The organism is Vibrio sp. R15-SG3-ISO1A, assembly GCF_059833955.1.
Genome location: NZ_JCBDGH010000066.1, coordinates 1 through 85,860, shown reverse-complemented (window position 1 = coordinate 85,860; position 85,860 = coordinate 1). Strand labels below are relative to the sequence as shown.

General features: G+C 48.9%; 77 protein-coding genes, 2 pseudogenes and 1 riboswitch. Of the genes and pseudogenes, 35 read left to right on the top strand and 44 right to left on the bottom strand.

All coding sequences use genetic code 11. The features are described 5' to 3' along the window. A pseudogene (locus tag AC6R0L_RS10685) lies at positions 1 to 365 on the bottom strand (energy transducer TonB); the annotation flags it as partial. A 365-nt stretch (positions 366 to 730) separates the two neighbouring features. Here AC6R0L_RS10685 and hutX point away from each other — a divergent pair. Together hutX and hutZ are read left to right on the top strand one after the other, a co-directional pair. Next, positions 731 to 1,261 carry a heme utilization cystosolic carrier protein HutX gene (gene hutX, locus AC6R0L_RS10680; RefSeq protein ID WP_500629108.1) on the top strand — a complete coding sequence of 177 codons (531 nt, stop codon included), beginning with the start codon at positions 731 to 733 and terminating at the stop codon, positions 1,259 to 1,261. A 61-nt stretch (positions 1,262 to 1,322) separates the two neighbouring features. Then, positions 1,323 to 1,853 carry a heme utilization protein HutZ gene (hutZ, locus tag AC6R0L_RS10675; RefSeq protein ID WP_487902734.1) on the top strand — a complete coding sequence of 177 codons (531 nt, stop codon included), beginning with the start codon at positions 1,323 to 1,325 and terminating at the stop codon, positions 1,851 to 1,853. A gap of 159 nt (positions 1,854 to 2,012) precedes the next feature. Here the strand turns inward: hutZ and AC6R0L_RS10670 are convergent, their stop codons facing one another. Next, a complete protein-coding gene (locus AC6R0L_RS10670; protein WP_500629116.1) occupies positions 2,013 to 2,531 on the bottom strand; it encodes an aminotransferase class I/II-fold pyridoxal phosphate-dependent enzyme in 519 nt (172 codons plus the stop codon). A 280-nt stretch (positions 2,532 to 2,811) separates the two neighbouring features. Here AC6R0L_RS10670 and AC6R0L_RS10665 point away from each other — a divergent pair, with 280 nt between their 5' ends. Then, a complete protein-coding gene (locus tag AC6R0L_RS10665) occupies positions 2,812 to 3,159 on the top strand; it encodes a hypothetical protein (protein ID WP_500629107.1) in 348 nt (115 codons plus the stop codon). A gap of 496 nt (positions 3,160 to 3,655) precedes the next feature. Beyond that, a complete protein-coding gene (locus AC6R0L_RS10660; protein ID WP_500629106.1) occupies positions 3,656 to 4,120 on the top strand; it encodes an NYN domain-containing protein in 465 nt (154 codons plus the stop codon). Positions 4,121 to 4,191: 71 nt separating this feature from the next. Here the strand turns inward: AC6R0L_RS10660 and AC6R0L_RS10655 are convergent, their stop codons facing one another. From AC6R0L_RS10655 to gap, 13 genes and pseudogenes are all read right to left on the bottom strand, one after another. Next, positions 4,192 to 4,707 (bottom strand): GNAT family N-acetyltransferase, encoded by a 516-nt coding sequence (locus AC6R0L_RS10655; RefSeq protein ID WP_500629105.1) that lies wholly within the window; start codon positions 4,705 to 4,707, stop codon positions 4,192 to 4,194. Next, positions 4,694 to 5,650, bottom strand: a complete 957-nt coding sequence (locus tag AC6R0L_RS10650; RefSeq protein ID WP_500629104.1) for a hypothetical protein — start codon at positions 5,648 to 5,650, stop codon at positions 4,694 to 4,696. The genes AC6R0L_RS10655 and AC6R0L_RS10650 overlap by 14 nt, the downstream gene beginning before the upstream one ends. A 1-nt stretch (position 5,651) precedes the next feature. Then, positions 5,652 to 6,239, bottom strand: a complete 588-nt coding sequence (locus tag AC6R0L_RS10645) for a hypothetical protein (protein ID WP_500629103.1) — start codon at positions 6,237 to 6,239, stop codon at positions 5,652 to 5,654. Then, positions 6,229 to 8,034 carry an MFS transporter gene (locus tag AC6R0L_RS10640; RefSeq protein WP_500629102.1) on the bottom strand — a complete coding sequence of 602 codons (1,806 nt, stop codon included), beginning with the start codon at positions 8,032 to 8,034 and terminating at the stop codon, positions 6,229 to 6,231. Before AC6R0L_RS10640 ends, AC6R0L_RS10645 begins: the two co-directional genes overlap by 11 nt. After that, positions 8,027 to 9,271, bottom strand: a complete 1,245-nt coding sequence (locus AC6R0L_RS10635) for a radical SAM protein (protein ID WP_500629101.1) — start codon at positions 9,269 to 9,271, stop codon at positions 8,027 to 8,029. The genes AC6R0L_RS10640 and AC6R0L_RS10635 overlap by 8 nt, the downstream gene beginning before the upstream one ends. Positions 9,272 to 9,780: 509 nt before the next feature. Continuing rightward, positions 9,781 to 10,333: pseudogene (locus tag AC6R0L_RS10630) on the bottom strand (group II intron maturase-specific domain-containing protein); the annotation flags it as partial. A gap of 768 nt (positions 10,334 to 11,101) precedes the next feature. After that, positions 11,102 to 12,694 carry a chaperonin GroEL gene (gene groL, locus AC6R0L_RS10625; RefSeq protein ID WP_500629100.1) on the bottom strand — a complete coding sequence of 531 codons (1,593 nt, stop codon included), beginning with the start codon at positions 12,692 to 12,694 and terminating at the stop codon, positions 11,102 to 11,104. Between the two features lie 32 nt (positions 12,695 to 12,726). Then, positions 12,727 to 13,017 (bottom strand): co-chaperone GroES, encoded by a 291-nt coding sequence (locus AC6R0L_RS10620; RefSeq protein WP_334551057.1) that lies wholly within the window; start codon positions 13,015 to 13,017, stop codon positions 12,727 to 12,729. A gap of 360 nt (positions 13,018 to 13,377) precedes the next feature. After that, complete coding sequence (locus tag AC6R0L_RS10615) at positions 13,378 to 13,731, bottom strand: hypothetical protein (RefSeq protein ID WP_500629099.1); 354 nt, start codon at positions 13,729 to 13,731, stop codon at positions 13,378 to 13,380. A 146-nt stretch (positions 13,732 to 13,877) separates the two neighbouring features. Further along, positions 13,878 to 14,870 carry a ChaN family lipoprotein gene (locus AC6R0L_RS10610; RefSeq protein WP_500629098.1) on the bottom strand — a complete coding sequence of 331 codons (993 nt, stop codon included), beginning with the start codon at positions 14,868 to 14,870 and terminating at the stop codon, positions 13,878 to 13,880. Positions 14,871 to 15,010: 140 nt separating this feature from the next. After that, positions 15,011 to 15,832: a 23S rRNA (guanine(745)-N(1))-methyltransferase gene (gene rlmA / locus AC6R0L_RS10605; RefSeq protein ID WP_500629097.1), complete on the bottom strand. Its 822-nt coding sequence runs from the start codon at positions 15,830 to 15,832 to the stop codon at positions 15,011 to 15,013. 107 nt (positions 15,833 to 15,939) lie between these two features. Next, positions 15,940 to 16,830, bottom strand: coding sequence for a D-hexose-6-phosphate mutarotase (locus AC6R0L_RS10600; RefSeq protein ID WP_500629114.1), 891 nt, complete (start codon positions 16,828 to 16,830; stop codon positions 15,940 to 15,942). A gap of 130 nt (positions 16,831 to 16,960) precedes the next feature. After that, positions 16,961 to 17,956 carry a type I glyceraldehyde-3-phosphate dehydrogenase gene (gap, locus tag AC6R0L_RS10595; protein WP_334551052.1) on the bottom strand — a complete coding sequence of 332 codons (996 nt, stop codon included), beginning with the start codon at positions 17,954 to 17,956 and terminating at the stop codon, positions 16,961 to 16,963. Between the two features lie 334 nt (positions 17,957 to 18,290). On the opposite strand from gap, the gene msrB reads away from it, so the two are divergent. After that, entirely contained in the window at positions 18,291 to 18,692 is a 402-nt protein-coding gene (msrB, locus tag AC6R0L_RS10590) for a peptide-methionine (R)-S-oxide reductase MsrB (protein WP_334551050.1), read from the top strand. 92 nt (positions 18,693 to 18,784) lie between these two features. Here msrB and AC6R0L_RS10585 read toward each other — a convergent pair whose 3' ends face one another. Next, positions 18,785 to 19,603: a DUF2989 domain-containing protein gene (locus AC6R0L_RS10585; protein WP_500629096.1), complete on the bottom strand. Its 819-nt coding sequence runs from the start codon at positions 19,601 to 19,603 to the stop codon at positions 18,785 to 18,787. A 114-nt stretch (positions 19,604 to 19,717) separates the two neighbouring features. Here AC6R0L_RS10585 and AC6R0L_RS10580 point away from each other — a divergent pair, with 114 nt between their 5' ends. Next, positions 19,718 to 20,002, top strand: coding sequence for a YeaC family protein (locus tag AC6R0L_RS10580; RefSeq protein WP_334551047.1), 285 nt, complete (start codon positions 19,718 to 19,720; stop codon positions 20,000 to 20,002). 16 nt (positions 20,003 to 20,018) lie between these two features. Here the strand turns inward: AC6R0L_RS10580 and AC6R0L_RS10575 are convergent, their stop codons facing one another. The 4 genes from AC6R0L_RS10575 to AC6R0L_RS10560 all read right to left on the bottom strand — a co-directional run bounded on the left by AC6R0L_RS10575 (position 20,019) and on the right by AC6R0L_RS10560 (position 23,195). Then, positions 20,019 to 20,495, bottom strand: coding sequence for a YchJ family metal-binding protein (locus tag AC6R0L_RS10575; RefSeq protein WP_500629095.1), 477 nt, complete (start codon positions 20,493 to 20,495; stop codon positions 20,019 to 20,021). A gap of 53 nt (positions 20,496 to 20,548) precedes the next feature. Continuing rightward, the gene (locus AC6R0L_RS10570; RefSeq protein ID WP_500629094.1) at positions 20,549 to 21,757 is read right to left on the bottom strand and encodes an EAL and HDOD domain-containing protein; all 1,209 of its coding nucleotides are present in this window, start codon (positions 21,755 to 21,757) and stop codon (positions 20,549 to 20,551) included. Positions 21,758 to 21,839: 82 nt separating this feature from the next. Continuing rightward, entirely contained in the window at positions 21,840 to 22,574 is a 735-nt protein-coding gene (gene lpxH, locus AC6R0L_RS10565) for a UDP-2,3-diacylglucosamine diphosphatase (protein WP_487903239.1), read from the bottom strand. A gap of 126 nt (positions 22,575 to 22,700) precedes the next feature. Further along, the gene (locus tag AC6R0L_RS10560; protein ID WP_334551042.1) at positions 22,701 to 23,195 is read right to left on the bottom strand and encodes a peptidylprolyl isomerase; all 495 of its coding nucleotides are present in this window, start codon (positions 23,193 to 23,195) and stop codon (positions 22,701 to 22,703) included. 212 nt (positions 23,196 to 23,407) lie between these two features. On the opposite strand from AC6R0L_RS10560, the gene cysS reads away from it, so the two are divergent. Together cysS and AC6R0L_RS10550 are read left to right on the top strand one after the other, a co-directional pair. Beyond that, positions 23,408 to 24,790: a cysteine--tRNA ligase gene (gene cysS / locus AC6R0L_RS10555; RefSeq protein WP_500629093.1), complete on the top strand. Its 1,383-nt coding sequence runs from the start codon at positions 23,408 to 23,410 to the stop codon at positions 24,788 to 24,790. Positions 24,791 to 24,886: 96 nt separating this feature from the next. Next, positions 24,887 to 25,465, top strand: a complete 579-nt coding sequence (locus AC6R0L_RS10550; RefSeq protein WP_500629092.1) for a thymidine kinase — start codon at positions 24,887 to 24,889, stop codon at positions 25,463 to 25,465. 73 nt (positions 25,466 to 25,538) lie between these two features. Here AC6R0L_RS10550 and infA read toward each other — a convergent pair whose 3' ends face one another. The 3 genes from infA to aat all read right to left on the bottom strand — a co-directional run bounded on the left by infA (position 25,539) and on the right by aat (position 27,255). Then, the gene (infA, locus tag AC6R0L_RS10545; protein WP_001040192.1) at positions 25,539 to 25,757 is read right to left on the bottom strand and encodes a translation initiation factor IF-1; all 219 of its coding nucleotides are present in this window, start codon (positions 25,755 to 25,757) and stop codon (positions 25,539 to 25,541) included. A gap of 82 nt (positions 25,758 to 25,839) precedes the next feature. Next, positions 25,840 to 26,538, bottom strand: a complete 699-nt coding sequence (locus tag AC6R0L_RS10540) for an arginyltransferase (RefSeq protein ID WP_334551038.1) — start codon at positions 26,536 to 26,538, stop codon at positions 25,840 to 25,842. A 9-nt stretch (positions 26,539 to 26,547) separates the two neighbouring features. After that, the gene (gene aat, locus AC6R0L_RS10535) at positions 26,548 to 27,255 is read right to left on the bottom strand and encodes a leucyl/phenylalanyl-tRNA--protein transferase (protein ID WP_500629091.1); all 708 of its coding nucleotides are present in this window, start codon (positions 27,253 to 27,255) and stop codon (positions 26,548 to 26,550) included. A gap of 18 nt (positions 27,256 to 27,273) precedes the next feature. Here aat and AC6R0L_RS10530 point away from each other — a divergent pair, with 18 nt between their 5' ends. Further along, on the top strand, positions 27,274 to 27,729 hold the full coding sequence (locus tag AC6R0L_RS10530) for an outer membrane lipoprotein (protein WP_500625813.1): 456 nt from the start codon (positions 27,274 to 27,276) through the stop codon (positions 27,727 to 27,729). Positions 27,730 to 27,868: 139 nt separating this feature from the next. Further along, entirely contained in the window at positions 27,869 to 29,149 is a 1,281-nt protein-coding gene (gene aroA / locus AC6R0L_RS10525; RefSeq protein ID WP_500629090.1) for a 3-phosphoshikimate 1-carboxyvinyltransferase, read from the top strand. A 74-nt stretch (positions 29,150 to 29,223) separates the two neighbouring features. Here the strand turns inward: aroA and AC6R0L_RS10520 are convergent, their stop codons facing one another. Further along, positions 29,224 to 29,472 carry a YciN family protein gene (locus AC6R0L_RS10520; RefSeq protein ID WP_500629089.1) on the bottom strand — a complete coding sequence of 83 codons (249 nt, stop codon included), beginning with the start codon at positions 29,470 to 29,472 and terminating at the stop codon, positions 29,224 to 29,226. A 339-nt stretch (positions 29,473 to 29,811) separates the two neighbouring features. Here AC6R0L_RS10520 and topA point away from each other — a divergent pair, with 339 nt between their 5' ends. The 5 genes from topA (at position 29,812) to AC6R0L_RS10495 (ending at position 38,404) form a co-directional block, all read left to right on the top strand. Next, a complete protein-coding gene (gene topA, locus AC6R0L_RS10515; RefSeq protein ID WP_500629088.1) occupies positions 29,812 to 32,439 on the top strand; it encodes a type I DNA topoisomerase in 2,628 nt (875 codons plus the stop codon). A 218-nt stretch (positions 32,440 to 32,657) separates the two neighbouring features. Then, positions 32,658 to 34,352: a GGDEF domain-containing protein gene (locus tag AC6R0L_RS10510; protein WP_500629087.1), complete on the top strand. Its 1,695-nt coding sequence runs from the start codon at positions 32,658 to 32,660 to the stop codon at positions 34,350 to 34,352. A 342-nt stretch (positions 34,353 to 34,694) separates the two neighbouring features. Continuing rightward, complete coding sequence (glgC, locus tag AC6R0L_RS10505) at positions 34,695 to 35,912, top strand: glucose-1-phosphate adenylyltransferase (RefSeq protein WP_334551030.1); 1,218 nt, start codon at positions 34,695 to 34,697, stop codon at positions 35,910 to 35,912. Continuing rightward, positions 35,902 to 37,362, top strand: coding sequence for a glycogen synthase GlgA (gene glgA, locus AC6R0L_RS10500; RefSeq protein ID WP_500629086.1), 1,461 nt, complete (start codon positions 35,902 to 35,904; stop codon positions 37,360 to 37,362). The genes glgC and glgA overlap by 11 nt, the downstream gene beginning before the upstream one ends. Before the next feature lie 241 nt (positions 37,363 to 37,603). Then, complete coding sequence (locus AC6R0L_RS10495; protein ID WP_334551028.1) at positions 37,604 to 38,404, top strand: alpha/beta fold hydrolase; 801 nt, start codon at positions 37,604 to 37,606, stop codon at positions 38,402 to 38,404. A 22-nt stretch (positions 38,405 to 38,426) separates the two neighbouring features. On the opposite strand, the gene AC6R0L_RS10490 is transcribed toward AC6R0L_RS10495, so the two are convergent. From AC6R0L_RS10490 to torD, 5 genes are all read right to left on the bottom strand, one after another. Next, entirely contained in the window at positions 38,427 to 38,738 is a 312-nt protein-coding gene (locus tag AC6R0L_RS10490; RefSeq protein ID WP_500629085.1) for a putative signal transducing protein, read from the bottom strand. Then, positions 38,735 to 39,427, bottom strand: a complete 693-nt coding sequence (locus tag AC6R0L_RS10485; RefSeq protein ID WP_500625821.1) for a TVP38/TMEM64 family protein — start codon at positions 39,425 to 39,427, stop codon at positions 38,735 to 38,737. The genes AC6R0L_RS10490 and AC6R0L_RS10485 overlap by 4 nt, the downstream gene beginning before the upstream one ends. 206 nt (positions 39,428 to 39,633) lie before the next feature. Continuing rightward, complete coding sequence (locus AC6R0L_RS10480; protein WP_500629084.1) at positions 39,634 to 40,227, bottom strand: TfoX/Sxy family DNA transformation protein; 594 nt, start codon at positions 40,225 to 40,227, stop codon at positions 39,634 to 39,636. 204 nt (positions 40,228 to 40,431) lie between these two features. Then, positions 40,432 to 40,540, bottom strand: a riboswitch (cyclic di-GMP riboswitch). Positions 40,541 to 40,715: 175 nt separating this feature from the next. After that, the gene (gene purR / locus AC6R0L_RS10475) at positions 40,716 to 41,720 is read right to left on the bottom strand and encodes an HTH-type transcriptional repressor PurR (protein WP_500629083.1); all 1,005 of its coding nucleotides are present in this window, start codon (positions 41,718 to 41,720) and stop codon (positions 40,716 to 40,718) included. Between the two features lie 238 nt (positions 41,721 to 41,958). Continuing rightward, on the bottom strand, positions 41,959 to 42,666 hold the full coding sequence (gene torD, locus AC6R0L_RS10470) for a molecular chaperone TorD (RefSeq protein ID WP_500629082.1): 708 nt from the start codon (positions 42,664 to 42,666) through the stop codon (positions 41,959 to 41,961). A gap of 238 nt (positions 42,667 to 42,904) precedes the next feature. Here torD and torR point away from each other — a divergent pair, with 238 nt between their 5' ends. Next, complete coding sequence (gene torR / locus AC6R0L_RS10465; RefSeq protein ID WP_500629081.1) at positions 42,905 to 43,612, top strand: two-component system response regulator TorR; 708 nt, start codon at positions 42,905 to 42,907, stop codon at positions 43,610 to 43,612. A gap of 114 nt (positions 43,613 to 43,726) precedes the next feature. Here torR and elyC read toward each other — a convergent pair whose 3' ends face one another. Further along, positions 43,727 to 44,536 (bottom strand): envelope biogenesis factor ElyC, encoded by an 810-nt coding sequence (gene elyC / locus AC6R0L_RS10460; protein WP_334551018.1) that lies wholly within the window; start codon positions 44,534 to 44,536, stop codon positions 43,727 to 43,729. A gap of 96 nt (positions 44,537 to 44,632) precedes the next feature. On the opposite strand from elyC, the gene cmoM reads away from it, so the two are divergent. The 4 genes from cmoM to mukB are packed head-to-tail and all read left to right on the top strand — an operon-like array spanning position 44,633 to position 51,944. Next, on the top strand, positions 44,633 to 45,430 hold the full coding sequence (gene cmoM / locus AC6R0L_RS10455; protein ID WP_500629113.1) for a tRNA uridine 5-oxyacetic acid(34) methyltransferase CmoM: 798 nt from the start codon (positions 44,633 to 44,635) through the stop codon (positions 45,428 to 45,430). 13 nt (positions 45,431 to 45,443) lie between these two features. Then, positions 45,444 to 46,781, top strand: a complete 1,338-nt coding sequence (gene mukF, locus AC6R0L_RS10450) for a chromosome partition protein MukF (RefSeq protein WP_500629080.1) — start codon at positions 45,444 to 45,446, stop codon at positions 46,779 to 46,781. Beyond that, complete coding sequence (gene mukE / locus AC6R0L_RS10445) at positions 46,762 to 47,490, top strand: chromosome partition protein MukE (protein ID WP_334551013.1); 729 nt, start codon at positions 46,762 to 46,764, stop codon at positions 47,488 to 47,490. Before mukF ends, mukE begins: the two co-directional genes overlap by 20 nt. Further along, complete coding sequence (gene mukB, locus AC6R0L_RS10440) at positions 47,487 to 51,944, top strand: chromosome partition protein MukB (RefSeq protein WP_500629079.1); 4,458 nt, start codon at positions 47,487 to 47,489, stop codon at positions 51,942 to 51,944. Before mukE ends, mukB begins: the two co-directional genes overlap by 4 nt. A 47-nt stretch (positions 51,945 to 51,991) precedes the next feature. Here the strand turns inward: mukB and AC6R0L_RS10435 are convergent, their stop codons facing one another. Continuing rightward, positions 51,992 to 53,068 (bottom strand): AraC family transcriptional regulator, encoded by a 1,077-nt coding sequence (locus tag AC6R0L_RS10435; protein WP_500629078.1) that lies wholly within the window; start codon positions 53,066 to 53,068, stop codon positions 51,992 to 51,994. A 187-nt stretch (positions 53,069 to 53,255) separates the two neighbouring features. On the opposite strand from AC6R0L_RS10435, the gene AC6R0L_RS10430 reads away from it, so the two are divergent. The 3 genes from AC6R0L_RS10430 to AC6R0L_RS10420 all read left to right on the top strand — a co-directional run bounded on the left by AC6R0L_RS10430 (position 53,256) and on the right by AC6R0L_RS10420 (position 57,989). After that, positions 53,256 to 54,713, top strand: a complete 1,458-nt coding sequence (locus AC6R0L_RS10430; RefSeq protein WP_500629077.1) for a coniferyl aldehyde dehydrogenase — start codon at positions 53,256 to 53,258, stop codon at positions 54,711 to 54,713. Positions 54,714 to 54,807: 94 nt separating this feature from the next. Further along, positions 54,808 to 56,355, top strand: a complete 1,548-nt coding sequence (locus tag AC6R0L_RS10425) for a long-chain-fatty-acid--CoA ligase (protein ID WP_500629076.1) — start codon at positions 54,808 to 54,810, stop codon at positions 56,353 to 56,355. After that, positions 56,355 to 57,989: a GMC family oxidoreductase gene (locus AC6R0L_RS10420; RefSeq protein WP_500629112.1), complete on the top strand. Its 1,635-nt coding sequence runs from the start codon at positions 56,355 to 56,357 to the stop codon at positions 57,987 to 57,989. Before AC6R0L_RS10425 ends, AC6R0L_RS10420 begins: the two co-directional genes overlap by 1 nt. 102 nt (positions 57,990 to 58,091) lie before the next feature. Here AC6R0L_RS10420 and AC6R0L_RS10415 read toward each other — a convergent pair whose 3' ends face one another. From AC6R0L_RS10415 to AC6R0L_RS10390, 6 genes are all read right to left on the bottom strand, one after another. Continuing rightward, positions 58,092 to 59,069 (bottom strand): alpha-L-glutamate ligase-like protein, encoded by a 978-nt coding sequence (locus AC6R0L_RS10415; RefSeq protein WP_500629075.1) that lies wholly within the window; start codon positions 59,067 to 59,069, stop codon positions 58,092 to 58,094. Between the two features lie 3 nt (positions 59,070 to 59,072). Then, entirely contained in the window at positions 59,073 to 60,578 is a 1,506-nt protein-coding gene (locus AC6R0L_RS10410; protein WP_500625832.1) for an inactive transglutaminase family protein, read from the bottom strand. Positions 60,579 to 60,590: 12 nt separating this feature from the next. Continuing rightward, positions 60,591 to 61,331, bottom strand: coding sequence for an ATP-dependent zinc protease family protein (locus AC6R0L_RS10405; RefSeq protein ID WP_500625833.1), 741 nt, complete (start codon positions 61,329 to 61,331; stop codon positions 60,591 to 60,593). A gap of 160 nt (positions 61,332 to 61,491) precedes the next feature. Continuing rightward, a complete protein-coding gene (gene cmoB / locus AC6R0L_RS10400; protein ID WP_334551001.1) occupies positions 61,492 to 62,466 on the bottom strand; it encodes a tRNA 5-methoxyuridine(34)/uridine 5-oxyacetic acid(34) synthase CmoB in 975 nt (324 codons plus the stop codon). 140 nt (positions 62,467 to 62,606) lie between these two features. Beyond that, positions 62,607 to 63,344, bottom strand: coding sequence for a carboxy-S-adenosyl-L-methionine synthase CmoA (cmoA, locus tag AC6R0L_RS10395; RefSeq protein WP_487902693.1), 738 nt, complete (start codon positions 63,342 to 63,344; stop codon positions 62,607 to 62,609). A gap of 102 nt (positions 63,345 to 63,446) precedes the next feature. Continuing rightward, a complete protein-coding gene (locus tag AC6R0L_RS10390) occupies positions 63,447 to 64,328 on the bottom strand; it encodes a DUF72 domain-containing protein (protein WP_500629074.1) in 882 nt (293 codons plus the stop codon). Between the two features lie 269 nt (positions 64,329 to 64,597). Between AC6R0L_RS10390 and aspS the strand changes: the two genes are divergently transcribed. Then, entirely contained in the window at positions 64,598 to 66,370 is a 1,773-nt protein-coding gene (gene aspS / locus AC6R0L_RS10385; RefSeq protein WP_500625835.1) for an aspartate--tRNA ligase, read from the top strand. Between the two features lie 106 nt (positions 66,371 to 66,476). Here aspS and AC6R0L_RS10380 read toward each other — a convergent pair whose 3' ends face one another. Continuing rightward, positions 66,477 to 67,169 (bottom strand): pseudouridine synthase, encoded by a 693-nt coding sequence (locus AC6R0L_RS10380; protein WP_334550996.1) that lies wholly within the window; start codon positions 67,167 to 67,169, stop codon positions 66,477 to 66,479. A 346-nt stretch (positions 67,170 to 67,515) separates the two neighbouring features. Here AC6R0L_RS10380 and AC6R0L_RS10375 point away from each other — a divergent pair, with 346 nt between their 5' ends. Further along, positions 67,516 to 69,741, top strand: a complete 2,226-nt coding sequence (locus tag AC6R0L_RS10375) for an NADP-dependent isocitrate dehydrogenase (RefSeq protein WP_500629073.1) — start codon at positions 67,516 to 67,518, stop codon at positions 69,739 to 69,741. 101 nt (positions 69,742 to 69,842) lie between these two features. Here the strand turns inward: AC6R0L_RS10375 and cspD are convergent, their stop codons facing one another. Then, entirely contained in the window at positions 69,843 to 70,064 is a 222-nt protein-coding gene (cspD, locus tag AC6R0L_RS10370; RefSeq protein WP_334550993.1) for a cold shock domain-containing protein CspD, read from the bottom strand. A gap of 538 nt (positions 70,065 to 70,602) precedes the next feature. Here cspD and clpS point away from each other — a divergent pair. Together clpS and clpA are read left to right on the top strand one after the other, a co-directional pair. After that, positions 70,603 to 70,923 carry an ATP-dependent Clp protease adapter ClpS gene (gene clpS / locus AC6R0L_RS10365; RefSeq protein WP_334550991.1) on the top strand — a complete coding sequence of 107 codons (321 nt, stop codon included), beginning with the start codon at positions 70,603 to 70,605 and terminating at the stop codon, positions 70,921 to 70,923. A gap of 43 nt (positions 70,924 to 70,966) precedes the next feature. Beyond that, entirely contained in the window at positions 70,967 to 73,237 is a 2,271-nt protein-coding gene (gene clpA, locus AC6R0L_RS10360; RefSeq protein WP_334550990.1) for an ATP-dependent Clp protease ATP-binding subunit ClpA, read from the top strand. A 76-nt stretch (positions 73,238 to 73,313) separates the two neighbouring features. Here clpA and AC6R0L_RS10355 read toward each other — a convergent pair whose 3' ends face one another. Next, complete coding sequence (locus AC6R0L_RS10355) at positions 73,314 to 73,940, bottom strand: YdcF family protein (RefSeq protein ID WP_500629072.1); 627 nt, start codon at positions 73,938 to 73,940, stop codon at positions 73,314 to 73,316. Positions 73,941 to 73,948: 8 nt separating this feature from the next. Further along, positions 73,949 to 74,770 carry an NAD-dependent epimerase/dehydratase family protein gene (locus tag AC6R0L_RS10350; protein WP_500629071.1) on the bottom strand — a complete coding sequence of 274 codons (822 nt, stop codon included), beginning with the start codon at positions 74,768 to 74,770 and terminating at the stop codon, positions 73,949 to 73,951. Between the two features lie 257 nt (positions 74,771 to 75,027). On the opposite strand from AC6R0L_RS10350, the gene AC6R0L_RS10345 reads away from it, so the two are divergent. Next, positions 75,028 to 75,798: a substrate-binding periplasmic protein gene (locus tag AC6R0L_RS10345; protein ID WP_500629070.1), complete on the top strand. Its 771-nt coding sequence runs from the start codon at positions 75,028 to 75,030 to the stop codon at positions 75,796 to 75,798. Here the strand turns inward: AC6R0L_RS10345 and AC6R0L_RS10340 are convergent. The 3 genes from AC6R0L_RS10340 to AC6R0L_RS10330 form a co-directional block, all read right to left on the bottom strand. Next, positions 75,795 to 76,028: a TIGR02647 family protein gene (locus AC6R0L_RS10340; protein WP_334550984.1), complete on the bottom strand. Its 234-nt coding sequence runs from the start codon at positions 76,026 to 76,028 to the stop codon at positions 75,795 to 75,797. The two genes, AC6R0L_RS10345 and AC6R0L_RS10340, sit on opposite strands and share 4 nt — an antisense overlap. A gap of 245 nt (positions 76,029 to 76,273) precedes the next feature. Beyond that, positions 76,274 to 76,405, bottom strand: coding sequence for a hypothetical protein (locus tag AC6R0L_RS10335; protein ID WP_487902670.1), 132 nt, complete (start codon positions 76,403 to 76,405; stop codon positions 76,274 to 76,276). A gap of 188 nt (positions 76,406 to 76,593) precedes the next feature. Continuing rightward, positions 76,594 to 77,394, bottom strand: coding sequence for an ABC transporter permease (locus tag AC6R0L_RS10330; protein WP_500629069.1), 801 nt, complete (start codon positions 77,392 to 77,394; stop codon positions 76,594 to 76,596). A gap of 429 nt (positions 77,395 to 77,823) precedes the next feature. On the opposite strand from AC6R0L_RS10330, the gene torE reads away from it, so the two are divergent. From torE to ruvA, 7 genes are all read left to right on the top strand, one after another. Beyond that, a complete protein-coding gene (gene torE, locus AC6R0L_RS10325) occupies positions 77,824 to 78,000 on the top strand; it encodes a trimethylamine N-oxide reductase system protein TorE (protein WP_334550978.1) in 177 nt (58 codons plus the stop codon). A 76-nt stretch (positions 78,001 to 78,076) separates the two neighbouring features. After that, on the top strand, positions 78,077 to 79,258 hold the full coding sequence (torC, locus tag AC6R0L_RS10320; protein ID WP_500629111.1) for a pentaheme c-type cytochrome TorC: 1,182 nt from the start codon (positions 78,077 to 78,079) through the stop codon (positions 79,256 to 79,258). 24 nt (positions 79,259 to 79,282) lie between these two features. After that, positions 79,283 to 81,745 carry a trimethylamine-N-oxide reductase TorA gene (gene torA, locus AC6R0L_RS10315; protein ID WP_500629068.1) on the top strand — a complete coding sequence of 821 codons (2,463 nt, stop codon included), beginning with the start codon at positions 79,283 to 79,285 and terminating at the stop codon, positions 81,743 to 81,745. Positions 81,746 to 81,924: 179 nt separating this feature from the next. After that, positions 81,925 to 82,740 (top strand): hypothetical protein, encoded by an 816-nt coding sequence (locus AC6R0L_RS10310; protein WP_500629110.1) that lies wholly within the window; start codon positions 81,925 to 81,927, stop codon positions 82,738 to 82,740. Positions 82,741 to 82,925: 185 nt separating this feature from the next. Beyond that, positions 82,926 to 84,668: a glycoside hydrolase family 36 protein gene (locus AC6R0L_RS10305; RefSeq protein ID WP_500629109.1), complete on the top strand. Its 1,743-nt coding sequence runs from the start codon at positions 82,926 to 82,928 to the stop codon at positions 84,666 to 84,668. 66 nt (positions 84,669 to 84,734) lie between these two features. Further along, positions 84,735 to 85,256, top strand: a complete 522-nt coding sequence (gene ruvC, locus AC6R0L_RS10300; protein WP_487902666.1) for a crossover junction endodeoxyribonuclease RuvC — start codon at positions 84,735 to 84,737, stop codon at positions 85,254 to 85,256. A gap of 71 nt (positions 85,257 to 85,327) precedes the next feature. Continuing rightward, positions 85,328 to 85,860: Holliday junction branch migration protein RuvA (ruvA, locus tag AC6R0L_RS10295; protein ID WP_500629067.1), on the top strand; the 533-nt coding region annotated here is incomplete at its 3' end.

Below are 85,860 nucleotides of genomic sequence, written 5' to 3'. Positions count from 1 at the left end.
GGCTTTTTCACTATTGTTTTTTCTGGTCTAACCGCAGCTTTGTCTGGTCTAACTGAAGCTTTGTCCGGTTTCACAATAGCTTTGTCTGTCTTCACCGCAGATTTATCTGGCGTGGGCATCGGTGTCGGGATCGGCTCGGCAATAGCTGCCGCTTCGATCGGTGCAGGTTCCGGTTTCACGGGCAGGTCGGCCTCTGGCGAGACACTAGGCGCTGGAACTGCCGCTGCTTTAAAGTTAATTGAGACACTCTGAGACTGCGTTCCCGCGGGCATCGCAAATACTTTCGCTTCATGAGCGACGAGTAATATGGCCCCGTGAACCGCTAGTGAGAGCGTTCCTGCGATAGTGTAGCGTTTGACATTCACGGTGATTTCTCTTGTCCGACATCAACAAATTGCCAAGATTATTACTTACAATGCAAATAAGATCAATTATCAATTGCATTATCATTAGCGTGGAATTATGATCTCGTCCAGTTTTTAAGATTTTGGCGCGAAGCAAGAGCTGACAAGCGCTAAGCGAGTAAATAGCATGTTGGATATCCATCAATTTGATGAATCAGTACTCGGTAAAGAAACCTCTGATCCGTTGCATTTTGCCTTCGCGGATAAAACCTCAAGACTTGGCACAAGCGGCGATCAAGGTTCTACAATTTTATTATCAACCCGCCTCAATGAGCCCTCATCATGTCGGTTCATCGCTTAGAAATGGAACGTTTATGGATTCAGTAATGACAAAGACCCAACAGCCAGACACGCTTGCTCAGCAAGTCGCAGCGCTATTAGACAGTGACCCAACATTGTTGCCTGCTGCCATCGCAGAGCAGTTAGGAGTCAGTGAGTATGACGTGGTGGCCGCTTTGCCGACGGAGATGGTGACCTTGGTCTCGGGCGACCATGCGCAAGCTGTGCTGGAAGCGTTGGTTGACTTTGGACCAGTGACGACAATCGTGCACTCATTTGGCTCTATTTTTGAAGTCAAAGCGCCGTTTCCAAAAGGGAAAGTGGCCCGCGGCTACTACAACCTAATGGGACGCGAAGGTCAGATGCATGGGCATTTCAAACTCGACAACGTACGTGCGATTGCCTTAGTCAGTAAGCCTTTTATGGGACGTGAGAGCCACTATTTTGGTTTCTTTAGTCAAGAGGGTAACAACATCTTCAAGATCTACTTGGGCCGCAATGAAAAGCGTGAACTCATTGCGAGTCAGGTTGAACAGTTTCACCAGTGGCATGCGCATTATAAAGGTCTATCAAAGTAACCGCGCGCGGCTAGGACTTAACAACAATCATAAAATTGAGAAAGACAATCAGGAGCTCAACATGGAACAACAGGTCAAGCAGGAACGCTTGCAAGGTCGCTTAGGCCCAGAAATCAAAGAATTTCGTCAAGCGCGTAAGACATTGCAGTTGGCGACAGTCGACGAACATGGCAAACCCAATGTCAGCTATGCGCCGTTTGTACAAAATCAAGAGGGATACTTTGTGCTGATTTCTGAGATTGCCCGTCACGCGCGCAATTTGCAGGCGAACCCGACGGTATCCATCATGTTGATCGAAGATGAAGACAGCTCCAAGCAACTCTTTGCTCGCAAGCGCTTAACCTTTGATGCCACTGCACACGTTGTGGAGCGAGAAAGCGAGCAATGGCGACAAGTGATCGCGCAGATGCAAGAGCGCTTTGGTGAGATCATTGATGGCTTGAGTCAGTTGCAAGACTTTGTGCTGTTTAATCTCAAAGCAGAGCAGGGCTTGTTCGTTAAGGGATTTGGTCAGGCGTATCAGGTATCTGGTGACGATTTGGTGGATTTTGTCCACCTGCAAGAAGGGCATCGCAAAGCCTCCAACGCATAAAATAGTCAGGTGCTTAAAGTCATCATCTGCTTAAAGCCATTATCTACTTAAAGCCATCATCCGCTTAAAGAAAGCCGCCGCCTAAATCAATCAGCGATAAACGACAAAAGGGAGCCTGTGAGGGTAATCACAGGCTCCCTTTTAATTGTCTAAGAAGACTCAGTGAGAGGATTGGGCGATGAGGCTTGCCAAATCCTCAATACCTTGCTTCCAATCCGCGGTGGTGGTTAAGTTGGCGCAGCTAAAGCGCATCGAGTGTTGGAATTGCGTGCCGGTGGCAAAGAGTGAGCCGGGGAGAAGGCTTATTCCACGTGGCTTCGCGTGTTGATAGATGGTTTGACTGTCGCAGTGGTCGGGCAAGGTTAGCCAGACTAAAAAAGAGCCTTTCGGTTGGTGTAGTGAATAGTGACCTGAAAGGGTGGGATAGCGCTGCAAGGCGAGATCCAACTGGGTGATAAACAGTTTAGTGTTGTGCTGATAGAGCCGGCGCATTTTCTGCACGTGCGAGCGGTATTTACCGGTGGTGAGAAACTCTGCCACGGCAGACTGCATCAGGTTAAGGCTGCCCATGTTATCGCTCATCAGGTAACGCTCAATCTGCGCTTGGTATTGACCCGCTATAATCCAGCCGATCCGCAACCGTGAATCGAGCATCTTCGAGAGCGAATTGACATAGATGACCCGGTTGTCTTACTTCTACATTTAAACTGGTGATTGATGTTGCTGCCATTTTACGTGGCGTGGCATGTTTACTAGTAGTACTCATTTGATAGATGAGTACGGGGATGGGGTGGCAACACCCCTTAACTCCTACACAGATTAGAGCAATTTTCGAAGGCTGTTATGCCCCTTTATAATTTAGTTCTGCTTCCAATAGCAGCTTGCGTTTATCGTCATTGCCTAAATTTCTGTAATGCGATAAACCTAAACATACCACTGATTTAGTACGAGTGACTGTATGCGAGTAAAGATTGAAAAAAATGAACATGGTGAACATTACTTTGTAATACCTGATGAGTTGCAAAAAGAACTCTCTTGGAATGAAGGAGATGCTATCCAGTGGATTGATAACGGAGATGGTAGTTGGACTTTAAAAAAGTTGAGTAGGCTTGAGGCTTTAAAAGCAAAAGCATTTGAAAACCCTGACGTGAAAGAAGAATATGATCGAATTTGCACTTCTTTAAATGTGGATCAGCAATCTTTCGACGCATTCAATGAGGTATTGGATGCTCCTCCCAAAGAAAATGAATGCATAAAAGACTTACTAGAACGAAAGTCCCCTTGGGATGATGCCGAAGAGAAATAGCTGTTGTACCGGTGATGAACAAGCGATCTCTTTCCAGGGATTTTCTGGCAAAAATGTAACAACTAAACTGTTCGTTCTTAGTTCTCGTCTATCAACTGCCTAGAAATCCTCGGTAGGTCAGTTGTTGCAAAAAATGCACTAACTTAAAAATGCCCCTTTATTGTTTAGAGTTGTTACTCATAACATTTCTGAGCCCCCACATTTGAATAAATATTGCTAATGCCTATATAGTGCAACTAACTACATAGAGGAGGGTTGCGCACGGGTGATGGGCAATAGAAAATCGCTGTATTAATTGATCCAGAAAACACTCCATCCTCAAAGCTAAAACTGGTTATTGAAGAGCTATCTAGTTTGGGCAGATAATCGTTAAACGTGCACATGGCGACTTTTCTGCTGAACAACTAAAAAACGGGAAGCAGCCTTTGAGTGAGTTGGCGATTCAAGCCAAACAGCAATTCGCCTACACATCTGGAAAAAATCGGTAGACTCTTTAATGATTATTGACGCAATGGATCTCTTGTACAGCCAAAGGTTTGATGCTTTTACTTTGATATCCAGTGATAGTGACTTTACAAGTCTTGCCAGCAGATTCAGAGAGTCGGAGATACACGTCATCGGTGTTGGAAAGGCGATGACTCCGACTTCGTTTAAAAATGCTTGTGACGACTTTGTCGTTATAGAGAACTTAAACGCAGACGTTGAACTTGAAGGCGTGCAATCAAGCTCTAATCAAGACGCAGAATGCAAATTATGGCGATTAATGCATCACGCTTGGCAGAAGTATAGAGATGAATCGGGTTGGGCAAAACTAGGTGAAATTGGCAAGTATTTAAAGAGATTGAAGCCAGATTTTGCCCCTCGAAACTACAGATTGAAGACGTTATCTGACTTTTTTGATAAGTATCGACACACTATAGAACACGCAACAGCAAACGTTCTGGTATGGAGTTTCAGTTGATAACAAAGGCTAGCAGACAAAATGATGTGCTGTTTTCGCTGATAGTTTAAACGAGTTTCGTTTCCTACCAATTAGGTGGACAGGTGATAAATTAGGAGATCTTGCTCCACCCCGTCTTGAATGCAATAACTTGGACTAACCTTTTTAAGCTGACCACCACACTTTTTCGCAATGTGTTGAGAAGCTACGTTGCCTTGAAGACAATGTATTTCCAATGTTCGTATGCCATGTTCCTGTTTGAGTTGTGCTTTGGCTTGCTCTATACAAATACAGGTAATATTATGCCCTTGGGCTTCACGAGTTAACCAGTACGCCACTTCACTTGAAGAGCGGTGCTCATCAATGGTTCGTATACCAAACACGCCAGCGATTTTATCATCAACCCATATCGTAAACCATCGGGCCACATTTTCTGGGAACCCAGCACGTTGCTGAATGTAGCGAGTCATGGTATCGACGTCCTTGACTTCATCGACCCAATACAAATAGCGAGAAAGATATTCTCGCTCTTGCTGGACTACCTCAAACATGGCCTGCGCGTGCCCTACACTTAATGGGGTTAAGGTGAACTTATCATGATTTATCATATTTTGCCTCCAACTGAGAGATGGGAAGAGAAAACTTTGCGATCTCTGGAGCTCTGCTAAGATAATCAATGGCCTCTGTCGTAAGCATCACTCTCCCCTCTTCCACTTGGTAAATTGCGATGTGCTCTAGTGGGTGCGACTCGAAAAATGATTGTAATGAGTAGTTAGACACACGAATTGGCATATAGTCATTGAGTAAAGCGCTCAACTGTACATCAAACGGGCCCGACATATTGGTCCCGATTAAACCAAACAATTGCTCCCGATTGTCACTACAGTGACGCAAAGCTGAGTAGTTATTGCGAAAAGCTTTGAACACAAATCCACTGAAACCATGTTTCATCAATTCAGGATAGGAGAGTTGTGGCAACGATTCATCGGCAATGAACATATGAGACTTAGCGTGTCCCACGTTCATATCATAATTCTCGTTTAGAGGCTGTTCTAGAGCAAAATAATCAACATCTTCGAGCAACTTCAACGTCGAGGCGAAGTCCGTGTGTTGGATTGACGCGTTGAAATCGAGAATAAACTTCGCTTTACCTCGGTGAAAGTTCAGAAATTCTTTCAGATGATTCAAATGATGAGGACTGGTTTTCAATTTGACGTAGTCCGCGCCAGGTTTCCAATCACCATTCTGAGTAATCCCCACCGTTTGATAGGTGCTCGATGTTTGACTGGGTGTGAGATCAAAAGCACGATAGTGTAGATTTGCAAAGTAGCTGATCGCGTTTTGGATATGCGGAGAGTCGACACAAGTGTACTCATTGAATCGTAACTTTAGACTAGCTAGCGACTCACCGGCGCTTGGTGATAGCGGAAATTCCATTGCAAATCGAAGTTGGTCATTGACGGCAAACGCGATTAAGATTTCCGGCTTTGCAGAAATAGTCCCTGAAGCAGTGTGAATGGCGTATGGTATAGGATGTTCACGCACCAACAATTTAAGCGATATAGCCATACACAACCTCATATCCCATGGCGGTAATCTGAGCCTTGCTCTGCTCCATTTTCTCAGTCCCTGCTTTATCGATAGAATTGAGCATATAAAAGTCGGGGGCCCATCTTGCTAATATGGGCAGGATGGAAGCAAGCCTGAAACCCTGAGACAATGACACAGTGAAAGAATAGTTTATGTCCAGTGACTGAAGATGAGCAACATTGTCTTCCCAAGTACGTTGGAACCTGACACTATGCGAATTACGTTCGCTTAACAAGACATCCGTGCCAACAGAAAATCCCGAGAAATACGGTATATGTCTCAATCTCTCAACAAAGGGAGGCAGTGGTACATGACCACCGGTGGCAATACGAAAGATTTTCTTGTTCTCGACACATAGACGAATTAGCGGTAGTAGCTCTCGAGAAGTCAGCTCAAGTGGTTCTCCTCCTGACAACAAGATGATATCTTCGTGGGCGTGCGCGATCTCTTCTGTAGCTTTAGTACGAAGTATTGAGCGCTCTTGCCCATGTGGGCAATGAACACACTCAGCATGACATCCCTGATTGACAATGACGGTTTTAAGGCTCATGGGAACTACTTAAGGCAAAGCTAGTGGTTAGTTTTCGGTAGGACTGGACCAAGTCAGCCAAGTACCCACCTTCGTAATCGTCAGTTAAAAAATCAGCAAGTTGTTCACTTTTTTGACGAAGAAAACCTGTCACCCAATCATGCGCGTCTTTTTCGGTTACCTCGAAGGCTTCGACGATAAATGCGACACGCTCTTGATTGGTGAGATCCAGTGTTGGGCTGGTTATTAAGGTCAATGCGTCAAAGAGCGGATCACCTAAACTTGCCAGATCCCAGTCCACGACGTAAATGCGACCTTCACTGACGAGAATGTTGTCGGGGTGCAAATCTCCGTGGATCACAACCTCGTTATGAGGAATGCTCTTCCTGTCATTAAAGCACTGAGAGAACGCATTAATGACGACCCGTTGCTGGTCACGATGTAAACTCGACAGCAACTCTCCGCTGATGTATTCCCACTCTACTTGGTTGTCTTTAACCGACAAGAGTTTTGGAGAAGGGTAGCCGCGCTTGTCACTTTGTAGGAATAGTGGATTGATATCGTCTGCTCTCGGATATTGCTGAATGTAAGACCATTTTGAATAGAAACGTTTCACAAAGTGCTTTTTCTGAGACATTGAGCGAACTTCTCGTTGTTCTGAGATTGTTTCATTGTGACGTCGGACTACCCAAGCTCCCAACACGAAAACCCCGAGACTTAGCGCCGATAGGATGAGGTTTACCTCTGAGAAATTGGAAAAGCCCCAAGAGTAGAGCGCACTCAGTAGTAAGCCCATGATGGCAGACAGCATAGCGGCGATCGACATTGCCGTGGAGAAGGACTGCCTGTTTTTCAGTGCAGTCATTAGGTTCGCGCTGATAATAGGCCGGTACACAGATTTGAACCCACACAATACGACATAACCCACAAATACGACCACGACATCATCGACGGACATCAACGCAAACGCAAGACACGACACTAACCCCAACAACACGAAATTAGTGTCTAATAGCCATCGATTCATTAGATATTTACGATACACGTCTGAAGCATACGCCGACGCTACATTCCCCAAAACAAAAAACAGACCAATCACTACCGTGGGGTTGAATGTTAATAATTGCTCAAAATGAACTTGTACTGTTCGTGTGTTTATTGCTACCAGAAAAGCGCAAACAGCCCCCATAAGCGCAATGGATAAAAAATAAATATTATATACGTCAGTCGTAGATGATTTAATTAATTCAATGCTGGACTCCTTTCTTTTGAGATTATTTATTTTCATATTTGGAAGGCTAGCCAACGCAATGAAAGAAATCACAAATGAAAATAGTTGAAAATAAAATGGCCATTCGGGCTGGATGTTATATAGCACACCGCCAATTAAAATCATAGGTATGGTGGCTTTATAAAATAAGGAGTTCAGTTCAAATTTATAGCGCTCGATTTCATTACGTTCAATTATGGCACACAGTAGCTTGTCTTCCGCACCAGAAAATAGAGACGAAGATAGTGAGATAAACAGCATGTAGAAAAAGTAGGACTCAACTCCTCCTAATCCGAGGATTGAGACAAAGGCCAAAATAAACGACACGAGGCCCAGCTTAAGGATATTCTTATTACTCCATTTGTCGGATAAGACGCCAAACGGGACCTCGAGAATAAAAGGGAGAACACCAAACAAACCTGCGATGTAGACTATATCGGACACCTCCATGCCCTTTTCATTGACCAAAAATATAGAAAAAATGGGTACCACCCAAGCAGTGGACTTACCAATATAAAACAAACGGTATAACAAATGATTACTCACAAAACACCTTTCCTCGACAATCGCTGCATCTGTTACTATCCTTCAAAGCTTGAATGGGGGCTTTCGCCGACCAATTAACCTCATCCAATTGGTAGATGTTACCGAAGGGTTCAGAGTAGAAACAGTTCTTTAACGCACCGTCATAGTCAACCAATAAGGAGATCAAAGGAAAATTGCACGGCTCAGAAGAGGTCACCCGACTTCGAGTGTTGTGCGTGTAAAATTCAAGGCAATCCACAAATTTTTCAACATTCCAATCGATTTTACCTTGGTCATGCATGGAGCGAATTTTCTTAGTAACTGGCGAATTAGGATCGTTGAGCACCCCGAATAATTTGGAACATTCTTCTCGACTAGGGAGCAAGTGATCTTTTAGTTGACTCGCTACCTCAATAGTTATGGTGTCGCGGGAAAAGCTTGTGGAATCAGTGTCAAGCGGGCTAAATCCTACATAATCAATCGGGCTACTATCGATGAAGGTCAAATAGTCCATCAAGTTGTTCGTCACGACACTAGTCAAGGTCGTACGGATTCCGATGTTTTGCTCAGGGTTTAGTGTCTTTAATTGCTTAATGTTAGCCCATACTCGATCAAACTTATTAGTGCCTCGAATGCGCTTGTATGATGGAGCATCGATACCATCCATAGAGATAATGATCTCATTGATTCCAAACTTAGCCAACCAATCGAATTTGTGGAGCAAAATGCCGTTAGTGTTTAGCTCTATCTTCAAGCCATGTTGTTTAGCTGCTGACAATACCGACTTGAGTTGCGGGTGAAGTAGTGGTTCACCACCAGAAATCATGACCGAGCTAGCGCCTTTTTTAGCCAACATTCGAAAGGTTTCAGACAACACATCCACGTCGTGAAAATGGCGCTTGGCCTTCCAGCAATCGCAGATCATGCATGGGCTATTACAGTTTTGAATGATATGAACGATGGCGGTCGTCGGGGACCAATATTGTTCAAAGTCGAGTTCGTTGAACGTTGCCGACGTAAGATTGCTTTTGTTGAGGGTAAACCCTTTCTCAGCTAAGTCTGCCATCAGCGCGTGAAAATCCGTTTGGATAACCTCTATAGCTACCTCGCACTCCTTCGCCACATCATCAAGGGAGCGACCTTCGATGACAACCTCTTTAATTAAATAGGTGGCCGTGGTATTTAGTTCTGTTGTCGCTATTTTTTTTAGGCAAGTTAAGGTACGTTTTTCATCGTTAAGAAGATACTGTTTTTTCATGCTAAAAACCAAAATTTAGAGGCGGAGAACCCCTCCGCCTTCATTACCAAATAATGCTAAAATTACTTAGTTTTCTTTTCCACTGGTTTAAAACAAGTTGGGCGGTCGATATTTGTTGGTGTGGACTTTGGTGTTTGGTATTTCATTTTAATATTCCTTATTAATTAATTTATAACTATTTAATTGTTCTCTTGTTTTTTTGAGAACGTATTTATATTGCTTTTTGTTTAATAGTAGTTCAATAGTAACTTGTATGAAAGTTGACTCACATCACGATATGCATCAATGAGCAGTGCAACGATGTGGTATCGATTCAGGGTTGTAAACATAGGAGGATATAAGTAAGTTTATAATTTGTAGTGAAAACAAAGATAATAACTGGCGACAGATGGCTCTCGCTAAAGCATCTATGTTGAGTAGACGACACCTGATACCAAGTGTCGTCCCTCTAAGAGCCCAGCGCGCAACTTTCACCGCACTGAGCAAGGCACTAATTGGCACCCAGCAACTTATGAAGCAGCGAGAGCAGGATCATGCCAAGAGTTATGGTATTGTTTCTTTGATTTTCTCTTAGCCAAGTATTCTTGATATTGAGGATCAAAAGGCGTAACGGCACTCGTGATTTTCACATGTCTCTCTATGGCACTTTAGCTATTTGAAACAGATTGAACTGACAATCCATATTCATGATCTTCTGCCAACCGTGAAATTGCCATTGACTTTGAAGGTTGATGAAGTATTCAAGGGCGATCCAAGTTCTAGATTTTGTTGGATGACGCTTTTTAGCCCAGAGCCATAATATATGGAATAGCTTGTGGCCTACATATCCGAATACCTGTTTCGCAACGCAGTGTCGATAGTAATTCGGCCAGCCCCTGAGTTTCGGATTTATCAACTTGATTAAAGCGTTGACGGGGATAGTTGCGTGCTTTTTGATGAGTTCGCGCAAGTTACTTAAGAATAGCAGTGTGCTGGATTGCTCGGTTTAATGAGCACTTTCCCTTTGTACTTCCTATGATTCAAACCTAAGAAATCAAAACCACGGCTGATATGGGTAGCGTGTAGTGGGCGATTGATTATGGCCAGTCCGTTAGAGGCTTTGCAATATTAAAAGTAATCCATTAAATACTAATTTAGCAAAGTCATTGAAACGTTTTTGTCCAAAAGTTTCTTACGCGGAGCTATGGTTTTATGTGAGCTATGGTTTTATGAAAGGCTGTATGATGCAAAGGAGGATTGCTTGTATAGCAGAGCGCTGGTTAGCAACAAAATGTCGAGAATTGCTTTGATCGACTTGATGGGATAGTTGAGAATTTCGGGGTGATTTTCTCAGGTTTTTGTTAGAGAAAGGACTTTTTGTTGAGAAAGCCATGAACCCATTGGTATTGCTGGTCTCTCTCATGATTCATAAAAACAAAAATTAATTCTTGGTTAGCCTCAATCATCCTACGCGTGATTAAGCCAATGATTTGTCGTTGAATTGACAACAAGTCCTCGTCTTTAACCTCTTATCCGCCCTCTTTTGTCTCAATGGACCACGGGTTGCTCGGTGCGTGTTGGCGGAGCTAAATCAAAGCGGATGATGAGCCACTGCACGGGTTTTGGCAGTTGATTCATAATAGAGAAAAGTGGACCGGCCGTTTGACTGGGAAAGGTCGTGGTGACGGGCCAAGCCGAAGCGGGGGCTGGGTGGGTGCCACACTCCGCAACGGAGAAATGTATTGATGGCAATGATTTCATCTCTCTTACCTCACAATCCAAAGTAGAAGACAAGCGGGCAACCTCGCCCGCTTGTTTTTACTGGAGCTCTAGAGCGCCAGTGAGAGAAGGTTAGGCTTCCTCACTCTCAACGTGGTCTGTGATCATGGCTTCGGTGGTGATCATCAAACCTGCAACTGACGCGGCGAATTGCAAGGCGGAACGGGTCACCTTAGCAGGGTCCAAGATACCCATCTCAATCATATTGCCATATTCACCGGTTGCGGCGTTGTAGCCATAGTCCGCATCGCCTGATTTCACCGCGTTGGCGACAACGGACGCTTCATCTCCGGCGTTAATGGCGATTTGACGAAGTGGCTCTTCCATCGCACGTAGCGCGACACGAATACCGACGTTTTGATCGTCGTTATCACCTTTGAGATCGGCGAGCTCTTTGGCAATCTTGGTCAGCGCGACGCCACCACCTGCCACAATACCTTCTTCAACGGCCGCTCGTGTTGCATGCAGCGCATCATCCACTCGATCTTTCTTCTCTTTCATCTCTACTTCAGTAGCAGCGCCAATCTTGATCACTGCCACACCGCCAGAGAGCTTTGCAATGCGTTGCTGGAGTTTCTCTTTATCGTATTGAGACGTTGTCGAGGCCAGTTGCGCTTCAATACTTGCCACGCGGTCTTGAATTGCATGGTGCTGTTCATCGCTGCCTACAATGGTCGTCGCGTCTTTGGTGATGGTCACTTTCTTAGCCTGACCAAGCTGCTCCAACGTGGTCTTTTCAAGCTCTAAGCCAATCTCTTCAGAGATAACCGTACCAGAGGTAAGCACCGCAATGTCTTCCATCATCGCTTTGCGGTTGTCGCCAAAGCCTGGCGCCTTGACAGCGGTTGCGCGAACGATACCACGCATGTTGTTGACGACGAGTGTCGCCAATGCTTCACCTTCGATGTCTTCGGCGATAATCAGCAATGAACGAGAGGCCTTAGCGACTGACTCTAGAATCGGCAGCAGTTCACGGATACTGCTCACTTTCTTATCGACCAGCAAGATGTACGGATTGTCGAGCTCGACGGTACCTGTGTCTTGATTGGTGATGAAGTACGGCGAGAGATACCCACGGTCAAATTGCATGCCTTCGACAACTGAGAGTTCGTTGATCAGGCCCTGACCTTCTTCAACGGTGATGACGCCGTTGCGGCCGACTTTTTCCATCGCCTGGGCAATGATCTCACCGATAGCGCGATCGCTGTTGGCCGAGATACTACCAACTTGCGTAATCGATTCTTGATCGCTGCAAGGTTTCGCCATATCGCGTAATTTAGCCACAGCGGCTTCCGTCGCTTTATCGATACCGCGTTTAAGATCCATGGGGTTCATGCCCGAGGCCACCGCTTTTAGCCCTTCATTGATGAACGATTGCGCCAGCACCGTTGCGGTAGTGGTTCCGTCGCCCGCTTCATCGTTCGCTTTGGATGCTACCTGTTTGACCATTTGAGCACCCATGTTTTCGAATTTATCTTTCAGCTCAATGGCTTTAGCGACAGACACCCCATCCTTAGTGATGGTAGGGGCACCGTAAGACTGATCTAAAACAACATTGCGTCCTTTAGGGCCAAGCGTCACTTTGACCGCATTGGCTAAGACATTGACACCGGTGAGCATTCTTTGACGTGATTCGTTTGCAAATAGTACGTCTTTTGCAGCCATGATTTTCTCCTCAAAAAGATGACAGAACGAGATTATTCGACGATAGCCAACACATCTGACTCACTGAGAATCAGATACTCTTTGCCATCAATCTTTTCTGTTTTCACGCCGTATCCATCATTGAAAATGACGTGATCACCGACTTTGACGTCCATTGACGCGCGGTCACCGTTATCAAGACGTTTGCCTAAACCCACTGCGATGACTTTTCCGCGCGTGGATTTTTTCACCGATTGAGAAGTTAGTACGATTCCCCCTTCAGATTTGTTTTCCACTTCTTGTCTTTCAACAATCAGCTTGTCATTTAAAGGACGAATATTCATTGGATTTGCCTCCTACTTAGGACAAAAAATAAAAGACACAATATGAGCGATTCCTTCGCGCTCGATGAAAAAATAGGGTCTCTCATGGCAACTTCAAGGGGGAAGTTCGATAAAAGATTTTTATGAAAGTAGCGAGGACAATAAAAAAGCTCACCGAAGTGAGCTTTAAAACTAGGAAGGAGTGGCGCAATGGCTAAGAAACCGGGATGCCCAATTCGGGATGCCTAATCGGGGATGCCTAATCTCTGCAATGCGAAATGATTATGAAGCCACAGCAAGGTCGACAACAAATTGAGATTTTTGTCGTCTCGAATCAAAGGCTTGTTCCCTCACTGATTGAGAGTCGTTTAGCGCTCAATGTTAGATTAGGGCCAGCAAAATGCCGCCAACGGTTGCCGCCGCGGAAAGATATTGCCCCGCAGAGTAAGAGCCGTCTTCCTCTTCTTTGATCTTATCTGGATGATCCATGCCTAGCGCACCGTGGGCGAAAGACTCTACTTTGTCACCGACGGTTTTTTCCGCTTTGTTGGCTTGGCTCTCTTTCTCAATTTCTTGCAATGCGGCAAGCAATGCTTTCCCTTCCTCTGAAAGGGTCACCGTGTTTTGCTCAACTTTTAAAGGTGCAGCGCCTTTATCTGCAACCGAGGTGTTGGCTTGAGGCTTAACCTGCTGGGTTGGTGCCAGCTTCGCTGACTCCATTCCTACTGGGGTCATAGTGTTCTCCTTACTTCATCCTCAAATAACGTATCGGCAGTGTGGTGTAAAACTTGTGCAAAATATGCGTTATTTGTATGAAAAGCCATCAAGCACAAATCGTGCCTATTTATCGGTCGCGAGTGCAGGCGTTCAGCTAAGGTCGATTAGGGGGCTTCAGTCGGCTGACACTCGTTGCTCCCATGACGGGTCGACATTTTATGAAACGCCGCCATTTGATTTTCCATTTTGACGAAGCGCACAGGTGGGGCTAAGACGTGCAATGGGTAATCCGTGTTGAGAGGCTGAGGCTCGCCGGCGGCATCGATGATAGATGCGATATCAGACATAGGTGTGATAACCACGACAGAGAGGTTGGGGTTGCGCGCCAAAATAGACGCTTTGGTTCCTAGCCCTTGTTCGGTATGAAACTTCCCTGCGACATGAATGACTTGGTGACCTGGGTGGTCATTGAGGTATTGGACGATACTTTCTGCCATGGTTTCATCCCACGTCATTTGAGCAGCGTACTGTTTTTCGCTTTGGGCGGGCTCGCCATGATGCATTGAGGCCATGAATTTGCGTTTGTATGCGGAGTCCTCGGTGTTGATCTTAGCGGCCACGAGGCGGCGCTCATCGTTGGATAGGTGATCAAGGTAGCGTAAACCGACACGACCCACACAACGTACCGTTGATTGAGGTGCGTTGGCGGCAATGACAGGCCAGTTAAACGTTTTTGCTAGCTCGACTAATGGTCGATAGTCACTTTCATAGTTAGGCCAAGCGTTACCCGATGTGATCAGTGTTTGCTCTCCAATCTCACCGTTAAGGTAGGCGTTGAGATGGGGTTGGGCGTCTCTTGAAAACTGCTCCATCGACAAGGCGGTGTCTCGGCCTTGGCTCGCTATTGCCTTAATAAAATCGGCTTGAAAGCGATGGATAGCGGAATGAGTATGCCATTCACCAATCAAAATAACCTCTGCCTGAGTGAAGGTTTCAGGTAGTGCATTGAGTGACAGGGCTTTTCCCGATGGGTCGTATAGTTGATAGTCATAAAAACTAACGATAGGGGTAGCAGCGCTTGGATCAGAGGCCACTGAGTTTGAACGAGTGGATGGAGAGAGTGACGCTGCGCTGTATGAACAGGCGGTCAGAGTCATACAAGCACTAAAACAAACAAAACGGGTCAATATAAAACGGATCAGCATAAACCGTGGCCTCCTAATGGTCTGCTCGCATACTAAAGGAGGCTCGGGATATTTACAATGCAAATGAGAATTGTTATCTAGTTTGTGCCGGGTTACGCCTGCTTACGATAGATGCGAATCATAAAATCTGCCTCACATTCAAACATAGTGGAGTTTTTCAGTTCGTCACGCAAAGCATCGCTGGCTTTCCAAGCAAATGGGGTCATTTGCAATAGGTCGAACGCATCACCATCGGCGAGGGGGAGGAGGTAGCTGAGTTTTTCTTCCCGCTCAAGGTCGAAGCCTTCAATCGATTCGGCTTCTTCGCTGTGCAGTCGTACATCGTCATAAATTCGCTCTCGCAACTGGTAAAGATGACGTCCTGCTGGCGTGACTGTGATGACCACGCCATTGTCTCGCACGCAGCGTTGCAATTCTTGCGCTTTGCACGGCGCGTAGATGCGTAACACGCCATCGAGTGAGTGGTCGGCAAAGGGTAGGCGGTGGCTTGAAGCAACACTGAAAAGGCAGTTTTGGTAACGTTTTGCGGCATAGCGGATGGCGATTTTGGAAATGTCCAAACCGTATGTGTTTGCTGCTGCGTGTTGTTCGGTTAACCGATGTGCTACTTGGGTCGTGTAGTAGCCTTCGCCGCAGCCGATATCAAGCAACTGGTGATCACTACCGACTAAGGCTTCGGCGCATAAGTCGGCAATGCGTTGTCGCAGGGGGTGGTAGTAGGCTTTTTCCAAAAATCGGCGCCGAGCTTGCATCATCTCTTTATTGTCGCCTGGATCTTTTGAACGTTTGTGATGTACAGGCATCAGGTTGACGTAGCCTTCTTTCGCGACGTCGAATGAGTGACGGTTTTCACACGAGTAGCGCTGTTTTTCTTGCGATAAAGGCAGATGACATAAAGGACAGGAGTAAGACATATCGAGCTCTCGGCGATTTCGGGGGCTGCATTTTATCAGCTTAGGCGAGCGAATCCCAGAAATAGGGTAGAGCGCCGCTCTACCCTCAACGATGTCACGTAAAGGCGCTATTTATTCGCGCTGGAGAGTACGGTGACCAGTTGGTGAGTCTCACCTGGCTCAAGGCGTTTACCGGTGTCTAGAGAGGTCGCATGCAGGGTCGACTCGACACACAAAAAGTGCTGATAGCCGCTATCTTGCATGTCGGCCATGGCCGCCGCGCCTTGCTGCCAAGGGTTCCAAAGAACAGCGGAATTGTGGCCTTGGTTCTCAACGGTAATGGTGCGATGGAAGACAGGGTCTTGCACACTGATTTGAGGCTCAGGCTTGGTATAGACGCGATCGATGGTGTCGGTCAACTGCAACACGTCACCGCCTTGGCATACTTTCCCGTCTTGAAGGCTATCGATGTACGCTGCGCCCATACCTGTTGTCTGGACTTGGGTAATATCACCCACATTGAGGTAGGTATGCAGTGCACCGGAGAAGGTCCACGCTTGATCATCAATGTTGATAACCTTGAGGGTGACGCTCAGTGTTTCGCCAATCTCAATCAAAAGTCGGGCCTCAAACATATATGGCCAGATGTCGTGGGTCTCTTCACTTGAGAAAAGGGCCAGCTCAACGATGACGCCGTTTTCATTTTCTCGATGCTCGACCAATTCCCATTCGCTCGTACGAGCAAAGCCGTGTGCTGGGGCCGCAATGCGTCCAAACCATGGCCAGCAGACCGGGATGCCACCGCGCAGAGCGGCTTTACCATCAAAGACCGCTTGTTCACTCATCCAAATGAGATCTTCTTGGCCTTGAGGTTTGAATGAAATGACATGACCACCATGCAGAGCAATACCGGCGCTGGCTTTGTCATGGATGATACGAATCACCTTTACTTGGTCGACTTCGACAATCGTGACACTGTCAGACAAGACAGTCAGGGCAGGGAGCGTTAATAAGTCCATGTAAGTTTCCTGTGCCATAGAGAGCAGGCGTGTCGCCATTAATGAGCTCTCAAATTTCAGATACAAAAAAGGCGACTCAAGAGCCGCCTTTTATAAAATTCTGCGCTAAACGCTTATCTCAAAGTGATGATTACTTAGAGATGTGAGCGATTAGGTCTAGAACTTTGTTTGAGTAACCGATTTCGTTGTCGTACCAAGATACAACTTTAACGAATTTGTCAGTTAGCGCGATACCTGCTTTAGCATCGAATACTGAAGTGCAAACTTCGCCGATGAAGTCTTGAGAAACTACTTGGTCTTCAGTGTAGCCTAGAACGCCTTTTAGTTCGCCTTCAGACGCTTCTTTCATCGCTTTACAGATGTCTTCGTAAGAAGCACCGTTTACTAGGTTAACAGTTAGGTCAACAACAGAAACGTTAGCTGTTGGTACGCGGAAAGCCATACCAGTTAGTTTGCCGTTTACTTCTGGAAGTACAACGCCTACAGCTTTAGCAGCACCAGTTGATGATGGGATGATGTTTTGAGAAGCACCACGGCCACCGCGCCAGTCTTTAGCAGAAGGACCGTCAACAGTTTTTTGAGTTGCAGTTGTTGCGTGAACTGTAGTCATAAGACCAGATTCGATACCGAACTTGTCGTTAAGAACTTTAGCGATAGGTGCTAGACAGTTAGTCGTACAAGAAGCGTTAGAAACGATGTCTTGACCAGCGTAAGTGTCGAAGTTTACGCCGTTAACGAACATTGGAGTTGCGTCTTTAGAAGGACCAGTTAGTACAACTTTCTTCGCGCCAGCAGTGATGTGCTTACGTGCAGTCTCGTCAGTTAGGAAAAGACCTGTTGCCTCAGCAACAACGTCAACACCGATTTCGTCCCATTTTAGGTCTTCTGGGTTGCGCTCTGCAGTTACACGTACAGTTTTGCCGTTAACGATTAGGTTACCGCCTTCAACTTCAACAGTACCGTTGAAACGGCCGTGAGTTGAGTCGTACTTCAGCATGTATGCCATGTAATCTACATCGATAAGGTCGTTAATACCTACAACTTCGATGTCGTTGCGCTCTTGCGCTGCACGGAATACGAAACGACCGATACGGCCAAAACCGTTAATACCTACTTTGATAGTCATTATAGTTGCTCCACAACTTAATTTCTGATTAAAGATAACTGGTAGTAAAATTACAAAACCCAGTCAAAATCTGCAACCGATAATCGGACTTAACTTGTTTAATGTCAAAAAAAAGTGTCGCTTTTTTTCACAATTAAACGCGAGTGGTTGTTTTTTGAACGGATAGTGGAGTTTATACCTAACCAGTTGATGTAAAATGCGTTGAAGACTTGAACTGCTGCTTAAAGTTTAGCCATTCTGTTATGGTTTCAAAGTATGTGCTACAAAGGTTAAACTGCGCAAGTTTTTCAACAAAAAAGTCACAAATAAAAATGAGAATGTGGAGAATAAGTCAGTGAAACAACACAGTGAAAAAGTCACCAAGCCTGATGAATACTGGCGTGAGAAGCTATCGGATGAAGAGTATCGAGTATGCAGACAGCAGGGCACTGAGGCACCATTCTCCGGTAAATTGCTGCACAATAAAGAGACGGGAATCTACGCGTGTACCTGTTGTGACGCTCCGCTGTTTCGTTCAGATAACAAATACGATTCCGGTTGTGGCTGGCCAAGTTTCGATGCACCGATCAATGACGATGCGATTCGTTACTTAGAGGATCTGAGCCACGGAATGGTGCGGACAGAGATTCGCTGTGCACGTTGTGATAGCCATTTAGGTCATGTATTCGAAGATGGACCACAAACCACCGGTGAGCGTTTCTGTGTTAACTCGGTGTCGTTAGTTTTCAACAATTGATGGCAAGGCAGCGTTAAACGCTGTGTGTGTTGTTACTCACTTTCAAATTGAACTCGTTCAGTTCAAAGTGAGTAACCACTAAAAAATTAAGGCTAATCAAGCCCTTCGAGTTGCTGGCGCTGAAATTTACCGGCTCGAATCGCATCTTCAATATTGTCTGCAAACGCATCCAATTGACGATATTTGTCCTTATCAAAACCGTACAGCAATTGCAGCTCCTTCTCGGAAGCGATCGGCACATCAAAGGCTTTCGCTACCATCGCCCAAACGTACGCTTGTTCGCGTTGATGGGTTTGATAGTGAATACTGGCAAGTGATTTCAATATTTCAACGTTGACAGGCGAGCTCTTGGTCAGCTCCAACGCGTGCTTAAGCAATGCGATGGTTTTTTCTTGGTCACGACCCGTATAAAACGTGGCTAACGCATATTGCATTTCGGCGTTTTCAAGCTGAGGTGACCCTTCCATTTGAAGAAAGGCGCGGCGGGCAGAATCACTCCCAGTGCGACTCCAGAGAAAGTAGAGGGCTTGTGGGCTGGTGGATTCAGAGAGCTTTTTCACTAGCGCTTCGAGATCCTTACCCGAGTTGACCAGTGCTTCAAAACGCCGCTGTTTCAGGTTGGATTGATCAATGGGTTGGATCTGAGAGGCTAGCTCTAGACACTTTTTATACTCTGACAGCAAATTGTATTCTTTGATGAGATTTTGGTCTGTTGGGTCTTTAAAGACTTCAAAGCGGTGCCAAATGAGATCGGTACGAGGAATGCGGCATTGGCCATCATCCATATTCAGACGTTCGCAACGAAGTTCCGGTGTGTCTTTACACAGTTGGTCGGTATTTTTTCGAACTTCAAAACAGCCCGTGAGTGTGGCCGTTAGCCCGATCAATGCCAGTGTGATAAGTCGATTCATACGAAGTTTGCTTGTGATCCGTTACACTTATTCTTAGCCGTTATCTTGACGCCTTCATTGAGGCGGTTAATGTCAGGGCCTTAACAAAAAACAACAGAAACCAAAGGATACGTCATGGACGCAGAGCAGTTGATTAATTCAATTACACCAGAAGCTTACGAGCGTCTCCTCTATGCAGTTGAGACGGGTAAGTGGCCTGAGGGTACACCACTTTCGCAGCAGCAGCGAGATTCTTGCATGCAAGCTGTGATGTTGTATCAGTCTAAGCATAATGTAGAAGCGCAACATATGACAGTTGCGCAGGGTGGTGAGATCAGTTTTAAGTCAAAATCTGAGCTTAAAAAACAGTTTCAAGCAGAACAAGACGACATTTTGCGAGTGAACCCGAATAAATCTTAGTCTCTGATTTTATTCGTTATCCGCAGCATTTTTTAAATTTCTTCCCGCTTTGACATGGGCAAGGATCGTTGCGACCAACCTTGGCCTGATTCGCTTGTGGGAATTCTCCATCGATGTAGTACCACAAGCCATTTTCACGGACAAATCGAGATCGCTCTTCAAGGCATAAGGTCTGTGTTGAGCGACCTTGCTCGGCAGAGAAATACGCCTTGAAGGTGACGAAACCCTCATCATGATGCTCGCCCGGCGCGGTGGACACTACCTCAAGGCCGCACCAGTCGCTCGCGATTGAATCTGCGATGGCATCGCGTTCTTTCTCCGCTTCGCACGAAGGGTGATAGGTGGCGACAACAAAATCAACCAGACCTTTGACATGGGCGCTGTAGCGAGCGCGCATGAGTTGCTCTGGTGTATGGGCATTCTGATGATGTTGATGAATCGGCAGGCAGCAAGACTCATAAGTCTGCTGACTTTCACAAGGACATAAAGACATCCAATCTCCGCTTTTTACTTATATCCGCTTTTAACTTATATCAAGGGACAGGGTTAATTAGACAGTAAATCTGCCGTCCATTGTACCGATTCATCGTAGCATTCACTAACGACTTCTTTCTCAAGGCCGAGCTGTTGACAGAGTTCAGCGGCTTCGTCCCATTGTGCGTGTTCATAGGCGATGACAAGCTTGAGCAACACCCCTAGCGTCCCTTCACCATCGGTGAGTGCATGCTTGACTGCTTCATCAATGGGAATTTCCGCCACGATTTGTTCTAACGGTCTGTCGAGTAAACTGTCGAGCAGCGAAAACATACCCGTAAGAAACGCTTGGCCAGAGGCGAGCTTCTCCTTTAGCTTCGCCGCGACTAATTCGCAGTAGCGTGCGCGCTGAATGGATAATCCGTAAAGGTACTCGGGTTTGGAATCTTGAGAGGAGGCGAGCGCCACCAAGGAGACAAATTTACGCAATCTATCTTCACCTAGGTAAATCAGCGCTTGTTTAAATGACTGAATCTTGGTGCTGACAATCGAAGACGAGTTGACGTGCGTGAGCAATTTATACGAAAGCGAGACGTCTTTACTCACCAAGGTTTCAATCCGCTGATAATCGATGTCGGATTTTGCAATCTCACTGAGCAATTGCACTATGGTCATGAAGGAAGGTTCGATCGATTTGCGCTGCAAGATCTCGGGTTTACTAAAAAAGTAACCTTGGAAATAGTCAAAACCTGCTTCAAGCGCGTGACTAAACTCCTCATACGTCTCGACTTTCTCGGCTAAAAACTGGATTTTGCTGCCTTGTAACTTGCGAATGAACAGCCGCGCTTTTTCAATCGGGACGACACGGATATCAAATTTGATGATCGAGACATGCGGCAAAAAGGCTTTCCATTCAGGGGAAGGCACAAAGTCATCCAGCGCAATTTTATAACCGAGTTTAGACATCTCTTTGACCGCCTCTAGCAGCTCGGGCGTCGGCAGGCAGTCTTCCAAAATTTCAACCACTAGGCTGGCCGACGGAAATAGAGTCGGCACCCGATTGATCAAGCTTTGATAAGGGAAGTTCACAAAGCCAACTTTGTCACCCAATGTCGAGTAGTGGGTGGACATAAAATGATCAGACAGCAAACGGCTCGTTGCCAGCTCAGGGTCGATTTCTGGAAACGTGTTTTTAGGGCCATCACGAAACAGCAGCTCATAGCCGATGGTATGTTTGTGCCGATCTAAGATAGGTTGGCGTGCAATGTATGAGGTTTTCAAAGTAGCAGTCTAACTTCAACGTGTTACCGAACATTGAGATTAAGTATAGGCACAATTTATTGAAAAATCTGGTACTTATTTGTCAATTTGTTGATAGAAATGCGCGATTTTGTAGGTCGTATCCTGTTTTATCAACCACTAAGACCGATCCTTGTGTGTACCAATCCCCTAACACGACGCGATGCAGGGTTTTTCCGTTACTGATAAAACGGTGAATATTGGGGCGATGAGTGTGGCCATGAATCATGAGCTCAACATGGTGTTTGTTCATCACGCTCTCCACTTCTTGCTGATTCACATCCATGATCTCAAGGGATTTAGTTTGCTTATCTGCACTGATGTCTGTTTGTACCTTGGCGACGATCTTCTGTTTGATGAACATCGGGATACGATTGAACACCCATTGTAGCCAAGGCTGATGAACTTTTTTTCGGTACTCAAGATAGCTGACATCGTCAGTGCACAGCGTATCACCGTGTAGAATCACGGTGGGCTGACCATACAAATCAATGACGGTCTCATCCCCGAGTAAGGTGACCCCAGTTTGCTTTGCAAAGCGCTTACCGACCAAAAAATCACGATTCCCCTGAGTAAAATAGCAAGGCACACCAGAGCGTGTTAAGCGGCGAAACTCGTCACGAATAGTTTGCGCGAATTCAGACTTATCGTCATCTCCCACCCAAAATTCGAACAAATCACCCAAGACATATAAAGCTTCGGCTTGGCTGGCTTCTTCGCGCATAAAGCGAATAAAACACGCGGTGATCTCGTGCGTTGAAGGGGAGAGATGCAGATCGGAAATAAACAGAGTGGTCATAAAGCAATCAGAGTTCAGGCTAGCCCAGTGGGCTGAAAGGGTAGGGCAAAACAATCACAGGTTTAGGGTAAAGGCGCCCAATATAGGAAAAAAAGAGCTGCATTAGGCAGCTCTTCTCTGGATAGATTACTCTTCGATCGTTGTGCCAGTGATCACAACATCTTCAAGTGGTACATCTTGGTGCATGCCGTAAGAACCCGTGCTGACACCTTTGATCTGGTTAACAACGTCCATGCCTTCAACGACTTCAGCGAAGACACAGTAACCCCAACCGTCAAGACTTTCACTGCGGAAGTCTAGGAAGGTGTTGTTGTTTACGTTGATGAAGAACTGAGAGCTTGCAGAGTGTGGCTCCATGGTACGTGCCATTGCTAGTGTACCCACTTTGTTGCTTAGGCCGTTGTTTGCTTCATTCTTGATAGGAGCACGAGTAGCCTTTTCGCGAAGACCAGACTCCATGCCACCGCCTTGAATCATGAAACCGTCGATAACGCGGTGAAATAGCGTGTTATCGTAGAAACCGTCGCGGCAGTATTGAAGGAAGTTTGCGCTGGTTTCCGGTGCTTTCTCTTCGTTTAGCTGAATTTTGATGTCACCAAAATTAGTGTGAAGGGTGATCATGATTATGTCCTTTCGGTCGATTTTCTATGTGAAGGCAAGATTCTAACGTAAGTTTTACGACTTTCCTACGTCCAAAGTCAGTCGTGTTGTTCACGTACTGGCCCTTTGTCACAAGGATAGTCGGTTTTTCGCCGAGTTAGGGATGACTTCGCCAAGCAGGACTTGATATACTGCTCCACTATTTTGTTTCACTCATTTATTAGATAGAGATCATGTTAAAGATATATAACACACTCACAAGACAGAAAGAGGAATTCAAACCCATCACCGCTGGCAAAGTCGGCATGTATGTCTGTGGCGTCACCATCTACGATCTCTGTCATATTGGTCATGGCCGTACGTTTGTGTCTTTTGATGTGGTCTCACGTTACCTGCGCTACCTAGGCTACGATCTCACGTTCGTGCGTAACATTACCGACATTGATGACAAAATCATCAAACGTGCGAATGAAAACGGTGAGAGCTGTGATGCGCTGACGGAACGTCTTATCGGTGAGATGTACGCTGACTTTGATGCTTTGAATATGAAGCGCCCAGATGTTGAACCTCGTGCGACTCAGTTTATCCCTGAAATCATCGCCTTGGTTGAAAAACTGATCGAGCGTGGTTTTGCCTATGTGGCCGATAATGGCGACGTGATGTTTGAAGTGGGCAAATTTGACGAATACGGTAAGTTGTCAAAACAGGATTTGGATCAGCTGCAAGCCGGTGCGCGCGTTGATGTGGAAAGCGCAAAACGCAGCCCGCTTGATTTCGTGTTGTGGAAAATGTCGAAGCCGGGTGAGCCAACGTGGGAGTCACCATGGGGTCCGGGCCGTCCTGGCTGGCACATTGAGTGTTCGGCGATGAACTCGTCGATCTTGGGCAATCACTTTGACATTCACGGTGGTGGTTCCGATCTGCAGTTCCCACACCATGAAAATGAAATCGCACAATCTTGCTGTGCACACGGGACACAATACGTGAACACCTGGATGCACAGTGGTATGGTCATGGTCGACAAAGAAAAAATGTCCAAGTCACTGGGTAACTTCTTTACTATCCGTGATGTGTTGGGTCATTACGATGCAGAAACTGTGCGTTACTTCTTGATGTCTGGTCACTACCGCAGTCAGTTGAACTACAGCGAAGAGAACCTCAACCAAGCGCGTGCGTCGCTAGAGCGTTTGTACACAGCGCTACGTGGCTTGGATCTGTCGGCCTCCGCATCGGGCGGGCAGCAGTACATCACTCGCTTTACCGAAGCGATGAATGACGATTTCAATACGCCGGAAGCCTATTCAGTGCTCTTTGATATGGCGCGTGACATCAATCGCTTGAAGAACGAAGACATCAATGCCGCGAACGGTTTAGGTGTGTTGATGCGCGAATTGGCAGACATCATCGGCATTCTTGGTCAAGATCCCGAAGCTTTCCTAAAAGGCGACGCGGGCAATGACGACGAAGTGGCCGAGATTGAAGCGCTTATCAAACTGCGTAACGACAGTCGCGCCGCTAAAGATTGGGCAAACGCGGACATGGCGCGAGACAAACTGACTGAGATGGGTATCGTTTTGGAAGATGGCCCAGAAGGGACCACCTGGCGTCGTAAATAATTTTAACTTAAGGGCTGACTTTTCAGCCCTTTTTGTCATTTTAATCGGCCGCATTGAGTACGCTCATGTTGCCCCTTTTGCTACAGGTAACCTTTCGTGGCTCAGATGTACTTCTACTACTCTGCGATGAATGCAGGGAAATCCACCACACTACTTCAATCGTCTTTTAACTATCAAGAGCGTGGTATGACGCCGGTGATTTTTACCGCAGCGTTAGATGACCGTTACGGCATCGGTAAAGTCAGCTCTCGTATTGGCTTGCAATCTGACGCGCAGCTGTTTCGCGCTGAGACGGATCTCTTTGCAGAGATAAAAGCGCTGAACGAACACCAAAAGCGTCACTGTATCTTGGTCGATGAATGTCAGTTTCTCACTAAAGAGCAAGTTTACCAGTTGACCGAAGTGGTGGATAAACTGCATATTCCTGTGCTCTGTTATGGTCTAAGAACCGATTTTCTTGGTGAGCTGTTTGAAGGAAGTAAGTATTTACTTTCTTGGGCTGATAAGCTGATTGAACTGAAAACGATTTGTCACTGTGGAAGAAAAGCTAACATGGTGATTCGCACCGATGAAGAGGGTAACGCCATCGCTCACGGTGATCAGGTGGCCATCGGGGGCAACGACAAATACGTGTCGGTGTGTCGTGAGCACTACAAAGAAGCGCTGGGTAAATAAAGTTTTCCAGCGATTTGACAACAAAAAAGCGGAGCTAAGCTCCGCTTTTTTGTTGCTGTCTGATAATCAAAGATTAACGAGCACGGAAGACGATGCGACCTTTTGATAGATCGTATGGAGTCATCTCTACAGTTACTTTGTCACCAGTAAGAATACGGATGTAGTTCTTACGCATTTTACCAGAGATGTGAGCAGTCACGACGTGGCCGTTTTCTAGTTCAACACGGAACATTGTGTTTGGTAGAGTATCAAGGACCGTGCCTTGCATCTCAATTACGTCTTCTTTAGCCATTTAATCCTCTTTTAAAAAAATGGGCGATTTTCAGCGGCGAGAAAGGCCGATAAAAATGAATTAAGTAAAGTTGGGGCGTATTCTACCCTTGCCAACGCTGATTTACTAGCCTTTGATGACGTGCAAATCGGACTTTATAGTTCATAGCCGGGCATTCATCGATTTGATAGCCAAGATAGAGCCACTGTTTTCCAGCATGCTGACAATAGGTGATTTGCAGCAAGACCGCTAGGGTGCCTAAGGATAAATCGATGTCTGGGTCGAAGAAGGTATAAAACGCACTGGCACTATTGGAGAGAATATCGGTGACCGCGACCGCAATTAAACGCTCGCCATCATAGAGGTGTAAATATTGGGTGTTGAGCCAGTTGCAACGTGAAAATTGCGCAAACTCGTTTTTCTTCGGCGGATACATACTGCCTTGGTGGTGACGAGCGATGATGTAGCGTGAGTAGAGATCAAACCAATCCTCATCTAAGGTCTCTTTGAGTTGCCAAGTCAGATGGCGTGATTTGGCCAAGAGACGCTTTTGACTCTTGCTTGGTACGAAGTCGGGCAGTGATACTCGCAGGGCCTGACAAGATTGGCAATGGTCACAGTGCGGTTTGTAGATGGTGTCGCCGCTACGGCGAAACCCATTGGCCAGCAGCACCTCGTAACTGGAAGCGCTGTGCATTTTAGGGTCGAGTGCAACGGCCACGCGCTCTTGCCTCTCCTTGAGGTAACTGCATGGGTGACTGTCGGTTAATCCAATTCGAATCTGCTGTAAATCAGAGCTCATTCACGTTCTCTATTCATCGGCTAAGGTTTGCTGAGCAAAACAGCCTAGTTTGACGCTTTGTGCTTTTAATAATAGCAGTTGTTGCATAAAGTCCTCTCTTTCTATCTCCTCTGCGCCCAATGAGTCAAGGTGCGGATTCATCACCTGGCAGTCAATGAGCTGACCATCATGACGGGCAAAGTGACGACAAAAATACCAAAGCGCCACTTTGGAGGCGTTGGGTTTGAGGCTAAACATCGACTCACCACAAAACAGTTGGCCGACGCTGACGCCATAGAGACCGCCAATCAAGGTTTCGTCTTGCCACACTTCGACCGAATGAACGCGCCCTTTCTTCGCCAACCTCTTATACGTGTCACGCATCTCTTCGTTCAACCATGTCTCATCGGCAGGGCGAACACTAGCGCAATAGTCGATCACTTGTGCGGTCGCCTTGTTTATACTCACAGAGTAACGCTGTTTTTTTTGAAACTTCTTGAGACTTTTTGCCGGGGCAAAGGTCTTAGGATAAAAGACCGCCCTCGGTGCTGGGCTCCACCACAAGATGGGTTCACCTGGCCCAAACCAGGGGAAGATGCCGTGCTGATAAGCCAGTTCAACGCGCTCTGGTGAGAGATCGCCGCCAAAGGCGAGTAGGCCGTTGGGCTCTTCTAACGCCTCAAATGGAGACGGAAAGCTCAGCGTTTGTGGGTCTAACTCAGTCAAATATATCGTCATAATCGAAGAGGACGTGAGATGAAAAAGTGGACTTGGATCTTATTGATTTTTCCTCTGTTTGCCAATGCTGCTTATCAGAGAAATGTTGCCAGACCTGTGAACGAAGTGGTGTTTGGCGCAGTGGATACCGTGCGCTACATCAGTCAAGAAGAAACCGTTCAGTCGCGCGAGAATGGCTGGGAAACCTTGTTAGGTGCCGTTATTGGTGGTGTGGTCGGCAATCAGTTTGGTGATGGTACGGGGAGAGAGGTGGCAACGGCGGTAGGCGCCGTCGCGGGAGCCAGTGTGGCAAGGCATCGTGCCAATCAAACCTATAAAGTGGAATATAAACTGGTTGAGCTGTTGATTGAAACCGACAGCGGCCAATTGGTGGATGTGATTCAAGATGTGGACCCCAACATGCTATTTAGTCGCGGGGATAAAGTCAGGATTTTGTATTTTGACAATGGCGTTCGAGTGGATAAGACCTATTGATGGAGTCACGCAGGCACTCAATCGTATTTGTACGTGACTTAGCTCTGGTTTTAACCGGGGATTTTAGTTAGTCTGCCAGTACGAAGAATTTTTCATTGCCCTCAATAGGAATGAGGGTGATAAAGGAACAACTCACTGAATGGAAAGCCTTACGTTACAACCGATCAATAAAGTCAATGGTGAGGTCAACTTACCTGGTTCAAAAAGTGTCTCAAATCGTGCGCTGCTGCTCGCTGCGCTAGCAAAAGGGACAACACGCCTGACAAACTTACTCCATAGCGACGATATTCGCCATATGCTTAATGCCCTGACGCAACTGGGCGTCAGCTACACCTTATCGGACGATAAAACGGTCTGTGAGGTGGAAGGGCTCGGTCACGCATTTCATAGCGAGAACACACTTGAGCTCTTTTTAGGCAATGCTGGCACGGCGATGCGCCCATTGGCTGCGGCGCTCTGCCTTGGCACTGGCGACTATGTGCTGACTGGCGAGCCGCGCATGAAAGAGCGCCCGATTGGTCACTTAGTGGACGCGCTGCGTCAAGCTGGTGCGGAGATCACCTATCTGGAAAACCCTAACTATCCACCGCTGAAAATTCAAGGCACGGGGCTTTCTGGTGGTACCGTTGAAATTGACGGCTCCATCTCGAGTCAGTTTCTGACCGCATTCCTTATGGCAGCACCGCTGGCGAAAGGGGATGTGACGATCAAAATCATTGGTGAGTTAGTCTCAAAGCCTTACATCGATATCACTCTGCACATCATGAAGCAGTTTGGTGTTGAAGTAGAGAACCGCGACTACCAAGAATTTGTCATCCAGAGTGGCCAGTCTTATCTCGCCCCGGGTGATTTTCTGGTTGAAGGTGATGCCTCTTCCGCGTCTTACTTCTTGGCTGCCGCCGCGATTAAAGGCGGAGAGATCAAAGTCACCGGCATTGGAAAAAACAGTATCCAGGGCGATATTCAATTTGCTGACGCTCTTGAAAAAATGGGCGCTCAGATTGAGTGGGGGGATGACTACGTCATCTCACGCGTGGGCGAGCTTAAAGCGGTAGATATGGATTTCAACCATATTCCCGATGCGGCGATGACGATCGCCACCACCGCGCTGTTTGCACAAGGGACAACCGCGATACGCAATGTTTATAACTGGCGCGTGAAAGAGACAGATCGTCTATCGGCGATGGCAACGGAGCTGCGTAAAGTCGGTGCAGAGGTGGAAGAGGGTGAGGATTACCTTATCGTGACGCCGCCAGCAACGCTGACACACGCTGCGATCGATACCTACGATGATCACCGTATGGCCATGTGCTTTTCGTTGGTTGCACTGAGCGATACGCCAGTGACGATTAATGATCCCAAGTGCACCTCTAAAACCTTCCCAGACTACTTCGAAAAATTGGCGGCGCTGAGCTGCTAACGAGGGTGAATGGATTAAAGCCAAGGCAAAAAGTCCTTGGCTTTTTTTGGGGCGAGAGAGGGGCTATCGCTCGGTTATTTTGCGAGTGTAAACTCTTTAGACAGGTGATGAGCGAGGTATTTAAACATGTTGAATACGGCGGTCGTCTCTTGGGTAGGTAGGCCATTGTCATCAAGAAAGTAGTCACCTTTGAATACCAATACGCCCTCTTTTTCTTCTACGCTGGTCGCTCGCATCCCTTCAATAAAGTCATCATGCTCTTGGATGATGTGATTGGCGATCATCAATAATTCCGTTTCTGAGATGGTCTTTTTATCGCTCATGGGGTTACCTCTTTGATATTGATAGCCGAATTCTAAGCATCTTTTCCATAATTTCAATGCGTGTTTACGTTGGGTAAAGAGGACAGTGCGGCTACGCTTTTGTGAGCAAATGCAAAAATCGTTTCGATTTCTAAAGCGCATTGCTGAGTCTATCTATAGTATGTGCGCCCTTCTTTATTACCCATAGTGGGAGAGTCGTCGAATTGTCGAGCAGTCAATTGACTTTTTTAAAAAAGGTATTGATCTTCTTGCCATCTCGCTCAATAGTAAAAAAAGAAGCAAAATTTTAAGTATACTGTGCGCTAAAAGCGCTGCCGAAATAGGACACTTGAGTCGATTATGGGTAAGTCACTGGTTATTGTGGAGTCGCCAGCTAAAGCGAAGACCATCAATAAGTATTTAGGTAAAGACTTCATTGTGAAGTCGAGTGTTGGTCACGTCCGTGACCTACCAACTGCGGGTCAAAGCACCGGCCAGAAGGCGGCGGCGATCTCGACAAAAGGTTTGAGTGCTGAAGAAAAAGCCAAAATCAAGAAAGAGAAAGATCGCAAAGCACTGATCAAAAAGATGGGTATCGACCCATACCACGGTTGGGAAGCAAACTACCAAATCCTACCCGGCAAAGAGAAAGTGGTCGCAGAGCTGCAAAAGCTCGCTAAAGACGCGGACGCCGTCTATCTCGCCACCGATTTGGACCGCGAAGGAGAAGCCATCGCTTGGCACCTTCGTGAGATCATCGGTGGCGATGAAGAGCGATACAAACGCGTTGTATTTAACGAAATTACCAAGAACGCGATTCAACAAGCATTCCAAAAACCGGGTGAGTTGAGCATGGACGGCGTCAATGCACAGCAAGCGCGCCGTTTTATGGATCGCGTTGTGGGCTTTATGGTGTCACCACTGCTGTGGAAAAAGGTGGCTCGAGGCTTATCTGCTGGTCGCGTGCAGTCAGTGGCGGTGAAACTGCTGGTTGAGCGTGAACGTGAAATCAAAGCGTTTGTTCCTGAAGAGTTCTGGGACATTCATGCCAACACCAAAACGGCGGACAAGACAGATTTTCGTCTTCAAGTCGCGCAAGAAAATGGTACGGCATTTAAGCCCGTCAATGAAGCGCAAACTCAAGTGGCGCTGGATGTGCTCAAAAACGCCACTTTTGAAGTGTGCAAGCGCGAAGATCGACCGACATCCAGTAAACCTTCCGCACCTTTCATTACTTCAACGTTGCAGCAAGCGGCGAGCACCCGTCTTGGCTATGGCGTAAAGAAAACCATGATGCTGGCTCAAAGGTTGTATGAAGCCGGTTACATCACCTATATGCGTACCGACTCGACCAATTTGAGTGCAGAAGCGGTCGACAGTGTGCGTGGCTTTATTGGCAGTGAATACGGTGATGCTTATTTACCCGCCAAACCGAATGTTTACGGCAGCAAAGAAGGGGCGCAAGAGGCGCACGAAGCGATTCGTCCTTCGGATGTTGCGGTGAAAGCCGAGGATTTACAAGGCATGGAAGCGGATGCGCACAAACTCTATGCTTTGATTTGGAATCAATTTGTCGCATGTCAAATGACCCCTGCTAAGTACGATTCCACCACCGTTAGCGTTAAAGCGGCACAATACACGCTGAAAGCGAAAGGTCGTATTCTTAAATTTGACGGTTGGACACGCGTTCAGCGCCCGATGGGTAAGAACGAAGACCAAATTCTCCCGCCAGTGCAAGTGGGCGATCACGTTGACCTAGTGAGCTTAGATCCTAAGCAGCACTTCACCAAGCCGCCTGCACGCTTCACCGAAGCGGCACTGGTTAAAGAGCTTGAAAAGCGCGGCATTGGCCGTCCGTCGACGTACGCATCTATCATCTCTACCATTCAAGACCGTGGCTATGTGAAAGTGGATCAGCGCCGTTTCTATGCCGAGAAGATGGGTGAGATCGTCACCGATCGTCTTGATGGTAGCTTTGATGAGCTGATGAACTACGAGTTCACCTCTAAGATGGAAGAGAAGCTCGACCAAATCGCTGAGGGTTCCGCCAACTGGAAATCGGTCCTCGATAGCTTCTTCAACGATTTCACTCAAGATCTTGAACAAGCCGAGCAAGATGAAGAAGAAGGCGGTATGAAGCCTAATCATATCGTTTACACCGACATCGAATGCCCGACCTGTTCACGTCCAATGGGAATTCGCACCGCATCGACAGGGGTTTTCTTAGGGTGTTCGGGCTATGCGTTGCCACCGAAAGAGCGCTGTAAAACCACCATTAACCTCGGTGACGAAGAGGGCATCATCAATGTCCTTGAAGAAGACGTTGAAACCGCGGCATTGCGAGCGAAGAAACGTTGTCCTATCTGTGAAACCGCGATGGACGCGTATTTGATTGACGACAAGCGCAAACTGCACGTGTGTGGTAACAACCCGAACTGTGAAGGTTATGTGGTTGAAAAGGGCGAGTTTAAAGTCAAAGGGTACGATGGCCCTGTCGTTGAGTGTGACAAATGTGGCAGTGACATGGTGCTGAAAAACGGTCGATTTGGTAAATACATGGACTGCACCAGTGAGACCTGTAAGAACACGCGTAAGATTCTGAAAAATGGTGAGGTAGCGCCGCCTAAAGAAGATCCTGTACATCTTCCTGAGCTACCTTGTGAGAACTCAGAGGCTTACTTTGTGCTCAGAGACGGTGCGTCTGGTCTCTTCCTCGCAGCGAGTACGTTCCCGAAATCTCGTGAAACTCGCGCACCTCTAGTTGAAGAGTTGGTGAGATTTAAAGACCGTTTGTCGCCTAAGTTCCTCTACTTGACCGAAGCGCCGCAAAAGGATCCGGACGGATTGCCTATGGTGGTTCGCTTTAGCCGTAAGACCAAAGAGAACTACGTGCGCTCAGAAGTAGAAGGCAAGCCAACGGGTTACACCGCTTTGTATATCGACGGAAAATGGGAAGTGTCGGACAAGCGTAAAAAATCCGCCAAGTAACACGACGATGTCTTTACGATAAGCACGTCTTCAGCAGACCCCAAAGGCAGCCAATCTAGGCTGCCTTTTTAGTTTTAGAACTAACAATAATAAGTATGGTGAATGGGATGGTGATCCCCATTTGCCAAATAAATAATCAACTTTGTGATGATTCGCTGGTTCTGTTTTGACATTTTCAATCTGAACTTCTATTGATCTATCTCTGGTGAGATAAAAAGATGACTCTAAAGTTAAGACTATTTTTCGCAATCTTCGTACTCTGTATGGCGTTCGGGTTGGCAGCCTATGCGGTCTCTAAGCATATTATCGATGATATTATCGAGGAGTTGATGTGGAAGTATGGTCAAATCACCGCGCAATATGATGTAGAGAAAACTCTTGCGCCGTTGACCACGGAAATCACCTTGGCGCAGGAGCTGGCAAGACACCCCAACATCACCTCCTGGGCGCAGAATGCTCAAGATGGTGTTTATCGGTCCGTGGCCCAAGAAACGCTCGAACACTACCGATGGCGCTTTGATTCCAAAAACTTTTTTATTGCACTCGATCAAGACCTTTCCTATCACTTCAACGACGTCAACAGTATTAGAACGGGTGACTTTCAACGATACACCTTAGAGCCTAACGCGGATGACGACCAATGGTACTTTGAGCAAAAATCGAGCTTAACGCCTCTGGCGGTCAACATTGATAAAGACTCTCACTTGGGGGTAACCAAAGCGTGGATCAACCAAAGCGTTATTGTCGATGGCCAGTTTTTGGGCATTGTCGGTACGGGTTTGGATATTGATATGTTGGTCAGTCAGCTTAATCACCACAAAAACTCGCCACTCTCGACCCTGTTTATTGATCGCCAATTGCGCGTGCAATTGATCCGAGATTCCGATCGCTTTGTGTTTCCACTGGGTGAGCAAGGTCAGAGCCGCCCGACACTGCAAGAGGTGATAGACAACGACAGTGATTACCAAATCATCCAGTCGGCGTTGTATCAACAACTGAATGGCCGTGAGTCACAGTTTCTGATGCTCAAGCAAGATGCAGGTAATGTGGTGGCCATGATGCATTACATCGACGCATTGGGCTGGTTTGAGTTGACGCTGCTGAATGTAGACGCGGTGCTGCCACTCTTTATGCTGGATTATTTGTTGTTTATTTATCTAGGCCTCGCGTTGGTACTGAGTGTACTCTTCTACCTGTATGCAGCCAAAGAGTGGTTGATGCCGTTAGAGAGGTGGTTCACGCGCCTACACACGATGGCTCGTGGTCGGCGTCACCCCCATTTGGATGCTGTGACCGTTGATGCGGACTTAGCGGTTGTTGAAAGAGAGCTCTTAGAGGCACGTCAAAGTGTCGAGAAGTTGGTTGTCGCGCGGACCGCCGCGCTCGATAAACTGGCGACCTATGATGTAATGACGCACTTACTCAATCGACGTGGCATAGAGAGAGAAGTGACGAATGAGCTTGCTCGGGGTAAGCGCGAACAGAGCCAATTCGGCTTGATATGGGTGGATGCTGGGCTTTGTGACGCGCTGAGTGCGGAGCACATAGGGCAAGACAAAACGCCTTGTTTGAAGTCGATTGCCGTAGCCATTTCAGATACGATTCGTGAGTATGACCTTGCTGCGCGTTGGGGCGAAAGTGAATTTTTGTTGTTGATCAAAACCGATCAGAGAGAGGTGCTAAACACGTTAGCACAGCGATTGATTGACACGATTCAACAGCAAAGAGTCCAAGACCAATTACCCGCCTTATGTTTGTCCGTTGGTGGCTCTCTGATTAGCTCTGAGATGACCTTGCATCAAGCTTTATCGGTGGCGGATCGCGCCCTCTATCAGGCCAAAATTAATCAAGAAAAAATATATATTCACCACTGCCCACATGACACCCTGAATCAACTAATGGAACTGTCATAAAACATAAATAAAACACAGGTTTATTAGTGAGCAAGAACGTCACTCTCTTGTGGTGATCTTGTTAATCGTATGTGAGCAATCGCTTATGTAATGTGAGCTGAATCAGCCATCCGAAAAGTAACTCATCTTACCATCTAAGTACGGCATATTTTAAATTGTAATCTTGGGCAAATAAGATAACGTATAGCAAATCGCCGTGTTAAACGTTTACGTAGCAAAATGCGCGTAAGATCTATGCAGTTTGCATGCGCCATTCGCTAACGCTGTCAGATTTTGGAGCGTCGATGAGCCCCCCAAATATTACACTTTCTCATCGACAATATTATAAAAATGGAGATTAAAATGGCTGGTGTTTTAGGTATGATCCTCGCAGGTGGCGAGGGGTCGCGTCTACGTCCTCTTACTGAATCAAGAAGTAAACCCTCGGTGCCTTTCGGCGGGAGTTACCGTCTGATTGACTTTGCTTTGAACAATTTCGTCAATGCGGATTTGATGCGCATTTACGTGCTGACGCAGTTCAAGTCTCAGTCTCTGTTTCATCATTTGAAAAAAGGGTGGAACATCAGCGGGATTACGGATCGCTTTATTGACCCAATCCCTGCGCAAATGCGCACGGGCAAACGTTGGTATGAAGGCACAGCAGATGCGATTTACCAAAACCTGCGTTTCATGCAGCTGTCTGAGCCAGAGCAAGTGTGCATTTTTGGCTCTGATCACATCTATAAAATGGATATCAAGCAAATGCTTGAGTTCCATAAAGAAAAAGAAGCTGCCCTGACGGTTTCTGCGTTGCGTATGCCGCTGTCAGAGGCGTCACAGTTTGGTGTGATTGAGGTGGATGAAGAAGGTCGCATGATCGGATTTGCTGAGAAGCCAGCCAACCCGAAAGCGATCCCAGGTGACCCAGAGCACGCACTGGTTTCTATGGGTAACTATATCTTTGAAGCAGAGACGCTATTTGCTGAGTTAATCGAAGACGCCGACAACGAAGCGTCATCGCATGACTTTGGCAAAGACATCATTCCTAAGATGTTCCCACGCGGTGATGTATTCGTTTACGACTTCAGCACCAACCGTATCACTGGCGAGAAAGAAGAAGTGTATTGGCGCGATGTGGGTACGATTGATGCCTACTGGCAAGCGCATATGGACTTGCTTGCTAAAGATGCGCCATTCTCGCTCTATAACCGTAAATGGCCACTTCACACCTACTACCCACCATTGCCGCCTGCAACGTTCAGTGATTCGGACAATGGACGAGTGCAAATTATTGATAGCTTAGTGTGTAACGGTAGCTTTGTCCGCGGTTCGCGTATTGAAAAATGTGTGCTTGGCTTTAGAAGTAATATTGCATCTGCGTGCGATATTAGCGAAAGTATCCTTTTAGGTGACGTGAAGATCGGCGAAGGCTGTGTCTTGCGTCGCGTCATCATCGACAAGGATGTGGATATTGCGCCAGGGACGCAAATCGGTGTGAACCTGACGGAAGATAAAAAGCATTTCCACGTGTCGGATGACGGTGTTGTCGTTATTCCAAAAGGAGCACGTGTTGGCTACTAAGAATCTCTCTATTCTCTTTGTAGCATCGGAAGTAGAAGGATTGATCAAAAGCGGTGGCTTGGCAGATGTTGCCAAGGCACTGCCTGAAGCCCTTTTTGAGCTCGAGCAAGATGTGAGACTCACACTTCCCGCTTATCGCAAGGTCGCAGGCATTGAGTCTGCGACTGTGGTTTTAGAGACGGCATTAGAGCACTGGCCTCATACGCCTTATTGCGTCAAGCAGTTAGCGCTATCGGGGATCACTGTGTATGCTATCGATTGTCCGCAGTATTTTGACCGTCCTGACATGTACGCCGAGTACAATCAAGCCTACTCAGACAATGGTGAACGCTTCGCCTTTTTTAGTGCGGCGAGTTTGGACATGCTGCCGAAACTGGGCTTTCAGCCGGACATTGTCCACGCCAATGACTGGCACACGGGGCTGGTTCCATACCTTCTCAAGCATCGTTACGCCAGTGACGATTTTTTTGCTCATACCAAAAGCATTCTTTCCGTGCACAACGCGGTCTTCAAAGGTGTCTTTAGCTATGATGAGCTCGGCGATCTGCCTGAGTTCCAGACGCATTACGCGCCGGATGCCGCAGTGAGTGCAACGCACATCACCATGCTTCGCGCTGGGGTGAAAACCGCTGATAAGGTGAACGCGGTTAGCCCGACGTACGCGCAAGAGCTCAAGACCGAACTGGGTAGTCATGGTATGGCGCAAGATTTTCAAAGCCGAAGCCATGATCTGGTGGGGATTCTTAATGGTTGCGACTACAGTACATGGAACCCAGAAACAGACACCCACTTACCGTTAAATTACCGAGCGACGAAGCAGAGTATGGTACGCGGTAAGAAAGCGTGTAAGGCGGCGCTGCAAGCAAAAGCGAAACTGAGCGAAAAAAACGTCGCGATGTTTGGCATGGTTTGCCGTTTGACGCAGCAAAAAGGGTTACATTACCTGATCCCTATTCTGTCTGAGTTTCTCAAACACGATGTTCAGTTGGTGATTGTTGGGACCGGCGACCCTATGTTGGCAAGCCATCTTAAAGCGCTCTCAGCCACACACAGCGACAAATTTGCGTTTATCGAGGCTTACGATGAAGAGCTTGCTCACTTGGTGGAAGCGGGCAGTGATTTCTTCTTGATGCCGTCAGAGTTTGAGCCTTGTGGTCTCAACCAGATCTACAGCATGGCTTACGGTACGCTGCCAATCGTTCGTGGTGTGGGTGGACTGAAAGATACGGTTCACCATTACGACGATGATCCGTCAATCGCTACTGGGTTTGTGTTTGATGAACCAACGCCGACCGCGTTGTTGTTGACTATGCTTCGTGCTTTGCTGCTCTACGCGCAAAATCTCAATGAGATAAAACGGGTTCAATTGCACGCGATGACAGAAAACTTCTGTTGGGAAAAAGCGGCGGGTGAGTACATCGAACTCTACCACAGTGCTTTGAGCGCCTAACACTAGGTCATTGAATCGCGGACGCTATTTTTTAGTCTGTTCGCGTAAAGACGACAATAGGTCCGCATAAAGAAAGCGCCTGATGGGTTTTGTGCTTGCACAGTCTCACGGCGCTTTCATTTTTTCTAACATTTCCGATTGCACTAAAGTGGCGGTTTTCGTTTATGCTAAACAAAAACACGGGCGCTTTTGTGTTACCCTGCGCCCTGATTTGTGTGACGATAACGGTTATTTTTCGACTATGACTCAAAGTTTGCTATTCCATAAGACTTTTAAACACCCAACCAGCGATGAGTGGGTGGTCTTTGTGCATGGCGCAGGCGGCAGCTCATCGATTTGGTTTAAACAGATCAAAGCCTACAAGCAGCATTTTAATTTGCTGCTGATTGATTTGCGCGGCCATGGAAAATCGAACCAGCTGATTAAGGAGATCATTGCCAATCGCTACACCTTTAAAGAGGTCACATTAGACATCTTAAAAGTGCTCGATCACCTAAAGATTCAGTCGGCACATTTTGTCGGCATGTCGCTTGGGACCATCATCGTCCGTAACTTAGCGGAGCTAGCGACTGGGCGCGTAAAAACCATGGTGTTAGGTGGCGCCGTCACACGGCTAAACACACGCTCTCAAGTACTGGTGAAGTTGGGTAATCTGTGTAAACACATTGTGCCCTACATGTGGCTCTATCGCCTGTTCGCCTACATTGTGATGCCTCAGAGAGCACAAAAAGAGTCGCGACATATGTTTATCCGCGAAGCGAAGAAGTTGTGCCAAAAGGAGTTCAAGCGTTGGTTTATTTTGACCGCAGAGGTGAACCCTCTGATGCGCTACTTCAAAGACCGCGAGTTACCTATCCCTACGCTCTATCTGATGGGTGAAAAAGACTACATGTTCATCACCCCTGTGAAAGAGATGGTCTCAGCACATACGCTCAGTGAGCTGCATGAAATTCCTGACTGTGGCCATGTGTGTAATGTTGAGCGCCCGGATGAGTTTAACGATCACTCCATCGCCTTCATTCAGCAACACCTCACTGCTTAATCTCGGCTGACTCCAAGCACACTCACACTGGCTTGGTGTGTTCGCACTGCCAACATAACTGAAAATGGCCGTCATTTTCTTCTTGGCAAGTCGGGCAAACCCAAACCATGTTGTCGGGGGTGTCCTGTTGGAAGTCATCAATCAGCGCGAGTGCCGCCTGCTTCTGTTCTGGGCGAGTTAACCAAACGTACGGGCTGGCCTCTTCGCCAAACGGAATCTCTCCTTGCAAGCCGAACAAACCTTCACCTCTCACCTCACAGGCTATTCCTTCGCTGCGTAACATTTCACACACAATGTGTGCTTGTGGTGGGGTTGTAGCAATAAAGATTTTCAAGACGCTTGTCCATTGGATTGCGGTGATGCTTTGAGTTTGGCCATCACCCATTTAGCAATGATAGGGAATACCCCGAGCAACGCAAAAGAGGCGAGTACTGTTGGGGAGACGATGCCTGACAAACTGTCGATTTGCGCTAGCTGGGTCCCGGCGTTGAGGTAGACGGCCGTGCCCGGCAACATACCCAGTTGACTGACCAGATAGAAGCGCGCGATGGTTATGGGCGTAAGACCCATCAAGAGGTTGATCAAAAAGAATGGGAATACCGGGATAAGGCGCAGTGAGAAGAGATAAAACGCACCATCTTTCTCGACCCCTTGATTAATTGTCGCGAGCTTATCGCCAAACTTGCTTTGTACCCACTCTTTGAGTAGAAAGCGGCTACTTAAAAACGCCAAGGTGGCACCTATAGTACTGGCAAAAGAGACGAGCAATAAACTGGTCCAAAAGCCAAACAGAGCAGCGCCAAGCAAGGTGACGACGGCCGCTCCAGGGATCGAGAAGGCGGTGATAGCGACATAGGCGAAGAAGTAACTGAGCGCGGCGAGGGCAAAGTGGGCGTCAATGATTTCAGCCAGCGCTTGCTGCTGCGCTTTGGCGTTATCAAGTGTCAGGTATTGACCAAAGTTTGCGCCTAAAAACACAATCAGAGCGAGCAAACCAATACCTAAAAGCAGTTTCTTGTTCATATGGATCCCTTTGAAAACATCATCATTGATCATTGTTAGATATGAACCAAAAAGCCAGTAAAAAATTTCGCCCTAAAGGGAAGAATACGTTGAATTCTATGACGAAGGAATGGAAACGCTAGAAAAGCATCGGCTAAAAACGTCTCAAGCCAGCGGTGTTGGGCTGGCTTGAGACGGGGATTGGAATTACTGAACGCTATCGCTGACTAGCTTTGCAGCTGATTCAGGAGCTCGTCGCGTCTTGCTTGAGGGACCACAGACCAGTGCGTGCCTTTAATTGCCCCCTCAAGTGCCCACAGCAGGTCGATACTGACATCGGTAGAGTGCGTGGAACGAATCGCTTTATACGCTTCCACTGCGCCCGTCTGCTCCAAACGGGAGACACTGTCGATACCCGCTTTCTTGAGCATTCGCTCGGTCGCTAGACGCAAGTTCGGCAGATCTTTCAGGCGCGTTGGTTTGGCGTTGGTTTGACGCTGCTTGTCTTTGTTGGCCGCCTCTAGGGCAGTGTTTGCCATCGCAATAGTCTGAGTGACATCCTGATCCCAGTCATGACCGAGGGCGTAGTATTTGGTGACCACAGGGAAACCACGCTTTTTATACACGTATGGCTCGAGTCCCTGAGCATTAAACTGTTGGGCCAACGAGTCGTCGGCGCGTATGTGAAGTTTGTCATTTACCACGAGGGCAAACATGGTGTCATCAGCGAAGATTCCGAATCCACCAAACATTGAGCGAGACTTGATCTTGCCCAATGGTTCAAACAATCGCATTGAGTCTTTTAAAATTGGTTTATCCATGCTGTTATTCTCGGTGTATTACAATACGCCACCAAATTCAGGTCCGAGAGATTAGCAAAAATATGCAGGTTTTGTGTCAGTAGGGTGTCATTCTGGCTCATAAAAGAATAATCCTACTCACGGTGTGAGCGCATAATGCGCGCGCAACGTTTAACTCATTGTATTCTTTGCTTTTGATAAAGAATTACGAAGTGCACATTTGCCATCGGCAACCCCGCTACCAAGCAGTCATCAACGTTGAAATCGTTGAGTGGCTACAACAGGCCGGAAGCTTTGCGTCCCATCCTTTCGAAATGGTTTGCCCTGTTCGTGGCATTCGTCGAACATAATAAGCATAAATAATTTATGGGCTAAACATCACGTTTTGATGGGTTAAATGTGATCTTGGTTCATAAAATAGACGGGTGTTAACGAGAGAATAAAGCCCAGCGGATGAGAAGTATTCTCGCTAGGCTAGTCGATGTGATGTGCTGAACTTGTTCGTTGGTCTATTTCACCGTCGCCACGGTATCGCGCTCGACGATTTCTGGGTGCATTTCAAAAATACGTTTTTCATGCTCTTTGTCTTTAATACGTTCGAGCAAAATCTCAAATGCGTTTTTACCCACACGGCGCTTCGGCTGGTGAACCGTCGTTAGCGGTGGTGAAAAGTACTCGGCTAGCTCAATGTTGTCATAACCAATGACCGACATGTCTTCTGGAATACGAATGCCTTTTTGCTGTAAACGGCTCATCAAACCGAGCGCCATCGTATCGTTGAAACAGAATACTGCGGTTGGCTTTTCGTCCATGGCGACGATTTTGTCCGCGGCAAGCACGGCGGTATCGCACTCAAAGTTACCTTCTAAGATCCAATCTTCGTTGACGCTCAAACCCGACTCGTTCATTGCGCGCTTAAAGCCTTGGATGCGCTCTTGGCAGGCCGCTTTTTCAAAATGCCCACTCAAGCAAGCAATGCGCTTGTGGCCGTGATCAATCAGGTATTTTGTTGCGAGGTAGCCGCCTTCTTCCGAGTTGTCGATGATTTTATCGGCTTGTGAGCTTTCCGGGCCCCAATCCATCACCACCTTAGGGATGTCTTTATGACGGTCAAGCATTTCGCTCAACTCTTCGGTCAAATCTGAACACATCACTAAGATGCCATCGACGCGCTTTTCCGCCAGCATGCGAATGTAGTCACGTTGTTTCTCGTAGATGCCGCCAGTGTTACACAAGATCAAGGTGTAGCCTTGACGGTAGCAGTAGCTCTCAACCCCGTCGATCACTTCCGAGAAGAAAAGGTTGGTCGATTGAGTAACCAGCATGCCTATTGTGCGTGTCGAGTTACATTTCAGGCTGCGTGCAACGGCACTTGGGGCATAGTTCAACTCTTGAACCGCTTCCATCACTTTTTCTTGCGTGGCTTCAGCGACAAAGCGTGTTTTGTTGATCACATGGGATACAGTGGTGGTCGAGACACCCGCTAAGCGAGCGACGTCTTTAATCGTGGCCATATGGTTTTGTCCTGTCGATGACTGCCTACTATTCTATGAAAAGTTAAGTCTATAAAAGTAAAGTCTATACAAAGTTTAGAGTATGTAGACAGAAAGTATCAGAAACACAAAAACCGCCCTCAAAAAGCGGTTTGTATTTATTAGTTTTATCGTTTGCGGACCGGATTGTAGTCCGCAACGTCGATTTGGGCAAATAAAAAACCCGCCTTTGGGATCTCGCCACACCTTTTGTATGGGCTTAATCGCTATCGCCTTGCAGGTAGGCTTTATCCAATTGAATGAACGCGCACAATAGCGACGACAGCGCCGCATAGAAGCCGAATGTGTCGAGGCGCTGGCAGCGCTCGGCAAACCTCTCAATCCAAGGGAGTAGATGCTGCTCAATAAAATCGGCTTGCTCTTGGTAGGCGAGATGCGTGTCGCCTGCCATCTGCTCTGCTGCATGAGCGCCGCGCACAATCAGGTTACCCAAAAAATCCAGCTCTATGGCGAGATGATCAGAAGGCTCATTGAGCCCTGAATGCACAGCGACCCCGTGTTGTTGAAGTAAAGCGTCCATCTGTTTGGCAGGCTCACCATTGAGCAGTCCGGATTCATCTAAGTAGACAGAGGCGTAAGGCAGCGCGCTGTCTCGGTCGGATTTTAAAAACAGGTCGCAATAGTCGGCTGATAGTTCCAACTGAGCATCTGGCCTGTCTTGCAATCGGTTCAATGCATCGATGAGCCTGTCTGCGGCGACGTTAAGCTCAGGGGTTTGTGCAAGTCCCGTCAGAAAGGTACGTGTGTCCACCGAATGATATTGGGCCAGCTCTTGCTCTGAGAGCTCTTTGGCAAACACGCTCGAAAACCACCAGTAGAGCTCAGCGCGTTGCTCATCAAAGGCGCGCTGCTCTTTCGCGGCGGGAGATAAAGGGTCGGAAATCTGGGCGTTAGGTGTCTCTGGCATGATGGGCTCTCAACTGAATCAGATGCCGTTAAGTCTAACGGATAAAAATGAACAGCGGTCAACCTGATTATGAGAAGAAATGGTCAAATATGGCAATTTGTGAACAGGGCGGCAAAGCTTGCTTTGCATCAATGAATCGCCAACTTTTCGCTTCACAAAGAGGACAAAGATGGAGTTGTGACTAATTATGAATAGAATAAAGCCATTGAATCAGTGTGTGAATAAGTGAGTAGAGCCGATGAGCTACCACATTTTGGTTGTTGAAGATGATGAAGTGACTCGCCGTAAATTGGCGGGCTACTTTCAAACCGAAGGGTATCAGGTGAGCCAAGCTGAGAATGGCGCGCAGATGCGCGATGTACTCAGCAGCAGTCGGGTCGATTTGGTGATGCTGGATATTAATCTGCCCAGCGAAGATGGCTTGATGCTGACGCGTGAACTACGCAGTCAATCGGACATCGGTATTATCTTGGTGACCGGGCGTACCGACAGCATTGATAAGATTGTTGGTTTAGAAATGGGCGCGGACGATTATGTCACCAAGCCATTTGAGCTTAGGGAACTGCTCGTCAGAGTCAAGAACCTCTTGTGGCGCATCGCACTGGCTGCGCGAGCGCAAAACGCGGGCAGCGATCAGCAAGAGGGCGTGGTGCGCTTTGCTGAATGGACGTTCGATATTCAGCGCCGCGCTTTGAGCCGAGGGGAGGAGCCAGTCAAACTGACTAAAGCAGAGTATGAGCTTTTGGTGGCGCTCTCCTCTCACCCTAACCAAGTGCTCAGTCGGGAACGCATTCTTAATATGATCAGTCATCGTGTGGACGCACCCAATGACCGCACCATCGATGTCCTGATTCGGCGCATGAGAGCGAAGATGGAAGTGGATCCAAAAAATCCGCAGATATTCGTCACCGTGCACGGCGAAGGCTACATGTTCGCCGGAGATTAACGGTTTTCGGCAATGAACGAACGCAGATTGATGCCAAAGAAACGAAAAATCCAGGCATGCAGCCTGGATTTTTGTGTTAAGTGGAAGACGTTCTCCGTCTACGCTGGCGGCCGGTTAAACGTCGCTCTGCGCAGCCTCCACCTCCAAGGCTTGCTCTTCATAATCGGACGCCCAGTCGCGCAGGTGTTGCCAAATGGTGCCCAGCGTTTCATGCCAGTAGCGCTCAGTTTGTTCGAGATATTTGCCCTTCGGCGCGTACTTCTCCCACGCTTGATCGATGTTTCTCTGCGCTAGGTAGTTGGTCGGCGCGGCGTAAGGTTTCAATCCTGCGGAATGGAATTCATTCAGGGCACGGTTCATGTGACTGGCCGATGTGACCACCACCAACTTCTTGTTCTTAACGAACGCCGCCGCTTGGCGCGCTTCTTCCCAAGTATCTTTGGCGGTTTCGAGCAGAATGATGTCAGATTTAGAAACGCCAAGCGCCAGCGCTACTTTAGCCATCATGCGCGCATTGCTCACTTCAGAACCGGCGGCGTAGCCTGAGAGAATCAGTTTAGAGCCCGGATAAATTCGCATCACACGAATCCCTTCGGTCAAACGCATTAGGCCGGCGCGACTCAGTTCTGAGGTGGGCGGAATGTCGTCGTCCACAACATGGCCGCTGCCAAGCACCATCACATAATCAATCGATTCATCGACAGGAAAAAAGGCCGAGTATTGGCGCTCGATAGGCATGAGAAGACGTGATGAAACGGGCTGGAAGGCAACGAGAAAAATGCCAACAAACGAGAAGAGAACAACGAAACATCCTGTTTTTTGTTTTCGTGTGAACATGACGAGCATGAGTCCCACAAGGCCAATGATCAGCAGGGCTGGCAAAGGCATAAGTAAAGCCGAGACGACTTTTTTCAGCTCAAACATACTTAAATAGTCCGAAAAAACACCAGTTGATTATAATTTAAGAGAAAGCCTCTTTATTCCTGCCTTTCTTGTGACAGAATAGCAGCACGATTCAACATCATAACTCAAGCTGCTGTGACTGAAGACCGCAATTTCGACGATATTGCCCACAAATTTGCAAAAAATATATACGGCTCTGACAAAGGCGAGATTCGACAAGTCATTGTTTGGGAAGACCTTCAAACCATCCTCGCCTCGTTACCCGCCAGTGATTCACCACTCAACGTGCTCGATGCCGGGGGTGGGTTGGCACAAATGTCGCAAAAGCTGGCGAAGCTAGGCCATCGCATTACGTTATGTGATCTATCTTCTGAAATGCTGCAATTAGCTGAGCAGGATATTGCAAAAAATGGCTTGCTTGAGCAGTATCGCTTGATTCATTCGCCCGTTCAATCCATCGCTCAACACCAGCAGCAACCGGCGGATTTGGTGATGTTTCATGCCGTCATGGAGTGGTTGGCTGAGCCAAAGTCTGCGCTGCAAACGCTGTTAGAGCAGGTCAAACCGGGCGGTATCGCGTCGGTCATGTTCTACAACCATCATGGCCTCGTGTACAAAAATGTCGTGTGTGGCAACCTTCCGCATGTGTTAGAGGGCATGCCGCACCGGAAGAGATTTAAGCTTCAGCCCCAAAAAGGGCTGAAGCCTGAAGATGTCTACCGTTGGATAGAGGAGTCGGGGTTTCACATTGAAGGGAAATCCGGCATTCGCTGTTTCAGTGACTACATTGGCGATCGCCAGTATATGGGCGACTACACCAGTGAGGATGTCTTGGCCCTAGAGAGGCAACTGTGCCGCCAAGAACCCTATGTGTCGCTCGGACGCTATATCCACGTGTGGGCAAGAAAGAATTAAAACAGGATAAACCATGAGTGAAATGACTCTGAATGCCGCTGAGCAACCGATTGATGAGTTGGTGGGTTGGGTCAAGCAGCATGATTTTTCATTGAACCTGACCAACGAACGCTTGGCCTTTTTGATCGCCATTGCCGTGTTGAGTAATGAAAGGTTTGATGAAGAGTTAGGTGAAGGGGAGTTGCATGATGCGTTCGCCATTGTCACTCGATTGTTTGCCGATTCGGGCGAAGCGTCGGCGTTTCGTGCCAACAACGCCATCAATGACATGGTCAAACAGCGCCTTATCAGCCGCTTTACCAGCGAAATTACCGACGGTGCGAGTATCTATCGTCTCTCGCCGTTGGCCATCGGCATCACTGACTACTATGTTCGTCATCGTGAATTTTCCAAACTGAAACTCTCTATCCAACTCTCTATGCTGGCGGACGAAATGGCGAAAGCCATTGAAGCGGCACAAAAAGGCGGAACGGCGGGTCATTGGAAGAAAAACGTTTACGGCGTGCTGAAATACTCAGTCGGTGAAATTTTCGATCAGATTGATTTAAACCAGCGTGTGATGGATGAGCAGCAGCAGTCGGTTAAAACACAGATAGCTGAGCTACTTAACAAAGACTGGCGCGATGCGATCAATAATTGTGAATCCTTGCTGTCAGAAACCTCCAGCACACTGAAAGAGCTGCAAGACACCTTGCAAGCGGCGGGTGATGAGCTGCAAAGTCAAATTCTCGACATCCAAGAGTTGGTGCATGGCGATGATGAGCTCGAGTTTATTGCCGAAACCCTGTTTGTGTTGCAGATGAAGCTCGACCGCATCACCAGTTGGGGTCAGCAAGCGATTGATCTCTGGATTGGTTACGATCGCCATGTGCACAAGTTCATCCGAACCGCCATCGACATGGACAAAAACCGCGCGTTTAGCTCGCGCCTACGTCAGTCGGTCAAAGACTACTTTGAAAACCCTTGGTACCTTACTTACGCCGATGCAGAGCGGTTAAGCGATTTGCGTGATGAAGCCTTGGTGTTGCGTGATGACGAAGTGACCGGTCAAGTGCCACTCGATGTGGTCTACGAAGAATTTCAGCAAGTGAATGATGCGCTGTCTGAGCGCATTGGGGAGATGCTCCAAGTGCACAAAGCGCAGGGTCAGCCTATTGATTTAGGCCAAGTGCTGCGCGACTACCTCGCCGAGCACCCCTATACCCATCATTTTGATTTAGCCCGAATTGTTGTCGATCAAGCGGTGCGACTGGGTTACTCCGAGTCCGATTACCAAGCGATTCAGCCCGATTGGCAAGCGATCAACAATTATGGTGCAAAGGTACAAGCCAATGTCATCGACAGATACTAATGAATACATGCCAGAGAATCTGGTTAAAGCGATCTCTAATCCGCTGTTTCCGGCGCTAGACAGCATGCTGCGTGCCGGGCGTCACATCTCCAGCGAAGACCTCGACAACCACGCCTTACTGTCGGATTTTGAAGTGGAGCTATCGAGTTTTTATCAGCGTTACAACACCGAACTGGTGAAAGCGCCTGAAGGCTTCTTTTATTTGCGTCCGCGTTCGACGTCGCTGATTAACCGCAGTGTCCTGTCTGAGCTCGATATGCTGGTGGGCAAAGTGTTGTGCTTTTTGTATTTGAGCCCAGAGCGTCTTGCTCACGAAGGTATTTTTACCAACCAAGAGTTGTACGATGAGCTTCTGTCACTGGCCGATGAGTCCAAATTGATGAAGCTCGTGACCAACCGAGCCAGCGGCTCTGATCTCGACAAAGAGAAACTGTTCGAGAAAGTGCGCACCTCGTTGCGCCGACTGCGCCGTTTGGGCATGGTGATCAACATCGGTGAAACCGGAAAATTCAGCATCAGTGAAGCGGTGTTCCGTTTTGGTGCGGATGTTCGTGTTGGTGACGATATGCGTGAAGCGCAGCTACGCCTCATCCGTGACGGTGAAGCAGTGGTTCACACCAAAGAGCCGAGCCAAGGCGATCTTTTGCACAGCGATAACCTAGATGCGCCAGAAGGCGAAGAAGAACTGACACAAGCAGGTGAAGCATGATTGAACGCGGTAAATATCAATCACTGACAATGGTCAACTGGAATGGCTTTTTTGCCCGCACTTTTGACATTGATGATCTGGTGACCACCTTATCGGGAGGGAACGGAGCGGGTAAATCGACCACCATGGCGGCGTTTATCACCGCGTTGATCCCTGACCAAACCTTGCTTCACTTTAGAAACACCACCGAAGCTGGCAGTAGCCAATCTTCTCGCGACAAAGGTCTCTACGGTAAACTTCAGCCGGGTGCCTGTTACGCGGCGCTCGATGTGGTCAACTCGCGTAAGCAACGCCTACTGTTTGCCGTTAAGCTGCAACAGGTGGCGGGGCGTGACAAAAAGGTCGATATCAAACCCTTCGTCATTCAAGGCTTGCCAAGCCATGTCAAACCTACCGATGTACTGATTGAAACCGTCTCGGCGACCCAAGCGCGCGTACGTCAAGTCAACGAAGTCAAAGAGGCTGTGGGCCAATTTGAAGGGGTGCAATTTAAAGCCTTCCCGTCGATTGTTGATTATCACGCGCAGATGTTTGAATTTGGTGTGATCCCGAAAAAGCTACGTAACTCGGGCGATCGTTCCAAATTTTACCGCTTAATCGAAGCCTCACTGTATGGCGGTATTTCCAGCGCCATCACCCGTTCGCTACGTGACTACCTACTGCCACAAAACGGCGGAGTGAAGAAAGCCTTCCAAGATATGGAATCGGCGCTGCGTGAAAACCGCATGACGCTTGAAGCGATCAAAACCACTCAAGCGGACCGAGATCTATTCAAACACCTGATCACCGAGTCAACGAACTATGTTGCAGCGGATTATATGCGTCACGCCAACGACAGACGTAATAAACTCGATCAGACCTTGGCGCTGCGCAGCGAGTTGTTCAGCTCACGTGAAATGTTGATCGAACAAAACGCGTTGCTGACACGCGTGCAAGAAGAGCTCGAGTTGCTAGTGGAGTCTGAATCTGGGCTAGAGCAAGATTACCAAGCCGCATCCGACCACTTACAATTGGTGCAAACTGCGCTGCGTCAACAAGAGAAAATTGCCCGCTACCAAGATGATCTGGAAGAGCTCAGTGAGCGTCTTGAAGAGCAGATGATGGTGGTGGAAGAAGCGAATGAACGAGTTCACATCGCGCAAGACCAAGCGCTGGTTTTTGAAGAAGAAGTCGATAGCTTAAAGAGTCAGTTGGCCGATTACCAACAAGCGTTGGATGTTCAGCAGACGCGCGCGTTGCAATATCAGCAAGCGGTGCAAGCGCTGGAAAAAGCCAAAACGTTACTGGGTGACGATAATCTGACCGCCGAGTCGGCGCAAAGCTTGGTGAGCAGCTTGAAAGCTGAGCAGGGCGAGCGCACCGACGCCTTACTCGCGATGAAGCACAAACTTGATATGTCGAGTGCGGCGGCCGAGCAGTTTGATAAAGCCTTTGCGCTGGTTGAGTCTGTCGTGGGCAAGGTCGCTCGCCAAGAGGCGTCAGAACGCGCTAAAGCGTTGATCAATCAAGCGCGCGATGCGCAGCAAACGCTGCAAAACGAAGCTCAACTGCGCGCCCAACATCGTGATGTGGAACGCAGCTTAACTCAGCAGCGTAGCGCCGCAGAGCAAGTGGCGAGCTATCAAAAGCAGCACAACGTCGCACTGGTTGATGAACTGACGTTTGAACAAGAGCGCGAACGCCACAGCGCGCTGATTGACTCTCTTGAGCACAATCAAGAAGCATTGCGTGAGCAGCGCAGTGAGCAGCGCCGCAGTGAGCAAGATTACGCTGCGCAGATCACCCAGTTGGAAGCACTCGCTCCGGCTTGGATTGCCGCGTCTGATGCGCTAGAAAACCTGCGTGAGCAAAGTGGTGCTGAGCTTGGCGATAGCCAGTCGGTGATGGCGCACATGCAGCAAGTGTTGGAGCAAGAGAAGCAGCAATCTCTGGCGAAAGAGAAACTGGCAGAGCGCCGCGCGACACTCGATAGCGATATTGAGCGCCTCGCCTCACCGGGTGGCTCGAACGATCCGCGCCTTAAAGGATTGGCGGATACACTGGGTGGTGTGTTGCTGTCTGAAATTTACGATGACATCACTATCGACGATGCGCCGTATTTCAGTGCTATGTATGGTCCTGCTCGTCATGCGATTGTGGTATCGGATTTGTCTGGCATTGAGCAAAAGCTGGTTGAGCTGGACGACTGCCCAGAGGATCTCTACATCATTGAAGGCGATATTGATGCCTTTGATGACAGCAGCTTTGATGCGCAAGAATTAGAAGGCGCCGTCTGCGTGCGCATGAATGAGCGCCAAATGCGTTACTCGCGATTTCCTCAGATCCCACTGTTTGGGCGCGCAGCGCGTGAACAGCGCCTTGAGCTTTTGCGCAGTGAGCGTGATGAGGTCATCGAAGCGCACGCCAAAGCGGCGTTTGATTCGCAAAAACTGCAGCGCCTTTACCAAGCATTCAACCGTTTTGTTGCTGAGCACATTCAGGTCGCTTTTGATGACGATCCTGAGCAAAGCCTGCAAGTCGCGCGTGAGAAACGCACTCAAGTGCAGCGCACCTTAGCCGAGTTAGATGGGCAAGAGGCGACCTTACGCGGTCAGCTGCAAGCGAGCAAACAGGCGCTCAGCGCACTGGATAAATTAGCGCCCATGATGTCGCTGGTGGAAGACGATACCTTGGCTGAGCGTTTTGCCGAGCTTGACGCGCAGATGAGCGCCTTGAGCGAAGCGAAAGCCTTTATCAACCAGCATGGTAAAGCGATTGAGCAGCTAACGCCAATCGCCTCCGCGCTTGAGGCTGACCCACAGCAGTTTGAAACGTTAGAGACGAACTATCGTCAAGCCGATGAGGCACTGCAGCAGATTAAAGCACAAATTTTTGCGCTCTCTGATCTTATTGAACGTCGCCACTACTTCGCTTACTCCGACTCTATCGATATGTTGGGTAAGAGCAGCGAACTCAGTGAGCAGTTGAAGGCCAAGTTGGCACAAGCGGAAGTCAACCGTGGCCGAGCGCGCGAAGAGCTTAAGCTTGCGCAAGACCAACTGAACCAATACAACCAAGTGCTCGCCTCTTTGAAAAGTTCTCACCAAGCCAAAATGGAAACGGTGCAAGAGTTCAAACAAGAGCTGCAAGAGTATGGTGTCAACGCCGATGAAGGCGCAATGGAACGTGCTGAGCGCCGTCGTGATGAGCTACATGAACGTTTGCACAGCGCGCGAGCACGTAAGAGCGAGTATGAGCGCACCATCACCTCGACAGAGCTTGAGATGAAGGGGCTGGCTAAGCGTCTTAAGAAAGTACAAAAAGAGTACACGGATCTGCGCACGTTCGTTGTGGCAGCAAAAGCGGGTTGGTGCTCGGTACTTCGATTGGCGCGTGAAAATGATGTCGAGCGACGCCTGCACAAGCGTGAGCTTGCCTACCTCTCTGCGGATGAATTGCGTTCGATGTCGGACAAATCATTGGGCGCGCTACGCCTTGCGGTGGCCGACAACGAAGATCTGCGAGATGCGCTGCGCCTTTCGGAAGACAACGCTCGCCCAGAGCGAAAAGTCTTGTTCTACATTGCGGTCTACCAGCATCTGCGCGAGCGCATTCGCCAAGACATCATTCGCACCGATGATCCTGTGGAAGCGATCGAAGAGATGGAAGTGGAACTGGCGCGTTTGACCGAAGAGTTGACCCAGCGTGAAAACCGTTTGGCGATCAGCTCTGAATCCGTTGCAAGCATCATCAAAAAGACGATTCAGCGCGAGCAAAATCGCATTCGCATGCTGAACCAAGGTCTCTCGAACATCTCGTTTGGTCAGGTGAAAGGGGTGCGTCTGAACGTTAAGATTCGTGAAAGTCATGAGGTGCTGTTAAACGGCCTAGCGACCGGTCAAGAGCAGCACAAAGACCTGTTTGAGTCGATGCGTTACACCTTCTCAGAGGCGATGGCAAAATTGTTCCAACGTGTGAACCCGCACATCGATATGGGCCAACGTTCACCGCAAGTGCTGGGTGAAGAGCTGCTCGATTATCGTAACTACCTTGAGCTAAGCGTCGAAGTGAACCGTGGCTCAGACGGTTGGCTGCAAGCGGAGTCGGGCGCGCTCTCTACTGGTGAAGCGATCGGTACCGGTCAATCGATTCTTTTGATGGTGGTTCAGAGTTGGGAAGAGGAGTCTCGCCGCTTACGCAGTAAAGACATTGTGCCGTGTCGTTTGCTGTTCCTCGATGAGGCTGCGCGATTGGATGCCAAATCGATTTCAACCCTGTTCGAGCTGTGTGATCGCCTCGATATGCAGCTGTTGATCGCGGCGCCTGAGAACATTAGTCCAGAAAAAGGCACCACGTACAAGCTGGTTCGTAAAGTCTTTAAAGACCACGAACATGTGCATGTGGTGGGCCTAAGGGGCTTTGGTCAAGGCGAAAAGCCTAAGAGTGAAGCCGCTCAACTCATCGAAGAGTTTTAACGTCAACGCCCACCTTTTGGTGGGCGTTGTTGTATGTGTGGATGGACTTATTTTTGAACGGACTTATCTGTCGAAACGCTGCGTATTGGGGGCTCCGCATGGGCCGATTTGCGATAGTGACTCGGCGAATCTCCACTCCATTTGCGAAACGCATGACGAAAGTTGGCACTGTCTGAGTAGCCGACGCGCTCTGAAATCTCATCAATGCTCAATTGCGTCGAGCAGAGGTAATGGCGTGAAAGGTGGAAGCGGACGTGATCCAAAATCTGTTGGTAGCTGGTCTGCTCTTGAGTCAGTTTTCGTCTCAGCGTACGTGAAGACATCCCCAGTTGCTGCGCCACGACTTCAATCGATGGGTAGTGCCCCGGCTGCTCGATTAAGCGTTGAGTAATCCGATCTTTTAAGCTGGTACTGGTGCCACTCAGTTTTGCCAGCATCTCATCACACGTTTTTAAGCACTGTTGCAAGGTCATCTTGTTGGCGGTGGGCAAGGGTTGATTGACCACATCCGTAGAAAATTGCCACTCCAGCAGTTTGGATTGAAACTTCACCGGGCAGCGAAATACCTCTTGATACAATGATGCGTAGTGGGGCGCGGGGTAAGGAAAATGCAATTGGTGTGAGGGGAAGGGATGTTGCATCACCTCTTCACACAAAGATTGAATTGCCGAAAACCAGTATTCGCAGCAAAAGGGCATCAAGGTGTCGAGATCAATTAACTCTTCCGCGCGGATATAACCCAAATCCTTATCGATGAGGAGCTGCTTGCGCAGCACTGGCCCCGCCAATCTGAGGTATTTGAATCCCATCGTCATCGCTTCAAGCAAGGTGCTGGAGCTAAACACCGCGTAACCCAACACGCCAAAATCGCTGAACCTGGCTTGTTGGCCCACCTTAAGGCCAAGTCCGGGCTCGTCTGCACAGAGTAGGGCATTGCTGAAAATATGCAGCTTCTGGGCGAGTGTGACTTGCGTGTCAGGTTGATAGAGCTTTTCGACACTGACACCACTGCCATCTAGCAGGTCTGTGAGCGGCACTCGCTGACCGAGATAGCGCACCAACAACTGCACGTCCAGCAGACCGCATGCGTTACTATCAGGCTCATAAACCGCTAAATGTTGCATTGTGTGACCGCTCCAGTATGAGAGTAAGATAACGGATATTGGCGTTGAGTATAGCCAAGATGGGGCTGTGATGTTGTCAGCAGTCTCGCAGTTTTGTCCGAAATTCACCGTTTTTTGTCTGTTTGCCACCTAGGTGGCATGTTAACAAAATGTTGTAATACTTGTGTCAGTACCACGAGAATCGATTATGAATGCATTAGTACACCCTCAAACACCTCATGATGTTATTTCACCCTCAGACCAAGATCTGCAGCAATGGTTTGATGCGTTGAGCACGGCCTATCGCAACGAACCCATGCCGTCACTGGATGTGCGTAAGCAGCGTTTAGTGGCGTTGAAAACTCAGTTGCGCCGCTATCAAGATAGATTAGCTCAAGCGATGAGTGATGATTTTGGTGGGCGCAGTGAGACCGAATCTAAGATGGCGGATGTGTTGGCACCGATATTGGACATCAACCATGTTCTTCGTCACTTGAAAGGTTGGATGAAAGCCAAGCGTCGCCCGACGGAGTGGCTATTTAAAGGCAACAAATTGCAAGTACGCTACCAACCGAAAGGGGTGGTGGGCATCATTTGTCCGTGGAACTTTCCGGTTTATCTCTCTATTGGGCCTATGATCACCGCATTGGCTGCGGGTAATCGCTGCATGATTAAAATGCCGCCCAACTGTCCCAATACCACCCGTGTATTGAGCCAAATGTTGGCGGAAATTTACTCAAACGATCTGGTGCGCATTGTCCCCGGCGATCACCCGCAAGCGATGGAGATATCGCATCTGCCGTTCAACCACTTGGTGTTCACTGGATCGCCCAATAGCGGCAAGATCATTATGGCCAATGCCGCGGCCAACTTAACGCCGGTCACATTGGAGCTCGGCGGTAAGTCTCCCGCTATTGTGGCGCCAGATTATGACGTCACCAAAGCGGCGAAGCGTTTGGCGCACGGTAAAGGCTTTAACTCAGGGCAAATTTGTATCGCGCCCGATTATGCGTTTGTCCATGAGAGCAAGCTAGAGGCGTTTGTCGACGCGCTGCGTGATGCCCATGTAGCTATGTATCAGCAAATCAGTGGCAATGCGGATTACACCTCTTTGGTGGATGAGCCACAACATCAACGCTTCCATGCGCTGCTCGAGGATGCGAAACAGAAAGGCGCTAACATCATTCAATGTTTGCCCGAAGGGGAAGGGCGCAAGACGCCGCTTTATATTGCCACGAATCTCAGCAGCGATATGCGTATCTGCCAGGAAGAGATCTTTGGCCCGCTGCTTCCGGTGCACAGTTACAAAAACATCGAGCAGGTGGTGGAGTACATCAACAATCGACCTAGACCGCTTGCTTGCTATTTGTTTACCCACAGTGGCTCGCTGCGCGATGACATTCTCCGCCAAACACACAGTGGCGGCGTCACCGTGAACGATTGGGGCTGGCATGTCCTCAACCACTCGGTCCCGTTTGGCGGCATAGGCAATTCAGGTATCGGTAACTACCACGGCGAAGAAGGATTTCGCGAGCTTAGCCACGCGCGCAGCGTACTGCAAATGCGCGAGTGGTTCCCTATTTCGTTGTTTTCACCGCCCTACGGCACTTGGGTGCAGAAGCTCGTGGTGAAGCTATTTGTCGGCAAATCCGACCCAACGGTTTAAATCGACCCTCTCCCCGAGAAGGGGAATACCCTACACACAATAACAAACTTACGGGCCGCATCGTCTTGATGCGGCTAAGATAAGGAGATCCCGCATGCACAACTTGGCTGTCAATCTGGAGCGTAATGCCGCGCTCTTTGCTTCTCATCCTGCGCTCAAACTGGCGAACAACGTTATCACCTACCAACAGCTCGACATCATGGCGGGTAAGGTGGCGCGTCACTTGGCTGAGCTTGGTCTCGAGCCGGGGGATAAAGTCGCGCTATCGTGCCCCAATATTCACTACTTTCCGGTGGCCTATTACGGCATTTTAAAAGCTGGGTGCGTGGTGGTGCCGATGAATGTGCTCTTTAAAGCGCGCGAAATTGCCTATCACCTTAATGATTCAGAGGCCAAAGCGTATCTCTGTTTTGATGGCAATGAAGCGCTGCCGATGGGCCAATACGGCCGAGACGGTTTTCATGCCGCGCAAGGCTGTCAGCACTATATCGCCATGCCACAAGGTAAAGTGGGCGAGCATTCGTTGGAAGCGTGGTTGGCATCGGACGTCGAGCCGCTGGAGTCGATTGTGCGTCAAGGCGATGACAGTGCGGTGATTCTCTACACCTCAGGTACGACAGGGCAGCCTAAAGGGGCAGAGCTGTCACACACCAACATGCTCACCAATGCGATGGCATCACAAAACTTGATGCGCTTGCAACGTGATGACACCACCATCGCCACCTTGCCGCTCTTCCACAGTTTTGGTCAGACGGTGATGATGAACGCCACCTTGATGATTGGTGGTTGTATGGTGCTGGTGCCTCGCTTTGATCCTAAGCAGGTCATTGAAGACATTATTAGCCACAAAGTCAGCGTGTTTGCTGGCGTGCCTACCATGTACATTGCACTGCTTAGCGCTGGGCAAGCGGATACCGAAGTGGCGCACAAACTGAAAGAGAGTTTACGCCTTGGCGTGTCAGGCGGTGCTTCATTGCCGGTTGAAGTGTTGCGCCAGTTTGAGGCGCTGTTTGAAGTGCCTATCCTTGAAGGTTATGGCTTATCCGAAACCGCGCCAGTGGCAACGTTCAACCACATTGACGGTGAGCGCCTGCCTGGCAGTGTCGGTCAGCCACTGTGTGGCCACATGGTGAAAGTAATCGATTTAGAGGGCAATCGCGTACCGTGTGGAGAACTGGGTGAAATCTGCGTGAAAAGCCCGAGTGTGATGAAAGGTTACTACCGCCGCGAAGAAGCCACCGCAGAAGTGATTCAAGATGGCTGGTTTAAAACCGGGGATATTGGCCGTTTAGACGAGCAGCAAAACCTCTTTATCGTCGATCGAGTGAAAGACATGATCATTCGAGGCGGATACAACGTCTACCCACGTGAAATTGAAGAAGTGATGATGTGCCACCCCGCGATTGAGATGGTGGCAGTAGTGGGTGAGCCTGATGAGCGTTTGGGTGAAGAGATCCACGCTCACGTGACGTTAAAACATGACAGTGATCTTGACGCGGACACCCTGGTTCAGTGGTGCCGTGAGCAGTTGGCAGAGTACAAATATCCGCGCCGCATATTTGTTCGTCAATCTTTGCCGATGACAGCGACGGGTAAAATTCTCAAACGGGAGCTGCATCCTTGTGATGCCGAGGAGGCGTGATCATGGAATACGATTTTATTGTGGTCGGCGGCGGCTCGGCGGGCTGCGTGATGGCGTCACGTTTGAGTGAAGACCCTAGTATCAGCGTGTGCTTAATTGAGGCTGGCGGTAAAGATAGCAGCGCGGTGATCCACACGCCGGTAGGCGCGGTGGCGATGATGCCGACCAAAATCAATAACTGGGCGTTTGAGACAGTGTCTCAGCCAGGTCTAAATGGTCGCAAAGGCTATCAGCCACGTGGAAAAACGCTCGGTGGTTCAAGCTCCATCAACGCCATGATGTACGCACGCGGCCATCGCTATGATTACGACCTTTGGGCAAGCCTAGGCAATCCCGGCTGGAGCTACAACGAGTGCTTGCCGTACTTTAAAAAGGCAGAGCATAATGAGCAGCACGTCGACGCGTATCATGGACAAGGTGGACCGCTTAACGTCAGCAACTTGCGTTCACCGAGTCCGCTACTAGAGCGTTTTCTTGATGGGTGTGAATCCATCGGGGTGCCAAGAAATCATGACATCAATGGTGCAGAGCAGTTTGGCGCTATGGTCACCCAAGTGACGCAAAAAAACGGTGAACGCTGCAGCGCGGCAAAAGGGTATCTCACGCCGAACTTACATCGCTCAAATCTTACCGTGATTACCCGAGCCACGACCCGAAAAGTGCTGCTTGAAGAGAAGAGTGCGGTGGGTGTGGAGTACCAGCATAAGGGTAAGGTGTACCAAATTCGAGCACGCAAAGAGGTGATTTTGAGCGCCGGAGCCTTTGGCTCGCCGCAAATTATGCTGCTGTCGGGCATAGGCGCCAAGAGCGATGTTGAACCGCACGGGCTGACTCACCACCTCCATCTACCCGGCGTGGGAGAAAACTTGCAAGATCACATCGACCTTGTCCATAGCTATAAAACCAGCGCCAAGAAAGAGACCTTTGGTGTGTCGCTCTCTATGGCGGCTGAGATGAGCAAGGCGCTGCCTGAGTGGATGTCTGAGCGCAAAGGTAAGCTTAGCAGCAACTTTGCCGAAGGAATTGCGTTCGCGTACTCCGAACCTGAGCTCGATGTGCCGGACCTTGAGTTTGTGTTTGTGGTCGCGGTGGTCGATGACCACGCAAGAAAAATCCACACCAGTCACGGTTTCAGTTGCCATGTCACTGTGCTAAGGCCGAAAAGCCGTGGCACCGTTAAGCTGGCGAGCGCTGACCCGACTCAAGCCCCATTAATTGATCCGCAATTTTTTGCTGACCCAGACGATATGGAAGTGATGAAGCGTGGCTGGAAGTTGCAGCATCGCATGCTAAACAGCCGTGCGTTTGACGAGGTGAGGGGGGAGAACTTTTATCCGGTCGATATCACCGATGATGCGCAAATCGAACAAGACATTCGCAATCGCGCCGATACCCAGTATCACCCAGTCGGTACTTGTAAAATGGGGCCCAGCAGCGATGAGTATGCGGTAGTGGACGCCGACCTCAAGGTACACGGCTTAGAAGGGCTGCGGGTGGTGGATGCGTCGGTGATGCCGACCTTGGTGGGCGCGAATACCAATGCCCCGACCATCATGATTGCCGAGCAAGCTGCGGATAAAATTCAGCGTCAATATGGCCTGCAGTCTACCCCTGACGTGCGCGCCGCGAGCTAATGTGACACCCGAGCTCGACAAGAAACAAAAGACAAGAACCAAAAATAGCCGCTAAGCGGCTATTTTTTATTGGAGGTTTAAGGCAACTTAGACATTTAGGAATCAAGCAGGAATTTCGTTGGCGAAAATTCCAAACTGTTTCGCGGCATAGGCGACGCGCTCTTCCGGTGTAGGGTAACGGATAGTGGTGCCCATGTTTTCAATGTGACGCAGCCTTGGTAGCAGTCCGCTGCCGTTCGCGATCTGAATCGCCAGACCGGGGCGCGCGTTGAGCTCGAGCACCATCGGCCCCTCTTCTTTGTCCAGCACCATGTCGGTGCCCATGTAACCGAGACCGGTCATCTCCCAAGCACTAGAAGCCAGCACCAGAAGGCGCTCCCAATGAGGCACTTGTAGGGTCGCCAGCTCTTTGCCGGTGTCTGGGTGATGAGTAATCGGTTGGTCAAACTGCACCGCTCGCACCGCGCGGCCGGTTGCAATATCGATCCCGACGCCCACGGCGCCTTGGTGCAAGTTCGCTTTGCCATCAGACGCAGCGGTCGAGCAGCGCATCATAGCCATCACTGGATAGCCTTTAAATACGATGATGCGTACATCGGGCACCCCTTCGTAGCTAAAGCCATCAAAGCAATCATCAAATTTGATCAGGTTTTCAACCACGGCGACATCGTTCTTGCCGCCGAGCGAGAAGAGCCCCGCCAAGGCATTACTGATGTGACGTTCGACATCTTCTTTATTGATGGTGGCACCAGAAGGTTTGGTGTAGACGCCATCCTTATGAGAGGTGATAACAAGGATCCCCTTGCCACCACTGCCTTGTGCTGGCTTGATAACAAAACCAGGCCAATCAAGCACCATATTGTGAATACGTTTGACTTCGGCTTGGTTACTGATAACGCCGATAAGCTTCGGTGTCGTCGCGCCATGCATCTCGGCAATGATCTTGGTTTTCAGCTTATCGTCCACCAAGGGGTATTTTGAACGGTCATTGTAGCGACCAATGTAACTGTGGTTACGTTGGTTCATGCCCATAATGCCCTTGTGGCGCAGCTTACTCGGAGAGGTAAAACGTGAAAACATCGTTCAGTCCTCCGCTAATGGCTTAAAGCGACGCAGCTCAGTCAGACGGTATCCAGTGTAGGTACCGAGTAACAAAATACCGCCCAGTACGATCAGTTGCAGACCAATAAAGTTAAAGGTCAGGTGTTGAATGTAAGGGTTGGTCATCGCTAGGTAGACCAGTACAGCAGTCAGTAGCGAGCCCCCACCTTGCAATACTACCTCTTTAGCGCCTTCCTCTTCCCAGAGAATCGACATGCGTTCAATAGTCCAAGATAGGATGATCATTGGGAAGAAGGTGATCGAGAGACCTTCGGTCAAGCCAATCTTAAATGCCACCACGGTAAACACCGAGATGATCATAATCACCGTGATGATGACCGCCGAAATCCGCGCCACCAAAAGCAGGTTGAGCTTAGAGAGATAGCTGCGGATAACCAAGCCAGTACCGACGATCAATAGGAAGCCGACAATACCGGTCACAAGCTGAGTTTGCACAAAGGCGACCGCAATCAGAACGGGCATAAAGGTGCCGGAGGTTTTCAGACCAATCAGCACGCGTAAGAAAACCACAATCAAGGCGCCAATTGGGATCAGCATGATGGTTTTGAACATGGCTTGCTCTTCTAGTGGCAAGCTATGAATAGAGAAGTTGAGTAAACCGTCGGCTTGCACTTTGTCCATCGTCGCTTGAGACGGCGAGACTTCCTGAGCAATCATGGAGAAGTGGACTTGACTGTTTTGACCGCCAATCAAATCAAGTAGTGAGACGTTCGATTCATCCCACACCAGAATGTTCTCTGCGGTGACTTGGCTCGCTTTGCTTGGGTTGAACAGCACCCAACTTTTGCCATCCCACACTTGGTTCATCTGCTGAATGCTTTGGCGACGACGGCCATCTTCCAGCTCGATAACACCGACGACTTTACTTGGGATATCCGCATAGGCGAGCAGTTTGCTAACCGCTTCAACTTTAGACATGCGATTGAGAATTAACGCCGCGTTCTGGCTGTCTGAATCGTTGATGGATTTGATCAGTTCACGGGTAAAGGTGATGTCATCGGCAGAGCGTTGATTAGCGAGTTCAATCAATGCATTAGCCGCCGCTTCGACAGGGCCATCGAAAGTGGGTTTGGTGGTGGCGGCAACGGGTGGAATCGGGTCGACGTCGGCTTGCGGGTCAACCAAAAACTGCGCTTTGTAGTAGATGGTCTGCGCGCCGCTCGCTTGGCGAATGGACCACTCAGCACGGCGTCCGGTTTCGGTGTCAATGTAGGAAACACCATAGCCTGGAGAAGACGACGACTCGCTAATCAGGGTAAAACCCGATTGTGTATGAGGCGCAGCAAGGGAGGCTTTGACGGGCTTATTTTGCGCATTAAATTCAATACGAGCCTCGATATCCCAGACTTGGCGCGTTTCTCCTGGCGTCCAAGGAACACCATAACTTTGATGGCGAAATAGACTCAGCGCAATCCCTACGCAGATCAGGACAACCACTGAAATATAAAAAGGGACTTTTGACGTCATACCGTTACCTTATTATTTTTTTGCAACTTCCGTGTGAATGTACTTCTTGCTGACATCGACGACGGCGATGTCACGGATAAATTCACGACCTAGAAGAACAGGATGACTCATTTGAGAGCGATCTGCCAATGTAAACTGCGCTTTTTCATGAATTTTTCCAAGTTTGACCCAAAGTTCAACCACGACTCGTCGCTCCAGTTCTTCATTGGTGGATTGACGAATTTTGACATGGCGAACCACGGGCGCTTCGATCCAGTTGTCATCATTTAACTCTGTGACACCATCGGAGAGGTGGAAGCGAACCCAGTTTTTGCCGTTGCGCTCAAACTCCGCAATGTCGACAGCATTGAGTGACGAGGTCGCAGCGCCGGTGTCAACTCGGGCGTCAAAACGTTGTGAGACGTTGTCTATGGTGACCGTCTCGATTTCTCCCAGCACAATGCGGTTACTTGGGTCAACCTTGACAATTTTCTGCGTGGGCGCTTTGGGTGTGGTTTGTGCTTTTCTCGGTGTGTTGACGCGTTTTTTCAGTTCACCCACCTCACCACCTAACACCAAGACTTGGCTCTCTAGGCTTTCGATGTAGTCGGACTGATTGCTCAGTTGCAGGGCGATGTTTTCGAGCTTGTTATTAAGAGAGGTTTCTTGCGCTGAAATCGCGGCGAGTGTTTCTTGATGGTACGGCTTTTCGTCAGTTGTCGCGCAGCCTGAAAGCACAGCAAGGGCGACAAGCGGAGTCAATCTTGAAAACATTAATCAACCTAAATTGGGCAGTAAAACAGAGATAAAAACAAAGAAATAGTCCCTTACTGACTGGGCGTATTAGGCGGCAGAAAGTAAGGGTTTGGAGAGTAACGATTCGATAGCAAAAATGCGTTAACGTATTGTCAAATCTTTAAGAAATTCGGAATTCCTAGTTGGGTTTCTTCGCCACTAAGATCGCACGTCGTGGCGCCGGATAGCCTTCCACGGTTTTGCTCGGATCGCTTGGGTCTAAATAGTCTGGCAATGAGTTATGCGTCATCCAATCGGTGGTGCGCTGTTCACCGGTGGTTGTGACGTTTTCATCCACAATACGCACCTGTTCAAAGCCAACCAGTTCCAGCCAGACTTTAAGCGCTTTGGCGGAAGGGAAGAAGTACACATTTCGCATCTGTGCATAGCGAGATGTCGGCACCAATACGGATGTTTCATCGCCTTCGATAACCAGAGTTTCGAGCACCAGCTCTCCGCCTGCCACCAATTGATCTTTAAGTTGGATCAAGTGATCAAGCGGCGAGCGGCGATGGTAGAGCACACCCATGCTAAAGACGGTATCAAAGGCTTCCAGTTTTGGCAGTTGTTCTATACCCAGCGGCAGAAGATGGGCTCGCTGATCACCGCCCATCAGTTTGCGAATCGCTTCAAACTGGATCAAAAACAGGTGTGATGGGTCGATGCCGACCGTAAGACGCGCGCCTTCGCCCAGCATGCGCCACATGTGATAGCCATTGCCACAACCGACATCCAGCACACTGCGATTTTTCAGTGGAGAGATATGAGGGAGGACACGATCCCACTTCCAGTCGCTGCGCCACTCAGTATCAATATGGATACCGTGTACGGTGTACGGCCCTTTACGCCAAGGGTGGAAGGTACGCAGTAAGTTTTCGAGTTTCTTTAACTCGCCCTCATGGAATGGCGTGTCATTGCTCAACGTCACCGAATGTTTAATATCGACTTGATCTGGCGCGCCTTCTGGGATCTTGTTCAGTGCTTTTAACCAGCGGCCAAAATCACCGTGTTCGGCATTTTGCCAATCGGTCAACTGCTGTGGCAGAACATTCAGCCAAGGTTGCAGACGCGTGTCTTGAGCGATGAGTTGATAGAAATCGGCAAAATTAAACATGAAAACAAGGTCCTCGTTGATACAGGCATGCCCCTAGATATTTATGGTTGCTCGCGGCCTCTAGGGACTCGGCGCGTGCAAATGTGGAGATGGGTGTCGTACAACACTATGCGTTGATGGACACCATATGCGCGTGATGACTACTTAATCGCGAACATAGAACCAAAGTTAAAACACTGAAACCAAACGTCAAAACTACTAAAGCCAATCTTGGCAAAGCGCTCTTTATGCGCTTTGATGGAATCAGGACGCATGACGTTTTCAATCGCGCTGCGCTTTTGGCTGATCTCGAGTTCGCTATAGCCATTGGCGCGTTTAAAGTCATGGTGCAAATCAATTAATAGCTCGTTGGCGCCGACATCATCAAAGACAAATTTCTCGGACAAAATGAGAATACCGCCAGGTCTTAAACCCGCGTAAATCTTCTCTAGCAAACTGTAGCGGTCTTGTGGTGAGAGAAATTGCAGCGTGAAGTTCAAGACCACCACAGACGCGTTGTCGATGTCGATGTGTCGAATATCGGCTTCAACCACCTCAACAGGCGTGTCGCTGCGATAGGCGTTGACGTGCAGTTTGCATCGCTCAACCATGGCTTGCGAGTTATCGACAGCGACAATCTTGCAGCCTTCTTGCTGTATGTGGCGACGCATAGAGAGGGTCGCGGCACCCAATGAACAACCTAAATCGTAAATGTTGGAGTGAGGCTTAACGAAGCGCTCGGCCAACATGCCAATCGCTGAAATGATGTTGCTGTAGCCTGGTACCGAGCGCTGGATCATGTCAGGGAACACTTCTGCGACACGTTCATCAAACGTGAAGTCACCAATTTTGTCGATTGGCGCCGAAAAAATGGTATCTGGGTTGCTCTTAGGGTTCATCACACACTCTCGCTACGGCCGATGCAAACAGTCAAGCATGCCATCGTCAGATGTCAAAAAAGGCGCGTATTTTATGAGATCTTTGCGCGCTTGTCATGTGACTTAAAACATTGATATTTGCGCGTGGTCGCCTTGGCTTGGAAATGGCGCTAAATCGGGCAATGACACCTGCTGTTGCAAACGTCGATAGAGCTTCGCGGCTAGCTCGGGCGCAACCAGGTTGTCGGCGGTATGGATCATCAGGTAAGGCTGCTTTCCTTCGCCTATCCACTGCGGCAATTTATCGAGCCAAGGAGTAAAAAAAGCGTCATTGAGTGGTTCATCAGGATGGCCAATAAAACGCACCATAGGATGCGCTCCGGTGGCAATGGCGTGCACGGGAACGCGTGGTTTCTTCTCTTGGGCATCGATTAGGGCAGCAAAATAGGGGGAGCGCCTGTCCGGCTGGGTCGAAAAAACAGGGCGACTGTCCATAATGATGCGATCGTAATTGCGCTCCAGCAGCCACTGATTGAGTCGCTTTTCGGCGTCACCTTTGGCGAAAAAGGCGGGGTGGCGCACTTCAACGGCGATGGGAAAGTCCGGTGGCAGCATGGCGCAGAAGGTCGTCAACTGTGAAAAGTGTTCCGGTCCAAAGGCAGCGGGGAGTTGAATAGTCCATTGCCCAATGCGCGGTATCAGTGGCGCCATAATGCGCATAAAGTCGGCAAGTAGTGCTTGGCAGCCTTGCAACTGATGCTGGTGGGTGATGGCTTTGGGAAGCTTGAAGGTAAAGCGAAAATCATCGTGCGTGGCGGCTTTCCAGTTGCTCACCGTTGATGACGTTGGCGTGGCGTAAAACGTGGTGTTACCTTCAACGGTATGGAATACCTCAGCATACTTTTCAAGGCGTTGTGAGGCTTGAGTGCCACTACCATAAAACGCCTGCTGCCAGTGGTTGTTTGACCACATTGTCAAGCCTAATCTTAGTGGTAACTTGTCCATACTTCCCTCAATACGCATCGGATGTCTCTACTCTACGAGAGTTTTGAAGAAAAAGGTAATCTGGCGTTATAATCGGGTCAATTTGACGGCGAAATCGGCTTTTTTGGCCATTTGTTGGTGTAAAAATCATCAAAGCACGATAAAACGCAATAAATTGTCGCTGCAACAGTCGATTTAAAATGACTTTCAGCGTATAAATGGACCTTTGCTCTGGCGGCAGTCAGCTAGGGCGTCATCAACTTATTACTAGAGAGATTGGGAATTTCATTATGCGTACCCATTACTGTGGTCACCTGAACAAGTCCCTAGCAGGACAAACTGTAGAACTGTGCGGCTGGGTAAACCGTCGCCGTGATTTAGGCGGTCTTATTTTTATCGATATGCGAGATCGCGAAGGTATCGTACAGGTAGTGGTGGATCCAGACATGGCGGACGCGTACGAAGTGGCGAATACCCTTCGTAGTGAATTCTGTATCAAGCTAACGGGTGAAGTGCGTGTTCGTCCAGAAAGCCAAGTCAACAAAGACATGGCCACCGGTGAGGTTGAGGTCCTTGCGAAAGGTCTTGAGATCATCAACCGCAGCGACGTTCTGCCTCTAGACTTCAACCAAAAGAACTCGGAAGAACAACGTCTAAAATACCGTTACCTAGACCTGCGTCGCCCTGAAATGAGCGACCGCATCAAGCTGCGTGCGAAAGCGTCTAGCTTTGTTCGCCGTTTCCTAGACGACAACGGCTTCCTAGACATCGAAACACCTGTACTGACCAAAGCGACACCAGAAGGTGCGCGTGACTACCTAGTACCAAGCCGTGTTCACAAAGGCAGCTTCTACGCGCTTCCTCAGTCTCCACAGCTATTTAAACAGTTGCTGATGATGTCGGGTTTTGACCGTTACTACCAAATCGTTAAGTGTTTCCGTGATGAAGACTTACGCGCTGACCGTCAACCTGAATTCACTCAGATCGATATCGAAACCTCATTCATGACCGCTGACGAAGTGCGTGCAACCACAGAGAAAATGGTTCGTGACATGTGGCTAGAGCTACTGAACGTTGACCTCGGTGAGTTCCCTGTCATGCCATTTAGCGAAGCGATTCGCCGTTTTGGCTCTGACAAGCCAGATCTACGTAACCCACTAGAGCTCGTTGACGTTGCAGATCTAGTGAAAGACGTTGAGTTCAAAGTCTTCTCTGGTCCTGCCAATGACGAGAAAGGCCGCGTTGCTGTGATTCGCGTACCGGGTGGTGCGTCACTCACTCGTAAACAAATTGACGGCTACGGCGAGTTTGTTGGTATCTACGGTGCGAAAGGTTTGGCATGGATGAAGGTCAACGACCGTGCGGCGGGTATGGAAGGTATCCAATCTCCTGTGGCTAAATTCCTTAGCGAAGAGGTGATCAATGGCATCCTTGAGCGCACGCAAGCGGAATCTGGCGACATTATTTTGTTCGGCGCAGATAAAGCGAACATCGTGGCTGAAGCGCTGGGTGCACTGCGTCTGAAACTGGGTAAAGACCTAGAGCTGACAAAAGAAGGCACTTGGGCGCCTCTATGGGTTGTTGACTTCCCAATGTTCGAAGAAGACGATGAAGGCAACCTGCACGCTATGCACCACCCATTCACATCGCCTCTCGGTGTGACGGCAGAAGAGCTAAAAGCGAACCCTGCAGCGGCGAACTCTAACGCCTACGACATGGTACTCAACGGCTACGAAGTGGGCGGCGGTTCTGTTCGTATCCACAACGCGGAGATGCAAGCGGCGGTATTCGACATTCTTGGCATCGATGCGGATGAGCAACGTCTGAAGTTTGGCTTCCTATTGGACGCACTGAAATTTGGTACGCCGCCGCACGCGGGTCTTGCATTTGGTCTCGACCGTCTTGTGATGCTGTTGTGTGGCACCGAGAACATCCGTGATGTGATTGCGTTCCCGAAAACGACGGCAGCGGCTTGTCTATTGACCGATGCGCCTAGCCTTGCTAATCCTGCCGCGCTTGAAGAGCTAGCGATTGCAGTGACCGCAGCGAAAGATAAAGAGTAATCCCTTTACGGGTGACGAAACCAAAAAATACCGCTCAATTGAGCGGTATTTTTTTATTCTAAGTTACTCTGAGAGGGTAACGAAGAATCATTTATAACAAGGGCAATTACAGGTCGACGGTTTGCCACTCGCCTGGCTGCAAATCGCCTAACGTGATGTCACCCATCGAGTAGCGCACAAGCCTAAGGGTCGGGAAGCCGATGTGCGCGGTCATGCGTCTGACTTGGCGATTACGACCTTCGATGATGGTGATGGCGAGCCAAGTCGTTGGAATGGAGGCGCGAAAACGCACCGGCGGGTTGCGCTCCCAAATATCAGGCGCGTCCATGCGTTCGATGGTGGCCGGCAGTGTCATGCCATCTTTTAATTCAACCCCTTGGCGAAGCTTGTCGAGATCCGCATCGCTCGGCTCGCCTTCTACTTGTACCCAATAGGTTTTAGGGGCTTTCGATTTGGGCGAGGTCAGTTTGGCTTGGAAGATGCCGTCATTCGTCAGCACCATCAGCCCTTCACTGTCACGATCGAGTCTTCCAGCGGCGTACACATCTTTAACATCGATGTAGTCGGCTAAGGTCTTTCTTCCCTCCCCATCGGTGAACTGGCTCAAGGTGTCATAGGGTTTATTGAAGACGATCACCTTACGTTCTGATGGCGCGATCTTCGCTTTTTGACTTGGCTTTTTCCTGCGATGTTTAGACGAGCTGCGCTTGGCATCTTGCGCGCCAAACGGTCGTTTTAAACGTGTTTGACCGTTGCGTGGTGAAGCGGGCTGAGACTCGCGTCTTGAGCGTGGTGACATGTTAACTACCTTGCAAAAATGTAAACGAAGTGTGGGCGAAAGTTTCGATCTATCTCGAATTACGCTATGATGTGCGCGCCTCGAATCAGGATTGGCGCACAAGATAATAGACTATTTTGCCGATTTTGTTTAATTATAACGATTACGTTCTCATGGACGCCGAGTCAGCGAAACACAAAGTTTCAACGGCGATGGCCAAACAAAAAAAGAGACATCTAAATCGCAACAAGTGAGGGGATGACGATACCAAGGCAACCACATTCGTGTTGGTATTATCTACTTGTCGCGGACAGACCACAAAAGCCCATGCATCCAATGGGTTTGTCAGAACAAATAGGGAAATTTCATGCCTACAGAAAAGCCTACAATTATTTACACGATCACCGATGAAGCGCCAGCGCTAGCGACCTACTCACTACTGCCAATTATCCAGTTTTTCACTGCCTCCTCAGGCATTGACGTAGACACACGCGATATTTCACTCGCCGGTCGTATCATCGCGAGCTTCCCTGAGCATCTGACGGCAGAACAGCGTATCGGTGATGCGCTTGCTGAATTGGGCGAGTTGGCGAAAACACCTGATGCCAACATCATTAAACTGCCGAACATTTCGGCGTCTATCCCACAGTTAAAAGCCGCAATTAAAGAGCTGCAAGCCAAAGGCTACAACCTGCCGAACTACCCTGAAGAGCCAAGTACATACGAAGAGGAAGCGATCAAAGCGACCTACGACAAGATCAAAGGCAGTGCAGTGAACCCGGTGCTACGTGAAGGTAACTCTGACCGCCGTGCGCCGCTTTCAGTCAAGAACTACGCAAAGAAAAACCCACATTCAATGGGCGCGTGGTCAAAAGAGTCGAAGTCTCATGTCTCGAGTATGGATGACAAAGATTTCTTCGGTAGCGAGAAGTCGGTGACAGTCGAGCATGCGACCAAAGTGACCATCGAATTTGTCGCGAAAGACGGCAGCACAAAACAACTGAAAGCGCCGTTCGCCCTGCAAGATAAAGAGATCATTGATTGCGCGGTGATGAACAAAAATGCACTCGTGGCGTACTTTGAGCAAGAGATTGCAGACGCGAAGCAAAAAGATGTGCTGCTATCACTGCACATGAAAGCGACCATGATGAAAGTCTCTGACCCAGTGATTTTCGGTCATGCCGTGAAAGTCTACTACAAAGACGTGTTTGCTAAGTATGGTGAGCTGTTTGAGAAACTCGGCGTTGATGTCAACAATGGTATCGGCGATGTGTACAGCAAGATTGAAGCCTTGCCGCAAGATCAAAAAGCCGAGATTGAAGCCGCGCTTCAAGCTGTGTATGAAACTCAACCACCATTAGCTATGGTCGATTCTGATCGCGGTATCACCAACCTTCACGTGCCAAGTGACATCATCGTTGATGCCTCGATGCCGGCCATGCTTCGTGCATCCGGTCAAATGTGGGGCCCTGATGGCAAACAGAAAGACACCAAAGCGATGATTCCAGATCGCAGCTACGCGGGTATCTACCAAGCGGTGATTGATTTCTGTAAAGAGCACGGCGCGTTTGATCCAACCACTATGGGTAGCGTGCCTAACGTGGGTTTGATGGCGCAGAAAGCGGAAGAGTACGGCTCACACGATAAGACCTTCATTCTCGATGCCGATGGCGTTGTCCGTGTTGTTGACAGCAACGGCCAGGTACTGCTTGAGCAATCGGTAGAAGCGGGCGACATCTTCCGTATGTGCCAAGTGAAAGACGCACCGATTCAAGACTGGGTAAAACTTGCGGTGACACGTGCACGCGCAACCGGCGTCCCTGCGGTATTCTGGTTGGATGAAAATCGTGCTCATGATGCTCAGCTGATCAAAAAAGTGAACGCGTACTTACCTGAGCACGACACCTCTGGTCTAGAGATCAAGATCCTTGCACCACTTGAGGCGTGCAAATACTCGCTAGAGCGCATTAAAGAAGGTCTTGATACCATCTCTGTGACAGGTAACGTGCTGCGTGACTACTTGACGGACTTGTTCCCAATTCTTGAGTTGGGCACCTCGGCGAAAATGTTGTCTATCGTACCGCTAATGAACGGCGGTGGTCTGTTTGAAACAGGGGCGGGCGGCAGCGCGCCGAAGCACGTTCAACAGGTGGAAAAAGAGAACCATTTGCGTTGGGATTCATTAGGTGAGTTTTTGGCATTAGCAGCGTCACTGGAACACCTCAGCGTCGTGACAGGCAATGCTAAAGCGCAAGTGCTGGCCGATGCCCTTGATAAGGCGACCGGTGAGTTCCTTGACAACAACAAGTCACCGTCTCGCCGAGTTGGCGAGCTTGATAACCGTGGCAGCCATTACTACCTTGCTACCTACTGGGCAAAAGCGTTAGCAGAGCAGACCGCTGATGCTGAGCTTGCGGCGGAGTTTGCGCCGATTGCGAAGTCGTTGCAAGACAACGAAGAGGCTATTATCGCTGAGCTCAATGGCGCTCAAGGTGTCGCGGGCGATCTGGGTGGCTACTACGCACCAGTGTTTGAAAAGGCCGCGACGCTAATGCGACCAAGCGCAACACTCAATAGCATTATTAATCGCTAATAGACTGGCGAACCGATAAACAAAAACCCGCTGACTGAGCGGGTTTTTTATTGCGTTAGATTTGCGGCGCCGAAGAATCGGGCGAAGTTTTTTGGCAGCGGTTATTTAGCTGGTTGAGCGTCCACTGGTGTCACCACGCTGGCGTGGTAGCCTTTAGGACCTTCTTCCACTTCAAAATTGACTTGTTGGCCTGCTTTCAGAGTACGATACCCATCCATTTGAATGGTTGAGTAGTGCGCAAACACATCACTCTCTTCACCTTCTGGACAGATAAAACCAAATCCCTTGGCATTGTTAAACCATTTTACTGTACCTGTAGCCATGCTATACATCCCTCATGCATTGTTTACTGACGTTGTTGGTGGTTACACGACCGATTTCAACTCCGCTCTATACTGCCGCCATTCCTGTTGCCATTTGATGACCGTCTAGCGCTGAATGTTGTCAAAATGTGACGTGTAAACAAAAAGTGAATTTCCATTCAGCCGCTGCCAAATTTTTACTCACTATTTGACCAATGTAGCCAATGATTGAACACAGTCAATAGAAAAAACGTATTACACTCTACATATTTGCAAACAAATCACTTTTGAGATTTACATTTTTGCAACGGTTTTCAATATCTAGTCTACGGGGTGATTTTGACAATTCAGCGATTTTGGCTTCTTTTTAATCAATCAGATAGAGGGCTTGAGAGAATAAAAATCTTTTATTTGCAGGCTTGGAAATGGTGGATTAGTCTCTAAGTAAGCGTGAAATTTTTGTTGTGCTTAAATGGTCTAAATTACAAGAGCAAAATCTAAAACTTCTCTTCCATGAAGTGGTAAACTGAAACCAGATAAACCTAATTGTTGAAGAGTCATGAGCAAGCAGTTTGAATGGGTGACTCCAGATTCTGACTTACTGGAGCAAGAAAGAACAGAAATTAAGCCACCGTCCATGTATAACGTTGTATTGAACAATGATGATTACACCCCCATGGACTTTGTCATCGAAATCCTAGAGCGTTTTTTCTCTATGGATATTGATAAGGCAACTCAGGTGATGCTCAAAGTGCATTATGAAGGTAAAGCGGTCTGCGGCACCTACACCGCGGAAGTCGCTGAAACCAAAGTGGCGCAAGTCACAATGTATTCCAAGGAAAATGAGCATCCCCTGCTTTGTACAATGGAACAAGCGTAACGTTTGTTCGAGCAACCATCGTTGTTCTATTTAGGAGGTACTTATGCTGAACAAAGAATTAGAGTCGAGTCTAAACGGCGCGTTCTCACGTGCACGTGACAAACGACATGAGTTTATGACCGTCGAGCACCTCCTGCTAGCATTGTTAGAAAATGATGCTGCGCGAGAGGCATTGAAAGCCTGCCAGGCTGACATCGATGCACTTCGTGCCGAGTTGGACATTTTCATCGATCAAACCACCCCCCTGATTCCTGATAACGACGAAACCCGTGAAACGCAGCCAACGTTGAGCTTCCAGCGTGTGCTGCAGCGAGCCGTTTTTCATGTGCAATCGTCTGGTCGCAGCGAAGTGACTGGCGCGAATGTTCTCGTTGCTATCTTTAGCGAGCAAGAATCCCATGCTGCTTATCTGTTGAAGAAAAACGACATCAGCCGCTTGGACATCGTCAACTTTATCTCTCACGGCATTACCAAAGCCTCCAGTTCGGGCGACGAGTCCTCTTCATCGGATTCCTTTGGCAGTGACAGTGTCGAAGAGTCAGGCTCTGAAGAGCGTCTAGAAAGTTTCGCGACTAACCTCAATCAAGTGGCGAAGCAAGGTCAAATTGACCCACTGATTGGGCGCGATAAAGAGCTAGAACGGACTATCCAAGTCCTGTGTCGCCGACGTAAAAATAACCCACTGTTGGTGGGTGAAGCGGGCGTTGGTAAAACGGCGATCGCGGAAGGCTTGGCGTGGCGAATCGTCGAAGGGCAAGTGCCTGAGATCATCGCCAACAGCGTGATCTACTCGCTCGATATCGGCTCGCTGCTGGCGGGCACCAAATACCGCGGTGATTTTGAAAAACGTTTCAAAACCATCTTAAAGCAGCTTGAAAAAGAGCAAGATGCCATCCTATTTATCGATGAGATTCACACCATCATCGGTGCGGGTGCGGCATCTGGTGGTCAAGTGGACGCCGCTAACCTCATCAAACCGCTCCTCAGCAGTGGCAAGTTACGCTGTATTGGCTCCACTACGTACCAAGAGTACAGCAACATCTTTGAAAAAGAGCGTGCGTTGTCTCGTCGCTTCCAAAAAATCGACGTGGTGGAACCTTCGCTTGATGACACCACCAAGATCTTGATGGGGCTAAAACCCAAATATGAAGCGCACCACGAAGTGCGTTACACCAATAAAGCCTTGCGTGCGGCGGTTGAGTTGTCGGCGAAATACATTAACGAGCGTCACTTGCCAGACAAAGCGATTGACGTCATTGATGAAGCGGGTGCGCGCAGCCGCTTAGCCCCAGCCAGTCGACGTAAGAAAACCGTCGGTGTGGCCGATATCGAGGCAATGGTTGCCAAAATGGCGCGCATCCCAGAGAAATCCGTCTCCTCTTCTGACAAAGAAATTTTGCAGAACTTGGATGAGAAGATGAAGATGCTGGTGTTTGGTCAAGACGATGCCATCGATGCCTTGAGTGAGGCGATTAAGCTGACTCGCGCAGGGCTAGGTAACGACAACAAACCGGTCGGTTCTTTCTTGTTTGCGGGCCCAACCGGGGTGGGTAAAACCGAGGTCACTGTGCAGCTTTCTAAACTTATGGGTATCGAACTGCTTCGTTTTGATATGTCTGAGTATGGTGAGCGTCATTCGGTTAGCCGTTTAATTGGTGCGCCTCCAGGTTACGTTGGCTACGATCAAGGCGGTTTGTTGACCGATGCGGTTATTAAACATCCACACTCCGTTGTCTTGCTGGATGAGATTGAAAAAGCGCACCCAGATATCTTCAACTTGTTACTGCAAGTGATGGATAACGGCACACTGACGGACAACAATGGCCGTAAAGCGGATTTTCGTAACGTGATTCTTGTGATGACCACGAATGCGGGCGTGAAAGAAACCGAGAAGAAATCCATCGGTCTCATTCAGCAAGATCACAGCCATGATGCGATGGCAGAAATTAAGAAGGTCTTTACACCTGAGTTTCGAAATCGCTTGGATAACATCATCTGGTTTAACAGCCTGGATGAACATGTTATTCATCAGGTGGTTGATAAGTTCATCGTTGAATTGCAAGCCCAGCTTGATGCACGCGGCGTGTCATTGGAAGTCTCTGATGATGCTCGTCACTGGCTATCGCTCAAAGGTTACGATAAGGCGATGGGCGCACGTCCAATGGGCCGCGTGATCCAAGAGCAGTTGAAGAAACCTTTGGCGAACGAGCTGCTCTTTGGCTCCTTAGTTAACGGTGGCACAGTGAAAGTCGATCTTGATGGCGACGCGCTGACCTTCAAATACTTAGGCGAGCAAGAAGAAGCGGTCCACTAAATCCAAACACGAATAAGACCAAGGCCAGATCATCGCGATCTGGCCTTGTTGTTTTGCTATGAGGCTAAACTGTCGTTCAATCAAAGATGGCTTTGAGTGCACGATACGCCTGTTCGACGGAATCTGGTACCACTTGCTCGACCTGAAACCCAAGCTGTGGATAGGTTTTTATTCGCTCGAAATCGCCAAGCATTGCCCGCACTGTGGTATCAAGGTCAATCTCTTCATTGAAATAGTCCCAGACTGTTAGTGCCGGCGAAGTGACGAACACCTGCCGATAGGGTAGAGGCCACTGTTTTAAAAATGCGGCGTAGCAGCGCCGCTCCATATATGGTTTTTGTACCAATAGGATCGAATCGAGCTGAATGTTCAATTGTTGGAGCTTATCCGCGCTAAATAGCAGGTTTTCGCCGGTATTCGTGGCTTGGCTTTCTATCACAATATCACGGCGTGGAACGCCCATATCGATGGCAATTTGAGCGAAGGTGTCGGCTTCACTATCGGTAAATAGACCTTGCGTTAAGCGCCCAGCACCGCCGCTAAAGATCACCGTCTTAGCCCAGCCATCGAGGTAGAGCTTGGCGGCGTGCTCTGCAACACGCACATCATTACTGCCGAGAACCAACAAAGCGTCACAACGCTCTAATGGCTGGTTGAGTCTCATATACGCCCATAGGTGCTCTAGATGTTGATACAGTCTCATGATGTGACTCACAGCGCCTCTAGCGTATGTTGGAAATGAAAACGATAACCGAGCTCTAGCAAACGGTCCGCCATAATCCGTTTATCTTCTACATCGACAATCGGTGGTAGGGGCTCTGACAGCCCAGCTCTTTCTAACGCAGTTTGATAAAATTGCGCTTTGCTCACGGTATTTGGCGTCGTGGCATTGATCACCATATTGTTGTCATGCAGAGCTGCAAAACTGACTGCACCTATGGCATCAAGTAGGTGAATCATATTGGCGGGCGCAAGGCGACTCACTTGGCGAAGCTTGGCTGCAAATCGAGAAGGGTGACGCTCAGGGCCAATAAGACCGCTGCAACGAACGATGGCAAAACGCAACCCAGAATCTTGAACGTGTTGCTCAGCACGGAGCATGATTTTGGCATTGTCAGAAAAGGTACTGTGCGTGTTGGCCAATGCTAAGGTGGCGTCGTCCTCATACATCTCTTTCGCCACTGATGGGTAAACCGTGGTCGAGCTGACCATCACCAGCTTGTTGACCCCGATGTTGACACAGGCTGTGGCGAGTTTTTTCCACTGCTCGGCGTATTCATCGCCCTTACCTTTACGAAAACCTGGCGGAAAACAGCCGATCACGATCGTAGGTTGAATCGCGCTGAGTGAGCGTTCCACCTCAGACTGCGGACTATCGAGCTGGCAGATAAAGCCATCGAGGTGCGCTGCTTTGAGCTCATCTGCCCCCGCCTCACTAGTGCGGCTGACCGACACCTGATGGCCAATGGATTCCAAGTATTGAGCAAGTGGGCGACCTAACCATCCGCCGCCAATAACCGCTATATGACTCATGACATCCTTCCTTCATTTGTTTCCTTTACTCTATCTTGCGTTAGGTGTAATGAAAAGCATTGTGAAAGTGTTCGCAACCGTATCGCAAGGCTACGTAGAGGTGTTGGCCAAAATGAATCTAGCGAATTGAGTCAATCACGCTAATATTAAAAGTGAGACAATGGGTGGCAATGGGCGCCAAACCTTGAATGTCACCCGCTTGAATAGCGACTGCTGCTAAGGCGTTGAATGCTAGGGCGTTGAAAAAGGAAGGTAAGATGATCAAGTGGTGGTTTGCTTTGTTGTTACTGACATGGCAAGTACAGGCTAACCAACGTGTCGTGATGACGTCACTCAACTGGCCACCGTATTCAGGTGAAGAGCTGATTGAGCAGGGTGTCTCCGTCGCCATTGCCAAGGAAGCGTTTGCCGCCATGGGCTACCAGTTAGTGGTTGAGTTCAAGCCTTGGGTCAGAACGGTGACGACGGCCAGTCGCAAAGCCCAGTACATCGGTTACTTCCCCGAATATTATTTTGATACACAAGAGTTTGTGTTTTCAGACCCGATTGGTCGCGGTCCGCTAGGGCTGGTGGAAAACACCCAATCACCCATTCGTTGGAGCACACTCAGCGATCTCACTCAATACCGCGTTGGAACCGTGAAAGGGTATGTCAACACACCAGAATTTGATCAGATGGTCGCTTCCGGCTCCCTCACAGTGGAAGAGACGCTCGATGATTTACGTAATGTTTATAAAGTGGCAAAAGGGCGATTGGATGCGGCGGTGATTGATGCCAATGTGCTCGATTTTTTGATTCGGCGTGATTCACGCTCCGCTTTATTGTCAAAGCGATTGCGAATGAACCCCACCTTATTGGCGGAAAAAGATCTCTTTGTGGCGTTTAACAACAGTGAAGAGGGGCGCAAGTGGCGAGACATCTTTAATCAAGGCCTCGCCACAATCGATCCACTGGCGATCGCGGCCAGTGTTCAGAAAAGACAACAAGAACCGGGTAACGTGACTCAGTTACCCGTGGCGGATAACTAGCTACACAGCACGCGAAGAATCTTATCAGCGTGCTCGGCCACTTCAATGCCTTCGTCCGTCAGGTAGCCACCATCAGGTAGCGTACAAAGCCCCTTTTGATACAGACGAGCCACCGCGGATTGCATCTCTTGCGACGCCTCGTGGTGCACTTTGATGCCAGTCGCTGCGCTGCTGATATCGAACTGAAGTAAGAGATTCAGTTCAGAAAGGTGCTCGCTGGAGTATTTCATAGACGGTTTCCTTCTGTTTCTATCGTCGATCTCACCATAAGCGCCCAGCCCCGTTAGAACAACGCCTTGCGGCGAGTTTTGTTAGCTCAACCACTCTTTTTTAGTGGCCAATGATCACTTCTGAAAGCTAAATCTTATTTCCTTATTTTTAGTGCTTGAATTTGATCACATTTAGAAACACCGTTTGGATGTTTAGTTGAATCAAAAAACCTAGCTCGCGCTAGGTTTTTTCGTATCGTCTCTGATTAGTCGAGGCTTTGATGATAGGGCTCATCAAATGGCAGCAGTTCTTTGGGCAAAGAGACCAGCCAATCACGCAGCTCTTCACTGCCTACCTCTTCTTGATCGCACACTTGGTGTAATGGATTCACTATCATAACAACACTCCTTTGCAGTTACCGATTGCATCCTATGGTCATTTTGTGACCTGTTTATTACAGTTATCGAAATAAATCATACTCGGATGAAAGTAAAGGAATTTTTCTATAATCGTTAAAATTGACGTTTTGCGTCTCGACCAAGGCTAGGTATCACCACGGTTATCCACAGAATCTGTGGATAAGATCTATTCTTGTTCAGGCTCGATCCTTTTGACCCGTGTTTGACCCGATTGGCTAAAGTTGACTGCAATATTCAGCCGAAGCGTGGTGGTAATGGAGATGGTCATCATGACAAATATCGCCACCATGATCATCACTTGGTATTTGATCGCAATAATAGGGCTTGCTCCGCCTAAAATTTGACCAGTCATCATTCCTGGCAACGTGACCAATCCGCTGGTGGTCATTGAGGCTAATGTGGGTGCCACGGATTTTTGAATCGCTTCGCGAACAAAAGGCAGGGTAGCAAAGCTGGGTAGCGCGCCCAGTGAGATCGCCGCTTGGTACTCGGTATTGCGCTGCTCAAAGGCGGTGTAAAAATGTTGCAGCGCGACGATATTGCCGCTCAAACTGTTGCCCAGAAGCATGCCAGCGAGGGGAATTAAGTACTGAGCGTGATAAAACGGCGTGGGTCTCACGACCAAAGCGGTGATAATCAGCAACACTGGCGTCAGGCCGACGATGAGGCTTGTGGTGACGACCGCCATCAATGGGCGGCGAGGTAAACGTGCTTTGTTGATGATGGAACTGGCGCCAATCAAAATCATCACGGCGAGCCAGAGCACATTGACCAGCGCGCTATTGAGCTCAAACAGGTATTCGAGATAGACCCCAACCAGGGCCAGTTGTAGCGTCATTCTCGCGACGCCTATGAGCGCATCTTTGCCAATGTTCAGTTGATAGTAGCGACTGATAGAGAGCGGCACGCTCAAAGTAAGAAAAAACAGCCCAAGAATGGGCCAAGGAATATCCACCACACTGCTCATTATTCATCTCCATATTCGCGTTTATTCTACACCATTGCGTTCATTGTGACAGATTGGCCGCTGCGCTCGGATTGAGCCCTTCATTCCCGTTTCTCATTAATAATAATTTAACAATTTGTTGGGAAGTTGAGCGCTCAGGCTTACGTTTTTTAAGCCAATTTGAAAGTGAAATGTTATGTGAGTAACCGTTTTTTAACTCTTTCTTCTTGTTCATATTTCTTCACAAATGCACCTTATTTAACACATAAAATCGCAATCCATCACATCTCTGTATCAGCTCAAAAAAGTGTCGAATAGTCGCTGTGATGGGCTTGAATTCGATTGAACCCCACAGAATGTGTGGTCTACCATTACGTGTATCCGTTGTACGAAATTTGTGCGTATCGATCAGCGCTCAAAGTGAGCATCAGTGACAGGGCAGGCAAATGTATGAGTAATGTTAACAAAATTGAGAGTGGCGAAAAGCGCTCCTTGGAGTGGAAATCGTTCCTCTTCATCACAGTGATTCTTTTCCCCGTGTTGAGCGTCGTGCTGGTGGGTGGATACGGATTCATCGTCTGGATGCTACAGGTCTTTTTCATGGGACCACCGGGAACGCACGGTTAATGACGCACGGTGAGTGATGCACGGTTAAACCAAGAACCGTCACTGACGTTAAGAATAAGATGAAAGAGAAAGAATGATGAAAGCACTAATTGTTAAGCTGTGGCGAACCATGACTCGCCCTGCAGTTCATATCAGCCTAGGTGTGCTCACCATGGGTGGCTTTATTGCTGGGGTGATTTTCTGGGGTGGATTCAACACAGCGCTAGAAGCGACCAACACCGAAGAGTTCTGTATTAGTTGTCACACCATGCGTGACAACGTCTATGTTGAGCTGCAAGAAACCGCGCACTGGAAAAACCATTCAGGGGTTCGCGCAACCTGTCCTGACTGTCACGTACCTCACAACTGGACGGATAAAATTGCACGTAAAATGCAGGCCTCCAAAGAGGTGTTTGCGCAGGTGTTTGGTGATCTCGATACGCCTGAGAAATTTGAAGCGCGCCGTCTTGAGTTAGCGCGTCACGAATGGGACCGTTTCTCGGCCAATGGATCACTGGAGTGTAAAAACTGTCACAACTACGAGTCGATGGATTTTGATTTGATGTCACCCACTGCGCGCATTCAAATGCAATCCGCGGCTGAGCGCGATCAAAGCTGTGTGGATTGTCACAAAGGCATTGCGCACCACTTACCGAATAATATGGAAGCGGCGAGCGGCATTGTGGGGGATCTTGAACAGGTCGCCAACGGCACCTCATACAATGTGGGCAACTCTGTGGTTTCGATTCGTCACTTGCCTCTCTATACCGACGAAAGCGCGACCACCGAAGCGGGCCTACTTAGCCCAGCAAGCCAAGTGGCAATTGTGGAAACGAAGGGCGACATGATCAAAGTAGAGATCGACGGTTGGCGCAAGGCGAAAGGCTTTGGACGTGTCATTCAAGAAGACTTTGGTATGAACATCTCAACGGCCATTTTGACGCGCGATGTTTCTCAAGGTGACCAAGTGGTGACAGGGGAAAGCAAAGAAGACGAACTCACGGGTTTGCCATGGGAAAAAGTAGCCGTGGACTTGTGGATGAAAAAAGAGTCGATGGTCTCGGATTTCGAGCCGATTTGGAGCGCTGCCGGCCAAGCGTATCAAACCAACTGCTCGACGTGTCATACGCAGCCTGATGAGGCGCACTTTAGTGCCAATGGCTGGGTGGGGATGCTCGATGGCATGATTGCCTTCGTCAACTTTGACACTGATACCGAAGCCTTGGTGCTCAAATACCTGCAAAAACACTCTTCTGATTTCTCAGATGGTCACCACTAATTCGCGGCAATGGAGTAACAAATAATGGCAATCACAAGAAGAAGTTTTCTAAAAGGTGTCGCGGGAACCAGTGCTGCCTCCTTGATTGGGCCGAGCTTACTGACGTCGGCTGCGGCGCACGCCGGAGAAGTGGATGGTACCTGGAAGGTATCTGGCTCACACTGGGGCGCATTTCGTGCCCGTATCTGGGGCGGGAAAGTACAAGAAATCAAGCCGCTTGAAGTCGATAAATACCCAACCGATATGCTGAATGGCGTCAAAGGGATCATCTACAGTCCCTCTCGTGTACGCTACCCTATGGTACGTTTGGATTGGTTGAAAAAGCATAAGTACTCGACCGATACACGCGGCAACAACCGTTTTGTTCGAGTCACTTGGGATGAGGCTCTGGATCTTTTCTATCGTGAGTTGGAACGCGTGCAAAAAGAGTATGGCCCTTGGGCTTTGCACACTGGACAAACTGGTTGGCGTCAAACCGGTCAGATGCACAGTTGTAACAACCATATGCAGCGTGCGATGGGTTTGCATGGTTACTCCGTGAAAAAGGTCGGCGACTATTCAACCGGCGCGGGGCAAACTATTTTGCCTTATGTGTTGGGTTCCACCGAGGTGTACGCGCAAGGCACATCATGGGAGCTGATCCTCGAAAACAGCGACAACATCGTGTTGTGGGGTAACGATCCGGTCAAAAACCTACAAGTGGGCTGGACATGTGAAACGCACGAGTCGTTTGCCTATCTTGAGCAGTTGAAAGAAAAAGTCGCGCAGAAGCGCGTCAATGTCATCTCCGTTGATCCAGTACGCAACAAAACTGCGCGCTATCTAGGTAATGAGTTGCAATACATCCACCCGCAAACGGATGTGCCTTTTATGCTTGCAATCGCGCACGTGCTGTACAACGAAGATCTGTACGACAAAGCCTTCATTGATACCTACTGCCTTGGTTTTGAAGAGTTTATTGACTACGTGCAAGGTAAGACTAAAGACAAGGTCGAAAAAACACCCGAGTGGGCGGCAGAGATTTGCGGCGCATCCGCCGACGAGATTCGCCAATTTGCGCGTATGCTTGTCAATGGTCGCACTCAGATTTTGGTCGGTTGGAGTATCCAACGTCAGGAGCACGGTGAGCAGCCATATTGGATGTGCGCCGTGATTGCTGCAATGGTGGGGCAGATTGGTTTGCCTGGTGGCGGTATCTCTTACGGTCACCATTACTCAGGTATCGGTGTATCCTCGACGGGATTTGCTGCGCCGGGATCGTTTCCGCTCAATATCGATCAAGGTCAAGAGCCAAAGCATACCAACCAAGATTTCAACGGCTATAGCCGCGTGATTCCGGTGGCGCGTTGGGTGGATGCCTTGCTCGAGCCGGGTAAGAAGATCAACGCCAATGGTGCTGTGGTCACTTTGCCTGACATCAAAATGATGGTGTTCAGTGGCAACAACCCTTGGCATCACCATCAAGACCGCAACAAAATGCGTCAAGCGTTCAAAACACTGCAAACCGTGGTAGCGATTGACTTTGCTTGGACGGCCACTTGCCGTCACGCTGACATCGTCTTGCCCGCCTGTACTCAGTTTGAGCGTAACGATATTGATGGTTACGGTGCGTACTCTGGCCGCGGCTTAATCGCTATGCATAAGCTGGTTGATCCGTTGTTCCAGTCGAAAACCGACTTTGACATCATGACGGAACTGACGCGCCGTTGGGGCCGTTCTGAGGATTACACGCGTGGTATGAGCGAGATGGAGTGGGTAAAATCGCTCTATGATAACTGCCGTGAAGCCAACAAAGGCAAGTTTGACATGCCTGAATTTGACGTGTTCTGGCAGCAAGGTTTCCTCGATTTTGGTCAAGGTCAACCTTGGGTTCGTCACGCTTCGTTCCGTGAAGACCCGGAAATCAACGCGCTGGGCACGCCATCGGGCTTTATTGAAATCACCAGCCGTACCATCGGCAATATGGGCTATGAGTTCTGCCAAGAGCACCCGATGTGGTTTGAAAAATCCGAGCGCTCGCACGGCGGCCCAGGTTCAGAGCAGTACCCTTACTGGCTACAATCGTGCCACCCGGACAAGCGTCTGCACTCACAGATGTGTGAATCTGAAGCGTTTCGTGCGACCTACGCGGTGCAAGGGCGCGAGCCTATCTACATCAACCCAACTGATGCTAAACGCAAAGGCATCAAAGAGGGCGATGTGGTCCGAGTGTTCAACGGCCGAGGCCAGCTACTTGCTGGCGCCGTGTTGACCGATAGCTACGCCCCAGGCGTGGTACGTATCGAAGAGGGCGCATGGTATGGGCCACTCAACGAAAAAGTGGGCGCGTTGGATACCTACGGCGATCCGAATACGCTGACTCAAGACATCCCTTCCTCTGAGTTAGCGCAAGCGACCTCTGCCAACACTTGTCTGGTGGACTTCGAAAAATACACCGGCACATTACCGCCAGTGACCGCCTTCGGTGGGCCTATTGAGGTCATGTAGCACCCATGTAGCCAGCAAAGACCAGCATCGCGCTGGTCTTTTCCTATTTTGGTGACCTGATAACTCGCTGTTTTGGGAATAATGGTTATTCCTATCAGTTCGAGCACGATAACCGCATAATTCGCCACGTTTAATTCCAATAATCAGTGAAAGGGACATCGCTGAACAACTTTGTGGAGATGGCGATGAGCAACAAACCTCTATTCGCACTGAGCGCGTTGGCGTTGGTGCACTTTAATGCAGTAGCCAATGAAGATGTGCAGGACATGTCGGATCCGTTGGCGGTCTATACCCAGGCGGGTGTGGGTTATACCGACAAAGGTCTGAACCTGAAACTCGGTCAAGCGTACGACACCGGCAATCCAACCACGATGGCGATGCACATCGCAGAGGTGAAAGGCTTCCTTGGTGAAGATCTTGGCTGGAATGGCGGCACACGTTCAGACAACGACAACAGCATCGATAGTTTACGCTACCGCCACTTCAGCGTGGATATGACTAACGGTCGTGGCTCGCAGGTGGACGTGAATCTTGGATTCCAAAACACAAAGCCAAACGGCGAGGCAATGGGTACTCAAGGCAGCGCCTCTTACAGCTTTATTCAAGCGTTGCCTAAAATGGGCCCGGTAAACTTCTACCCATTGGCAGGAGCAGGTGTCGCATTTGGTGAAAATCGTGATGCGGTTACAGACAACCAAGCGCAAGATCGCTGGGACATTCACGGCACCTTCTATGTTGTGGGTATGTACAGCAAAATCGAAGTGACTGAGAACATCTGGATCAACTACAACCCAATGTACCTAGGCACCATGTCTGGCTCAAGTTTCTACAAAGACAATGCTTTTGGTGCAGGTGAAGATACCCTGTACGCGCACGAAGCGGCAGTCTCTTACCAAATCAACCCACGCGCCAACGTTCGCTACTTTGCCAACTGGAACGAGAACGTCAACTACGCGAAAGGCGATCACCGTATCGAATTTAACTACCAGTTCTAACGTTCAATGCGTTTTGTATGGTCAATGCCGCTTCCTGTGAAGCGGCATTTTTCGTTGCGCCGAATTTGGCGAAAACAAAAACCATCACATATAGTGATAAAAGTGTGATTTGTAATAGATTTGTTGGTTAGACAGGCACGGTGAGCAGTGCTGTAATGTCAATCGTTGTGGTGAGAGGTAACGAGATGGGCCAAGTGATTCGATTAGATAACGAGCAGGTGCTGTATGTGCCGAGTCGCGATCTTGATGCGGTGGTAGAGGGCAACGAAGTCCACTTTCGCTTCCAAGGCTTAAGTAATGATCCATTCGGCTCACACTACGCACTGTTCTCAACGGATTTTCAGTTTGAGCGTCAGGCAACGGTACTTGGTGATGGCTTTCAAATGCTCGCTCAAACCACCGGCACCATCGACAAGCCGGTGGATATCGGTCGCTGTCCTGACAACAGCGCGAGCTATCGGCTCTATGGATCCAACGAACCTAAACGCTATTACAACTATTTGGTGGTCGAAGACTCGCTGGGCTACACCTTGTTTGGCTTTACCTCTTGTCGGCGTTTCGCCGGCTATTTTGAGGTGAGAGAGCAGAAGGGTACGCGCACCCTCACGGCTTACATTGATGGCGAGAATACCCACCCTAGTGATTGGAGCCATAGCGAACTCGAATCGGTTGTTGTGCTACAAGGCCCCTCACTTTCCGGACTGTATGAAACCTTCAGTGACTGCATTGCCAAACATCATCCACCGCGTGCAGGTGTTGATGGTGTCGCGCCGCTGGGCTGGTGCTCTTGGTATGCCTATTATGCGCAAGTCAAAGAGCAGCAGATTCGCGACAATGTGCGCTGCATGAAAGAAAACATTAAGCCGCTCGAGTACGTGTTAATTGATGATGGCTATCAAGCGTTTATGGGCGATTGGCTCTCGCCATCTGCGCAGTTTCCGTCTGGGCTTGCGTCCTTGATTGAGGAGATAAAGCGCAGCGGCAAAAAGCCCGCGATTTGGGTCGCGCCTTTTATTGCCGAGGGCAACTCAACCATTTTTCGCCAGCATCCAGATTGGTTTGTCACCCATGACAATGGCCAGATCATGAAAGCAGAAGACGTCACCTATGCGGGCTGGCGATGCACGCCTTGGTATCTGCTCGATACGACTCACTCGGATGTGCAAGATCATCTCACCCATGTGTTTAAGACCATGCGCGAAGAGTGGGGGATTGAGCTGTTTAAGCTTGATGCAAACTATTGGGGAGCGTTAAAAGGCCGTCGTTGGCAGTCGGGCATTACGGGGGTGGAAGCCTACCGAATGGGGATGGATGCCATTGCTCAAGGGGCTGGCGATGCGTGGTTACTGGGCTGCAATGCCCCAATGTGGCCGTCGCTAGGCATGGTTGATGCGATGCGCGTGTCCGATGATGTCGAGCGAGACCCAAGGCGATTTGAGCAAATCGCCAAAGAGACCTTCTACCGCAGTTGGCAGCATCGCAAACTGTGGCAAATCGATCCCGATTGCGCGACGCTGGTCTCGTTGCCCAATCAGGCAGCGGAACGTCAAGCGTATGAATTCCATCGTGATGTGTTATTAGCCAGTGGCGGATTACTGCTCTCTGGCGACCCTCTACCGGATCTCACCACATTCGCGAAAAAGACCCTAGCGAAACTGGTGATGCGACACAACCACAATCAAGACGCCGCCAAGTTTACCGCGTTTAACCTGCATCATGGGTTTTTGAAACTGACTGAGCGTAACGACTTACACTGCTTATTTAACTACCACCAAACCGGCCGAGAAGTCACGTTGACCTCCGATTACCCAGTGTATTGGTTTGATTATTGGAGTGGCGAGAAGCTGACCGCTGAGCCTGAGCAAGTGATTGAAGTGACGCTTGAGGCGGGCTTATCGAGCCGCGCGATCATTACCGCTCCGTCTTGATGCTTTGCGCTACATATTCCCCCATCGATTGGGTAGAATGACGTTTTTTGCCAATCTAGGATCTCAATGTCGATAATTTTAGGAATCGATCCGGGCTCAAGAATTACCGGATATGGCGTGATTCGCCAAACAGGTCGACATCTTCACTACCTCGGCAGCGGTTGTATACGCACGTCAGAATCGGAATTACCCGGCAGGCTCAAGCAAATTTACGCAGGCGTTTCGGAGATCATCACCCAGTTTCAGCCCGATGTGTTCGCTATTGAACAGGTCTTTATGGCGCGCAATGCCGATTCCGCACTTAAATTAGGTCAAGCCCGGGGCAGCGCTATTGTGGCGGCGGTGAATGCTGAGTTGCCGGTGTACGAATACGCTGCGCGTCTGATTAAACAAGCTGTGGTGGGTAATGGCGGCGCGGATAAAGAGCAAGTGCAGCACATGGTTCAGTCGATGCTCAAACTGCCAGCCAAACCACAGGCGGACGCCGCCGATGCGCTGGGTGTGGCGATTTGTCATGCCAATACCAACAAAACCTTAGTGGCGCTCGCGGGAAAAGCGACCAGCGCACGACGAGGACGCTACCGCTAGTTTTTTACTGGCTATATATCCAGTTCTTTATTATCATCAAACCACTTTTATACAGCGAATAGGACGAACCAGTGATTGGACGATTGCGCGGCATTTTAATTGAGAAACAACCCCCAGAACTGCTGATTGAAGTCAGCGGGATAGGCTACGAAGTTCAAATGCCCATGAGCTGCTTTTATGAATTGCCCAACATTGGTGAAGAAGCGATCATCTACACACACTTTGTGGTTCGTGAAGATGCGCAGTTGTTGTACGGCTTTAATACCGTCAAAGAGAGAGCGCTGTTTCGTGAAGTGATCAAAGCCAATGGCGTAGGGCCAAAACTGGGTCTCGGCATTTTATCGGGTATGACGGCGAGTCAGTTTGTCGCCTGTGTCGAGCGAGAAGATGTCTCTACCTTGGTCAAATTGCCAGGAGTTGGCAAAAAAACCGCAGAACGATTGGTGGTTGAGATGAAGGATCGCCTCAAAGGCTGGGGGGCGGGCGACTTGTTCACGCCACATACTGATGCCGCGCCGATGGATTCGGCGACACAATCAAGTCAATCGAACGCGGAAGAAGAGGCGATCAGTGCGCTGCTTGCGCTTGGCTATAAGCCAACCCA

Bases quoted from the DNA above. Each gene is read 5' to 3' on its own strand.
- AC6R0L_RS10345 (WP_500629070.1), top strand. From the start codon at position 75,028: ATGATCAAGTGGTGGTTTGCTTTGTTGTTACTGACATGGCAAGTACAG.
- AC6R0L_RS10425 (WP_500629076.1), top strand. From the start codon at position 54,808: ATGCACAACTTGGCTGTCAATCTGGAGCGTAATGCCGCGCTCTTTGCT.
- mukE (WP_334551013.1), top strand. From the start codon at position 46,762: ATGTCATCGACAGATACTAATGAATACATGCCAGAGAATCTGGTTAAA.
- torE (WP_334550978.1), top strand. From the start codon at position 77,824: ATGAGTAATGTTAACAAAATTGAGAGTGGCGAAAAGCGCTCCTTGGAG.
- groL (WP_500629100.1), bottom strand. From the start codon at position 12,694: ATGGCTGCAAAAGACGTACTATTTGCAAACGAATCACGTCAAAGAATG.
- glgC (WP_334551030.1), top strand. From the start codon at position 34,695: ATGGCTGGTGTTTTAGGTATGATCCTCGCAGGTGGCGAGGGGTCGCGT.
- AC6R0L_RS10390 (WP_500629074.1), bottom strand. From the start codon at position 64,328: ATGGACAAGTTACCACTAAGATTAGGCTTGACAATGTGGTCAAACAAC.
- AC6R0L_RS10575 (WP_500629095.1), bottom strand. From the start codon at position 20,495: ATGTCTTTATGTCCTTGTGAAAGTCAGCAGACTTATGAGTCTTGCTGC.
- AC6R0L_RS10375 (WP_500629073.1), top strand. From the start codon at position 67,516: ATGCCTACAGAAAAGCCTACAATTATTTACACGATCACCGATGAAGCG.
- AC6R0L_RS10540 (WP_334551038.1), bottom strand. From the start codon at position 26,538: ATGAGCTCTGATTTACAGCAGATTCGAATTGGATTAACCGACAGTCAC.
- AC6R0L_RS10660 (WP_500629106.1), top strand. From the start codon at position 3,656: ATGATTATTGACGCAATGGATCTCTTGTACAGCCAAAGGTTTGATGCT.
- AC6R0L_RS10485 (WP_500625821.1), bottom strand. From the start codon at position 39,427: ATGAACAAGAAACTGCTTTTAGGTATTGGTTTGCTCGCTCTGATTGTG.
- AC6R0L_RS10645 (WP_500629103.1), bottom strand. From the start codon at position 6,239: ATGAGCCTTAAAACCGTCATTGTCAATCAGGGATGTCATGCTGAGTGT.
- torR (WP_500629081.1), top strand. From the start codon at position 42,905: ATGAGCTACCACATTTTGGTTGTTGAAGATGATGAAGTGACTCGCCGT.
- cspD (WP_334550993.1), bottom strand. From the start codon at position 70,064: ATGGCTACAGGTACAGTAAAATGGTTTAACAATGCCAAGGGATTTGGT.
- AC6R0L_RS10655 (WP_500629105.1), bottom strand. From the start codon at position 4,707: ATGATAAATCATGATAAGTTCACCTTAACCCCATTAAGTGTAGGGCAC.
- aroA (WP_500629090.1), top strand. From the start codon at position 27,869: ATGGAAAGCCTTACGTTACAACCGATCAATAAAGTCAATGGTGAGGTC.
- infA (WP_001040192.1), bottom strand. From the start codon at position 25,757: ATGGCTAAAGAAGACGTAATTGAGATGCAAGGCACGGTCCTTGATACT.
- AC6R0L_RS10665 (WP_500629107.1), top strand. From the start codon at position 2,812: ATGCGAGTAAAGATTGAAAAAAATGAACATGGTGAACATTACTTTGTA.
- cysS (WP_500629093.1), top strand. From the start codon at position 23,408: ATGTTAAAGATATATAACACACTCACAAGACAGAAAGAGGAATTCAAA.
- torC (WP_500629111.1), top strand. From the start codon at position 78,077: ATGAAAGCACTAATTGTTAAGCTGTGGCGAACCATGACTCGCCCTGCA.
- AC6R0L_RS10335 (WP_487902670.1), bottom strand. From the start codon at position 76,405: ATGATAGTGAATCCATTACACCAAGTGTGCGATCAAGAAGAGGTAGGC.
- topA (WP_500629088.1), top strand. From the start codon at position 29,812: ATGGGTAAGTCACTGGTTATTGTGGAGTCGCCAGCTAAAGCGAAGACC.
- clpS (WP_334550991.1), top strand. From the start codon at position 70,603: ATGAGCAAGCAGTTTGAATGGGTGACTCCAGATTCTGACTTACTGGAG.
- AC6R0L_RS10510 (WP_500629087.1), top strand. From the start codon at position 32,658: ATGACTCTAAAGTTAAGACTATTTTTCGCAATCTTCGTACTCTGTATG.
- gap (WP_334551052.1), bottom strand. From the start codon at position 17,956: ATGACTATCAAAGTAGGTATTAACGGTTTTGGCCGTATCGGTCGTTTC.
- AC6R0L_RS10350 (WP_500629071.1), bottom strand. From the start codon at position 74,770: ATGAGTCATATAGCGGTTATTGGCGGCGGATGGTTAGGTCGCCCACTT.
- AC6R0L_RS10585 (WP_500629096.1), bottom strand. From the start codon at position 19,603: ATGAATCGACTTATCACACTGGCATTGATCGGGCTAACGGCCACACTC.
- ruvC (WP_487902666.1), top strand. From the start codon at position 84,735: ATGTCGATAATTTTAGGAATCGATCCGGGCTCAAGAATTACCGGATAT.
- aat (WP_500629091.1), bottom strand. From the start codon at position 27,255: ATGACGATATATTTGACTGAGTTAGACCCACAAACGCTGAGCTTTCCG.
- elyC (WP_334551018.1), bottom strand. From the start codon at position 44,536: ATGTTTGAGCTGAAAAAAGTCGTCTCGGCTTTACTTATGCCTTTGCCA.
- AC6R0L_RS10520 (WP_500629089.1), bottom strand. From the start codon at position 29,472: ATGAGCGATAAAAAGACCATCTCAGAAACGGAATTATTGATGATCGCC.
- AC6R0L_RS10600 (WP_500629114.1), bottom strand. From the start codon at position 16,830: ATGGACTTATTAACGCTCCCTGCCCTGACTGTCTTGTCTGACAGTGTC.
- AC6R0L_RS10530 (WP_500625813.1), top strand. From the start codon at position 27,274: ATGAAAAAGTGGACTTGGATCTTATTGATTTTTCCTCTGTTTGCCAAT.
- torA (WP_500629068.1), top strand. From the start codon at position 79,283: ATGGCAATCACAAGAAGAAGTTTTCTAAAAGGTGTCGCGGGAACCAGT.
- clpA (WP_334550990.1), top strand. From the start codon at position 70,967: ATGCTGAACAAAGAATTAGAGTCGAGTCTAAACGGCGCGTTCTCACGT.
- AC6R0L_RS10580 (WP_334551047.1), top strand. From the start codon at position 19,718: ATGGACGCAGAGCAGTTGATTAATTCAATTACACCAGAAGCTTACGAG.
- hutZ (WP_487902734.1), top strand. From the start codon at position 1,323: ATGGAACAACAGGTCAAGCAGGAACGCTTGCAAGGTCGCTTAGGCCCA.
- AC6R0L_RS10610 (WP_500629098.1), bottom strand. From the start codon at position 14,870: ATGACTCTGACCGCCTGTTCATACAGCGCAGCGTCACTCTCTCCATCC.
- AC6R0L_RS10305 (WP_500629109.1), top strand. From the start codon at position 82,926: ATGGGCCAAGTGATTCGATTAGATAACGAGCAGGTGCTGTATGTGCCG.
- AC6R0L_RS10435 (WP_500629078.1), bottom strand. From the start codon at position 53,068: ATGCAACATTTAGCGGTTTATGAGCCTGATAGTAACGCATGCGGTCTG.
- AC6R0L_RS10355 (WP_500629072.1), bottom strand. From the start codon at position 73,940: ATGAGACTGTATCAACATCTAGAGCACCTATGGGCGTATATGAGACTC.
- AC6R0L_RS10415 (WP_500629075.1), bottom strand. From the start codon at position 59,069: ATGTTTTCACGTTTTACCTCTCCGAGTAAGCTGCGCCACAAGGGCATT.
- hutX (WP_500629108.1), top strand. From the start codon at position 731: ATGACAAAGACCCAACAGCCAGACACGCTTGCTCAGCAAGTCGCAGCG.
- torD (WP_500629082.1), bottom strand. From the start codon at position 42,666: ATGCCAGAGACACCTAACGCCCAGATTTCCGACCCTTTATCTCCCGCC.
- mukF (WP_500629080.1), top strand. From the start codon at position 45,444: ATGAGTGAAATGACTCTGAATGCCGCTGAGCAACCGATTGATGAGTTG.
- AC6R0L_RS10310 (WP_500629110.1), top strand. From the start codon at position 81,925: ATGGCGATGAGCAACAAACCTCTATTCGCACTGAGCGCGTTGGCGTTG.
- AC6R0L_RS10615 (WP_500629099.1), bottom strand. From the start codon at position 13,731: ATGACCCCAGTAGGAATGGAGTCAGCGAAGCTGGCACCAACCCAGCAG.
- AC6R0L_RS10340 (WP_334550984.1), bottom strand. From the start codon at position 76,028: ATGAAATACTCCAGCGAGCACCTTTCTGAACTGAATCTCTTACTTCAG.
- lpxH (WP_487903239.1), bottom strand. From the start codon at position 22,574: ATGACCACTCTGTTTATTTCCGATCTGCATCTCTCCCCTTCAACGCAC.
- AC6R0L_RS10430 (WP_500629077.1), top strand. From the start codon at position 53,256: ATGAATGCATTAGTACACCCTCAAACACCTCATGATGTTATTTCACCC.
- AC6R0L_RS10560 (WP_334551042.1), bottom strand. From the start codon at position 23,195: ATGATCACCCTTCACACTAATTTTGGTGACATCAAAATTCAGCTAAAC.
- AC6R0L_RS10405 (WP_500625833.1), bottom strand. From the start codon at position 61,331: ATGTTTTCAAGATTGACTCCGCTTGTCGCCCTTGCTGTGCTTTCAGGC.
- mukB (WP_500629079.1), top strand. From the start codon at position 47,487: ATGATTGAACGCGGTAAATATCAATCACTGACAATGGTCAACTGGAAT.
- cmoA (WP_487902693.1), bottom strand. From the start codon at position 63,344: ATGAACCCTAAGAGCAACCCAGATACCATTTTTTCGGCGCCAATCGAC.
- AC6R0L_RS10380 (WP_334550996.1), bottom strand. From the start codon at position 67,169: ATGTCACCACGCTCAAGACGCGAGTCTCAGCCCGCTTCACCACGCAAC.
- AC6R0L_RS10330 (WP_500629069.1), bottom strand. From the start codon at position 77,394: ATGAGCAGTGTGGTGGATATTCCTTGGCCCATTCTTGGGCTGTTTTTT.
- AC6R0L_RS10480 (WP_500629084.1), bottom strand. From the start codon at position 40,227: ATGGATAAACCAATTTTAAAAGACTCAATGCGATTGTTTGAACCATTG.
- AC6R0L_RS10635 (WP_500629101.1), bottom strand. From the start codon at position 9,271: ATGAAAAAACAGTATCTTCTTAACGATGAAAAACGTACCTTAACTTGC.
- rlmA (WP_500629097.1), bottom strand. From the start codon at position 15,832: ATGTCTTACTCCTGTCCTTTATGTCATCTGCCTTTATCGCAAGAAAAA.
- cmoB (WP_334551001.1), bottom strand. From the start codon at position 62,466: ATGTTTAATTTTGCCGATTTCTATCAACTCATCGCTCAAGACACGCGT.
- AC6R0L_RS10495 (WP_334551028.1), top strand. From the start codon at position 37,604: ATGACTCAAAGTTTGCTATTCCATAAGACTTTTAAACACCCAACCAGC.
- aspS (WP_500625835.1), top strand. From the start codon at position 64,598: ATGCGTACCCATTACTGTGGTCACCTGAACAAGTCCCTAGCAGGACAA.
- purR (WP_500629083.1), bottom strand. From the start codon at position 41,720: ATGGCCACGATTAAAGACGTCGCTCGCTTAGCGGGTGTCTCGACCACC.
- AC6R0L_RS10620 (WP_334551057.1), bottom strand. From the start codon at position 13,017: ATGAATATTCGTCCTTTAAATGACAAGCTGATTGTTGAAAGACAAGAA.
- AC6R0L_RS10410 (WP_500625832.1), bottom strand. From the start codon at position 60,578: ATGACGTCAAAAGTCCCTTTTTATATTTCAGTGGTTGTCCTGATCTGC.